The organism is Pseudomonas arcuscaelestis, from assembly GCF_016881005.1.
Lineage (GTDB): Bacteria > Pseudomonadota > Gammaproteobacteria > Pseudomonadales > Pseudomonadaceae > Aquipseudomonas > Aquipseudomonas arcuscaelestis.
The window spans coordinates 286,026-401,368 of the sequence record NZ_JACOPV010000003.1 but is presented as its reverse complement, the minus strand read 5'-3'; the positions used below and the strand labels follow the sequence as shown (position 1 = coordinate 401,368).

Sequence of the window (115,343 nt, the reverse complement as noted above, 5' to 3'; positions counted from 1 at the left end):
AATCATCAGGGACCTGCCTCTACAATCGGTCGTAGGAACTAGTTCCTGCGACCGTCCCGAGGCAGAGAAGCCGCGATCAGGGGTGATCGCGGCGCAAGGGTTCAGCGGATGCCGGCGTTACGCAGCGCGCCAGGAGTGAAGTCCGCCATCGTCGGTTTGGTGCCGTACTCGGTACCATGCGGTGCCTCGTTGGCCAAGGCCATCACCAGGTAGCGACCGGCGACCAGATCGTTGATCGCCATGGCCGCGTAGTTACCCAGCCCTTGCTCATAGTCATTCATGGCAAAGCCCTCGGAAACCCGCCACAGCTGACCACGACCATCGTAATGGTCGATCTCGACCAACTGCCAGGTGTCTTCATCGAAGTACATGTGGCGCTTGGCGTAGATGTTGCGCTCGCCAGGCTTGAGGGTGGCGACGACTTCCCATACGCGGTGCAGCTCGTAGCGGGTGTAGTCCGGATTCATGTGCCCGGCCTGGAGCATGTCCTTGTACTTGAGCTGCGGAGAGGCCATACGGTAGTTGTTGTAGGGAATGTACATCTCCTTCTTGCCCACCAGTTTCCAGTCGTAGCGGTCCGGCGCGCCGTTGAACATGTCGGCATTGTCGGCGGTACGCAGGCCGTCGGCTGCAGTCCCCGGGCCGTCATAGGCGACCTGCGGTGCGCGACGCACCCGACGCTGACCGGCGTTGTAGACCCAGGCCATGCGTGGTTCGGTCACCTGGTCGATGGTTTCGTGCACCAGTGTCACGCCACCGGCCAGGCGCGAAGGCGCAGTGACTTCCTGCTTGTAGTAGAACAGAACGTTCTCGGCCTTTTTCCCGTCGGCATCCTTCATGTACTGCGGGTAACCCACTTCATCGCTCAACTCGACGGCAGTGAAGGAGCCATTGGTTTGTGGGGCGGCCTGAGCGGTCAGGCGATGAAAGTTTTTACCGCGGTAGCGGCTGATGTGGTTCCACAGCACTTCTACCCCGGTTTTAGGCAGCGGAAAGGCGTAGAACCGCGAGCCTGTGAGGTTGCCGACGTAGTTGCCACCGGCCAGGGCTTCGGTATTCAAGGCGCTTTTCTTCGCCGCATCGTAGACTTCCTGCGGGTTGGAGGCGGTGCGGTGACTGGTGTACACCGGAACCCGATAGCTGTGCGGATAGCGCTTGAACATCGCCATCTGCCCGTCAGTCAGCTTGTCTTTGTACTGTTGTGCATTCTGCGCGTTGATCACGAACAGCGGCTTTTCATCCGCGAACGGATCGCCGAGAAAGCCTTTCTCCACCTTCGCCGCGCCGGGCTTGAGCCCGCCGGTCCAGGCCGGAATGCTGCCGTCGCTATTGCCTTCCTTCTGCGCGCCAAGGGGGGGCAGCGTGGTGCCGAGCTGGTCCGCTTCCTGTTGTGACACCGCCGCCATGACACCAGTGGCCAGCAAGGTTAGGGTCAGCGCTGCACCCTGAAAAAAAGTGATGGGTTTCATCTGCAGATCTCCACGGAATCAGGTTTAGAAGTTCACGCCGAAACTGAGTGACATAAAGTCACGGTCCACCAGCGTGTTGAAGTCGCCGCCAAAGTAGTTGGTGTAACTGAGGCTTGCGGTGTAGGTGTTCTCGTAGTCGGCATCGAGCCCCAGGCTGACCGCCTTGGCGCCTTCCTCAAAGCTGACACCGGTGCCATTGACGTCATGCGACCAGGCCACGCTCGGCGACAGGTTGATACCGGCAATCACGTTGGGATAATCGAGCTTGCCGCGCACCCGATAGCCCCAGGAATCGCTGGTGTAATAGCCCTTGTTGTTGCATTCCTGCTGCGGGTTGCTTGCCGTGGGTGTGCCGGCGGCGGTGCCTCGGCATACCGCGCCGTTGTCGACCAGTGCGCCTGCACCATAGGTTGGGCTGCGACCGAAACGCACGTCACCGGTATCGGTGCTCAAGCCCGAGACACGGTTGTAGCCCACCTCGCCCACCAGAGTGAGGCGGCTGGCGGCCAGTACCTGGTCGAAGAACTTGGTCGCCGTCACCTGCACCTGGGTCACTGGCATGCGCTTGTAGCCCGGAATTGCCGCGCCTGGGGCGTTGGTGGCAAAACCGTCGACAAACACAGGCGAGACTGCACCCGGTACGCCATTGATCAGGCCCAGCTGGTTGACTGCAGCCAGGTTGAGGTCAGCGGTGTTGATCTGCAGTGGCATGTTCGGACGGAAGCTCACCTCGCCGCCAAGCGCAACACCGGAAACGTTGGTCTGGAAACTCATGCCATACAGGCGGATGTCTTCCGGGTAGTCGACGAAGTAACTGGCGGTACGCACCCGGGCCGGAGTGTTAGCGGTATTCGGTGGAGCCGCCACGGTGGTGCGGGTAAAGCTCAGGTACGGATTGCGGCTGTGATAATTCATCGCGTAGGCCGCCAACTCGGTGTCATTCAACTCAGGCAGGAACCAGCGCAACGCCAGGCCAAACTGGCCACTGTCCCCAGGCTCGTGGTCTTTGGCCCGTGGGATGTAGGCGTTATCCAGACCCTGGGCAACTGCTTGAATGTTCAGGCTGTTGCTTGCCACACCGGGGGCAAAATCGGGACCGGCAATAACCAGACGGTCATTACAGCCCTTGGCCACCGGGTCGGCGCCAAAGAAGGTGCCGCAGTTATCGGTAACGGTCTTGTCCCACTCCAACTGGTAGAACATTTCCGCAGTCAGGTTCTCGGTCAGGCCCTGCGATAGGTAGAACATGTTGACCGGAATCAGCCCTTCCTTGACCTCGGCACCCGGACGGCGCAGTGCAGCGACGTCGATCGGGTTGATGGCGTTGATCGAGTTCTGAATGAACGTACTTTCACCCCAACTGACCACCTGTTTGCCCAGGCGCACGTTACCGGGCAGATCGCCGATCTGATAGTTGTGATAGACAAAGGCATCGAGAAACTCTGCGCCCGAGGCCTTGGCCGAACGGTCACGGCCATGGTCATCGATGTCGTAGAAGTGCTGCTCACCGTCCTTGAGCTCAAAGTCATACCAGTACTTGCCGCGCACAAACACGCCAGAGTCTTCGTACTTGAGCGACAGGTCGTGGATACCTTTGAAGATCTTCGAGAAGGTTTCATTCTTCTTGAAGTTCAAGCGTCCGTCGTCGGCGGTGCGAGATGCGGCATGGCCCTCCTCGCCCATCACGTTGAAGTTGGAGATGAAGTCCGAGTCGGGGTCTTGGGTCCCCCAACTTGCACCGATGGACAGTGACGAGTCGAAGGTGCCTTCGATTTCCCCGATGTTGAAACTCACGGCTTGCGCCTGAGGTCCCCACGCCAAGGCGATTGCGGTCGCCAACAGGGTGGGATGCAGGTTTGCGCGCTTTATTATTGTTTGCATGCGGCTTTCCAGGAGTTGGATCAGATGGAAAGCCCATGCTATGCAGGTAAGCCGGCAAGCAATATTGCCTGAAGGGGTAGTTTTGCGAACTACCCTTGCGGGTAGTAACGTGGCGAGGAAGGGACTATTGGCAACGACTCAACGGCCAGAGGTAGAGATCAATGAATAGCAGCACCGCCCAGGGCACCAACTGGTTCGACAAGGGTGCCGAGGCCTACGCACGCTTCAGGCCGCATTATCCGCAGTCACTTGCCGCCTACCTGGCTTCGTTGGCGCCGAACACGACATTGGCGCTAGACGTTGGCTGTGGCAACGGCCAGCTCACCCGCGACCTCGCCAAGCACTTCAGCGCAGTCACAGGCGTGGACCCCAGCGAAGACCAGATTGCCCACTGCACCGCGCAAGCCAACGTCCGTTATCAATGCGCCCCGGCCGAAGACCTGCCCCTGCCCTCGCACAGCGTCAGCCTGATTACTGCCGCGCAGGCGGCGCACTGGTTCGACTTGCCGCGCTTCTACGCTGAAGTTCGCCGTGTGGCGATACCCGGAGCCATCCTGGCACTGATCAGCTATGGCGTGCCGCTGCTCGAGCCCATACTGAACGACCGCTTCCAGCGCTTTTACTGGAACGAAATCGGACCCTACTGGCCGGCACAGCGCACGCTTGTCGATAGCGGCTACGCAACGCTGGACTTCCCCTTCGCGCACATCAAAGGCGATGCCATCAGCTTCTGCCTGGAATGGAACCTGGAGGAATTTCTTGGCTATATCTCCACCTGGTCTGCAGTGCTCCAGGCATCGCAGGCCGGCCAGGACGAAGTGCTCAAGCACTTTGCCGAAGAACTGGCCAGGCTATGGGGCGAGCCTACCACCAAGCGCCCAGTTTCCTGGCCGATCAACATGCGCATCGGTCGGGTGTAACCCGCAACAGGCGCAAGCCTGTGGCGGGTCAACACCCGCTGCTATCGACCGTTGCCTTCCAGAGTAATGGTCAACTCCTCGATACTGATCTCGCGCATTCTGAACTTCTGCACCTTACCGGTCACGGTCATCGGGAACTCGTCGACAAAGCGGAAATGGCGCGGCACCTTGAAGTGCGCGATCTGCGCCTTGGCCCAGCTGCGCAGCTCATCCTCAGCGACGCTGTGGCCGGGGTGAATCTTGATCCAGGCAACGATCTCTTCGCCATAACGGCTGCACGGTATGCCGATCACCTGCACGTCAGCAATGGCCGGATGGGTGAAGAAGAACTCTTCCAGTTCGCGCGGATAAATGTTCTCGCCGCCGCGAATGATCATGTCCTTGCTGCGCCCGACAATGCGCACATAGCCCTGCTCGTCCATGACCGCCAGGTCGCCGGTCTGCATCCAGCCCTCGGCGTCAATGCTCGCCGCGGTGGCAGCCGGGTTGTTCCAATAACCGAGCATGACGCTGTAGCCACGCGTGCACAACTCACCGATCTGGCCACGGGCCACGGTCGCGCCTTCGCTGTCGATGACCTTGTTCTCCAGGCGCGGCTGGGTGCGCCCCACCGAGGTCACGCGCAGTTCCAGTTCATCTTCGGCAGCGGTCTGTAGCGACACCGGGCTGGTTTCGGTCATGCCATAGGCAATCTGCACCTCGCCCATGTGCATCTCGTCGATTACCCGGCGCATCACCTCGATCGGACAAGTCGCCCCGGCCATGATCCCGGTGCGCAGGCTGGACAAGTCGAAGTCGGCGCGTTGCGGATGGTCGAGCATGGCAATGAACATGGTTGGCACACCGTACAGGGCAGTGGCCTTTTCTTCGGCAACCGTGCTCAGGGTCAGCAGCGGATCGAAGGCATCATTGGGGTAGATCATGGTGCTGCCATGGGTCATACAGCCCAGGTTGCCCATGACCATGCCGAAGCAGTGATACAACGGCACCGGGATCACCATGCGATCCTGCTCGCTCAGGCCCAGGCTCTCGCCCACCATGTAGCCGTTGTTGAGGATGTTGTGGTGGCTGAGCGTGGCGCCCTTGGGGAAACCTGTGGTGCCGGAGGTGTACTGGATGTTGATCGGGTCTTCAGGGCGCAGGCTGGCCTGGCGATTTGCCAAGGTTTCGCCGCTGACCTCGGCGGCCTTTTTCTGCAACTCGCCCCAGGCCAGGAACGCCTCGGGAGGGTTGCTGGCAAGGCTCACTACGCCACGCAAGGCAGGCAGCCGTTCGCAGTTGAGGGTACCGGGCTTGACCTCGGCCAGCTCAGGCACCAGGCCGAGAAACATGGCGTGGTAGTCAGAGGTTTTGAAGGCGTCTGCGCAGATCACCCAACTGCATGCGGACTGCTTCAGCGCGTATTCCAGTTCGCTGCTGCGATAGGCAGGGTTGATATTGACCAGAATGACGCCGATCTTGGCGCTGGCAAACTGGGTGATGCACCATTCAGCGCAATTGGGCGCCCAGATGCCCAGGCGGTCACCGCTGTTCAACCCCAGGGCCAGCAATGCCCGGGCGTGGCAGTCCACTGCATCGGCCAGGGCCTGCCAGCTGTAGCGCAGGCCCTGATGCCGGACAACCAACGCTTCGCGCGCTGCGAATTTGGCAACCGTGGTATCGAACGCTGCGCCGAGGGTCATGGCCAGCAGGTCTTTGTCCTGCCGCCCCTGGGAATAACTCAGGTGATTCATGTAGGCCCCTTTGTGATTGTTGTGGGCTGTAACGCGAACTCAGGCGCTGTGCTACCCGCCTTGGGCCGGCAGCACAGCGCGGGTCAACTGCAGCAATGCTAGACCACGCTCTGTGCTTGTAAGGCCAACGCTGTGCTCAGGTCAACGGGTAAACACCTGGGCGGTGCCCGTCACCATGTCGCCACCGGGCAGCTTGATGTTGTTGGTCAGCTCCAGCTTGTCGGGGTCATAGACAGCGATGTCACTGAAGGTCCCGGTCAAGTACAGCTTGCTGCCCGCCTTATTGAAGCTGATGCAGTAGTACGAATGCGCAAGCTTGGCTGCCTTGATCAGCTTCTGCTCCTTGATGTCGTACTTGGCCAGGCGGTTGAGCACGCTGAACATCTGGTTCGGGTCTTTGGGTGAGCGCATGCCGGTAAAGTACACCTCGGTCAACGGCGCGAAGTCCGTCGTCTCGGTCTTGCCGGTGGCAAGGTCGACACTGACGTAGCCATAGACATAGTCGGCGGTGGCCGGGTCTTGCGTGTCGTCCTTGAATTTCGCCGCGGTGTAGAGCAGCGAGAAATCGCGGCGCGGGCTCTGGTGCGACCAGATGTACAGCAGGTCCGGCGGGCTGTAATGCGGCCGCGTCCAGCTGCCGGTAGGCAAGGCCACGCTGTACTTGCCGGTGTTCACGTCGAGCTTGTAGATATCGCGACCGGCCATGTACAGGGTGCCGTCGTCACCCACCTGCATGATCGAGACCTGGCGCGGCACCGGGAAGGTGCGCACCGGCTTGGCGTCGAGGCCCGCGTCGGTGCTGTACACCTGCAGGCGTGGTTCCTGCACGGCATAGTGGTCGTTGAGTATCAGCGTGGGGTTGGCGACGGTGTAGACCTCCTTGCCGTCCGGGCTGACCGCCAGTGACAGCATGGCCCTGGCCTGCTCGCCCGGTTTATACGCCAGACGGGCGTGGAACACGGTCTTGCAGGTATCCATATCGATACCGTAGATATCGCCATAGTGGTTATTGAGCACATAGGCCGTCTTCTTGTCCGGCGCCACCTGGGCGGCACCCGGACCGAAAGCGTCGGGCATCTCGCAGGTCTTGTAGAGCTTGTCGGTGGCAACATCGATCAGGTGCAGGTTGTTGGGGTAGTTGGTCGCCAGCAGGTATTCCTGACCGGACTTGAGCGCCGGGCCGCTGTTGGCGGCACTGGCGCTCGGCACGCCCATGGCAAGGCCAACGGTGGCGGCGGTACAAACGGCAAACAAACCCATGCTCGTAGCAGCCAGGCGGCCGATGAACTGAAGCTTCATAGTGTTATCCCTTTTATTCTTGTCATCAGGTCATTTGTCGTTCGGGAACACAGTGCTGAGGTTGCGCCAACCTTCCTCGGAGCTCTGCCCATCCTTGTTCCAGTCCTGGTAGGTGCTCATCATGTCGGGCACCTGGGCGGGCCACCAGCACGGGTCGGAGCAGCCATAAAGGTCAGCTTCCATTGGCTGGCACAGCGACGCCACGCCACCGAACACATCGACTTCCCAGCCTGGGTCCGTGGTTGCAGTACAGCCGGCCACGCTGCTCATGGCCACAACTTCTTCGAGACGATCTTCGCCAGCAGCTTGTTCGAGGATCAGTGCTTTATTGTTGAGCGGCTTTAGATGTTTCATGTCAGTGGGCCTTGCGCGGAGTGATGTAGCTGCTGATGAACGCCGGGTTGCCGGCCATGATGCGGCTATAGACTTCAATGCCGAAGTCCACCCAGTCACGCATCAGCTCGCAGTAGTGGTAGGTCGGGTGTGTCGGGTCGCCGTAGCGGGCATAGCTCTCGTGGTAGCAGCCACCGGAACACAGGTTGCGGATGTGGCAGGTGTCGCAGCCGGTGTTGGTGCGGTCCAGGCGTTGCGACAGGAAGTCGGTCAACTCGGTCTGCTTCAATTCGCCATGCACGTTACCGAAGGTCGGCATGCTCGAACCGGTAAAGCGGTGGCAGAGGTTGAGCTCACCCTTGTGGTCCACAGCCAGCATTTTTAGCCCGGCGCCGCACGGCAAGGCCTTCTTGTGCCCTTCGTGAATGTCGGTGATCAGTTGATGCAGGTTGGAGAAGCCGATATTACGGTGCTCCAGCGCTGCTTCCAGGTAACGCCGACCAAGGGCCTTCATGTTGGCGAAGACCTCGACCAATTCCTCGCCGGTGAGGTTGAAGTTGGACATGTCGCCGGAGGTGACAGGGGCAAAACCGACTTCAGCGAAACCCAGCTCATTGAACAGGTGATTCCAGATGGTTTCGACATCGGTGATACCGCGGGTAAGGGTCACCCGCGCGCCAACCGGACGGCTGCGATAGCGTGACAGCAACAGGTCGACCTTGCGCCTGACCACATCGTAGGTGCCCTGCCCGCCGACGGTGATGCGGTTGCGGTCATGCACGGTCTTTGGCCCGTCGATACTGACCGAGAGGCCAAAGCGGTGGGCATTGAGGTAGTCGATGATCTCTGCGGTGAGCAGGGTGGCGTTGGTGGTCATGATGAACTCCACCTGCTTGCCCTGCTCGGCGAAGCGACGCTCGCAGTAGTCGACCATGTGTTCGATCAGCGGACGGTTGGACAGCGGTTCGCCGCCGAAGAACACCACGCTGTAGCGCTCCTCGTCGGGCGACTCGCGCAGGAGCATCTCGACCGAGGCTTCGGCGGTGTCGGCGCCCATCTTCTTGCCCGCCGAGGGCTTGTCCAGGTCTTCCTTGTAGCAGTAGGTGCAACTGAGGTTGCAGCCGGTATTGACGTTCAGCACCACAGTGTTGAGGGCGGTGCGTTCGACCCGGCTGATACCGATTTCAGGTGTCAGCGGCGAACCATTGCTGACCACTTCCAGCGCGATCAACTCGCGCAGGGTTTCGTCGACTTCCTGCCCGGCAAAGCGCCCGGCCAGGCGTTGGATCAGATCCTCAGAGCTGCAACCCTGCTGGCGCAGGGCGTCGATAATGCCACCGGTAACGTCATCGGTGGCAAACAGCGAACTGCTTGGTATATGGAACAGCATGCGGTCGTTATCCACCCGCACTTCGTGCAGGTTGCGTTCGACCAGATTCAAGATAGCGCCCATGGCGACCTCCCGGAAAAGTGCTCAATCGTCGTTGCCACATCGGGCGGGATCGACCCGCCCCAGCCACACACGGTTATGGCAACGGTGGATTGTTCCAACGCTGTACGGTGACGATCAGGTGGCCTTCGCCTTTCATGCCGCCCTCCTCCAGCTGCGCAATCACTTTCAGGTTGCCGGCGTTGTTGGTCATCATCTTGCGCTGCGGGTTCGGCCCGGCCAGCCCCGGTACGAACACACCATCGTCCTGCATGGTGCCGGCGAACTTGACGTCCTCATCTTCCCGGGCCTGCTCGTTGAACGGTTCGACCGTCCATTTCGCCGGCAGGTAGCCGATCCGATAGAGCTCGCCATCCGTGCCCTTGCCCCAGGCTTCCGCCTCGAAACGACCTTGCACCTTGGGGGTCGAACCGCCGTTTTCACCTACCCGGGCAATGGAGTACGCAGGCACTACCTTGACCTCGGCGATGTCCTTGTACACCGCCAACTCCACACCCTTGAGCGCGCCCACGGCGATGCTGCGTACACCCGGTGCCGCATCGGCAGCCGCCTTGACCTGCACGCGCAGTTTGCCCGGCGCAGTCTCGAGGACGTTAAGCACCTTGATGCCGGCGCCCAGATCCGGCGTGCCGGTCAGCCCGCTGCCCACCAGGGTCAGTTCAGCTTCGCTACCTGCCTTGATGAACGCCGGCTGCACCGCCAGCAGCTTGGCGCTGTCGCTCTTGGCTGCGCTGAAGTCCAGGCCGCGCTCATCATGCTCGGTCTCGAACATGCGCCCCTTCATCTCGCCGTTGAGTGCGGCGAAGACCTGACGCATGCGCACATCGCCGACCTGCAGGTTGCCGCGCCATTCGTAGCCGTTGTAGAGAATGGCCGAACCGCTGCCATTGAACGGGGTGCCGTCGGCGTATTGGCCCTTGACCTCGACCTTGAAGGTATCGACGGCGTCCGGGGTCACCGTCATCACGCCACGCACATCACCCTTGGCCAGCATATGACCACTGAAGCTCCATTGCCCCGGCAGCACGTCAGCCTTGGGCTTGTTCTTCTGCCAGTCGCTCCAGGCCTGGTTTTCCAATGGGTAGTGCTTGGCCAATAACGGTGCGACTTCCTTATGTGCCAAGCCGAACCAGTCGCGATCACGCGACAGCGACTGATACTCAAGCGACGGCCAACGGCCAAGGTGGAAGTCCACCAGGCGCTCCCATTCCTGCAGTGGACGGCGTTGCAAGGCGACCCGTGCGCCAGAGTGACAGCGCGCGCACATCTGGTTGAGCGGTTCGTCGAACTTTTCCACGGTGTTCAGGCGCCGCTCCATGGCGTAGCGCACGCCATCAGTCTCGCTGGGCGCCAGGCCTTGCTTGTCGGCGAGGAACTTGACCACCGTGCGGCGATCCTCGTCATCGATCTTCACGCCATACATGACCTGCATACGCGCAACACTCATCAACCAGCCTTCCGGTGTTTTGCGCTGGTGGCTGATGCGGGTCAGGGAATCGTCGCCTTCGGGGGTATGGCAGGCCATGCACTTGGCATTGAGAATGGCTTGGCCATCTTTTGCCAGAGCAGGCTGCATCACTGCGCAGGCCATCATGGCCAGGGTGCCGGCACCTAGATAATGTCGGAGTCGGGTCGTCTTCAAGGTCAGGCCTCCACGGTATTGTTGTTAAAATTTTCCGCACCCTTCGAGGGTTTTAGCACACAGCTACATCACACAAAGCATGTCGCATGCCAGAACGCATAAAGCCATGCAAAACAGCCAGTTACCTCCAACACAAGCGAACTGCAGGGGGAATCACTGCGTTACCGGTGTCTAATTTCGCGAACCCTGTCTAACTCTGAGACACGTGCGAGGTGTTGCGCCGGGAAGAATGGCCGTGGCCTGGCAGCGCCAGAACACCGAACACCATCGCCAGCAGGCCAATCCAGACCAACGAAACAAACGGATATCGACGCACCACCACTACCCCATAGCTGGCCTCTGTGTCACCTGAAGCGGTGCTCCCAGCCTGCATCAATCGGGGCGAAGCCGGCACCCAGACCTGCAGGTCTTCGACCCAGCCGCGCACGATGAACGGATGCAATACATAGCCGGGGTCACCGACGTGACGCGCATAACGGTAATCGAGGATCTCGCACAGTTGACGCACCGGCCCCTGATACGCGGGCGGCAGCTCGCGTCCGTCCTGGAACAAGGCGTGACCGGCAATAGTTTGGCCTTCGTTGCGCAGCTCGACCTGAGCCACCGCGCGGTAGCCTGAGAAATTCGACTCGCTGCTGATCGGCAGTACGCGTACCTGCATCTGCTCCGCGACCCGATGCCAGGCGTGCGCAGCGCTGGCAGGCGCGATATTGATCGGCATGTAAGTATTCAAGGCGGTAGCCAGCAGGCCGCCGACCAGCGCTATCACGGCGCCGCCGTGAATCAGTGCCAGCGGCCCGGTATGGCGCAGGGTACCGAGCCTGCGACTGCGCCACAGCACGACCGCGCCCCAGGTGATGCACGCCGCCAGCAGGAACAGTGCCGACAGCAAGGCAGCGTCGAGCCAGGGCAGTACATCGACGATGCTTTGCGATAACACGCCCTCGCCGCGATAGCGTGGCGTCAGCCAGCCGCCGCGCCAGGCTGTCAGCGCCACCCACAAAGCCATCGCCAGGGTGATAAGGGTTGCCCACTGCGCACGCAGGCAGCGGCGCAGAAAAACCCAGCCGCCGATCAAGCCCAACAGGGCGATCACCGGCGTCAGCCACTTGCCAAGCCCGTGACCATCCACATCCCAGTGATCGAATGCACGGCGCAAATCGGCCATTTCCGCGGCGCTGGCCCAGGTCATCAAGGTTTCGAAGAAAGGTTTCAACTCAGACGCTTTTTCCATCTGCAGCCACTGGCCGATATGCGCATTGAGCAGCGCAGCGGCTGCAATCAATGCTGCCCCGGCAAACAGCCAGATCGACAGGTCGAGCCCCCAGTCCGAGGCCGAACGGCGGACCTTCTTCAGGCCTTTGCTGGAACGCGCGAAGGCTTTCCAGGCATACACCAGCAACAGGCAAATCAGCACCGCAGCCAACGCCAGGTGGCTCAGCCATGACGTGGTGCCGATGTAGCGATGAGAGCTGGCCACCACTTCACTGCGTGTCACCGACAAAGCCATGCACGCCAGCGCGGCCGTCAGCACACTTAGCATCGGCAACAGGCGCTGGTTGTGGGCGGTCGGGCGCCAGCGTCTGGCGCCATGCAGCACCGCACCCAACATTGCCCAAACTATAAACGCGGACGTCTGCACCGGGTCCCAATGCCAGAGTTGGCCAAAGGTAAAGTCCTCTAGCGCCCAGACCATGCCCATGCCGATGCCGGCAGTCAGCACCAACCAGGAGCGCCTGCTGTAGCTCGAGGCCACTCGCCCATAGCTGTCACTGGCACCCTTCAAAGCGTCGAGTGCAACGCCGGCTGGGGCGATGGCCCAGGCGTAAGCCGCAAGAATCAACGGCGCGTGAAAGGCCATCCAAATGGTTTGTAGATGGGCGTTCATGCCCTGACTCTGCTGGGCCGCAAGCCAGTCGGGCGGAGTCGCCGTAAAGGGCCCGAGCCAAGCCGCGGCCAGGGTGTACCAGGCGGCGACCAGCGCGTTGCTACGTCCGCTCCAGCCGGGTAAAGCAGCATTGCGTATACCGATGGTCATGCACAAGGTCGCCAGCAACAGCACCGTGCCCTCATCGCCGCCCCAGAGGTTGGACATTTTCAAATAGGACGGTAACGCGGCGCTGCTGTAGAGCCAGATGTAGCGCAGGTGAAAATCATCGGCGAGCAGGTGCAGGACCAAGCTCAAGCAGGCGCCATACAAAGCCGCCAATGCAAACCGCCAGCAGCCAAGACGCAGGAAGGGTCGCAAAGCCCCCAGCACAATGAGACCGGCAATCATCACCAAGAGCAGGTTGCCGATCTGGGGCAGGAACCACAGCAGCGTGCTGCTCAGCGCCAAGCCGATTACCCATTGCACCCAGCCACTGCGTCGTAGATCACTCACGTAGGCCACTCCTTGTTATTGTCTGCTCGACTACACAAGTTACGTGCCAATCTGGTAAACCGTTGAACAACCAATTACTTAGCGAGCATCAACGACAGATGTGGGGGAACGGCGAACGTTACGTTCTGCGACACCCGTGCCAGCTTGCGACACTGTCTCATCCACCGCCTGATACATCTCAAACTGCTACAGGCATTAGCTCTCGAAAATCCCGCACTGTAAAAATTAGTATATATTTATCAAGAGCTTATAGCGCTATTGCGGCGTTGGCACGACGGTTGCGTTGGGCTTGGCAATACTCCCCAACGAGAGCCGACACATGTCTATCGAATTGCCTATCCTCGCGCAGACCCGCGCCTTCGCCAGCGGTCCGCTGAAAATGCTCATCGGTGAGCAATGGCGCGACGCGGCCAGCGGCAACACCATGAGCTTTCGTAACCCGGCAACAGGTGAAATTCTAGGTAATGTTCCCGCCGCCAGCAGCGAGGATGTCGATCTGGCCGTGCGCGCCGCGCGCCAGGCTTTCGACGATTCAGCCTGGAGCCGCATGCGTCCACGGGAACGCCAGAACCTGCTCTGGCGCCTGGCCGACCTGATGGAACGCGACGCGCAGGAACTGGCCGAGCTCGAGTGCCTGAACAACGGCAAAAGTGCTGCCGTGGCCCAGGTCATGGATGTACAACTGGCGGTCGATTTCCTGCGCTACATGGCCGGCTGGGCAACCAAGATTGAAGGCTCGACCGTCGAGGCTTCGTTGCCGTTGATGCCCAATGACCAGTTCCACGGTTTTATCCGCCGCGAAGCGGTCGGTGTGGTCGGGGCGATTGTTGCCTGGAACTTCCCGCTGCTGCTGGCCTGCTGGAAGCTCGGCCCGGCCTTGGCCACCGGCTGCACGGTGGTCCTCAAACCAGCTGACGAAACCCCGCTTACCGCCCTCAAGCTGGCGTCCCTGGTGCTGGAAGCCGGTTACCCGGCAGGCGTCTTCAACGTCATTACCGGCACCGGCCTGAACGCCGGCGTGGCCCTCACTCGTCACCCCGGCGTGGATAAACTCACCTTCACCGGTTCCACCGAAGTCGGCAAGCAGATCGGCAAAGCGGCGATGGATAACATGACCCGCGTTACCCTCGAGCTGGGCGGCAAGTCGCCGACCATCGTCATGGCCGATGCCAACCTGCAAGAAGCCGCCGCCGGTGCCGCCAGCGCGATCTTCTTCAACCAGGGCCAGGTGTGCTGCGCCGGCTCGCGCCTGTATGTGCATCGCAAGCACTTCGACAATGTGATCGCCGACATCGCTGGTATCGCCAATGGCATGAAGCTGGGCAACGGCCTGGACCCAAGCGTGCAGATGGGCCCGCTGGTTTCGGCCAAGCAACAGGAGCGCGTCAGTCGCTATATCGAACTGGGCCGCGAACTCGGTGCCACCATAGCCTGCGGCGGCGACAGCTTTGGCCCTGGCTACTTCGTCAAGCCGACGGTGATCGTCGATGTCGACCAGCAGCACCGCCTGGTGCAGGAAGAAATCTTCGGCCCAGTACTGGTGGCCATGCCTTTCGATGACCTCGATGAAGCGGTACGCCTGGCCAACGACAACCCGTACGGCCTGGGCGCGAGCATCTGGTCCAATGACCTGTCGGCGGTGCACCGGATGATCCCGCGCATCAAGTCCGGCTCGGTGTGGGTCAACTGTCACAGCGCGCTGGACCCGGCACTGCCGTTCGGCGGCTACAAACTCTCCGGCGTGGGCCGGGAGATGGGCGCCGCCGCCATCGAGCACTACACCGAGCTCAAATCGGTCCTTATCAAGCTCTGAAACGTTCGCCTGGCCCAGTAGCAGCGGCTGCCTTACGGCGGTGTCCTCGGCTGCTGTGCCAGGCAGCGGCCTGTCGTTTTGCGTTCCATCCCCAATAAGAACAACAAGGAGCACCCGATGATTCGCACCAACCGCACCCTTCTCGCCCTGGCCTTGCTGGCCGGAACCTCCCAGGCCCACGAGCTTTATAACAAGGATGGCAGCGTTCTGAATGCCGACCTTGAAGCGCTGTTTGGCGTGTTTCACAGCGACGAAAGCTATGCCATCGGCGGTAACCGCCAGCCCGGCAGCAGCGCCTGGCGCGAGGGTTACGCCAAGTATGGGCTGAGCGGTAGCCAGGCCTCTGCCGACATCGGCAGCCTCTACGGCGCATTCTCTTTGCTCAGCTCTGCCACCTGGGGCGATGGTGATGCCGCCGGCCTGACCCTGGGCAGCGAGCGCCGCACCGCAGTCGAGGACGCCTACCTGGGCTGGCGTTCCGACAACCTGTTCCCGGCGTTGGGGGAAAACGGCGTGGACATCTCTGGCGGCCGGCAAGTGGTGACCCTCGGTGAGGGCTTTCTCATCCAGGGCGATCCGGTCAACCTCGGCAAGGTTGACCTGGGCGCCAACTTCAACCGCGGCGGCGCCTATTACCTGGCCGCGCGCAAAGCTTTCGACCGCACCGCTGTGCTGCGCCTGGGCGGCAGCGACGGCCTGCGCGGCGACCTGATCTGGCTTAAATCCGATAACCACTATCAGGCCGATACTGAACTTGCCGTCGCCAACATCGAACATATCAGCGATGCCGGCACCCTCGGCCTGTCCTGGATTCACGGCATGGACGTCGACCAGCGCTACGCATCGATCCTCGGCCTTGAGGAACGCGACGGCATGGACACTGTCAGCCTGCGCGGGCGCAGCAGCCTGGGTATCAAGAACCTGGACGTGGCCGCCGAATACGTCACCCAAGACAAAGACAGCGGACGCGAAAACGCCTGGTATGTGGAAGCGGGATGGACCTTCTCCGATGTCGCCTGGACACCGGCGGCCAGCTATCGCTACAGCCGTTTTTCTGAATCATTCGACCCGCTGTTCTACGGCGCCAGCCGAGGCTATGGCACCTGGTTCCAGGGCGAAGTGGCGGCCAACTACGCCGGCCCCTTCAACACCAACTCCCAAGTCCATCACCTGGCCTTGAAGGCCAAGCCGCGCGAGAATTTAACGGTGGGCGCGCTGTATTACGACTTTGCCACACTGGACAAGGACCGTGGCAACCTCGGCGGCCGCGAACTGGACCTGTATCTGGAATGGATGGTCAATGACCATTGGCTGATCAGCCCGCTGGTGGGTCTCTATAAACCCGAGCGCAGTGCCGAAGACGGCGGCGTACAGTTGGGCAGCAGCGACACCAGCACCTACCTGCAGTTGTTGGTGGGCACCTTCTTCTGAGGTGTCAGCCCTGATAACCCTGCGCAGCCAGCCAGTTGCGCAGCATGGCCTGCTCGGCAGCAGACCTTGAGCCCAGCAACTGCTCGACCCCTTGCCCGCCTCGCAGGCCATTGACCACTGGTGCCAACGGCACACCCTGCAAGTGCCAAATGCCCAGGGGTTGGTCTGCACTGACCACCACCTCGGCCTCATCGATGAAACCATCGCTCACCACCGGCCGACGCTCGACCCGCAACTGGCGGTAGTCGGCAGCCAGATGAAGCGGCTGGGTATCCGGCCAGCTTTGGCGCTTGTCCCAAAATGCTTGGCCGACCTTGCCCAGCTCCTGGGCATAGAAGTCCCTGCCGATACGGGCGAAACGCAAGAACAGTTGCTCGATGCGCTCCTGATGAAAGCGCAGGGCCAACGCCTTGTGTCGAGGACGGCGCAGTAACGTGTTGATCACCGCAGGCGCCTGCAACGCCGACGACAACGACTGGAAAATGCCGTTGCCGGACAGCGGGTCCACGGCCATCGCCGCATCACCGACGCGCAGCCAATTGTCCGCGGCGCACTGGCCGGCAAGAATCGCCGTGCTGCTGCGCGCATAGACCTGCGCGGCCTGGGTGGCTGCGGCGCCAAACATTTCGGCGACCAACGCCGATTGGCGCCGACGCTGGGCACAATACTCGGCCAGTTGCGCCTTGGCCGGCAGTGCACCGGCGCTGCTGTCCAGGCTGATCTGCCAATAGCACCGGCCATCGGCCAGGCGCGCCATCCAGGCCCAACCGTCGGCGAGGCTTTCTACCGCCGATAGCGGCTCACCCGGTTGCTCACGCCAGAGATTGAGCAGGCTGACACTCTCGGGTCCGCGCAGGCGGCTGGCGGCCAACGGCGCTTGGCGCCCGCGTGCCTCAACCAGAAACCCGGCTGTCAGCAATCTGCCATCGTGCAGTTGCACCTGGTGGCCGTCGACGCTGCTACGCAGATCAGCTACGCGTGCTTCGATCACCTCGACACCCGCGTGACGCAAGTCTTCGCGCAGCGCTTGATCGAAGCGACTGCGATCAAGCAGGCATTCCTGATTGAGCCATTGGCGCTGGCCATTCCACTCCACCCTGCGCTTTGAAGGCATCGCAGCCTGCTCCAGTGCCTTGCCCAAGCCGGCATGGCGCAGCCCTTCCAGCACGCGCTGCGATACCCCTTCCACCGCGTCGAACCGACGCCAATCGGAGACGACCTGCACCCGGTAACCCAGTCGCTGTAAACCCATGGCAGTTGCCGCACCCGCAGGGCCGGCGCCGAGCACCACAATACGTGGCTCAGTCATGCTCGCTCCTCCGGCGCTCCGGGCCGACAAATGCCGCGTTATCGCGCAGATAGACTAGCACCTGCTCACGGCCGGCAGCCGGTTGCAGGCTCAAAAACCGGCGGACCTGGCCACACAAAGCGGCACTGGCCAAACTTGCGCCAGCCCGACCGGAGGACGGATCAACCTGTGCACCAAAGTCTGCCTGGGTCGTGTCCAGCCGCGACCATTGTCCAGGGCGGCAGCGCGCGTCGCCAGTCACGCGAATGACCCCCGGATAGCTGGCCGGATACACCGGCGCCCCGCGCGCCGGGCTCGAAGCACAGAGCAGCACGCCCGCCTCGACAGCCGCGGCACAGGCCGCGCGCAGCACGTGGCGATCCTGTTGCAGGCCGAGGCTCATGTTGATCAACATCGCGCCCTGCTCGACCAGCCAGAACAGGGCCGCACTGACCTGCAGGGCCGAGGTCAGCCACTGTTCAGTAAACACTTGCGCCACCAGCACTTCGCCACAGCCTCCCTGCCCCAGCAAACAGTCGAGTACTTGACTGCCATGGCCCAACGCATCGGCCTGCGTCTCCCCCTCGCAGAGCACACCCTGCTGTATCCAAAAGCGCCGGGCAGCGGTGATGTTTTCGGCCTGCCGAGGCGCAAAGCCGGTATCGATCACGCCAACGCGCACCTCAGTGTTCATGGCGCACCGGCTCGTTTTGAATAAGGCGCAAGCGGCCATCTTCCAGGTGCAGATGCACATCGGCATCAGCCAATGTCGACGGGCGATGGCTGATCAGAATGCGTGTACGTCCGGCAAACAGCTGGTCGATCGCCTTGATCACCTCACGTTCAGTGGCTTCATCGACGGCCGAGGTCGCCTCGTCGAGCACCAGTATCGACGGCTCCTGCAACAGCGCCCGGGCAATGGCTATACGCTGCTTCTGCCCTCCAGATAGTTGCTGGCCACGCTCGCCCAGTGCACCGTCCAGGCCCATGGGCAAGCTTTGCACCAGGCTGTCCAAGTGGGTCAACTGCACCACCCGCTCCAGATCGGCACGGCTGGCGTCCGGGCGGCTGTAACAGAGGTTCTGCGCCAGCGTGCCGCGAAACAGCACAATGTCCTGGCTGACCACGGCAATGCGCTCGCGCACCGCCAGCAGGTCGAGGTGACGCAGGTCTTCGCCATCGAGCAGAATCCGCCCCTGATCAGGGTCGTAGAAGCGTTGCAGCAGATCGATCAAGGTCGACTTGCCGACCCCCGAGGCGCCGCTGATAGCCACCTTCAAACCGGCAGTAATACAGATATGGGTGTCGGTCAGTATCGCTCCACGGCGTTGTTCATGGGCGAAATGCACACCCTCCAGGCGCAGCTCGCCGGGCCCCTTGGGCATCGGCACTGGCGATTCGGGCTGGCGTACGGTGACTGGCTCCTGCTGTAGTTCCATCACCCGCATCAGGCTGACCGCCATGCGTTGCACGGCGACATACAGCCCAAGCAGACTCTGCACCGGCCCCACCGCCATACCCAGGTAAGTAGAGAACGCGATCAGCGCACCCAATTGCCAGGTGCCCTGGATCACCCAAAATCCGCCCAGCAAAAACGCCGCGGCGCGGCATAGCGATGTCAGGGTGCCCGGCACCGCTTGAGTGAAAAACTCGGTGACCTGCACTTTGAGCAACTGGCCCATGTAACCCTGGCCCAAGTACCCGAGGCGCACAGCTTCTCGCTTTTGCTGACCGGCCGCCTGAATGAACTTCATGGCAGGCAGAGTCTCGACCAGAAACGAGGAGACATCTGCCGAACGCTCGCGCAGGCTGCGCACTTCGCGCTCGACCTTGCGGCGCATCCAGCGCAGCCACAGCACTTCGATGGGAATCAGCAGCGCCAGCAGCAACGATAACTGCCACGACAGCATCAGCATCAGACTCACCGCACCGATCAGGCCGATCAGGCTGGAGACTGCAGAGAACATCGAGTCCACGGCAAAACGCTGAATCTCGGCAACGTCTCCATCGAGCCGCGACAGAATGTCACCCAGGCGCTTGCGTCCATAGAAGCCCGGTGACAGTTGCTGCAGGTGACCATAAAGGTCGTCGCGCAGGGCGAACAGGATGCGCCCGGACAGGCGCGTGTGCAGGTAGCGATTGATCCCCGACAGCACGGTGCCAAGCAGACCGGCAGCGATCATGATCAGCGCGATGTGCCACAGGGTATCGAAGTTCTTCGCCAGCAGCCCGTCATCGATCAAGGTCTTGACCAGCCATGGCTGGGCCAGCACCAGCAGCGAAGCACTCAATGACAAGCCCAGCAGCACAGCGATCGCCCGCCACTGGGGACGCACAAAGCTGTACAGCCAGGCCAGGGCACGGCGCATGAGGTCGGGGTCGTTGGCGTCGACCAAACGCAGAAAAAGACCACGCATGACCGTCAACTGCGCAATTGCTTGAGTTTACGGTACAGGGTCGCGCGACTGATGCCCAAGGCATCGGCCGCCGCTGTCACATTACCCTGGTGCCGCTCCAGCGCGCCGCGAATCAGTTCCACTTCGTTCTCGCGAATGCTGCCCGGCTGCGGGCTGCTGCCGTTGAGTTCTTCAAGCAGGCAATCGGTCAAATGCTCAAGGCCCAGCACTTGCTCATCGGCCTCACGCATGGCCAGGGCCGAGCGCAGGACCATTTCCAATTGACGGATGTTGCCCGGCCAGTCGAAGTTCTCCAGTAGTTCGCTCAGGTCCTTGTCCAGGCGCACACTTTCAGCGCCGAATTTGCGCATCAGGCTGGCAATCACTGCCTTGAGGTCATCGCGGTCGCGCAGCGCTGGCAGTCGCAGGCTGACTCCGTTGACCCGGTAGTAGAGGTCTTCACGAAAATGCTTGTCGAGCACCAGGCGCTTGAGGTCGCGGTGGGTGGCGCAAATAATCGCCACATCGATGTCCTGCTCGTCGCCCGCACCGAGCGGCGCCACCCGGCGCTCCTGGAGTACCCGCAACAGGCGCGCCTGCAACGCCAGCGGCATGTCGCCAATCTCGTCAAGGAACAAAGTGCCGCCGTGGGCCTGCATCAAGCGCCCGACCATGCCGCCGCGCCGAGAGCCGGTAAAGGCCCCCTCGCGGTAACCGAACAATTCCGATTCGATCAGCCCTTCGGGAATGGCCGCGCAGTTTACCGCCACAAAGGCCTTGCCCGAGCGTGGACCAGCTTGATGCAAGGCCCGCGCAACCACTTCCTTGCCGGTGCCGGTCTCGCCCAGTAATAGCACCGGCAAGTCATTGCTCAAGCCTTGGCGGGCCATGCGCAAGGCGCGGGCGAAGCGCAGGTCGTTACCGGCCAGCGCTTCGAGTTCAGCGCCTTTCTGTGGGGTCGCAGGCTTGCTGGTGACGGGAACCGAATTCAGGCTGGAATGGCGCGGCAGGTGAACGGTGCGGAAGAAAAACTCGCCCTTGGCAGTCTGCACGCTGCTGATGCCGCCTTGCCACAAGCGCGCCATGAATGCCGCCGAACGTTCGCCCATCAGTTCACTGCAGCAGCGCCCGACCAACTCCTGGCGCGGCACCTGCAACAACGCACAGGCCTGGTCGTTGGCGGCCAGTACCTCGCCCGCCAGGCTCAGGGCCAGCAGGCCATGCCAGGCGCTGCCAAGGTATTGCGCACGGCTGTGGAAGGTCAGCACCAACTGCTCAGGGTAGCGTTGGCCGAACATACGGCTTTCGATATTGCCGGCCGCCAGCAGCAAGGTCGAAAGGTTGTCCTGGGGCTGGGCCATGACCCCTTCACGGGTCAGGTCGAGCACACCGATCACCTCACCCTGAGGGTCGCGTAGCGGTACCGAGGTACAGGAAAATGGACTGAGGCGGTCGAGGTAGTGTTCGCCACAGTTGATCAGCGTCGGGCGTCCTTCCACCACTGCGGTGCCGATGGCGTTGGTGCCACGCAGCGACTCGCTCCAGCAGGCACCTGGGTGCAGATCGCGCAGGCCGGATTGGCGCAGCACATCGGTGGGGCCATCGATTGCCAGGACGTTGGCCTGGGCATCGCCAAGAATAATGATGCCGCCTTTGCCCTGTCGGCCTACCAGGTATTCGAGTTCAGGGGTGGCAGCGTCGATCAGCAGACGGTTGCTTTCCAGCAACGCCTTAAGATCGGCAGCCTGGGACATCTCACGGTGTTCGCCTTCCAGACAGTTCAAGCCGTAGCCGAGGCTGCGCCGCCAGGACGCATCGATTTCCTCGCGCAGCATGCCCTGCGGCAGTTCACCGTCGTGAACCAGTTTAAGACGAGCCTGACGAGACTCGTGGAGCGGATCAGCAGCGTTTGTTATTGGTATATATCGCGCCATTTGAAACTCCGGGACTGCCAGATGTCATGGACTTCTGGCAGTTTGCTTGAGCTTTGTCCCGTCGTCACCTGCTTGTGCCGACAGCCTCGTCAGGCAGAGTGGCACAAGGTTCCGCTTACGTAAAGGTAACAAAGGGCAACGTATGCAGCTATTAGCGAGTACCCTCCTTAAGACCGAGCAATTGCCATTCCCAGCGCAGACCCTGGCCAAAGCCGCCACCCAGCTCAGCAAAGAGCTTGGCAACGTCGCCTGCAGTTTCTTCGCGCGACCAGTCCCGCTGCAATTCGCTCAGATAGACCGCGGCAGTGATGGGTTTAGCGCCTGACTGTACCATGTGCTGGACGCCACGCTCATGACCCTCCTCGCTCCCACCGCCGGAAGCATCGGTGACGATGTAAACGTCATATCCAGCAGCCAAGGTGCTCTGCACGGCGAGGTTCAAACAAACTTCGGTCCACAGCCCGGCAATTACCAGCTTGGTCTTGCCAGTCTTCTCGACCTAGTTGCGTACCCGCTCATCGTCCCAGGAGTTCAGGCCGGTACGGTCAATCGGCTGCTGCTCGGGGAACACCGCCTGTACTTCCTGGAAAAGCAGAAGCCGCTTTCAAACTGTCGATAGTGCGCTCAACGCCCCCTATTTCAGAACGATAGACATGCAGGACCTCAACGATCTCTATTTATTTGCTCAAGCTGTCGAGCACGGTGGTTTCACGCCAGCCGGCCGGGCACTCGATATACCAAAGTCAACACTCAGTCGACGAGTCGCGGGCTTGGAAAAGCGTCTGGGTGTACGCCTCATTCAGCGCTCGACACGTCATTTTTCGGTGACCGAAATCGGCCACGCGTACCGCTGATGACAACCGCCAGAACTTCAAGAAAGGCGAAACCTTCTCGAAGATCTTCAAAGGCGTGCACGATCTGGAACTCAAGTACGGTGACAGCGGCGTCTTTGTCCGCGGCAAATACTGGTACGACTTTGAATTGAAGGACGAACACCGCCTGTTCTACGACATTGACGACAGTGGTCGTGATGACCTGGCCAAGGCGTCGGGCGCGGAGTTCCTCGATGCGTTCCTCTACCACAACTACAACCTGGGTGAACTGCCGGGCAACGTGCGCCTGGGCAAGCAGGTAGTGAGCTGGGGCGAAAGCACCTTCATCGGCAATTCGATCAACAGCATCAACCCGATTGACGTTGCCGCCCTGCGCCGGCCGGGTGCCGAGGTCAAGGAAGGCCTGGTTCCAGTGAACATGTTCTACATCTCCCAGGGGCTGAGCGAAAACCTCAACGCCGAAGCGTTCTATCAACTGGAGTGGGACAACTCGGTAGTCGACAACTGCGGCACATTCTTCGGTTCCGACCCGCTGCCTCAGGGCTGCAACGATCGCCTGGTTTTTGCCGGCCCGGACCTGGCGCCCGGTGTTGCCAACAACACCGCCACCGCCGCGCAGATTCTCAGCGGGGCAGTGCTGGACGATGTGTACATGCCGCGCCTTGAGGACAACGATCCGCGCGACAGCGGCCAATACGGCGTGGCGTTGCGCTGGTTCGTGCCAGAGCTGAACGACACCGAGTTCGGCTTCTACGCCATGAACTACCACAGCCGTTCGCCTTTCTTGAGCTTCAAGCAGACCACCACGGCGCCGATCACTGCTGCGCAACTGGCTGCCCTGCCCGCCGCGGCGCGACGTATCGCTGCGGTGCAGAACCAGTTCGACAGGGTGCGTTCGGCGCGTTACCTGGTCGATTACCCAGAGGATATCCGCCTCTATGGCGTGAGCTTCCAAACCACCGTTGGCGCTACCTCTGTAGGCGGCGAACTGAGTTTCCGGCCGAACATGCCGCTGCAAATCAATACCGCCGACCTCAACCTGGCGGCACTGCAGTCCACCGATACCGACTTCAGCACCCAAACCTCGCCGATCTTCACCAGCGGTCAAACTGCCCAAGTACTGGGCGGCGACCTGCCTGGCTATAAACGCATGCCCGTGATGCAGGCCCAGGTAACTGCCACGCAGTTCGTCGACCAGATCTGGGGCGCCAGCCGCCTGACCCTGATTGGCGAGGTGGGCTACAACCGCATCAACGGCCTGGGCAAGGCTGACGGTACCGATGTGCGCTTCGGCCGCAGCCCGGTGTACGGCCCTGGGATGTTCCCCGGTAGCCAGAACGCCTCGGTCTGCGCCACAACTACCAACCCGCAGCAGGAGTGCAACAGCCACGGTTTCTACACCTCTGACTCGTGGGGCTACCGGATGCGCGCCAAGCTCGATTACCCCAACGTCATCGCCGGTATCAACCTGTCGCCAAACCTTGCCTGGTCCCATGACGTGGATGGCTGGGGCCCGAACTTTGAAGAAGGCGCCAAGGCCGTCAGTGTCGGTCTGGATGCCGACTACCTGAACAACTACACCGCAAGCCTGAGCTACACGGACTTCTTTGGCGGCCAATTCAACACTAACACTGACCGCGACTATGTCTCGCTCAGCTTCGGCGTCAACTTCTGAGTCGTAACCGACAGAGGCTATATCCATGAAAGCAAACATGATCAAAACCTTTGGCGCACTGGCGCTGTCGCTGCTGGCCAGCAGCGTCATGGCCGCCGTCAGCGAGCAGGAAGCAGCGCAGCTGGGCACCACCCTGACGCCCCTTGGTGCGCAGAAAGAAGGCAACGCCGATGGCAGCATTCCGGCCTGGAATGGCGGCCTCAAGGCCGGGGCGGCCGCCGTGGACAGCAAAGGCTTTCTCGCCGACCCGTTTGCCAACGAAAAGCCGCAATTCGTCATCACCGCTGCGAACGCCGAGCAATACAAGGACAAACTCAGCCCTGGTCAATTAGCGATGTTCAAGCGCTATCCAACCACCTACAAGATCCCGGTGTATGCAACCCACCGTACTGCCCAGGCCCCTGCGGCCATCTATGACGTAGCGAAAAAGAGCGCGTTGAATGTGCAACTGGTCAACGACGGCACCGGCCTTGCTAACTTTGCGGGCTCGCGCTACTACGCTTTTCCGATTCCCAAGACGGGTGTCGAGGTGTACTGGAACTACGTAACCCGCTACCGCGGCGAGAACATCGAGCGCTGGTCGGCGCAGGCCTCGCCACAGGTTGACGGCGCCTACACATTGGTCGAAACCCATGACCAGAACAGCTTCCCGCAGTACATGGACGGTGTAGACCCGCAGGTGGCGAAAAACATCCTCTATTACTACATCTTCGCGGTGAACGCACCGGTACGCCTTGCCGGTACCTTGTCGATGGCACATGAAACCATTGACCAGGTCACCGAACCGCGTAAAGCCTGGACCTACAACGCCGGCCAACGCCGTGTTCGTCGCGCGCCACAACTTGCCTATGACGCACCTGGGCTGGCATCCGATGGCCTGCGTACCTCCGACAACGCCGACATGATGAACGGTTCCCCGGACCGCTACGACTGGAAACTGGTGGGCAAGAAGGAGATGTACATCCCCTACAACAACTACAAACTGCAGTCACCCAGCGTGAAGTACGCCGACATCATCAAACCCGGGCACATCAACCAGGACCTGACCCGCTACGAGCTGCACCGGGTCTGGCATGTGCAAGCAACACTGAAAGCCGGCCAGCGGCACATCTACGCCAAGCGCGACATGTACTTTGACGAAGACACCTGGGTGCTGGCCGAGGTGGATCACTATGACGGGCGTGGGCAGCTTTGGCGCGTGGGTGAGAACTGCACCTACAACAACTACGAAAAAGGCCTGAATGCGCCTGCAGCGCAAGGCTTCTACGACCTACTTGCCGGACGCTATATCGTTGCCACCATGAGCAACGAGGCGAAGCTTGCGCCACAGTATGGAGTGCGCACCAAGCTCGCCGACTTCACCCCGGCTGCACTGCGTAACGCCGGCATTCGCTGATCCCCTCCTGCACCAAGCTGCCCCCACAAACGTCAGTGCAAACTGTCTTGTGGGGGCACGTCCACCCCACCCACTAGTGCTAAAGCATGCCCGCCGCTACCGGACAAGTGGAGCTGGGCAAGCGCCCATGCAAAAATGCAGACTGCGCCTGCAGTTTTGTCGATTGTAATGAGCAAATTTGCACTGATAGGATCCATCGATCCTCTAGCGCCTATCCAGCTCGTGAAAATTCACGTGGAAAATCAATAACAAAGCAGGGAAACAGCGATGACCGCGCACGCTCAAATGGCAACTGACGCCCCCATTCTGGCCGAAGTTCGCAACCACATCGGTCACTTGACCCTCAACCGCCCCGCTGGCCTCAACGCCATTACCCTGGAGATGGTACGCAGCCTCCAGCAACAGCTTGATGCCTGGGCCAATGACGCGCAGGTACACGCAGTCGTCCTGCGTGGCGAAGGCCCCAAGGGCTTTTGCGCCGGGGGTGACATCCGTTCGCTGTACGACAGCTACAAAAGCGGCGACAGCCTGCATCGGGATTTCTTCATCGAAGAATACGCCCTCGACCTGACCCTCCATCATTACCGCAAACCCGTCCTGGCCTTGATGGACGGCTTTACCCTGGGCGGCGGCATGGGCCTGGCACAGGGCGCTGACCTGCGCATCGTCACCGAGCGCAGCCGCCTAGCCATGCCGGAAGTTGCGATCGGCTATTTCCCCGATGTCGGCGGCAGTTATTTCCTCTCCCGCGTGCCCGGTGAACTGGGCACCTACCTGGGCGTCAGCGGTGTGCAGATCCAAGCCGCCGATGCGCTGTACTGTGGCCTGGCCGACTGGTATGTCGACAGCAGCAAGCTGGCCTTGCTTGATGAGCGACTGAACACCCTGACATTTAGCGAGCACCCGCTCAAGGACTTGCAAGGCGTACTGGCGAAACTTGGAACCCAGACCGTGGACGATGCACCACTGGCCAAACTGCGCCCGGCCATCGATCACTTCTTTGCCCTGCCGGACGTCAGCAGTATCGTGGAACAGCTACGCAGCGTAACCGTTGCCGATAGCCACGATTGGGCACTGAAAACCGCTGACCTGCTGGAAACCCGCTCGCCGCTGGGCATGGCGGTCACCCTGCAAATGCTGCGTCGTGGCCGTGAGCTGAGTCTTGAAGACTGCTTCAAGATGGAACTGCACCTGGACCAGCAATGGTTCGACCATGGTGACCTGATCGAAGGCGTTCGTGCACTGATTATCGACAAGGACAAGCAGCCGCGCTGGAACCCTCCGACCCTCGCAGGCTTGAGCCGTACGCGCGTGGATCAATTCTTCGAAGGCCTGTGATGCCTGGAGTATGCAGATGCAAGACCTGGAACTGACAGAAGAACAGATCATGATCCGCGACATGGCCCGCGACTTCGCCCGTGGCGAAATCGCGCCCCACGCTCAAGCCTGGGAAAAGGCAGGCTGGATCGACGACGAAGTGGTCAAGAAAATGGGCGAACTGGGCCTGCTCGGCATGGTGGTGCCCGATCAATGGGGTGGCAGCTATACCGATTACGTCGCCTACGCCTTGGCGGTGGAAGAAATCGCTGCCGGCGATGGCGCCACCGGCGCCTTGATGAGCATTCACAACTCGGTGGGTTGCGGCCCGCTGTTGGCCTACGGCAATGCTGAACAGCAACAAACCTGGCTGGAGCGCCTGGCGACCGGCGAGGTGATCGGCTGCTTCTGTTTGACCGAACCGCAGGCAGGCTCAGAAGCGCACAACTTGCGTACCCGTGCAGAACTGCAGGGTGATCACTGGGTGATCAATGGCGCTAAACAGTTTGTCAGCAACGCCCGCCGTGCCGGCTTGGCCATTGTCTTTGCCGTGACGGACCCGGACCTTGGCAAGAAAGGTATCTCCGCCTTCCTGGTGCCTACCGACAATGAAGGTTTTGTGGTTGACCGCAGCGAACACAAAATGGGCATCCGCGCCTCGGACACCTGCGCAGTCACCTTTAATAACTGCCGTATTCCTGCCGCCAACATGCTCGGTGAGCGTGGCAGGGGCCTGGCCATCGCCCTGTCCAACCTCGAAGGCGGTCGCATCGGCATTGCCGCCCAGGCACTGGGCATCGCGCGCGCTGCGTTCGAAGCGGCACTGACCTATTCACGTGATCGCATCCAGTTTGGCAAACCGATCAATGAACACCAAAGCATTGCCAACCTGCTGGCCGACATGCAGGTGCAGATAAACGCTGCACGCCTACTGATACTTCATGCCGCGCGCCTGCGCAGCGCCGGCAAACCCTGCCTGAGCGAAGCCTCGCAAGCCAAATTATTCGCCTCGGAAATGGCCGAGCGGGTGTGTTCCAAGGCCATCCAGGTGCATGGTGGCTATGGCTACCTTGAAGACTACCCGGTCGAGCGCTACTACCGCGACGCCCGGATCACCCAAATCTACGAAGGCTCCAGCGAAATCCAGCGCATGCTGATTGCCCGCGAACTCAAGCACTACACCCTGTAACCAACCCGCCCAAAGAAAACGGCAAGCTACACACAATCTGCTTTCGCTCTAGATCTTGATCTTGCTGTTGCTCTTGATCCACCTGCCCCGTTAACCAGAAGGGCCGAGTGAAGGTGTTGCGAAAGGGCTAGCGCGCAGCGCCTTCGGCTTGGCCGAAGTTGCGAATCGTAGTGTTGCTTGCAACGCGTAGATCGCAATGCCCTGTAGCGACACCGTAGCGAGGGGACCCGAAGCGCAGCGTAGGGCCCCTGGTGGGGCGAGCCCTTTGCTTACTTTGGGGCGACTGCCAAAGTAAGGCGCCGTAAGGGCGCAAAGGTGCCTAAGCGCCCCCCAAGCAAACGGATCAGCCCCAAATCGAAAAGCCCCATCGCAAGCCAAGCCAAGCCAAGCCAAGCCAAGCACCAACACCCATCCCCCCCCACAATAGTCACCCCAAATCAAACTAATGCAAATTAGCGATTGAAACCGTAGCAACGGCTGAAGTAAGCTCGGAACCATCACCTGGAGAGTCCCATGTCGCCAACCACCCTCAAACACACTCAACACGCAGGTCGCCCATCGCGTCCCGTGCTGACTGTGGCCGAGTGCGCGACTGCCGCTCCCGCTGCATTTTATTTTGGGTATTGGTTTAGCCACAGGCGCCGCTGATACCCACACCGGCGCCCACATTCAAGGGGCCGCCGAACACGAGAATACTCAACCCCCGGTCGGCTCCCCGACCGGGGGTTTTGTTTTTCAGGCCCCCGACAACCGAACAAATAACGAGGAATTACCCCATGACCTACACCACCTACCACCGTTACCCAAGCTTTGCATGGCGATTTAGCCAATCCCGCTCGGGCCAGCCTGCCGCCTCCGATCGGTCCTGCACAGGTGGCGCCACCACACCGAATGCCAATCCGGCTCTTTGTCGAACACCTCGATAGGGCCGACAGCGCGGGCTTGAACCCGCCGTCTGCCCAGGGAAAAAATCGCCATGCAATCGTCTTCGCTCGCTCTGCCCCTGACCCAGCCTCAAGCTGCCAACAGCGCTGTCAGCCAACGCCTGCCCAGCCCGCACTTGCTCAAGCAGCAAATGCCGCTCAACACTGCCCTCGCCCATCAGGTCGATCACCATCGACAGGCCGTACGCGCCATTCTTGAAGGCCATGACCCACGCCTGCTGGTCATTGTCGGTCCATGCTCTATCCATGACCCGCGCTCAGCCCTGGAATACGCCGACCGCCTCGCCGCCCTCAACGAAGAGGTGAGCGACCAACTGTTGCTGGTCATGCGCGCCTACGTTGAAAAGCCGCGCACCACTGTTGGCTGGAAAGGACTGACCTACGACCCGCACCTCGATGGCAGTGACGACATGCACGCTGGCCTCGCACTGTCGCGTGGGTTGATGCTGGGCATGCTCGAGCGCGGCCTGCCGATTGCCACTGAACTGCTGCAGCCGATGGCGGCCGGCTACTTCGATGACCTGCTGAGCTGGGCGGCCATCGGCGCGCGTACTACCGAGTCGCAGATTCACCGCGAGATGGTCAGTGGCCTGGCGCTTCCTGTGGGCTTCAAGAACGGCACCGACGGTGGCGTTGCCATCGCCAGTGATGCTATGCGCAGCGCGGCCCATCCACACCGCCATTTCGGCATGGACACCCAAGGCTACCCGGCGATTATCGAAACCCTGGGCAACCCGGACACCCACCTGGTACTTCGCGGTGGTCACCAAGGGCCGAACTACGACCGGGCCAGCGTGGCGGCGGCTCGCCAAGGGCTGATCAAGGCCGGGCTGGCACCCCGGATCATGGTCGATTGCAGCCATGCCAACAGCGCCAAGGACCCCTTGCGCCAACCAGCGGTGTTCGACGATGTGTTGCGTCAGCGCCTCGATGGCGATCGCTCGATCGTCGGCATGATGCTCGAGGGGCACTTGTTCGACGGTTGCCAGGCACTGGGCAAAGCGCCGCTTGAATACGGTGTATCTATCACCGATGGCTGCCTGGGATGGGACGCCACAGAAACCCTGTTGCGCCAGGGTGCAGCATCTTTACGCAACATTTCCCAGGAAAAACCGGCGCTAATCCGGTAGTCTCGGCACTTTCTTGAAAAGGAGTATGTCCCATGGCCAAAGCCACTGCCCGTCACATCCTGGTTGCCACTGAAGACAAGTGCAATGAACTGAAGGCTCAGATCGAAGCCGGTGCCGATTTCGCTGAAATCGCCAAAGCCAACTCCACCTGCCCATCCAGCCGTCAGGGCGGCGACCTGGGCTCCTTTGGCCCAGGCCAGATGGTCAAGGAGTTCGACACCGTAGTCTTCAGCGCTCCGGTCAACACTGTGCAAGGCCCGGTGAAAACCCAGTTCGGTTATCACCTGCTGGAAGTGACCAGCCGCCAGGACTGAGTCCGCCATTGAGCCGGCCCGCCAGGGCCGGTTCAAGCACTGCAGCCTGACCTGCTAAGCTTCAGCCACACTCGTGGGCACAGGTAGTCAGGCGCTTGCAAACTGGATCTTCCCTTCTTGCCGTAATGCTTGCTCTGGCCCTGGCCTGGAGCCAAGCTGTGTTGGCAGCCCCGGGGCATGCCTTGACTGTTTATGGCGAGTCGCCTCGCTATCCTGCCGCCTTCCAGCACTTCGCCTACGCCAATCCCAACGCCCCCAAAGGCGGCAGCCTGCGCCGCTCGGCCATCGAGATCGGCCAGTTCGACCATATCCTGCCTTATATCGACAAGGGCATCGGCATTGCCGAGGTCGATGGCTGGCTGTACGCCCCCCTCGCCGTGCGTTCCCAGGATGAGCCCTACACCGTGTATGGGCTGATTGCCCGCCAGCTTGAACGGGACCCCGATGGTCACTGGCTACGTTTTTATCTGGACCCGCGGGCACGTTTTGCCGATGGCCAAGCCATTCGCGCCGAGGACGTGCGCTACACATTTGAGTTGCTGATGCGTGAAGGTAATCTCAAATATCGCACACAGTTTGCTGATGTCGAACGGGTGGAGATCGAGGGCCCAGGGCAAATTCGCTTTCACTTCAAGCGCAATCAAAGCCGAACCCTGCCCTTGGATCTGGCTACCTTGCCGGTGCTGCCTGAACACTGGTGGAGAGACCGCGACTTCGCCAACGGCGGCGGCTTTGAAGCGCCACTGGGCAGCGGCCCGTACCGTATCGGGCGGATCGACAATGGCCGCAGCGTGACCTTCGAGCGCGAACCCAACTGGTGGGGACGCGATCTGCCGGTCAATCGTGGACGCTACAACTTCGACCACCTCACCATCGAGTACTTCGGCGATACCGAAGTCGCACGCCAGGTGCTGCGCGGCGGTGGCTTCGACTACAACCGCGAGTTCTCGGCGACAGGCTATTCGATCGGCTACAACAGCCCCGCGCTGAGTGACGGTCGCCTGCAGCGCGCCCATCTGGCCAAGGACGCACCACAGACCGCCCAGGGTTTTGTGTTCAACCTGCAGCGACCGGTGTTCAAGGACCGTCGCGTGCGCCAGGCGCTGGCCCTGCTGTGGGACTTCGAATGGAGTAACCGGCAGATGATGCGCAACATGTACATCCGCCAACAGAGCTTTTTTGCCAACAGCGCCCTGGCGGCTCGCGCCTTGCCGGATGCCGAGGAACTCAAGTTGCTTGAACCCTTGCGCGGGCAGGTCCCCGATGAAGTCTTCAACCAGGTATTCCAGGCACCCCGCACCGACGGCTCGGGGTTGATCCGCGACAAGCAATTGCAAGCCCTTGAACTGCTGAGCGCTGCAGGCTGGAAGCCGGAGGGCGATCAACTGGTCAACGCCGAGGGCGAGCCACTGGCATTCACCTTTCTCAACGGCCAGGCCGGCTTCGAGCGTCTGTTGCTGCCCTGGAAGCGCAATCTGGCGCAGATCGGCATCAGCATGGACATCCGTCGTATCGACGCCTCGCAGTACGTCAATCGACTCATGGCTCGCGACTACGACCTGATCGTTACCGGCTACCCGGTGTCGCCTTCTCCGGGCCTTGAACTGTACAACTTCTTTGGTTCGGCAGCGGCCAACGACCCTGGTTCGAACAACTACATGGCGCTCAAGGATCCGGCAGTGGACCAATTGCTCGACGGTTTGGTCAAGGCCGAAAGCAAAGCCGACATGCTCCGGCACGCCCACGCCCTGGACCGGGTGTTGAGCTGGAACTACTACTGGATTCCCAATTACTACCCGCCAGGTTCCTCGACTGTATGGTGGAATCGCTTTGGCCTGCCCAAGGTACAGCCGAGCAACGATGAAGGCCTGGACAGCTGGTGGGAAGTCAGCCCCACGGCGCTGACCAACGCGCAGATGGCCGAGCGTCTCAAGGAGCAGCCATGACCGCCTACATTCTGCGTCGACTGCTACTGATCATTCCCACTTTGCTGATCATCTTGCTGGTCAACTTCGTCATCGTCCAGTCCGCGCCCGGTGGTCCGGTGGAACAAGCCATCGCCCGCCTGCAAGGCATCGGCGGCGGCGCGCCGGGGGCAAATGTCGAAGCCCTGCACGCCAGCTCCCGCGCCAGCCGCGGCCTGGACCCGAAACTTATCGAAGACATAAAGCGCCAGTACGGTTTCGACAAATCCGCCCCTGAACGGCTGTGGCTGATGCTCAGCCAATACGCCCACCTGGATTTCGGCAACAGCTTCTTTCGCGGCGCCAAGGTAACCGACCTGATTCTGGAGAAAATGCCGGTAACCCTCTCCCTCGGCTTCTGGGCGACCCTTATCACCTATCTGGTTTCGATCCCGCTGGGCATTCGCAAGGCGATACGCCACGGCACCGCCTTCGACGCCTGGAGCAGCAGCCTGATCGTGATTGGCTACGCCCTGCCCTCATTCCTGTTTGCCTTGTTGCTGATCGTGCTGTTCGCTGGCGGCACCTCGCTCAATTGGTTCCCGGTTCGTGGGCTGGTCTCGGAGAACTTCGACCAGTTGAGCCTGCTGGGCAAACTGGCGGATTACTTCTGGCACCTGGTGCTGCCGGTAGGCGCCCTGGTGATTGGCGGCTTTGCCACCTTGACCTTGCTGACCAAGAACGCCTTTCTCAACGAGATCACCCGCCAGTACGTCATCACCGCCCGCGCCAAGGGCCTGAGCGAGCGTCGGGTGTTGTACGGCCATGTTTTTCGCAACGCCATCCTGCTGGTGGTCGCAGGCATTCCCCAGGCATTGATCAGTGTGTTCTTCGCCGGCTCCTTGCTGATCGAGGTGATTTTCTCCCTCGATGGACTTGGACGCATGAGCTACGAAGCCGCCGTCTCCCGGGACTACCCGGTAGTGTTCGGTTCGCTGTTCATCTTTACCTTGTTCGGGCTGCTGATCCGCCTGGTGGGGGACCTCTGCTACACCGTGGTCGACCCGCGTATCGACTTTGCCACGAGGGCGCACTGATGTTCAGTCTCTCGCCCATTTCACGCAGGCGCCTGCAGCGCTTTCGGCGCAATCGACGCGGCTGGTACTCGCTGTGGCTGTTCGCTGTATTGCTGGTGTTGAGCCTGGGTGCGGAACTGGTGGCCAATGACAAGCCGCTGGTGATGGGCTACCAGGGACACCTGTATTTCCCGGCGTTCAAGCGCTACACCGAGCAGACCTTCGGCGGTCAACTGCCTTTTCAACCGGATTACCGCAGTCAATATGTGCAAGGGCTGATCAGGGATCAGGGCGGGTGGATGCTGTTCGCCCCCGTGCCATTCAGTGCCGACACGCCCAATTACGACCTGCAGCAGCCCGCCCCAAGCCCGCCGTCGACGACCAACTGGCTAGGCACCGACGACCAGGCTCGCGATGTATTGGCACGGGTGCTCTACGGCACACGGGTATCGATCCTGTTTGCCCTGGCGCTGACCTTGATCAGCACGGTGATTGGTATTGCCGCTGGCGCCTTGCAGGGTTATCACGGCGGCTGGGTGGACCTGATCGGCCAACGCTTGCTGGAGGTCTGGTCTGGTCTGCCGGTGCTTTACCTGCTGATTATCCTCAGTGGCTTTGTCGAGCCGAACTTCTGGTGGCTGCTGGGGATCATGGCGCTGTTCTCCTGGCTGGCGCTGGTGGACGTGGTGCGCGCCGAATTTCTTCGCGGGCGCAACCTTGAGTACGTGCAGGCCGCACGCGCCTTGGGCCTGCAAGACAGCGGCGTGATCCTGCGGCATATCTTGCCCAATGCCATGAATGCCACCTTCACGTACTTGCCGTTCATTCTCACCGGCGCGATCACCACCCTTACTGCCCTGGACTTTCTTGGCTTTGGCATGCCCGCTGGAAGCGCATCGCTCGGCGAGTTGGTCAATCAGGGCAAGCAGAACCTGCAGGCACCGTGGCTGGGCTTTACTGCGTTCTTTGCCCTGGCCTTGATCCTGTCACTGTTGGTGTTCATTGGCGATGCCTTGCGCGAAGCCTTCGATCCACGGGCATAATCGCAGCTTTCAAGCTAAAGAGAATGGCCCATGCCTGCCAGTGACAGCCTCAAGGATTACCAACAGGTGCGCCAACTGGCGATTCGTTCGCTGTTCGAAATCATCGAGCAATTCAGCGAAGGCACGCTTATCGTCGACCGCGATGCGCGGATTGTGTGGATGAACGAACGCTACGCCCGCCGTTTTGGCCTCGAAGATGCGGCCAGCGTCATCGGCCAACCGTGCGAAAGTGTGATTCCCGGCAGCTTGATGCGCGAGGTGATCAGCAACGGTCGGCCAATTCTCCTGGACATGCTCGACACCCCCAAAGAGCCGCTGGTGGTGATGCGCCTGCCGGTCCACGATGCGCAAGGCGAGTTGATTGGCGCCATTGGCTTTGCCCTGTTCGATGAGCTGCGCAGCCTGTCGCCGCTGCTCAAGCGCTACGCCAGCATGCAGCAGGAGCTGGCCTCAACCCGTTCGCTGCTGCGTGCGCGCCAGGCCAAGTACAGCTTTGCCCAGTTCATCGGTACCAGCGCCGCCAGCCTTGAAGTCAAGCGCCGCGCCCGGCGTGGCGCCAGCAGCGACTCATCCATTTTGCTGCTGGGCGAAACGGGCACCGGCAAAGAGTTGCTAGCCCATGCCATTCACGCCGCGTCCCCAAGGGCACACAAGGCGTTTGTCAGCATCAACAGCGCTGCCATTCCAGAAACCCTGCTGGAAGCCGAATTCTTCGGCACTGCACCCGGCGCTTATACCGGTGCCGACCGCAAGGGCCGTGCGGGCAAGTTGCAACTGGCTGAGGGCGGCACCCTGTTTCTCGATGAAATCGGCGACATGCCACTGCCATTGCAGAGCAAGTTGCTGCGGGTACTGCAGGAAAAGGAATACGAGCCGGTAGGTTCCAATCAGATGATGCACAGCGATGTCAGGATCATTGCCGCGACCTCTACCGATCTTGGCGCGGCGATGGCGCGTGGCGAGTTTCGTGCCGACCTGTATTACAGGCTGAACGTCTTGCCGATCCAGGTACCGGCACTGCGCGAACGCCTGGAAGACCTGCCCGCCTTGAGTGAAGCGATTCTTGAAGAGCTGGGCAGCCAGCACGAACTGGACGTCGAGGCGCAGGCGCTGCTGGCCCGCCACAGCTGGCCGGGCAACATCCGCGAACTGCGCAACGTGCTGGAGCGCACCACGTTGCTGGCCGACCAGACGCGGTTGAGCGCTGGTGATCTGCAGGCAGCCATGGGCAACTTCGAGCCGCTTGAGCGAGAAACTGCGCCCGTGAGCTACAAACAGGCCTGTGCCGATTTTGAGCGACAGTTGCTCGGCACAACCCTTGCTCGCTGCGCTGGCAACGTGCCGCAGGCAGCAAAGGAGCTGGGGCTGGGCCGCTCGACCTTGTATAAAAAGTTGGTTGCGCTGGGGCTGTCGTCTCAATATTGAGATATTAGTTTCTGGTTAGAGATTGCTTCACTGAGCAAGCGTGCTCGCACCGATTGCAGCAATACCGGGCTTGCCTCGTGCGCTTTCATCTCCATTCAGAGACAGAAGATACAAACAATAAAAAAATATACTTAATAATCAGCAACTTAACGACTTGGCATGATTCCCGCTATCTCCAGCGATCTACAAAAACAAGATGCACCCAAGGAGACACTCGATGAGTGTAATCATCGCCCTGGCAGCCCTCGCGCTGCTGATGCTGGCTGCTTACCGTGGTTATAGCGTTATCCTCTTCGCCCCAATCGCCGCCCTCGGCGCGGTACTGCTCACCGACCCTTCGGCCGTGGCCCCCGCCTTCACCGGCGTGTTCATGGAAAAGATGGTCGGCTTCATCAAGCTGTACTTCCCGGTGTTCCTGCTCGGCGCGGTGTTCGGCAAGCTGATCGAGCTGTCCGGTTTCTCCCGCTCGATTGTCGCAGCAGCTATCCGCCTGCTCGGTACCCGCCAGGCCATGCTGGTAATCGTACTGGTCTGCGCGTTGCTGACCTACGGCGGGGTCTCGCTGTTTGTGGTGGTATTCGCGGTCTACCCATTCGCCGCCGAGATGTTCCGGCAGAGCAACATTCCCAAGCGCCTGATCCCGGCGACCATCGCCCTGGGGGCGTTTTCCTTCACCATGGACGCCCTGCCCGGCACCCCACAGATCCAGAACATCATTCCCAGCACGTTCTTCAACACTACGGCCTGGGCTGCGCCGTGGCTGGGTTTGATCGGCACCTTGTTCGTGTTCTGCACCGGCATGCTGTACTTGCAACGCCAGCGCAACAAGGCCCAACGTGCAGGCGAAGGCTATGGCACAGATCTGCGCAACGAGCCGGAAACTGCCGCCGATCTCAAGCTACCCAACCCACTGCTGGCACTGTCGCCGCTGTTGCTGGTCGGGGTGATGAACCTGCTGTTCACCCACTGGATTCCCGACTGGTACGGCAAGACCCACAGCCTCAGCCTGCCCGGCATGAGCGTCCCGGTGCAAACTGATATCGCCAAGCTCACGGCGATCTGGGCGGTGGAAGCGGCCCTGCTGCTGGGTATCTTGCTGGTACTGGTGGCAGGCTTCGGAGCCATCAAGAGTCGTTTGGCCGAGGGCAGCAAAGCCGCGGTCAGTGGCGCACTGCTGGCAGCGATGAATACCGCGTCCGAATACGGCTTTGGCGCGGTGATTGCCTCGCTGCCGGGGTTTCTGGTGCTGGCCGATGCCCTGCGCGCTATACCTAACCCATTGGTCAACGAAGCAATCACGGTAACCTTGCTGGCAGGCATTACCGGCTCCGCCTCCGGCGGCATGAGTATCGCCCTGGCGGCGATGTCGGACAGCTTCATCGCCGCGGCGAACGCAGCCAACATTCCCCTCGAAGTGCTGCACCGGGTTGCGGCCATGGCCAGTGGCGGCATGGACACCCTGCCGCACAATGGCGCGGTCATTACCCTGCTGGCCGTAACCGGACTGACACACCGCGAAGCCTACAAAGATATTTTTGGTATTACCCTGATCAAGACCCTGGCAGTGTTCGTGGTGATCGCCACCTTCTACGCGACCGGCATCGTTTAAGGAGCAATTGATGAATCTCACAGGCAAGACAGCAGTAGTGACCGGTTCCACCAGCGGCATCGGCCTGGGCATTGCGCACGTATTGGCGCGAGCCGGGGCCGACCTGATCCTCAACGGTTTCGGTGACGTCAACGCGGCCATCGCCGAAGTTGCCCGCCACGGTACGCGGATCGGCCATCACCCCGCCGACCTGGGCGATGTGGCGCAAATCGAAGACTTGTTCGCCTACGCCGAACGCGAGTTTGGTGGCGTCGATATTCTGGTCAACAACGCCGGCATCCAGCACGTTGCGGCGGTCGAGGAGTTTCCGGTAGAGCGCTGGGACGCGATTATGGCCATCAACCTCTCTGCGGTTTTCCACGGCACACGCCTGGTGCTGCCCGGCATGCGCGCGCGCAACTGGGGTCGCATCGTCAACATTGCCTCGGTGCACGGCCAGGTCGGCTCCACCGGCAAGGCAGCCTATGTCGCCGCCAAGCATGGCGTCGTCGGGCTCACCAAGGTGGTCGGGCTGGAAACCGCGACCAGCAACATCACCTGTAACGCCATTTGCCCAGGATGGGTGCTGACTCCGCTGGTGCAAAAACAGATCGATGATCGCGCCGCCAGCGGCATTGACCCGCAGCAGGCACAACACGACCTGTTGGCCGAAAAGCAGCCTTCCCTGGCCTTTGTCACTCCCGAACACCTGGGTGAGCTGGTATTGTTTCTGTGTAGCGAAGCTGGCAGCCAGGTTCGTGGCGCCGCCTGGAACATCGATGGTGGCTGGTTGGCCCAATGACGGGCGGCTCGGGAGCTGGTTGCGGCAGCGTCTTTTTTATCTGCAAGGAGGCCTTATGCGCCCAATCCCTTTCACTGCGTTACTCACCCTGACCCTGGCAGTCGGTACCTCGGTACAGGCCGCCAGCCTCAAGGACGTAGCGCCCTACCCCGAGGCCGAGAAAGGCTTTACCCGCCAGGTTATCCACGTACCGGAGCAAGCCGACGAGTCGGCGTTCAAGGTTGAAGTACTGGCGGGCAAGCAACTGCAGGTCGACTGCAATCGCCAGCACCTGGGCGGCACGCTGGAAGAAAAAACCCTGGAAGGCTGGGGCTACAGCTACTACCGCCTGGATAAAGTCATGGGCCCGGCATCTACGCTGATGGCGTGCCCGGACAACCGCAAGAAAGAGGCCTTCGTGCCAGTCGTCGGTGACGGCTTCCTGCTGCGCTACAACAGCAAGCTGCCGGTGGTGGTCTACGTGCCCGAAGGTGTCGAAGTGCGTTATCGTATCTGGTCGGCCTCTGACGAGGTGAAGAAGGCCAGCGTCGAGTAAGGCGATCAGGAGGCGCGTCGTCTCGCGCCTCCTTTGCACGACGAGATCGGGCATAATGCGCGCTTTTAGCGCGTTGCGAAGGTATCTCGACATGAAAGCACAGGCCCGGCATATTCTGGTCAAGACCGCCGAAGAAGCCGAACAGCTCAAACAACGCATCGCCAAGGGCGAAGCGTTCGATGTGCTGGCCAAGAAGTATTCGACCTGCCCCTCTGGCAAACGCGGCGGCGACTTGGGCGAAGTGCGTCCAGGGCAGATGGTCGGCGCGATCGACCAGGTCATTTTCAAAAAGCCGCTACGCGTCGTTCATGGCCCGATCAAGAGCAAGTTCGGCTATCACCTGGTGCAGGTGTTCTATCGCGACTAAAGGCTGTCGCGCCGACGCCCTGCGTACAGCTGGCGCTGGTCGTCGAGATCGTTGCGCAAGCCTGCGATCAGATTGGAAATCGCCCGGCTGCTGGTCAACTGCTCGGCACCGATACCAGTAACCAGCAGGTCGACCCGTTCGCAGGTTCGATCAAACACCTTGACCGTAAGGGATCGATCAGCGGCCAGTGTGCATTGGCAGCGTACGGGCAGAAAACTGCATTCAATAATGTTGCGCAACTCCAGGGTCGAGAGCATGGTGACGTCTCCTTGGCGAAGGTGGGCAGCGATCCGTGTGCCCGGTCCAGCCACAAGCCTAGGACATTTCCCGCAACGCTCTCAGACCCTTTGTCTATAAGTGCCTACAACCCCGTCTTGCGGTGGCTAAGCCCGGCGTGCCGCCAGCAAACCGATCCCGGCGCAGCCGAGCAGTGTGGCGCTGACACGATTGAACAAACGCCGCGGTCCAGGCTGATTGAACCAACGTTGCAGATAGGCCCCGAGCCAGGCGTAAATTGCAATGGCGGCCCATTCCAGCAGCAAGAACAAACCGCCCAGCCAGACAAATTGCTCAGAGACTGGCACTGGACTATTCATCTGGACAAACTGCGGCAAAAACGCGGTGAAAATCAGAATCGCCTTGGGGTTACCCGCGGCAACGAAAAACTCCTGGCGCCCCAGGCGCAGCACGCCGCCCTTGTACTCACCTGCCGGCCCGCTTTGACCAACAGGCGCCCGCCACAGCTGCCAGGCGATATAAAACAGGTAGATCGCACCCACCACCTTGATGGTGAGGAACAGGTACTCGCTGGTGTGCAACACCACCGCAAGCCCCATTGCTGCAAGCAAGATCATCCCCGCAAAGGCCAGCAGCCGACCAACCCCGGCGACGCAGGCAGTACGCAAACCGTAACGGCTGGCATTGTTGAGTGACAACAGATTGTTTGGCCCCGGCGCCATGTTCAAGGCGAAGCAGGCGGGAACGAACAGCGCGAGTAACGACAGGTCCATCAACAATCTCCAACGGCTCGAGTCGGCAGATTCCAGTCTGAGCGCCATCACGTCAAGGTACAGTTGGGCAGCAAAACTGTGCGTTTGACGGTGCAGCACCGAGGCGGGGCGATCATGCCCGTGCGCCAAAGGTTGGCGCCTGCCCGCTACGCGTTGGCCAAACTCAAGGTGTCCAATGCCAGCAAACTGAAGTGGCCACGGTTCCAGCCACCCGTATCGATATGCCAGATGTTGCCCAAAACCCGCACTTCGCTCAGCGGTGTATGGCCAACGATCAAAGCGCGCAATCCGGCAATCGGCCGCTCGTCATCGGTCTTCAGACGCCGACGCGACCATTGGCAGTATTCCTGCAACTCATGGGGCGCCTGGCGCTGCAGCTGGTCGCACATATCGGACCAGCTGACGCACGGGCAGTCGGCATGCAGCAAGCCGACCAGGCCAGCAGACGTCTGCACTTCCAGGGCCAAGGGCATGCGCGCAAACCGCTCGGCGAAACGCGCTTGCTCGCTGTCCGGCAGGTCGAGAAACCAGCCACCGCCAGCGGCGCGGTACTGATCATAATCCAGCCATCCGCCACCGACATGAGTCACCGCCAGCGCTTCGTGGTTACCTTGCACGGCGTGGAACCATGGCTGGTCGAGCCACTGCAGGACCTGGGGGCATTGCGGGCCACGATCGACCAGGTCCCCCACGCTGAACAATCGGTCCACTGCCGGATCGAAACCGATCGCTGACAGCTGTGCTTGCAGACGCTCGAAGTGACCGTGAATATCGCCCACGGCGTAATCCCTACCTTGCCGGTTAATGGCAAACTGCTCGATACGACTCACCCTGTTCTCCCCTAACCCACCATCCCTGGCAGGCGTACAATAAAAGCTGTGCACAGACTCGCACCTTGAGGTGAATCATGCGCCCGGTATTGATCTTTGTCGCCTTGAGCTTAGCCGCCACAAGCAGCCTGGCTCAAACACCTCCTGCCCCTTCGGTGGAGGTCATCTACGACAACCCCGAACACTTTCGCGATGCCAGCCTGGACAGCAATGGCTATGAGCGCGGCGCCGACCAGCAGGTGATGAAGGAGCTACGCAGTTACCTGCAGACACTGGGCAAGCGCTATTTGCCCCCAGGCCAAACCTTGCGTATCGATATCCGCGATATCGACTTGGCCGGTCGCTACGAGCCGTGGCACCCGCAGACCTACAGCATTCGCTTCATGCGTGATATCACGTGGCCAAGTATTGACCTGCACTACGTGCTCTCGCAACAAGGCCAGCCGTTAAGTCAGGCCGATGCGCGGGTCACCGACAAGTTCTACTTGCAACGCCCGGGGCGCAGTGCCAACAGCGATCGACTGTATGCCGAGAAGGCCATGCTCGAGGAGTGGTTTCGCAAGCAGTTCGGCGTTGAGCATCAGAGCTCGTCCTGAACCACATTCACGGTGGGTGGACGTCAAAATCCCAGAACCGCCGGCACCGGAGCCATAAGTACCGGGCCGGCTACTTCAACTCAGCGTGGCTCAGGGTGCTCGCTGGACACCGAGTTGTTGGCTTCTACATCGGCCAGTTCCTTGTCGACAGGCGCTTGATCATCGGCGGGCAACGGAATCTCGCCTTCTTTGTGCTTGGGATCATGACCGGTCTCGTTGTCCGCTTTGCCGCCTACACCCTGCTGGGATGTGTTGCCGGGTGCATTTTCATCAATATCCATGCTGTTTATCCTCTGCAGTCGCGCGGGAAGTCCGCACATACACATGAGAGAAAGCGCGACATATCAAGTGCCCGGAACTGGACGAGTGGTCGCGGGAGGAATATGGGTTTTTCTTCAAGGCATTCGCAGGTGATTCGATCAAGAAATATCCACCGGTACGCTGTTTTTTCTTGTGATGGTGTGCCTGTTCTGGAAGACCAAGCGATCTATTTGACCACCCATCAGCCAGACGCCGCGCCACAAGCAGATCACTAGACTTCATAGGGGGGACGAAATCAACGCACCTCAATGCAGGAGATCTGTGATGAACAGAATATCTTGGCTGGCGTTGGTAGCAGCAGGGGCAATTTCTGGTTGTGCAAGCAACGCCCGGATTGTCGATGTCCCTCTCACTGCTACTTCTCAAAACGCAGAGCACATCGCTCGAGCCACCCTTAGCCCTGTGGGCGATCAGACCAGCATCAAACTCACCGTCGGTGGTGTTCCTCAGGATATGGCCGTGCCGAGCCGCCTTGACCCGGTTATCTATGCAGGCTCATGCCAACACCTGGGCGCATCGCCTGCCTATAACAGTCACCAGGCCAATAGTGTCGATTATCCGTCGCTGACACCCCGAACCCAGCATTGGGCCCTGGCACCGGTCGCGCTGAGCGATCTGGCTAGAGGTGACTATGCCCTGCTCATTCGCAGCAGCCCGGCAGACGGCAGCCGTCCGTTGTTCTGTGGCGCCATTCGCACCGGCTAGGCAGTCGGCTGATAGCGGCGGATTTCTATCTGAATAGCCGTGGATGACAGCGTGCCAGGCAAATGCGTTCACGAACCTTTCACAAGCCTCGGTGCATAGTCTCCCCTACTCCTCTTGAAACTTTTTAGCCCGCCTTTTTTGTGCGGGCTTTTTGTTGCTTGGGCTTGAGCTTTTCGCGATCCCTGCGCTGAGACATTTCAGCCTGCTTTGAATGGAGCCTGTGTTGAACGCGTAGCGCGCCTCTGATGTGCATCAATAGCTCATCTGGGCATCACCGCTGATTACGATTGAGTACTCTTTGGTGATAGACATACCGGTCTTCACCCCGCGAGTTTCATGTGTTGCCCGCCGCCGTCAACGTCAGCCCCCCCCTGCAGGAGCACTGCTGGCTGATTGAAGCTGCTCGCCCGACGCAGGGCCCCGCAATCCTTGCATCGGTAAAGAACCCATTTGTCGGGCGAGCGCACAAACACTAACTGACGCCTCACTCAAGATCTTTAAGACAAATCTGAATTTCCAGCAGAGCACCTCATGGGTCAACCGCCAAAATTTTGTTGTGCCTTTGCTCCCTCTACAAGTCGCGTGCAACATTGAGTGCCGCGCAGCTCTGTGCCGTCGGCATCATCTCGATGGTGTTGATATTTAGATGCTCAGGTTGCTGAGCGATCCAAAGCACAGTGTTGGCTATATCCTCAGGGCGGATGGCTTGCACATCCTTGTACAGCGCATCGACCGCGTCCATGTTGCCAAGTAGTCGCACCACTGAAAATTCCGTTCCTGAACACAGACCAGGCTCGATATTGGTAACCCGTATTTGCGTTCCGGCCAAGTCGGCACGCAGATTCAAGCTGAACTGTTTGACGAAAGCCTTGCTGGCGCCATACACGTTACCGCCAGGATAAGGGTAGGTACCGGCGACCGATCCAATATTGATGATCAGTCCGCTGTTAGCAGCAACCATCCGTGGCAAGATGCGATGGGTAATCAAGGCAAGGCCGGTAATGTTGGTGGCGATCATTTGCTCCCAGTTCTGTACATTGCAATGTTGGGCACGCTCAACACCCAGCGCCAACCCTGCGTTGTTCACCAAAACATCAATGGACAACGAGGCCTCATGCATTTTCTCGAACATCTTATCGATTGATGCTAAGTCTGTAACATCCAACGCCAGCGGTATAAAATTCTCACCAAGTTCTTGTCTCAGGAGCAAGAGTTTGTCCATCCGGCGCGCGCCACCGACGACCCGCCTAGCCCTCGGCAATAAGTCGATGACAGATGGCTTTACCAAATCCGGCAGAAGCGCCGGTCACCAATGCGGTTCGCATGCTGTTATTCCCTTTATCAGAAAATCAGGCCAGGTATTTCACGCCAAGACTGGCGAATAAGCAGACCATCGAAAATACCAGTGCTTTGCGCACGACATCACTGCCTTTGCGAATTGCCAACGCACTACCCAGGTGATTGCCAAGAATGTTGCAAGCCACTAACGGCAGTGCCAGCAAATACATCACTTTCCCGGCCATAACAAATGCCACCAGTGCGCCGATATTCGAAGCGAAGTTGAAGGTCTTGGAGTTGGCTGAACTCGAGACCAGGTCCATTTTCAGTAAGTAGTGAAACGCAATAATGAACATACTTCCTGTGCCTGGCCCGAAGAAGCCATCATAGAAGCCAATGACCAAGCAGGTCAGTGGCACCACTGTAAACAGCATGCCATCCGTCAAGACATGCTCCTGTACCGGCCGGTCCTTGGGGGTAAGAAAAATTAGAATACCAAAGGGGATCAAGGCAAGAATGATCTTGCCAACAGTCTCCTGTGGAATCGACACAATCAAATGGGCCCCCAAATACGCGCCCAGTAGCGAAAACGGGACACCTATAAGCGCCACTTTCCATACCATCCGGCTATTGGCCAGAAAGTTCCTGATTGCCGCAAGCGTCCCCAAAGTACTGACCACCTTTTCCTGCCCTAAAGCAACTTGTGGTGGCAGACCAACCAGTAGAAAACCCGGCACCAAAAATAATCCACCACCGCCCGCGATGCTATCGACAAAACCGGCGACAAAGGCGATGGCGCCTAGCAACAAAATTGCAAAGACCCAATGTTCAGCCCAATAAGCTCCTAGCAGTTCCATAGCAGTGCTCTATTAATAAGTATTTAGTCAGGAAATAATTTCATACAGGTGATCTGCACGCGCCAAGCAGACTCGGCTCAGATCATTAACTGCGAACAAACGGAGCAGCCAACGATCTGCTCCGTCGTTCTGCGGTTCAAAACCATCCCGGGCGTGGAGCACCCGCTGATTTTTGAAGATCATGAAATCGCCAGGGAGCAACAGGTGCGGCTTATCGAACTTTCTGGTTTCTAGCAGTATTCGCAGAGCGTCAAGCGCACGCGCTGCGGAAGCGGTCATGCCGTATGTGTTTTCGCTGTCAAAACGACATAGCCACTCATTGGATAATCCTCGAACCAACACCGCTAAGTTTGGCGTCGAGCGGCGATTAGTGGCGAAAGAATCCGGACGCCGCACTTCAAAATTCGGGTAGGTAAGCTCATTTATAATCGAGGCCGGAAGACTACCGAGCACGTCGTCAAGGTTGACGAGTGTGGTGTTAATTCTCGGATCGCAACGCATGCCGAAAAATGACAAATACTCCGGACAACACGAAATGTTGTCGACAGCCTCAGATGACAACGGTAAATCAGGATTATCTACATGATAGGAGAAACGTAGACGTGAGCCATGAGAGCTTTTCTGGCTAGAAGATGTGCGTGACGGGATCACATGACGGAACAAGCGCCCATCATTTTCCCCCTCGTATACCACGGGGTGGATACCCAGCAGACTCTGCAACGAAAGGCTAACCAGGCAGGCGATAGGTGTGCTTTTCGGACTCAACACTCCAGAGTAAGGCGTCGGTGGAATGTCACGGTCTCGCGGGCAGTTCCTTATTACCATAGAGGTAATAGCTGGTTCTTCGATAAATGTACGGATCTGGCGAACCAACTGACCGCCAATTACGTCCTGTGCCTGCTCCTTGAGCTGAAAATAAATATCCTAGGTGGCCTCAAAATCTAACGGGGTTTGGCTTAACACCGCTTGCCATGCGCTGGAAATCACCCATGGCAGGCGGATCTCCAACGTTGTCACTACCTCTGTGGCCTGCTTGTGCTGTGCGCTTTCCATCTCAACTTAATATCCATAGTTTCGGTGCTCGTCGCGCTTGATTGGAGGACGGCACGTGTTGTTTTTATCTTCCAGTTCACATTCCACTCATGTGAAAACCCACAATACATCGATACTATTCGCATCTTGCATCGATTCAATTATTCTAATTACATCGATGCACTTAATTCAATTTATTTCTGTCGTCAACCCTTTATCATTAGAATACGACTCACTAAGCCTTTGTTTTTATACGTTTTTTATTTTTGACGCGGAATCACTAGAAATGACGTCATGCTAAATTCTGTGGCGCCGCTGCAAGAAAGTACGCTCAAAACGCCTCTAGCTCCTTGCGATTACGCCCTTCAATCCATTCATGCTACGATTGACATTCATATGGATCTAGGTGTTTTACCTATGTGGTTTCCTCAATACAGCGACCCTGTGCAACCGGTTTACTTAATGATTGCCGACGCTTTGGAACAGGACATCAATTCCGGGCGACTGAGAGCTAATGAGCGACTCCCCACACTCAAGGATCTTGCTGAAGTCATGAAGGTCACGCCCGGTACCATTGGCCGTGCCTATGACGAAGCGGCTAAACGTGGATTAGTGATTGGAGAGGTAGGTCGCGGGACTTTCGTTCGGCCTGCACAAGTCAAGGCAAGTCCGCCGGCGATAGACAAATGCGCTGCCGAAGAAAGCGCACCAATAGACTTGTCAATCATCAAGCCTAACGACGCTGGCATTGGGGAATGGTTGCGGGAGTCAATAATTGACCTTGCACAGTCAGACTTGAGCCGCGTACTGGACTACACAAGTGATGGCGGACACGCAGTGCATAAGCAGGCCGGGGCCCGCTGGGTGCAGCGCAGCCTGCCGAAGGCAAAGTGGCAGCAGATCGTGCTCACCTCCGGCGCGCAGCATGGTTTGCTGGTGGCGATTAGCAGCCTATCGAAAACGAACGACGTTATTCTCTGCGAAGAACATTGCTATCCAGGAATCATCTCCTTAGCTCACAGCCTTGATCGGCGCTTAATGGGCGTAAAGATAGATGAGTTCGGGCTACTCCCGGAGGCCTTCCGCGCGGCTTGCATTGAACACCGCCCGGCGTTACTGATCTGTGTAACCACCCACCAAAACCCCACCAACTCAGTCATGCCACCGCAGAGACGTGAGGCTATTGCACAGATTGCCCGCGAATATGATGTCTTCATCATTGATGATGACATTTATGGATTTCTGGAATCTCAACCAACTGACATGCCGATCTCGGCCTACGCACCTGAACGATCGATCTATCTGACGAGCCTGTCGAAGAGCATTCTGCCGGCACTACGTATCGGTTACCTGTATGCCCCGCCTGAAACGCTCTCGCGCTTGTCGTCCATGGTGCGTAGCAGCGTGTGGATGCCTTCGCCGATGATGGCGCAGCTTGCCAGCAACTTGATAAACAACGGCATGGGCGATCAATTAGTCAAATTGCAGCAACAGGAAGCCGCTGCGCGACAACAAATAGTCAAGGAGATTCTTGGCGGTTATCAGATTCGCACTCAGCCCAACAGTTTCCATATCTGGCTGGAGTTGCCAGCACCTTGGAGCTGCGATGAGTTCGCCAACCTAGCCCGCGCTCATGGTGTAATGGTGGTTAGCGGCAGCCAATTCCTCGCTCAGCGTACGACCGCCACTAGCGGGGTACGAATCGCGCTGATGTCACCGAGCCGCGTTGAACTGAAGTTTGCCCTCACCAAACTGGCCAGTTTGCTTGCTTCTCCCGAGCCGAGGCTATTCTATTGAATTCATTGGCGTAGGAATTATCCAAACCCCGGCGCCCCACCGCCCCCAAAAAACGCACACATTGTCAGGAAAAGAAGATCACCCCATATAAGGCGCACCGTCACGCAGGGTTAAGTGGTCGAGCGCACCCATACCGACAAAGGCCGGTTCGTGCTGCTCGACGCAGGGGGCTTACGTGCACTTGAATTCGCCTGGGACTAGCGACGGAGGAAAGGAAACGGACGGTTCACGGCGTCACCGTTCATTTTTCCGCCATCAAAGAATGCTGAGTTCGTCGAGCAGACCTCAGATCTCCTTCATGAAGGGCGTCCGCTACTGAAAGAACTGGGGATTCGTTAGCGCCCGCCATACAACTGTCGCCACACCTATGCGACAATACGCTCAATGTCTGGCCTCAACCCCGCATTTATCTCCCAACAGCTCGGCCACAGCGTGCAAATGCTGCTGTCGACGTATGCGCGTTGGATTAACTCAAGCTCCGACTGGAGCGAGCTGGAAAAGCTGCAAATTGGTATCAAATCGGTATCAGCCGCAATGCCAGCGACGTAAGCTATTGATAGGTAAGCCTTTTGATCTCCACCGCTAACATCACCATGCAGTTCGGCGCCAAGCCGTTGTTCGAGAACGTCTCGGTCAAATTCAACAATGGCAACCGCTACGGCCTGATCGGCGCCAACGGCTGCGGCAAGTCGACCTTCATGAAAATCCTCGGCGGCGACCTGGAGCCTTCCGGCGGCCAAGTAATGCTTGAGCCGAATGTGCGCTTGGGTAAGCTGCGTCAAGACCAGTTCGCCTACGAAGAATTTAACGTGATCGACACGGTGATCATGGGCCACGAGGAACTGTGGAAGGTAAAAGCCGAGCGCGATCGCATCTATTCGCTGCCGGAAATGACCGAAGCAGACGGCATGGCCGTTGCCGAGCTGGAAACCGAATTCGCCGAAATGGACGGTTACACCGCCGAGTCCCGCGCCGGTGAACTGTTGCTGGGCCTGGGTATTCCTCTGGAACAGCACTTCGGCCCGATGACTGAAGTCGCGCCAGGCTGGAAGCTGCGCGTATTGCTGGCTCAGGCGCTGTTCTCCGATCCAGAAGTGTTGCTGCTCGACGAACCGACCAACCACCTGGACATCAACACCATCCGCTGGCTGGAAACTATTCTCACGGCGCGTAACAGCACCATGATTATCATTTCCCACGACCGTCACTTCCTCAACAGCGTGTGCACGCACATGGCTGACCTGGACTACGGTGAGCTGCGCCTGTTCCCTGGCAACTACGACGAGTACATGACCGCTGCGACGCAATCGCGCGAGCAACTGTTGTCGGACAACGCCAAGAAGAAGGCCCAGATTGCCGAGCTGCAAACTTTCGTCAGCCGCTTCTCGGCCAACGCCTCGAAAGCCAAGCAGGCTACTTCCCGTGCCAAGCAGATCGACAAGATCCAACTGGCCGAGGTCAAGCCTTCGAGCCGTGTCAGCCCGTTCATCCGCTTCGAGCAAACCAAGAAGCTGCACCGTCAGGCAGTCACGATCGAGAAGCTGTCCAAGGGTTTCGAAGGTAAGACCCTGTTCCAGAACTTCAGCTTCACCGTTGAAGCCGGCGAGCGCGTTGCGATCATCGGGCCTAACGGTATCGGCAAGACCACCCTGCTGCGCACCCTGGTGGGTGAGCTGGGCCCGGATGCCGGCGCAATCAAGTGGACTGAAAGCGCGGAGCTGGGCTACTACGCTCAGGACCACGCCCACGACTTCGAAGATGACGTCAGCCTGTTCGACTGGATGGGTCAGTGGACTCAGGGCGAACAAGTGATCCGTGGCACCTTGGGCCGCATGCTGTTCTCCAACGACGAGATTCTGAAGTCGGTCAAGGTCATCTCCGGTGGTGAGCAGGGCCGCATGCTGTTCGGCAAGTTGATTCTGCAAAAGCCAAACGTGCTGCTGATGGACGAACCCACCAACCACCTGGACATGGAGTCGATCGAGGCGCTTAACCTGGCGCTGGAGAACTACCCGGGCACGCTGATTTTCGTCAGCCACGACCGTGAGTTCGTATCGTCCCTGGCCACCCGCATCATCGAGCTGAGCCCGAGCGGTGTCGTGGACTTCAGCGGCACCTACGATGACTACCTGCGTAGCCAGGGCGTAGTGGTTTAAGAAAGTCACAGCAAGGCAAGCCAAGTCAGTTGCAACAGCCCTTGCGGCGCAACTGACTTGAGCAAGTCTTGGCACCGCAAGCCCTGTCCTTTTTAAAATTAGTTAGCCTGCTTTCTTTTATCGTCGCTGCCAGCCATCATGGACCCTCTTCCTCCGCCCGCCAGCGAACGAGCACATGTCTGCGTCATCCTCCTCTCCAGCCAACACGTTCGCAGTTACGCTGCAGATCCTCACGATTGTTTTCTACACCTTCATAGCCTTCCTTTGCATCGGCCTGCCGATCGCCGTATTACCTGGCTACGTGCATGACCAACTGGGGTTCAGCGCGGTCATTGCCGGGCTGACGATCGGCTTGCAGTACTTGACCACGCTGCTTAGCCGCCCTCTTGCCGGACGCATCGCCGACAGCAAAGGCACCAAGCAGGCAATCATCTTCGGACTGATCGGCATTGCTGCCAGCGGCGTGCTGACTTTTGCCTCCGCCCTGACCGTAGACACACCAATAGCCAGCTTGTTGGCGCTGCTCGCTGGACGGGTGTTTCTGGGCCTGGCTCAAGGCTTGATTGGCGTCGCCACCTTGAGCTGGGGGATCGGCGCGGTCGGCACCGAGCATACCGCCCGGGTGATTTCCTGGAATGGCATTGCTTCCTACGGCGCAATCGCCATCGGGGCGCCGTTGGGCGTAATGCTCGCCGATGAGGTCAACTTTGCTTCCCTGGGACTGGTGTTGACGGTACTGGCCATGCTGGCGCTACTGGTGATCCGCAATAAAGCGCCGATCCCCGTGGTACGTGGCGAGCGCCTACCGTTTTGGGCCGCATTCGCCCGCGTTGCGCCCTGCGGGATGGGCCTGACCCTGGCCTCGATTGGCTACGGCACCTTGACCACCTTCGTTACCCTGTTCTACCTGGAACAGGGTTGGACCGGCGCGGCCTGGTGCCTCAGCGCCTTCGGCCTGTGCTTTATTCTCTCGCGCCTACTGTTCGTCAATGCCGTGAACCGTTTCGGCGGCTACCCGGTAGCAATCGTCTGCATGAGCACCGAAGCGCTGGGCCTGGCGCTGCTGTGGCTGGCCCCCAGCCCCGTGTTGGCACTGGTCGGCGCAGGTCTTACCGGTTTCGGGCTGTCATTGGTGTATCCGGCGCTGGGTGTTGAAGCAATCAAGCAAGTGCCAGTGTCCAGCCGTGGGGCCGGCCTGGGCGCCTATGCAGTGTTTTTCGATCTGGCGTTGGCTATCTCGGGGCCATTGATGGGCGCAGTGGCGCTGCACTTGGGCTATGCCTGGATCTTCTGCATTGCCGCCCTGTTGTCGCTGGCAGGCGTTGGCCTGACCCTGCTGTTGTCGCGCCGCACCCGCCGTCATTGATAACGGCATCCAGCCCTGAACGACCGCTGCGGCTTAATCTGCGGGTAAAAAAGTGCGCGGCTTCTTCCTGCAATAACAGGTGAATCGTCTCGCGATCGACACCCTCCGGGTCGTCACACAGCGCAGCACGGTCAGCGATGAGTCCATCTTTGGTTTTGCAGGCATCGGCGTCATGCGACCGCTCCAGGCAATAACGACGCAATGAGTCCAGGTCGGGCTGAGCGCGAGACAAAATCAAGGCAGTTTCACCGCCTGCCGAATAACCGATCATGCCCACCTGCTCACCACTGACAGAGGGCCCAAGCAGCGAGTAGGCAAGGTTAGCGGTAATGCGACGGATGAAAGCTCAATGAAAAAACCGACAGCAAGCGCAGCCTGCTGTCGGTTTCGGTCACGCGAGCCAAGCATCAGGCGGCAGCAAACAGCTCGGTGCTGATCTGCTTGCGTGCAGCATTCATGGCGTTGTCGCGGTGTTCCTCGCCATAGGCCAGGCCGTGGGCGCGAACGATCTCTACGTCGGTGATGCCAATGAAACCCAGAAACACCTTAAGAAAGTCTTCGTGGCCAACACCGGTAGGCTGACCAACGTGCAGGCCACCCGACGTGGAGACCAGGATGACTTTCTTGTTGCCACACAGACCTTCAGGGCCGGCTTCGGTGTAGCGGAAGGTTTGACCGGCAACGGCGACGCGGTCGATCCAGGCCTTGAGCTGGGTTGGAACGGTAAAGTTGTACATTGGCGCGGCAATAACCACCGCATCTGCTTGCAGAAACTCTTGCAGGGTTTCGCTGCTCAGTCTTGCCTCATGCTGTTGTGCGGCATCACGCATCGCTTCGGGCGTACCCGCGGCAACCAGGGTAGCGGCAGAGAAGTGGCTGATGGCATCGGCTGCCAGGTCACGGTAAACCACTTCCAGGGCAGGATCTGCGGCTTTCCAGGCATTGACTACTTCGCGGCTCAACTGGCGGGAGGCGGAATTGTCGCCCAGGATGCTCGAATCGATATGCAACAGTTTCATGGGACTCTCCTGATTGAAGACCGCACCTGGGCGATCACGATGGGAAGAATCCTACCTGAGTCGCGAATAGCTGATAAGTAGGCAAAAATGCGTTAGTTTGTCCTACTGACAGGACAATGGTGATCACCATGCAAGACCTCAACGACCTTTTCTACTTCGCGCGGGTGGTCGAAGCCGGTGGTTTTGCCGCTGCCGGGCGCCTGCTTGGCATCCCCAAGTCGCGCTTGTCACGCCGCATCGCCGAGCTTGAAGAACGCCTGGGCACGCGGTTGCTGCAGCGCACCACACGGCAACTGAAACTGACCGCGGTCGGAGAACGCTACCTGCGCCATTGCCAGGCGATGCTGCTGGAAGCTGAAATGGCTGACGAGGCCGTCGCCAGCATGACCAGCGAACCCCGTGGACGCCTTCGTGTTTCGTGCCCGGTGGGACTGGCCCATACCCTGCTGCCGCAAGTCATCAGCCGCTTTCTTGAGCAGTATCCGCTGGTTCAACTGGACATGATCCTGCTCAACCGCCGCGTCGACCTGATCACCGAAGGTGTTGACGTGGCCCTTCGCGTTCGGGATCTGGGTGATGAAGACCCGATGTTGGTAACCCGCCGTTTGCGCCAGGCCCAGATGTATCTGGTCGCCGCACCGGGCTTCGCCGCCGCCCACGCACCCGTCACCCCCGAAGACCTGCGCGGCCTGGCAGTCTTGGGGGCGGTAGAGGCCGACCGCCTGGTGCATCTGCAACTGCTCGACACCCGTGGCCACAAGCACGAACTGGCTCTGGAGGCGCGCCTGGCCATCGACGACTTTGTCGTACGCAAGGCAGCGGCGATTGCCGGGCTTGGGTTCACGGCCCTGCCAATCATGCATTGCGAACAAGAATTGGCCAGTGGCGAACTGGTTCGCTTACTGCCCGACTGGTCGTTACCGGGAGGCTATCTGCAAGCCGTCTATCCTCACCGGCGCGGCCTGTTACCGGCTGTGCGGGTGTGGATCGATCACTTGGTCGAGTCTTTTGCAGAGTGTGGGGAGCGTTATGTCTAAGGGAAAAATGAGCGAAGCGCAGGTAGCGGACTTTTGCCTGAGTCTGCCGGGGGCACGCGAAGACTACAAATGGGGCGGCATACGGGTGTTTTCGGTTGCCGCAAACAAGATGTTTGCAGTGCTGGACCTGGCTGGCGCCGGGCTGTCGTTCAAAGTCGACAGTGATTTGTTCCTCGGCTACGCCGACCGCCCCGGCGTGCGCCCGGCGCCGTATCTGGCGCGGGCTCACTGGATCAGCATGATGCCACCCTACCCCATGGGGCGCGAAGAGCTTTGCGACCTGCTGCAACGCTCCCACCAGTTGGTTGTCAGGCGCCTACCAAAGCGCCTGCAACCGGGTCTGCTTATCTGAGTAAAGGCGCTACCGCGCTACCCAACCAACGACCGTTAAGCAGCAGGTGGTCGATCCAGAACAGTTGGTGAATGGCGACAATGGCCCAAAAGCTCAACTGGAACGAGACTTTGCGCGTTTTATGCCGCAAAGCCTGCTGAGCCAACAGGGCCCCAGGCCAACCGCCCAGCAACTCGCTGGCATGCAGGACTTTCTCCGGGGTTCGCCAGCCTTGTGTGCGAGCCTGATGCTTGTCTCGCCAATACAGCGCAAAACTAACCAGGCTGACGAGTGGGTACGCCACGGCAGGCAACCAGGACTGACCGCTGAGCAGCATCTGCAACGCCCCCCACAGAGGTAGGAGGCACAGGCCAACAAACACTAGTAGCTTGCTGCGAGGATGCTGGACAGTCGCGTTGACACCGGCAACGTGGCGGCCGGAGGGCTGTGCTCGGCTCATCGATCAACCCTGAGCCGTGGCCCAGTCGACCCAACCGAACTGCCAGGTCGCCAGGATCATCAGGCCAAAAACAATGCGGTACCAGGCGAACATGGCATAGCTATGGTTGGCGATAAAGCGCAGCAATGCCCGCACGGCAATCATGGCGAAGATGAACGAGACGACAAAGCCGATGGCAAAAACCGGAAAATCACCGGGCTGGAACAGGTCGCGATACTTGTAGCCCGAATACACCGCGGCACCGACCATGGTCGGCATGGCCAGAAAGAACGAAAACTCGGTGGCTGCCTTGCGCGACATGCCAAACAGCAAACCGCCGATAATGGTCGAGCCGGAGCGTGAAGTACCCGGAATCATCGCCAGACACTGGGCAAAGCCGATTTTCAGGGCATCGGTCCAGCGCATGTCATCGACGCGCTCAACTTTAATGACATGCTCGCGGCGCTCGGCCCAGAGCATGATTACACCACCAATGACCAACGCGGCGGCGACCGTGATGGGGTTGAACAGGTAATGGTGGATCAGGTCGGCGAACAGCACGCCCAATACTACCGCTGGCATGAACGCAATCAGCAGATTGGCGGTAAACCGTTGCGCTTCACGCTCCTTGGGCAGCCCGACGACCACGTCGAAAATCTTGCGCCGAAATTCCCATACCACCGCCAGGATCGCACCCAGCTGAATGATGATGTTGAAAGCCATTGCCCGCTCACCACCAAAGTCGATCAAGTCCGCGACCACAATCTGGTGACCGGTACTGGAGATTGGCAAGAACTCGGTCAAGCCTTCGACAATACCCAAAATGACGGCCTGCAGGCCAGTCCAAAGATCCATTATTCCCCCACGAAGCGATGCCAGCGGCATGCCCCCATTGTAGTTTCCATAAGCCAAGGCTGTTACGAATTTTCGGTCGGTTTACCGCGACAGTTGGTCGCACAGTCGGCAAAAAAGTTCAGTCACCCTTCAGGTTTGCCGCGACCGGGCCGAAATCCTATCAGACCTCTCGAATAAACGCTGCTGGTCGCGACTACACACCTGGGTAGATCGGGCACTTAGCCCTTGGTCGAGTAGGTGGTTGGAAAAAACCATGCTGGGATGCGCAGGACAATAAAAAGAATCCGGGGTGACCGTTCTATGAAGACTCTGCGAAATATGTCGATTAGCCGCCGCTTGTGGCTGATTCTGGTAGTGGCGGTGGTGATGTTACTGACCCTGGGCTTGTTGATGCTCAGACAGATCCACGGCGACCTGTACCAGGCCAAGGCCCAGAAGACCCAACACGTGGTAGAGACCGCAGCCGGCATCCTCAGCTATTACCAGGGGCTGGAAGCCGCTGGCACGCTGAGCCGCGAGGCTGCCCAGCAGCAAGCACTCAATACCGTACGCGGCCTGCGCTACGACCAGAACGACTATTTCTGGATCAACGATCTCGGGCCGAAGATGATCATGCACCCGGCTAACCCTAAACTGGATGGACAGGACCTGTCCGGCATCCGCGACCCCGATGGTTTTGCTCTGTTCAACGAAATGGTCACACTGGCCAAGGCCCAGGGCGCGGGCATTATCGACTACCGCTGGCCGAAGCCTGGTGCCAGCGAACCGGTGGAAAAGACCTCCTACATCCAATTGTTCAAGCCCTGGGGCTGGGTTATCGGCTCGGGGGTTTATATCGATGACATGCAGAACGAGTTCATGCGTCAGCTGCGCGATGCCTCACTGCTGGGCTTGGGCATCGCCCTGATCATGACCCTGCTGGTGGCATTGATTGCCCGCAGTATCTCGCGGCCGCTGAAGGAGGCGGTTGACGCCATGTCCATGATTGCCAGCGGTGAAAGCGACCTGACCCGCCGCCTGGACACCCACGGCCGTGACGAGGTGACCCAGTTAGGCGAACATTTCAATCGCTTTACCGGCAAGTTGCAGGGTGTCATCGGCCAGTTGCAAGGTGCCGCCCATGCCTTGGGGCAATCGGCGGTCGATGTCGGCAGCAATGCCAACCAGGCCCAGCAACACAGCGAACAGCAATCGGCGCAGATGGAGCAAGTGGCTACCGCTATAAATGAAGTGACCTACGCCGTGCAGGATGTGGCCAGGAACGCCGAACAGGCTTCCAGCGAAATGCGTGATGCGCAACAGCGCGCTTCGCAGGGCCAGCAGAGTATCCACGGCAGCCTGCAGCAGATCGATCAGTTGTCGGGCACCATCGATGAAGCGGTTCAGGTGATCCAGACCCTGGCCAGCCAGAGCACCCGCATTGGCAGTGTTCTGGAAGTAATACGCTCGATTGCAGAGCAGACCAACCTGCTGGCACTGAACGCGGCCATCGAGGCGGCCCGAGCGGGCGAGCAAGGCCGCGGCTTTGCCGTGGTTGCCGATGAAGTTCGCCTGCTGGCCCAACGTACCCAGCAGTCGACGGCAGAAATACAGAGCATGATCGAACACCTGCAGGGCCAATCCGAAGCGGCAGTGAAGGCAATCGATGCCAGCAGCGCCGCTTCGCGGCAAACCGTCGAGCAAGCCAATGAAGCGGGTGTCAGCCTCGATGCTATCAGCCAAGCGTTGCACAACCTCACCGCCCTCAACGCCTCGATTGCCAGTGCCACGCTGCAGCAGTCGCATGTGGTCGAGGAGATCAACCGCAACGTGACTGAAACCGCAGACCTGTCACGCCAGACCGCCACGGCAGCACAGCAGTCGAGCAACGCAGGTGTGGCGTTGAACCAGCTGCGCGAACAGCTGGATCGGTTGCTGGGCCAGTTTCGGGTGTAAAGCGATAGCGGTTGGAGTGTGGCTTGCACGGCTACTCAAGGTACAATCGCCGCCCTCCTCCGAACCGCCAAGGAACGCCGATGTCCGGCCTCGAACTGTTCGCCGCCGTACTCGGCGTTATCGCCGTATGGCTCACGACCAAACAGAATCCGTGGTGCTGGCCAATCGGCCTGGTCATGGTGCTGCTCTACAGCTGGATCTTCTTCGAAGTGCGGTTGTACTCGGACATGCTTTTACAGCTGGTCTTCGCGGTGCTGCAGGTCTACGGTTGGTGGCAATGGACACGTCCGAATCGCCAACACGAAGCCCGCAAGGTTACCGAACTCGACACCCAGCCACTGCTATTCGGCCTCGGCTTGGGATTGTTGGGTAGCCTCGCTTTAGGCGCGGCGATGGCTACCTGGACCGATGCTGCACAACCTTGGCTAGACGCGGCGCTAACCGCATTCAGCTTGGTCGCGCAGCTATGGATGGCACAGAAACGCGTACAGTGCTGGCCATTGTGGGTAGTACTGGACGTGATTTTTGTCGGCCTTTTCCTTTATAAGGGGCTGTACCTGACCGCCGCGCTGTATGCCTTGTTCACCTTGATTGCAGTGCGTGGCTGGCGCGAGTGGCGTCGCGGTCTTTCGTTGGTCAGCGCATGAAGGTCCTGGTGCTGACCGGCCCCGAGTCCAGCGGCAAGAGCTGGTTGAGCGGCGAAATCCAGGCGCATTTCGGTGGCGAGTTGGTGGGTGAATATGTACGTCACTTCATCGATGAGCAAGGCCGCGACACCTGCTACGCCGACATTCCTGCAATTGCCCAGGGCCAATTGGCCTGGGAGGACGCCGCAAGGGCCCGCCAGCCAGAGCTCCTGATTCTTGACACCCACTTGTTGAGCAATCTGCTCTGGAGCCGGGTGCTGTTTAGTGATTGCCCGGCCTGGATCGAGCAGGCCCTGCTCGAACGCCGTTATGACCTGCATCTGTTGCTAGACCCCACAGGCGTAAGCTGGGTAGGCGATGGCCAACGCTGCCAACCCGACCTTGATCAGCGTCAGGCGTTTTTCGCCGACAGCCTCCACTGGCTGCAGCGCAACCAGCAACCCTTCAAGGTAATTGGCGGCGACTGGGCGCAGCGCAGCGCAGCGGTATTGAGCGCGGTACAGCAATTGCTTAGCGGCAAATCGCCAGCTTGCCCCACCGAGTGTTAATGCGTTGTAACACCTGAGTGGGCCATAGCCCCCGTTTTTGCGCACTGGTCCCCAATTCTGGGGGCCGTGTTAAGCCGACGATACAGTCGGTTAAAAAAGCCTTCGGACACCGCAGCCACCACTCCAAACGATAACGTCGCAAAAAAATGTCTCACGATTGATACAGCGAAATCCTTTCGTTTCTGCGACTACCCACCAAGCCTTTGTTTTTTAATCAAAAACAAAAAGCGGCACGGCTTCTGCTCTCCTCCTCACAACGCTGAAAAAGGCCAGCGCACTGAAGAAGGAATTGCCATCGTGGGAACCATAGATAAAGGCATTTATCGCCTCCTACTGGTCGGCTGCGTTTTAGGAACAAGCCTGAGCTTGCCTGTCCAGGCCGAAAACGGAGTCGTTGTCATCACTCGCGATGTGCAAGTGCGCAACGCCGTTCGCACCCCGCTCATACCCGACCCCAATCCGGTCACCGTCAATACCAATCCCTCCGCCCATATCCTCAGACAGACCAACGAACTGAGCGACGGTGATTTTGCCGGGGTCAGCAGCGGTGCAGGTATCTCTTCCCTGATCACCCAACAGACCAACAACCTGGGCGCCAATATCAACCATCAGAACCAACTGCCTAACCTTGCCGGTGGACGATCAGGCAACTCCGGCAACGGTATCTCCAACATGGTCAACTCCAACGTCCAGAAGGGTCTGGCGCCCCTGCAAATCCTGACTGGAGGCAAGTGAGATGAGGCACACGCTGCTGATTCTGGCCACGTTATGCAGTGCATCGGCCTTTGCCCAACCCCCGGTCATCAATAACGCCACCATCGACAATTCCGGCAAGCAGTATCAGGGCAATTTCGCTGTGAACCAGGCTGCCGGCGATCTCCTGCAACAAGCCAATGCCCGGGCGTTCGCCATCGGCCAAGGCGCCAGCGCAACCACCGACATTCGCCAACGCTCGCTCAGCATTGTCGACCCCTCGATCGCCGCCCAATCCAATATCCAGGGCGACTCTTTCAGTAATGGCACCGGCGCACTGGGGGTCAACCAGAGTGCAGGCGCCAGCAACCAGCAAGCCAACGCACTTCGTATCAGTATCAGTAATCAGCCGCAAAGCATCGATGACAGCGTCCTCATGCAACAGAACGTGGCGCTGGTCAACAACTCCGATCCAACTGGCTCTGCACCCGGCTATCGCCAGATCACTACCAGTGATCAGGCATTCACCGGTAGCCGTGGGGTGATTCAGTTGAATCAGAGCGCCGGGGTAGGAAATCGAACAGCAAATACCCTGAGCGTACGGGTCGCGGACTGACCCAAACAGGTAAGAACAACACTTAACCTAAAATAAAGTACGGAGAATCACCATGAAACCCTCGATGGCACTCAAGCCTCTGGTTTTCGCAATTGCTGCGGTCATGGCTGTTGCTGTACAAGCTGAACAGAACGATCGGCGTGGTAATGGCCACAATAATAACCACACCCCTCCTCAGAGAATGTTTGATATCGATGCAACGGCCAATGCACACGATAGACAAAACAGTACCAACAATAAAATCTGGAACGAAGGCGTTCAGAACGAAGCTGAAATGAGCAGCTCTGCAGAAGGCGCCAGCGGCAACGTCGGTGTCAACGTGGCTGCAGGCTCCGGTAACCAGCAGGACAACGCGGCGGCCATCGCCAACGCGGCCTCTGATTCCAGTGCCATCGACAACAGCTTCGTCTTCGGTACTGCCGAAGCCACTGCTCGCGTCGTACAAACCAGCAACAACAACAAGGTCTTCAACTTCGGCACCACCTCATCTGCTGTGATGAGCGGGTCAGCCAATGGTGCCGACGGCAACATGGGTGTCAACATTGCCGGTGGCGACCTTAACCAACAGAAAAACACCATGGCAATTGCCAACACCAACGCAGGACTTGGTAGTGCAACCGCCACCGCCTCCGCCGAACAAAGCGGCCCAGGCCTGGAAGTCACCAACAGGGCCGACCGGACCTATCGTGTGGATACGCTGACGGTTACCAAAACCTCCAGCGGCTCATCCTCTCGCGATGGCACATTCGAATCGACCGACAACAGAAGCTCCTCCTCGAGCCTGAACCTGAGCGGTTCCCACAACTCGTCGGCGAACGGTTCCAATAGCACTGCCTCCAGCGGCTCCAACAGCTGGAATGCAAGCGGTTCCAACTCGTCCAATGCCAGTGGCTCCAACAACTGGAATGTTGACGGTTCTGCCAATGCTAATGCCAGCGGTTCCAACAACAGCAGCTCGAGCTCCACCTCGGCTTCTTCGTTGAACGCTGCGCTGAACGTTGCGGCAACTGCTGCCGGGAACGTCACCTGGGATGACGGCCGTCGTGAGCGCAGCCGCAGTGTAGATGCCAGCGCATCGCTTGATGCAACGCTGGACGCCTCACTGAATACCTCGCAGCAAAACACCAACGAGTCGTCCTTCGATACCGCGTTTGATGCCTCGTTCTCCAAGTCGTTGAGTTCTTCGTACGACAGATCGCGTGACTCTTCATATGAAAAAGCGCACGACTCTTCATATGAAAAAGCCCACGAATCGTCGTATGAACAAGCGGCCGCTTCCTCGTTCGACAAGTCGTTCGAAAAATCGTCCGAGTCTGCCAACGATGTATCGAAAAGTTATAGCGAGGCCAACTCCTATGACTTGAGCAACACCATCTCGTACCAAGTGCTGACCCCAACCGGCTGGGCTAACCCTGTAACCAACACTGCAACCCTGAGTGGTTCGGTGAACGGCGGCAGCGGCAACCTCGGCGTCAACGTGGCATCGGGTGTAGGCAACCAGCAAAGCAACTCGCTGGCCATCTCCAACCAATCGTTCTGATTGTTGTGGCCTGGAGGCCCCCTTCGGGGGGCCTTTTTCCAACAGAACCAGAAGGCGCCCGACCATGCGCATCATCGCCTTGGCGTTTTTGCTTTGTGTGGCCAGTGTGAGCGAAGCGGCTCAAATGCCACTTTCCGTGTTACCCGGTGGTGCGGTGGTATTCAAGCCCATCCAAAGCGTACGCGAGCGCAAATTCGCCGACCTGGTCCAACAGAAAACCGACTTCAGCTGTGGCGCCGCAGCGCTGGCGACCATCCTGCGCCAAGCCTATTGGCTGGACGTGAACGAAGAGCAGATTATCGAAGGCATGCTCGCCCACGCCGACCAGGACCTGGTCCGTGTCCAGGGTTTCTCCATGCTCGACATGAAGCGCTATGTAGAAAGCCTGGGCATGCGCGCCCGTGGCTATCGGGTAGCACCCGAGACCTTGAACAATGTCCGCATTCCGGTCGTGGTACTGATGGACATCCGCGGCTACAAGCACTTTGTAGTGCTGCAAAAAGTCGACAAAGGCTGGGTGTATATCGGCGACCCGGTACTGGGCCACAAGCGCTACACCGTCGACGACTTTGTCAAAGGCTGGAACGGCATCATCTTTGCCGTCATCGGCCAGGGCTACGACAAGACCAACGCCTTGCTCGACCCGCCTCTGCCGCTTACCGCCAAAAGAAAAATAAACAACTTCACCCCGGTGCAAGACGCAGAGTTGATGGATTTCGGATTCATCCAAAGCGACTTCTTCTAATGACACGTGAGCACGACGCTCCTGGAGCATGTAATGAAGACTCCAATCTGGCTGACCCTTGCATGTTTGGCCGCCAGCCTGCCCATCCAGGCCCAGACATTTCAACCCATTGAACTCAAGGACCAGGAATTGGCGAACCTGCGCGGTCGCTACGTGATGCCGGGGCGCATCATCAGCTTCGGGGTGGTCATGACCAGCACATGGCAAAACGCCAAAGGCGATGTAATCGGTGCAACCTCCTCGATGCAAGTGCAGCAATCGACCATCAAGCCCCAGTTCTATGTGTCGATGATCAATGAAAAAGGCAATGGCACGGCGCATTCAGGGAATACCGGCAGCGGTACCGGCACCGTAAATGGCGGTGCCGGGCTGAACAGCACCGAAGGCGTAACGCAAATCGTGCGAGCCGCCGGCGACAACAACACGGCCTACAACGGCGTGGATATCAGGGTCACCAAGGCCAATCAGGCCCCCACCAGTCAACAACAAGGCAAGCCACTGGCCCCAGGCTCGACCCTTGTCGGCGCAAACGGCGCAGGTTCGCTGAGCGTTTCTTCCACAGGCTCGGGTGTGCAGATGAACATTGTTGCCAACAACAACCAGGGCAATACCGTTCAACGCCTGGCACAGGGTGGCCTGATGCAGAACACGACGTTGCTCGGTGGCGGCAACCAGGTCAGGAATCTCACCTCCCTTAACGTGGTGCTGCGTGAGAACGTGCCGACAGCCGGTTCGCTCAATGGCAACCTGGACCAACTCAAAGGCCTTCGTACTCTCGGATACTGATCTACGCTGAGTCTCATCGAATGTAGTCAGAAGGGACGGCTAACCCATGCACCGATCGTTAACGTTCAGAGCTGTCGTTTGTTTGAGTACCCTGGCACCGGCTACATTGCTATACGCAGCAACGGACCCCCAGGTCGAAGCACTAAAACAAGAACTCATGGAGCTGAAACAGCGTTACGAAGCACAACAGAACGCGCTGATGGTACTCGAGCAGCGTGTTCGCCAAGTCGAAGAAGCACCGGCTACACCTGCTCCCAGACGCCTGACCAAGTCCCCTGCCGAAACCACCAGGAGCGGCCAGACCGTGGCTGCGGGCGCGCCTGGCACCACCGGCAGTTCATACGGGCAGTCACTCAAAGATGACTCCGAACCGGCGCAGAGCGTTTCCAATTTGTATGACGAAGCCAGCGGCTTCTTCGGTGGCGGCAAGTTCAGCGTCGAAACCGGCCTGACCTACACCCATTACGACACCCGCGCACTGGTGCTCAACGGTTTCCTGGCGTTGGACTCGATTTTCCTTGGCAACATCAACCTTGACCGCATCAAGGCCGACAACTGGACCCTGGACCTGACAGCCCGCTACAACCTGGCGCAACGTTGGCAATTCGACATTAACGTTCCCGTGGTCTATCGCCAGTCGACCTATTCGTCGGGTGGCGCCGGCGGTGCCGGCCCGACTACTTCGGATGCAACCGTCGATCGCGACCCGACCATAGGCGACATCAACGTTGGCGTTGCATACAAATTCCTCGATGAATCCGAGAACCTGCCCGACGCGGTGTTCACCCTGCGCGTCAAAGCGCCGACCGGGGATGATCCCTATGGCATCAAGCTGGTCACCGACCCGACCAACGACAACCTGGCGGTACCTGAAAGCCTGCCCACCGGCAACGGCGTCTGGGCCATTACACCCGGTATCTCACTGGTCAAGACTTTCGACCCTGCGGTGCTGTTTGGTAGCCTGTCCTACACCTACAACATGGAGGACTCGTTCAGCGACATCAGCCCCGCGGTCAACTCCAAGGTCCCGGGTGACGTGAAACTCGGCGACTCCTGGCAAATCGGTGCCGGTATTGCCTTTGCCCTGAACGAAAAGATGAGCATGTCCTTTTCGTTCTCTGACCAATTTGCCAGCAAAAGCAAGATCAAGCCTGACGGCGGTGACTGGCAATCGATTTCCAGCAGCGACTACAACGCGGCGAACTTCAACATCGGCATGACACTGGCCGCAACCGACAACCTGACCATCGTCCCCAACCTGTCAATTGGCCTGACAGACGATTCGCCGGACTTCTCCTTCAGCCTGAAATTCCCGTACTACTTCTGATCGGAGCTGGGTGAAAGCAATGCGTGCATGACTGCGGATCGCTTGCTTTGGGTGGTGATCTGCAGTCAGCGAATCTGATGTTTGTGCAGCAGGCGGTAAAAGGTAGGCCGAGACACCCCGAGAACCTTGGCGGCGATGCTCAAGTTATCGCTGTGCCGATTGAGTACGTCGCACAGCGCCTGGCGCTCGGCACGGTGCTTGTAGTCTTCAAGGGTACCCATGCTCAACGTGAAAGCATGCTGACTAAGCAAACCCAGGTCCTGCGCCTCGATCTGCCGCCCTTCAGCCAGCACCAGGCCACGCCTGACCCGGTTGGCCAGTTCACGCACGTTACCCGGCCAATCATGCTTGCCCATGGCAGCCAATGCGTCTTCGCTGAACGAGCGCGGCCGGCGGCCTGTTTCCAGGCTGTAGAAGTGCGAAAAATGACTGGCCAGCATCGACAGATCGCCATGGCGATCACGCAGGGGCGCTGTCATCACCTGCAGAACGTTGAGGCGGTAGTACAAGTCCTCGCGGAATCGCCCGCTGCTGATGGCCTTTTCCAGGTCGACATGGGTAGCCGCCAGAACCCGCACATCGACCGCTATCGGCTGACTGCCGCCGACCCGTTCAATGTGTTTTTCCTGGAGAAATCGCAACAAGTTCGCTTGCAGCTCCAGCGGCAGGTCACCAATTTCATCCAGGAACAGCGTGCCGCCGTTGGCCGCTTCGATACGACCGATCTTGCGTTGATGGGCGCCAGTAAACGCGCCCTTCTCGTGGCCAAACAACTCGGACTGAATCAGGTTTTCAGGAATCGCCCCGCAATTGATCGGCACAAAGGGTTTGTCGCGGCGCTGAGACTGACGATGCAAGGTACGCGCGACCAGCTCTTTGCCGGTGCCGCTTTCGCCCCGAATCAACACCGGAGACTCCGTGGGCGCCAATTTGCTCAGCAGCTTGCGCAGCTCCCGAATTGGCCGGCTTTCACCCAGCAGCTCATGCTCTAGCTCATCGACATGCACGCTGCCCTTGCCACGCAGGCGTGCCATACCGAAAGCCCGACCAATGGTGACCTGAACCCGCGAAACATCAAACGGCAAGGTGTGAAAGTCGAAAAACCATTCGCAGACAAAGTCGCCAACATTCTGCATGCGCAGCTCGTCAGGGCTGAGTACTGCGATCCACTCGGTATTGCTGCGCGTGATAAGGTCCTTGACCGCATCCGGATGCTGCAGGTGTGAAGCCTGTAAACGCAGCAAGCCGACATCACAGGGCTGTTCCAGGGCCGAGGACAAGGTTGAGCTGAAAACATCCCAGCCGACATTGCGCAAGCCTGGCAACAAACGGTGGCAATCGTCGCACGGGTCAACGATCAGCAGGCGACGGTTGGGTACAGGTTCGAGCATGACCTTTCCTTGGCGCCAATTATGGAATTTTAAATAGAAACAGCACGTTGGCAGGCCCGTCTGTAACAGTAGCAACGTTGCGTCAATCGCCCACTACCGTTTGTCCATAAAGCGTGAAAACGGAGTTAAGTCCGCGTTGCTATTAAACTTCCTGTGTCGCCGGTGGCTGCGGATATGTATGTCTTGCGAAAATAGTTAACTAATTTTGCAGATTGTTGTGACTCGACCCACCCCTGCGCGCATCAGTACAAGTAACTCACCGCTAAGGCGGTTATTGATTATCTTGTTTGGGCCCACAGAGAGACCGAACCCATGAACGCCTCGCTCCGTGTCAACGAAGCACTGCTGATTGCCGACCACGCCTTCGAACCCTTCCAATGTGTTGCTTGGGATTCGCCTAACGGTACAGGTGAGCTGAGCTTGGCAGTGATCGACCGGACCAGCACCCGCATTGGCAGCAAGCAGGTGCCTAGCAGCACCTACTCCGACCCCAAGCAACTGGCAAATCTGATTGAACAGATGCGCGCCGAGTTGCAAGAACAAGGCTGCCACTTGCAACCTTGGTCGATGCCGAAGTAATTATCCGCTGCACCTGCTGAACATATAGCCGCACATCTTTTTGCTGTGCGGCTAGCAACTTTTTATTCAAAAAAGTTCAAACTGCGACAACGCGTCGCAGCCCGCCCCTCGTGCGGTTTCGTACACGCCTTATTTATTCCACAACGCTGAAACTTTCAATCGATCGGTAATCAGCCTGTATCTGCTGCGCCAATAAACGGGCACGCCCAAGGCGTACGGGCGAAGACTCGATATCGACCAACAGGCTCGGACACGGCAACGGTTGCAGGGGTTCCCAGGCTTTTAGTCGGCCGTCGGTCACGATCAGGCAGCGCTGCTGCTCATCGGGATGCTGGCGTTGACGCTGCTCAAGCCAATGCCGTGCCTGCGCCAAGGCGCCAAGCAGCGGCGTACCACCACCGGCACCGAGACTGTCGAGCCACGGCTGCAAAGCGGCCGAGGCTTTCAGACCATGACGCTGCCAGCGCGGCGCATTGCCACTGGCGGTAAGCAGGGTCAGGCGTACGCGCTGGCGATAGGCTTGGTCGAACAACGCCACCAGCAGCCCCTTGGCCTTGCTCAACGCCTGGTAGCGCCGGGTCGAGGCCGAGGCATCGACAATAACCAGCCACTGCTCATGGGCACTGGCAGTGCGTTGCTGCCAACACAGGTCCCGACGCTGAAGCGGACGGCCCTTGAGTAAGGTTGCCGGCCATGCGACCGAACCTTGCAAGGCCTCGCGAGCTCGCCCGCGCGGCCCTTGCTTGATCGGTCCCGAGCGGGGTTTGGCATCCGCCGCCTGGGACCGACGGATGCTCAGGGCTTTTTTGCCCAGTTCGGCACCTCGCGACGGGCACCGGTCGTTATCGCTTGTGGCGGCATCTCGCCCCAGGCCCCCTGCCCTTGTTCGGTGCTGGAGTCCTGGCCAGCCGGAGGCTGTGGCGCCGAGCCTTGTTCAGCCTGTGGCGGCATATCGCGGCGCCGATGACGCAGGGCAAACTCGGCCACTGCATCGATATCCTGGGCTTCAATCTGCTCAGCACCGCGCCAGGCCGCGTGCGCCCGAGCAGCGCGTAACCAGACCAGATCGGCGCGCAGGCCATCTACCCCGGCAGCAAAACAGCGCTCGGTGATCTCTGCCAGCGCCTGATCATCCAGGGCAATGCGCGCCAGGTGCTCGCGGGCCGTTTGGCAACGTTGGCGCAATTGCGCCTGCGCAGGCGCCCACTGCAGGCAAAATGCCTCTGGGTCGGCATCGAAATCCAGGCGCCGACGAATGATCTGGATACGCGCCTCGGGCGCAGGATGACCTTCGAGCACGACGTTGAGGCCGAAGCGATCGAGCAACTGCGGGCGCAGCTCACCTTCTTCCGGGTTCATTGTGCCGATCAGCACAAATCGCGCACTGTGACGATGAGAAATACCATCACGCTCGACCCGGTTGGTACCGCTGGCCGCGACATCCAGAAGCAGATCGACCAGGTGGTCGGCCAGCAGGTTGACCTCATCGACATACAGCACGCCGCCGTCGGCCTTGGCCAGCACTCCCGGGGAAAACTGCGCCTTACCCTGGCCCAGCGCGGCGTCCAGATCAAGCGTACCGACCAGGCGTTCTTCACTCGCGCCCAATGGCAAGGTTACGAACGGCCCCTCGCCAAGCAGGTCGGCAAGCCCGCGAGCCAGCGTGCTCTTGGCCATGCCGCGTGGACCTTCGATCAGCACACCGCCGATCTTTGGATCGATGGCGGTCAGGCACAACGCGAGCTTCAACTCATCGGCACCAACCACGGCAGACAGCGGAAAATGTGCGGGTTCAGTCATTTCAAGTCTCTTCTTCGCCGTCCAGCAGTTGCTCTTCGAGGGCTTCACGATAATTCCCCGGGGACTCCCACAAGCCACGCTGCTGAGCTTCCAGGAGGCGCTCGGTAATGTCGCGCAAGGCTTGCGGGTTGTGCTGGCGCATAAAGTCGCGGGTTGCAGCATCCAGCACGTAAGCCTCGGCCAGCGACTGATAGTGGTGATCGTCTATCAAATGGGTGGTGGCATCGAAAGCGAACAGGTTATCGACGGTCGCGGCCAGTTCAAAGGCACCTTTGTAGCCATGGCGCTTGACCCCGTCTATCCATTTGGGATTGAGCGCCCGCGCACGCACCACTCGATTGAGTTCCTCTTTCAGGGTGCGGATGCGCGGACGGTCTGGCTGACTGTGGTCGCCATGGTAGCTGGCTGCCTGCTTGCCCCCCAGGGTTTCAACTGCCGCCAGCATTGCACCTTGAAACTGGTAATAGTCGTTGGAGTCGAGCAGGTCATGCTCGTGATTGTCCTGATTCTGGATCACCGCCTGCACCTGACTCAGGCGCCGGGCGAAGTCGGCGCGTGCCGGGGTGCCGTCATCGGCTGCGCCGTAGGCATAGCCGCCATGATTAAGGTAAACCTCGGCAAGGTCCTTGCGCTCGTTCCATAGGTGCCCATCGACAGCATTCTGCACGCCTGCGCCATAGGCCCCAGGCTTGGCGCCGAATACACGCCAACCGGCCTGCCGTTTGGCCTGCTCGGTCGTCAAACCCTGGCGTTCGAGTTCACTGCGCTCTGCCCGCACCTTGGCCGCGAGCGGGTTCAAGTCGTCGGGCTCATCCAACGCCGCCACCGCCTGTACTGCAGCGTCAAACAGCTTGATGAGGTTGCCGAACGCATCGCGGAAGAACCCCGAGACGCGCAGCGTGACATCCACCCGCGGTCGGTCGAGCAGGCTCAAGGGGAGTATTTCGAAGTCATCGACGCGCTGGCTGCCACTCGCCCATACCGGGCGCACGCCCAGCAAGGCCATGGCCTGGGCAATATCATCGCCACCGGTGCGCATGGTCGCCGTCCCCCAAACCGACAGACCCAACTGACGCAAATGATCACCATGATCCTGCAGGTGACGTTCAAGAATCAGGTTTGCCGAAGCAAAGCCGATGCGCCATGCCGTGGTGGTCGGCAAATTGCGCACATCGACGGTAAAAAAGTTGCGTCCAGTCGGGAGCACGTCCAGGCGTCCGCGACTGGGGGCACCGCTGGGCCCGGCGGGGACAAAACGGCCTTGCAGGGCTGCCAGCAACCCGTGCATCTCTGCCGGCCCACACGCATCCAATTGCGGCGCAATGGTGTGCTGCAGGGCCAGCAACACCGCCCTTACGTCCGACCAGCCCGCCTCCTCCGGTAGTTCAACAGCGCCTGCCAGGGCTTGGGCAATGTAGGTGCCGGCGAGAATTTCCAGGCGTTCGCGGGTGTCCCCCAGCGTTCGCCATACGCCTTCATCCTGTGCCTGCAACAGCGCCGGACGCGGTCCCTGCCATGGCTGGCCAAGGTCGCAATCAAGGGGATCGAAGCCCAGCCCCATGGCCTTGGCCAATGCCCTGAGCAAACTGGCATTGGCGCCGCGGCCATCACCTCGTGCAACTCGCAGCAATGCCTGCAACGTATCGATACGCAGCCGCCCTGCGGGTGACTCGCCAAACACATGCAGACCGTCACGAATCTGCGATTCCTTGAGGTCGCACAAGTAGGTATCCAGACGCGGTAACCACACCGCAGCATCATCCAGTGCACCTTCTAGCTGCAACTCACGATCGATGTGGTTATCACGCACCAGTTCGAGAATATCGCGCTGCAACTCTCGGGCCCGGCGTGGATCGAGCAACTGCGCTTCGTAATACTCATCGGCCAGCGCTTCCAGATGTCGCAGCGGCCCGTAGGTTTCGGCACGGGTCAACGGCGGCATCAAGTGATCGATGATCACCGCCTGGGTGCGGCGCTTGGCCTGGGCGCCCTCACCCGGGTCATTGACGATAAACGGGTAGATGTTTGGCAGCGGCCCGATCAACGCATCCGGCCAGCAATTGGCGGACAAACCCACGCCCTTGCCCGGCAGCCACTCCAGGTTGCCGTGCTTGCCGACATGGATCAACGCATCGGCAGCAAAGCCATGGCGCAGCCAGAAGTAGAACGCCAGGTAGCCATGTGGCGGCACCAGGTCGGGATCGTGGTAAACCGCGCTTTGGTCCAGTTGGTAACCGCGTGCCGGCTGGATTCCGACGAAGGTCAGGCCAAACCGCAGGCCGGCAACCATCATCCGCCCGTTGCGGAACATCGGGTCGTGCTCCGCTTCGCCCCAACGTGCGCGCACTGCATCCTGGTTGGCCTGCGGCAATGCGGCAAAGGCGGCCTGATAGTCCTCCATGGCCATGCTCTGCAGGCACGGGCGCTGATCAAGGCTGTGCAGATCATTGCTGACCCCACCGAGCAGCGCCTGAATCAACGCCGTGCCGCTGCCTGGCAAGGTGCTGCTTAGCGGATAGCCCTGACGTTGCAGGGCACGCAGGATGTTCAGCGCCGCGGCCGGTGTATCCAGACCGACGCCATTGCCGATGCGGCCATCGCGTGTCGGGTAGTTGGCCAGAATCAAGGCCACGCGCTTGTCCTGATTGGGCAACTGCGCCAGTGCGCACCAACGTCGAGCCAGCTCGGCAACGAAGTCCATGCGCTCGGCATGCGGGCGATAGCAAACCACATCCGACTGGCTGCGTTCGCTACGCCAGGCCAGGTCCTTGAAGCTGATCGGGCGAGTGATGATGCGCCCGTCCAACTCCGGCAAGACGATGTGCATGGCCAGGTCGCGAGCCCCCAGGCCCTGCTCGCTGGCCTGCCAACCAGGTTGGTTGTCCTGGGCGCAAATTGCTTGCAGCACCGGAACGTCGCGGCGAAACGGACGCAGGTTCGGTTGTTCCGGGCTGGACTGGGCAAAGCCGGTGGTGTTGATGATCAGCGCAGCGTCGACCTGATCCAGCCAGTCTTCGACCTGACTCAAACAGCCGGCCTCCTTGAGACTGGCCACAGCGATAGGCAACGGGTTGAGCCCGGCGAGCTGCAAACGCTCGCAGAAGGTATCGATAAAAGCGGTGTTGGCAGCCTGCAGGTGCGAGCGGTAGAACAGTATCGGCACCACTGGCTGTTCGACCTGCCACTGGGCAAACCAGTCGTCGAGCACCGCCGTAGCTTTGCGCGGGTGATAAACCGCCGTACGTGGCAACTGCTGCGGTTCATCCCAGGGATAATCGCGCTGCAAAAGCTGATTGGCCAGGCAGTAGAACAGGTTCAGGGCATTGGCCTTGCCGCCTTGGCGCAAAAAATGCCAGAGCCGCTCGGCCTGTTGTGCGGGTACCGTACTGAGGCTGGTGAGCTCTGGGTCCGGGCGATCGTCACCCGGCACCAGAATCAACTGCACGCCACGGGCGGCAAGCTCCAGCAATTGCTCGACTCCGTAGCGCCAATAACCGACACCGCCGTGCAGCGATACCAGAATCACCTTGGCATGGCGCAGAACCTCATCGATATAGAGGTCGACCGAGGCATGATTCTGCACCTGCATCGGGTTGGCCAAGCGCAGGCTGGGGAAATCCTCGGGCAACTGCTGGGCGGTTTCGGCCAGCAGCGCCAGGTGCGAGTCACCGCTGCAGAGAATGACCAGCTCGGCTGGCGTCTGGCCGAGATCGGCAATACTGTCGTCCGGTACGAAGCCACCGGGCTGGGTCCGCAGCAGGTGCATGGATCAAGCGCTCAGCGCGGCCCGCAGGCTCGCTTCCAGTTGTAGCGCATCCAGTTCCTGGCCGATCAGTACCAGGCGCGTAGTGCGCGGCTCTTCACTGCGCCAGGCGCGGTCGAAATGCTTGTCGAAACGAGTACCGACACCCTGGATCAGCAAACGCATCGGTTTACCCGCAATTGCCGCAAAGCCCTTGACCCGCAGAATGCCGTGCTGCACGACCAATTGAGTCAAGGCATCCAGCAATTGGCTTTCGTGCACTTCGGGCAGCTCGATGGAAATCGAGTCGAAGGCGTCATGGTCATGATCATCGTGATCGTCATCATCGTGGTGCGAATCATGGTGGGTACGCCGGCCATCGATATGCGCTTCCGACTCGGCGCCCAGGCCCAGCAGCACTTCCAGAGGCAAACGGCCGCTGCTGGCTTCGATCACCTTGACCGCTGGCGGCAGCTCTTCCTGCACTTCGGCGCGGACCTTGGCCAGGTCTTGCGCAGCAATCAGGTCGGCCTTGTTCAGTACCACCAGGTCGGCGCTGGCCAGTTGGTCGGCGAACAGCTCGTGCAGCGGCGACTCATGGTCCAGGTTAGGGTCAAGTTTGCGCTGGGCATCGACCTGATCAGGGAACGCTGCGAAGGTACCGGCAGCCACTGCGGGGCTATCGACTACGGTAATGACCGCATCGACCGTGCAGGCATTGCGGATTTCCGGCCACTGGAACGCTTGGACTAGCGGCTTGGGCAGCGCCAGGCCGCTGGTTTCAATAAGAATGTGGTCAAGGTCGCCACGCCGGGCTACCAGTTCACGCATCACCGGGAAGAACTCTTCCTGCACCGTGCAGCACAGGCAACCGTTGGCCAGTTCATAGACACGACCGCTGGCCTCTTCTTCAGTGCAACCAATGCTGCACTGCTTGAGTATCTCGCCGTCGATGCCCAGCTCACCGAACTCGTTGACGATCACCGCGATGCGCCGCCCTTGGGCATTGTCGAGCATGTGCCGCAGCAGCGTCGTTTTGCCCGAGCCGAGAAAGCCGGTGACGATAGTGACGGGAAGTTTGGCCAGCGTTTTCATTGTCGATGCCCTTGGCAGGATGGCGGGCATGCGGGACGAGAACCACAGGTGCTACCACCTGGGCGCGTTCGCCACCGGATCACCCCGCCCGGTTTATGTCGGAAACTGTTCGAGGCAGGTCTCCTGGCTTGCATTGCACCGGCCGCGGGCCAGTCGAATGACGCCTTCCCGCAAAGCTGCAGTGGCTGTGTCAGACGCTTTCAATGCTTACAGTTGCGGGGGCAGCCGCGGCTTGAACCGCGTTCCCGTCTTAGCTTCGGCCGACGCCAAAGAACCTCGAAGCGGCTAGGCTACGCAGTGCCCGGTACGGGGTCAACTGCTGTCACGATTGACGCCTGACTTCGCCCATGATTTGCTAGTGCGATTCGTTTGGGTGCCCTTTACAGGGTGAAACTGGGAAACCGGTGCGTCATACACGGCTATCGAAGGGTGTACGACAAGTCCGGTGCTGCCCCCGCAACGGTAAGTGAGCAAAGCGTCAGTACCACTGTGACCGTCGTTTGGCATGGGAAGGTGACGCCCTTGGCTGAGCATACGTTTGCCAGCCCTCACCAGCCCGGAGACCGGCCCAACACTGATTTGACAAACCCGCGGTGGGCGGGCGCTGTTGCAACCCCTGGGCGACCTGCGTTCAGGGGTTTCCTGCGCTTGCCTGTTGCCGAACAACACCAAGAGGAAAGCGCCATGCGTACCAGTACCGCCAGTCACTCTACCGTTACCCCTACAAGCCTCAGCCAGCGCCTGCTGGTTGCCGTTGGTGCCTCGCTGCTGGGCCTGTGCCTGGTCTACTTCGCCGGATTTTCGCATATCGAAGCAGTGCACAACGCTGCCCACGATACGCGCCACAGCGCCGCTTTCCCTTGCCACTGAGTACTGTCCGATGATCAAGCGTATTGCAAGTACTGCAGGCTTCGCCGGACTGTTGGCTGCGCTGCTGCTGACCCTGCTGCAAAGCTTCTGGGTCGCGCCGCTGATTCTTCAGGCCGAAACCTATGAAAGCGCAGCACCGGCCGTGGAAGCACACGAGCACGCTCCCGGCGTGGCTGCCGATCACCACCACGACAGCGAAGCCTGGTCGCCCGAAGACGGTTGGCAACGCGTTGTCTCGACCACCGGCGGTAATCTGGTAGTTGCGGTCGGCTTTGCCCTGATCCTTGCCGCGCTTTACTCCCTGCGCGCCCCGAAGACCGTGATCACCGGGGCACTCTGGGGCCTGGGTGGCTTCGCCGTATTCTGCCTGGCACCAACCCTGGGCCTGCCACCGGAGCTGCCGGGTACCGCCGCTGCCGACCTGGCCCAGCGCCAGGCCTGGTGGGTGGGTACCGCTGCCGCAACCGCCGCAGGGCTTGGGTTGATCGTGTTTGCTCACAATTGGTTGTTCAAGGCCCTCGGCGTTGTGCTGCTGGTTGTGCCGCACGTTATCGGCGCCCCACAGCCTGAAGTGCATGCAATGCTTGCGCCGCAAGCACTGGAAGCCGAGTTCAAGGTCGCCTCACTGCTGACCAACGCGGCGTTCTGGCTGGCCTTGGGCCTGATCAGCGCCTGGCTGTTCCGTCGCCCAACCCAGGCTTGACTGCCATGCAGATATTCGTCGGCATCGGTTGCCGACGAGGTTGCCCGGCACAAACCCTGGGCAACCTGCTGGAACACACCCTCAAGGCCCACGACTTGCCGCTTGCGGCAGTCGCGGGTCTTGCCAGTATCGACCTCAAGGAACACGAACCCGGCCTGTATCAGTTGGCCCGGCGCCTCAATGTTCCCCTGCTGTTTTTCCCTGCTGCACAACTGGCAGCCTTCGAGACGCGCCTGAGCCATCGTTCAGCCGTCGCCTTTGAGCACAGTGGTTGCTATGGCGTTGCCGAAAGTGCAGCGCTGGCGCTGGCCGAGAAGATGGCAGGCTCGGCGCAACTGTACGTCAAGCGCACCCTGCTGAGTGACGCCAGCCTGGCATTGGCCACGGCCACAGGCTTTGGCGGATAATCAGCACTTTCTTTCCAAGGATTTCGCATGACCGTCTATTTCATCGGCGCCGGCCCCGGCGACCCCGAGCTGATCACGGTAAAAGGCCAGCGCCTGATCCATCGCTGCCCGGTGATCATCTATGCAGGCTCGCTGGTACCTGCCGCGGTGCTTGAAGGCCATCGCGCCGAGACAGTCATCAACAGCGCGCAGTTGCACCTGGCCCAGATCATCGAAGCCATTGCCCACGCCCACGCACGTGGCCAGGATGTGGCTCGCGTGCACAGTGGCGACCCCAGTCTCTATGGCGCCATCGGCGAGCAGATCCGCTGCCTGCGCGAACTGAATATTCCTTATGAAATCATTCCTGGGGTTACCGCCGTGGCTGCCAGCGCCGCCCTGCTCGGCTGCGAACTGACCTTACCGGATATTGCCCAGACCGTGATCCTCACCCGCTACGGTGACAAGTCGCCGATGCCCGCAGGCGAGCAATTGGCCGACCTTGCCCGGCATGGCAGCACCCTGGCGATACACCTTGGGGTCAAGCACCTGGAGAAGATTATCGAGGAGCTGCGCCCGCATTACGGCGGGGATTGTCCGATTGCAGTGGTGCATCGCGCCACCTGGCCGGATCAGGACTGGGTGCTCGGCAGCCTTGATGCTATTGTCCAACAGGTACAGGCCAAGGGCTTTCGCCGTACCGCGCTGATTCTGGTCGGGCGGGTGTTGGCCAGTGACAGCTTTTCCGAGTCCGCGCTGTACCGCGCCAGCCACGCTCATCTGTATCGCCCCGGCTAGAGGACTGCCCATGCTGGAACTACGACCCAATTGCGAATGCTGTGGCTGTGACCTGCCTGGCGATAGCCAGGATGCGTTGATTTGCTCGTTCGAGTGCACGTTTTGCAAAGCCTGCAATGCGCAGCACCTCAAGGGCAGATGCCCCAATTGTGCCGGCGAGCTGGTGAAGCGCCCTGCACGGGCTGCGGCGAAGCTGGTCAATAACCCTGCTTCGACCACGCGAATCGTCAAGGGCCAGGGCTGCCCAAGTCACTGACGTCAGGCCAGGCCAGGTCAGCTCAGTTCAGGCTGGGCGACCGTCGGAGGCGTTTTCAGGGTCACGCGGGCAATGACGATGGCAAGCGCCGCGAGGACGAATGTCAGCCATGACATCAAACCAATCCCGCCCTCGAATGCACGCCCGGCAATGGCCATCAACTCGCTTGCCTGATCAGTGCCCAAGGTTGCCGCCACTGTGTGAGCACCCGCCAGCGTTTCGCTGGCCAGGCGCTCTTGCAGCGAGGTAAGAAACGCCGGCAACTGTAACGCCCCCCGGTAGTAGGCCGTGACCACGCCGCCCAGCACGGTGGTCCCCAATACCACGCCCACTTCATACGCAGTTTCACTGATCGCCGAGGCGGCTCCGGCCTTGGTCGGTGGCGCGGCGGACAGAATGATGTCGTTGGACACCGTGGCGATTGCCCCGACACCGATGTTCAACAGGGCAAAGGCGACGACCAGCACGCTCAGGTTGATACCAAGGCCTGCAACCAGCAAAAATGCAGCCCCCGTGAACGCCAACAACGCCGGTATCAGTACCTGCGCTGAAACCCGCTGGGCAACGGGAACCACCAGCATCCCGACGACAATCGCCATGATTTGTCCCGGCACCAAGGCCAGGCTCGCCCGCAAGGCGGACATGTCCAGGACGATCTGCAAGAACTGGGTGGCGAAAAATACAAAGCCGACCAGGAACGCCAGGCTCATCAGGTTGATGGCAACCGAGCCGCTGAAGGTTTTGTTGCGAAACAGCGCCAGGTCCATCAAGGGCACCGGCAGCCGCAGTTGGCGCCGTACAAACAGCCAGCCACTTGCCGCACCGATGGCAAAAGCGGCTAGCGCCTGTGTGTCCAGGCCTGCACTGGCCAGATGCTTGATGCCATAGACCAGTGCGCCGAGGGCAACCATTGACTGCAGGATGCTCAAAGGATCGAGGGGCCCCGACGCATCCGCCTCGGATTCAGGCAATAGCCACGGCCCGAGGAGCAACAGGGGTATCAGTACAGGCACAGCCAGTAGAAAAATCGCCCCCCAGTCGAAAAACTCCAGCAGTATTCCGCCAACCAATGGCCCAAGTGCCGAACCTACTGTCAGAGAGGTGGCCCAGATGGCGACAGCAAGACGGCGTTCTTCGCGATCCTCGAACAGCGAGCGAATCAGCGCCAGTGTCGAGGGCATCAACATGGCGCCGAAAATTCCCATGCCGGCGCGACCGGCGATCAACTGCTCGGCACTTGCCGAGTACGCCGTCATCACTGATACGGTGGCGAAGCCCAACGACCCGATCAGCAACAATTTACGGTGACCTATCCGGTCACCCAGGCTGCCCATGGACACCAGCAACCCCGCCAATACCAGCGAGTAGGCATCGATCATCCACAGTTGCTGACTGGCCGTTGGTTGCAGCGCTTCGGCAATCTTTGGCAGGGCGAATCCCAGCACCGTGTTATCTACTGTCACCAGCAGTACCGGTAACATCAATACGGCCAATCCCCACCAGCGCTTAAGTCGAGGCTGTTGTTGGATCGCCCCTGTCGTCGATGACATGTACAAGCTCCATTATCAAGCGGGCTCTCACCCTGCATAGGTTTTCAGTTCAGCTGTGAAAAAATCCGTTGGCAGTCCAGGGCACCCCTGTCCACGCGTGAGCCCAAGGCAGTGGTGATGGTCTGCAGGTCATGCTTGAAACGTTGGTAATCCTCATCGCTGACTATTCTGATCAAACGCTCCATTCCCTGCACCAGCGCGTCACGCTGCTGACTCGCCTGATGGTTTTCCTGCTGTATGCCCCAATACACCTCGGCTGGATTGACCAACAGGCGAGACAGCAACGCCAGCATCGTGCGCATTGGCGGTGGCATGACCTCCTCGATCAGTGCCAGGTCCAGCGACGACTTCGCCAGCGCCATGCCAAAGCCAATGATGGCGGCATGAGGCAATGCCTGACAAAGCGCCATCAACTCATCATGACTGGCAGGCGTCATACGCCTGATATTCATACCGGCCGCGATCAACGCCGTTTCAATGAACGATAGAGTCGCCCCCTCGTCGTCCCGGCAGATCGCGACTGTACGCCCCTGGACCGAAAGCTTCGGAGAAAACATTGGATTGATGCCAATGAACGGCTGCTGCGCGGCCTGCGCTCTCAAGGCACTGTAGAAAGGCCCTTGAACCGAGCAGGTCGGGATGAATACAACGTCCACCGACACAACCTGCAGCACCCAGCCAATCGCATCGACGGCAACGCGTTCGGGTAACGCGAAGACCACAGCGATGGCATTGCTGAAGAGCTGTGCGCTATCGCTGGGTGGATTGTTCACGTCTACCTGGTGATGCTCATCCTCATGTTCGCCAGCGCGACAATCGAGCACCCTGGTGTGCAATCCTTGTTGTTTGAGAACACTGCAGATCAGCGTGCCGACCAGACCGCCGCCGCCCAACACGACAACCGTGTCATTGGTCATTGCCGGCACCCGGCGACAAAACTGTAATAAGGGACACTGGCCTTGACCAGGGTCTCTTCGAGTTCCTGCGCCGGGTCGGAATGGGCGACGATGGCGCCGCCGATACCGAACTCGGCCTGCTGGTTCTGCAGCACTGCGGTGCGAATAACGATACTCAGCTCTGCCCCGCCTCTGAATGATATCCAGCCTAACGCGCCGGAGTAGACACCACGCGCCGAGGACTCCAGGGCATCGATGATCTCCATGGTGCGTTTTTTCGGCGCGCCGGTCATCGAGCCGCCTGGGAAGCAGGCGCGGATAGCCTCTACGCTGGACATCCCCGGTGCCAGGTGCCCGCGAACGGTGGAAACCAGTTGATGCACCGAAGAGAAACTTTCCACCGCGAAAATTTCCGGTACATGCACACTGCCGGCCCGGCACACACCGTTCAAATCATGACGCACCAGATCGACAATCATCAGATTCTCGGCACGATCCTTGGTGGCGACGGCCAGGTCTTCGCGCAACTGCAGATCTTCGCTGGCGTCTGCGCTGCGCGGTCGTGTGCCCTTGATCGGCCGCGACTCGATGACACCGTTGGCGTCGATTCGCAGGAACGTTTCTGGAGAGGCGCTGAGCACCGAAAATCGCTCGAACTGCAAAAATGCGCCATAGGGTACCGGGCTCGCCGCACGCATCCGGCGATACGCATCGAGCGGCGTACCCTCGTAGGCAACCCTGGCACGGTTGGTCAGGCATATTTCATAAGACTCGCCATCGTTGATGTACTGCAGCGACTGCCTGATCTTGTCGATGTACTCCCGCGGGCTGTCGTCCAGGACCATATCGAGTCCATGCACGGCTCCCGGTACAAACTGCTGAGGTTCGTCGACGATTCGATTTGTAGCTAAATCACCCGGCGGCCAATCGGGCTGCTCGCCGGTTTTGCTCATCAAGCATTCGTAGAGTCTGTGCTGGTGGTGATCGAAGACGAAAAAATGCGGGGTAAAGATGAAACTGGCGTCGGGGTATTCGGAGCGATAGACCTTGTTCCCACCCACCAACGACTTCAACTCGTAGCCCAGGTACCCGACCAAACCACCACTGAATACGAAGGGCAGATTCTCCGGCAACGTCACCTGAACCGTTTCAATGATTTGGCCGATCAGCGTGAAGCAGTCGCCCTCGACTTGAAGGCGTCCGTTTGCCCCCTCCAGGGTCAGGCGCTCGTAATTGACGTTGTACTCAAGACGGACCGCCCCCGGCGTCTGGCCACTGCCCATGATCGAGTAGCGCGCGTTGGGCCTTTCTGATTTTTCACTGTCGAGCCAGAACGCATAGCGGTCAGTGCCATACCGCTGCGCAAACAATGCCAATGGCTCGACTTGCCCGTTATGCTCTCGGAAGCTCAAATGCATGTTCGACAGGCCGCCGGCGGCGATGAATAGGTCAGCCGCCGATTGACGCCCCAGGCTGCCCCCCGGTTGCGAGCGATGGATGCAATTGTGTTCCAGGGCCATGCGTACAAAATTGCTGAGTAGCGCATGTCCATATTCAGAATCGATCGATTCGGGATGAAACTGCACCCCCCAAAGCGGACGATGGCTGTGCTCTATCGCCATGACTACGCCGTCATCGGTCCAGGCAGTGCAATGCAGGTCATCCGGCAGGTGAGTACAGGTCAAGGAGTGATAGCGAACAACCTCGAACTGCTCCGGCAGATCGCGGAACAATCCTTTTCCGGTATGGGTAATACGGCTGCGGTAGCCATGTACCGGGCTGGGTGCATGGGCGACCGTCCCCCCCAGAAACTGTGCGATACCCTGATGACCCAGGCAGATGCCGAGCAAGGGCACCGTCGACTGCACAATCACCTCTGCACACACCCCAAAGTCTTCGTCTGATCCTGGGTGGCCAGGGCCAGGTGAGACAACAATGGCGTCGTAGTCTTCGATGTTCAGGTCGCTGTAGCCCACCGTATTGGGCAGCGTATCGGCCCATACTCCGGTTACCTCGTACAGGTACTGGGCAATGTTGTGGGTGAAGGAGTCGAAGTTATCGAGGAGCAGTATCTTCATGCCTGCCCTTCCTGGTGCAGTCGCTGATTGATCAACTGGTTCTCTTGCACACAGGTCTCTTCGATAATGAGCCTGAAGATCGACTCGACGTACCCGGCATTCAACCCCGACCGGACAGCTTTCGCCTTGATCGTGTCGAGTACCTGGGTAATACGCTGCGGCTGCATCATTGCGATACCATGCGCGGCCTTGAGTTCAGCGATTACCATGCAGACCTGCATACGTTGGCACAGCAACTCGACCAATTCGTTATTGATCACATCCAGTCGGTCCCGCTGGGGTTGCAAAATAGTCGCGGTAGCGGCGGGTAACGTTCCTTGTAGCGTCATCATCACATCTCCTCTTGTAAGGCCACTTGAAGCCGCTGGGCCTCAGCCTTGAGCGACCGACTTACCCGGCGATTTCCACAACTTCGCGTGCGCAATCTCGCTCAGCGCGACGCCTACCTGCCGTATGTCGTTTTCACTGTGAATCGCCGAGATCGCAAAGCGCAGCATCGCCTGCCCCTGGGCGATGATGGGATAGAACACCGGAAACAGCAGAACGCCGTAGGCGCGCAGGATTCTCGCGGCTTGCAGGCCAGCCTCTTCTGAGTCGAACAGCGCACCCCGGACCGGCGATTGAATACCGGCGTTGAGCATCTGCTTGCCGGTTACGGCGTCGAACAACGCCACGTTCTTCCATAGCCGCTGCTGCAACACACCCACTTCTTCACTGAGATGAATTTTTGCCGCAGCCACATTGGCCGCTTGCATCGGCAACATAATCGAATGGCCAAACACCATCGGGTTGGCGAGGGTCTGGATGGTTGCGATGTCGCCTGGGTCGGCCACCACGATGAAACCACCTGCGCCGCCGAACCCCTTGGACAGCGACCCCGCCAACAGCATGTTTACCGGCAAGACCTGGCCTACCGCATTGAAGGCATAGCCCGCGCCGTGCTGCCCGGTAATTGAAATGCCGTGAGCATCATCGACGTAGAGATAACCGCCCGCCCGCTGCAACTGTGCGCAGCGTTCTGCGATAGGTACCTGGCCACTCATCGAACCGATGCCGTCGATCAGCAAGACCGGCGTTTGCTGAGTGTGGCTACAGCGCTTGAGCGCCTCGTCCATCGATTCCGGGTCGGTCGATTCGACTCGCGACACTTCCCCAAACTGCTCAAGAATACCCCTGAGCACCTGCATGGAAGCATGCGCGGTCTTGTCCATCAGCCAATGCACGCGCCTGGGTACCGGATAGCCTTTGAGCGAGCCACTGCCCAGCAGGGGTAGCACGCCAAGGTGCACGCTGCTGGTCGAGGTAAACACCGTGACGCCGCAGCCTGGATATATTTCACCCAACAGGGTTTCAAGCTGCGGCAGATAGACCGGGCGCATGGCACTGCGCGACGAAGACAGGTGCAAGCCGCCAACCCTCATGGCTTGACGCGCCGCCTCCATCAGGGCTGGATGAGTTTCCAGGCCCAGATAGGAGCAGGACACAAACTCGGTGAACGTCTCACCGTCCTGCAGGGTGATGCGTTTGCCCACCCGGCGCGTAACAGTGAAGCCAGTCAGACCCTCTTTGAGCGCGGTTGCCAATGCGCTGCTGGTGTTGTCACGACGAGCCGTCATCCAATCCTGTTTGCTCTGTGTATTCATTGCACCAAGCTCCTTTTGTTCAGCAATCGTCACGCAGACGGCCAACCGTCATTACCGCAATGCCAGTGGTATCGGACGCAGCAGGGTCGATAATTACCTCGACTTGCGTGAAGCTGTGTTGTTGGAACAACTGACACACAGCGCTGGCCTGGTCCACGCCATGCTCAATGACCAACCATCCTCCAGGCACCAGCACAGCGACCGCCAGTTCGACAATGTGTCGAATCAGCTCCAGGCCATCAGCGCCCGAATACACCGATGCCTGCGGATGGTGACTGCTCCACTCGGGCAGTAATTCAAGACCGAGGGGAACGTAGGGAGGGTTGGCCACGATCAGCGCTACCTGACCGGTGAACGGGGCGAACACCGAGGTATCGCGAATGTCCGCCTGCAAGGCGTCGGCCCATATGCCTTTGCAGGCCATTCGAGCAATATTTCGCTTGAGGTAATGCGCGGCGACGTCATCGAATTCAACACACGTAACCGCAAGATCAGGCCTGCGCTGTGCGATCGCCAGGCCAATCGCACCACTGCCAGCGCAAAGGTCCAACACCCGACTGCCTTCGTCCAGTTGCTGTTTGTCCAGCCATGTATGAATGATGGTGCTGTGCTGCCGGGGAATAAATACGCCACTGCCGATCACCAGCGGCATCTGATCAAATTCGGCGGCGCCGACAATATGGCCCAGGGGGATTCGATTACAGCGCTCGCTGACCGCCAGCTTGAACTCATCGAGTGCGCGGGCCTTATTGCTGCGCTCAAGAAAGCGATCTACCAAGGCCTGCAAGTCACCGTCCACATCCCAAACGCTGGCGGCCTTCAACAAATGACGCGCGCGAGCAACTTCATGTTGTTCGCGTTCATCCAGGCTCATGACCAGGCCTTGTAATAGTTCGAAAGTTTCGTGCGCATTGACTCATAAAGATAAGAAAACGCAACCAACTCTGGCGGTGGGGTAAAGGTAGGATGCAGTGCATCAATGAGCTGCTGATAGTTACTCGACAAACCTCTATCGAGTAGCGGTAGCCAATAAGGTTTTACCTCCCAGCGGTATTCATAGCCGGTGGCGAACATCTGCTTGACGGTTTCCTCTACGGTAACTTCCCGCGCCAATCCAGTCAGCGGCGCGCGCACCGGTTTGAACACAGTGAGGTCCAGATCAGTCGTGTTCATCCCCGTCAGGCAATCGGCAATGTAAGCGGCCAGCAACGGCGACTGGTGCAATCCATCTCGATAGGTTCCGGTCGCCAACCACAACCCTTCGATACCGCATTCACCTATCAGCGGGAAGCCATCGGCTGGAATGGGACGGTTACCAACCTGGATAGAAATGATCTCGGCGTCATGCAGGTCGAGATTCAATTGATCGACAGCGCACCCCAGCAGGAATTGAACATCTGAAACCAGCGCCTGTTGCTTGGGCTCTTCACTGAGAATATTGGTGGCGCCCAGGTACAGCACCCCATCGCCACGCGGCACGCAATGCAGTCCGCAGGCAAAGGCGCGATTGGGCGTGCGTATGACCGAGGTGGGAAGCGCCATGTGACTGGGCAGTTTCACCAGGATAGAAACGCCATATCCACTGAATAATGGCGGTATCTTGCTCACAACCTGATCAAGTCCACTGAGCAGTTCCAGTGAGTGCGCGCCGGCGGCTACCACGACTTTTTTCGCAAACAGAACTTCGCCACTGTTGAGTTCGACGCCGGTGGCAACTCCACCTTCGGTCAGTACGCGCCTGGCATTCTCGGCCTTTATTGTGCCGTGCTCGGCCAGCAATGCCTGATCCAGCTTCTCCAGCAGCAGGTGGGAATCTACCGCGTGCTCGCCCGCAATGAACAAGCCACGTAATGGGCGTACCAGTTGATTGGGGTTGAGCCAGCCGAGCGATCTCGGGTCGATGCTTTCAAACGGCTCGCCATAGCGTTCAAGGGTGTGTTCGATGGCGTGGTAATTGACGGTATCGACTTCACCCATGCCGGCGCTGTTGAGCAAAACATAGGTACCTTGGGCGCTGAACAGATTGCAGTTGTTTACCGATGAGCGCGCAAGTCGGTCAGACCACGCCGGCCATAAGTCTTGTGCCTGGCGGTCCATGTGTAACTTGAGACGACCATAATCGCTGGCAAGCAGACCGCTGGTGACCTCGCCATAACAGCCATTCATTGCACCTGCGGCTTTGGACGCCGCATTGACCCGATCGGTTTCACCGACCCGGCAAACAGTTAAACCTCGCGAGCAAAGCTCATAGGCAATAGAACCGCCAATGGCGCCCGCGCCCACAACTATAACGTCACATACCATACTTGACCCACCTCTAAACTTGTCGCAACAAGCAACTATGCGATAACCACTAAACCGTTGAGTATTTTCAACATCGCAGTGCTTGCGACACACTTTAGGGTAGCCATTACACCCACGTTAGCAACAGACGAAATTTCCTTTAATTATGCAAGCAAGTTCCCACAAAACCATTCAACCCATAAACATTATGTGAACCTCAACAACACCAAAACGATTTAAACGTACTTATATCTTGAACAACTTACCGCCTTCGCCCGTAGAACAAAGCGCTGTTTATCAAGGCGCCTGATATTGGCTCAGGTATTTATCCAGGGTCGCCTGATCGCCACTTCCGCTGTCCGCCACTTGCCACAAACGCCGTTCGATACCCTGGGCCAACAGGTGGCCCACCGCGGCCTCAATGGCCGAGAGTACGCAGAGTTGCGCTGGCTCGTTGGTGGTGTAGCCTACCTCGGCTTCGAGCAGTTTCTTGAACTCGATGAATTTGAATACCCCGGCGCTGCGCCCTACCGAGTAGATGGTCTTGCTGGTCATGACGTTGGCCAGCACCTGACCGCTGCGCACATCGACGGCCCGCAGGTTGACCGAAACCTGGTCCACGCGATACTCACGGGAAATATCGATCCCCAGGTAGCGCGCCCCTTCCCCGCCACTGCGCACGTTGGTGTCATAGGCAATGATGCCGCCCTCGAGCATCAGGTTGGCCGCCTGCAGCGGCGGCAGCTCACCCTGGATGTTCACGGGGGTGTCTGGCTTTTTCTGCGAGGCGCGGATGATCTTGCGTTCGGTCAGCAGGTTCTGCAGCCCTTCGCGCTCCAGTACTACAAACCAGCCACTGGCCTGCAAGGCATCCATCAACATGCTGGCTGCGCCCTGGGTGACGCTGGTGGAAAACGAGCTGGCCGGTGTCGGTTTGTATTGCCCGGTCTGATCGCGAAAGCCATACACCACCGCCATCAACCGCCCCTTGGGGCGCGGCATGTTCAACAGGTCGTAGTAGGTCGAGGCCCGTGGTGTAAGCGTCGGGCTTTCGGTGTCGTCGGCAGGCATCGGGTCACGCAAGCTGCAGCCTTGCAAGGTGGCGAGGATCAGCAGTGTGGTCAGAATTCTTTTCATGGTTGTTTCTCCCCATTGCCCCGCCCTTCAAGGGTTCAGGCCGTTTACCAGAACTTCCGAAATTTCACCTGTTGCCCGGTCGGTGATCTGAATCGTCAAGGCCCCAGAATCATCGAGCACATTGATGATGAAAGCGTCCGTCTGCAGGCTGCCGGTGGTGCCGTTATTGATGTTGTTGAGCAACTGCGAAAGCAGGCGTGATTCAAGCTGGCTGGTGAAGCGCTCCAGGGCCGAGGTACCAGCCAATGCCGAGGCACGACTCTTGATGGCCGGGTCCTCGTGATCGTTCTGCGCTTGCGCGTTGTTGAGCAGCCAGGTGCCGTTGAGCGGGTTGCCGCCAAAAGCAGGGTTGACCGGGGTGTACACCAGTTCGGTGGCGCTGGCCTGGCTGCCCAGGGCTGCCAACAGGACCAGGGAGGCCAGGCGGCAGGTATTATTGTTGTTCATAGCTCGTCCCTCTCAAGATCAGTGGTGTCCTGCAGCAGCATCTGCAGCTTGCGCTGGATGATCTGCGCCTTGACCAGGTCAGCCGCCTCATACGCGGCGTCCTTCAGCTCGGTGGTGTTGGGTGGCAAGAAGCGCCGATAGATCACACGTTGCTCGTACTCGACCGTTACCAGGCTGCCCCAGCGTGCATCCGGCCGTTCCCGTACCACCAGGTTGAAATCCAGGCGGCTGGTGGCACGCAGCCGTTCGGCGAAGCTGTAATAGAAGTCATGGCCGATATGCGAGATGGTGTTGTCGACGATGAAACCCATCATCTCGTCCTCGGCACCGCCGCGCGCAGTGCCGCTCAGCAGCACCAGGGCCAGGGCGCAGGCGGCCAGTTGGCGGTTCATTCTCCTGCTCCCTGGCTCAGCCCTTTACGTGCGCCGGCGGCAGACTCGGAGAACGCCTTCTCGGCAACGAACTGCCAATCGGAGTAATGCTGCAGACCTTCGAAGTCCGACCATTGGGCGGCAAAGCCGGCCTGTTTCATGGGTGCCTGTTCGGAACGGCTGTACACGCCAGTGATACGTCCGTCGATAGAGCGCAGCAAGCCCCAGTCGTCGCTGCCGGTAATCGGATCTGGATACAGACGACGCAGGTGGCGCTTGAGGTTGGGGTAGCGTGGATCTTCCAGCAGTTCGTCCAAAGTCTGCGGGTACTGGGCAAGGCCCGGCGAGTCGCGGTAATAGCTGCGCAGCGCCTGGGCATACTGGCTGCCGACCCAGAGCAGATCACGCTCACGTTCACGCATGGACTGGGTTGACCACAGTGTCACCGTGGCGCTCAGGGCGATACTGGTCACCGCGATCAACAACAGCACACCCAGGTAGGTGAAACCCGCCTCGGCGGCGCTACCACTCGGCAAATAAGCTGCCATCACGCGCCCTCCCGGTTGCACCGCTCTTGATATCGGCCACGGCACCCGCCACACCTTCTGGAGGCGCAATCACCTGCCACAGGTCACGACGCTCAGTGATCGGGTCCAGCGGCGCATTGCGCAGGTAGCGTTGCTCGACCAGTTGCTCCAGCGATTCGGGGTAATGCCCGGTGTCGCCATAGTAGTGATCGAGGGCTTCGCGCATTACTGCCAGGCTCTGACGCAAGGTGGCTTCACGCGAGGTTTCCAGGCTCTGGAAATAGCGCGGCATGGCAATGGTCATCAGCGTGGCAATAATCGCCATCACCACCAGCAACTCGATCAGGGTAAAGCCTTGGTTGCGTCGCATGCTGATCACCACTGCCCGTAGGCGATGCCGTTAAGACCCTTGCCCGACGCCTTGGAGTAGACATCGAAGACATCCTCGCCCTCACGCGGGCTTTGCGCCGAACTGTCATAGGCGCGCAGCCCCCAACCGCCTTCATCATCGACCTTGCGGCTGCGCAGCGGATCGTGGGGAATACGCCGCAGGAAGTAGAACTTGGCGCCCTTGGCACTGCGTACATCGCGTACACCATCCACCAGCACCTGCAGGTTGGGCGGATAACCCGTGGCGTTGAGCGATTTCTCGATGTAGCCGGCGTCGAAGGCACGTTTGTAGGCATCGATGGCATCACGGATTTGATACAACGCAATTTTCAAGTCCTGTTCCTTGCCCCGGCGCACCAGGGTTTCAGTCAGCGGTGCAGCAATCGAGGCCAGCAACCCGAGCAGGGCCAGGGTCAGCATTACTTCGATCAAGCTGAAACCTGCCATCGAGCGTTTCATCGCTTACGGCCTCACTGCATTAGGAACGGCGGCTATCGGCTGCTCTTCGCTAAGCTCTTCGGCAGTGCGATTGAGGTTGCGAATATGCATGCTGGTTTCGGTGCCTGAAGGGAACTCCATGTCCGATGGGCTCTGATACGGCAGGTTGCGCACGATGCGCGGGGTGATCGACAACACCAGCTCGGACTGGCCCTTGTCGCTCCTGTTGCTGCCGAACAGACGACCCAGGCCGGGAATGTCACCCAGCCACGGGATCTTGTTGCCACTGGCGCCTTCGTCATTACGCACCAAGCCCGCCAGTACCTGGGTTTCGCCGTCATGCAGGCGCAGGCTGGTCTGGGCGTTGCGGGTGTCGACCTGGACTGGAATGGTGCCTTGACGAGTGGGTTCAAGAGGCTTGGCGTTGCTGACTTCCAGGGCCACCTTGATTGCCACTTCATTGTTCAGGTGCACCACCGGCGTGACTTCCAACTTCAGACCGACATCCAGGTAAGTCACGCTTTCAGTGATGACCGGCCCTTGTGTCGACGGCACCGATGTGGCGCTGATGATCGGCACCCGCTGACCGATGTGGATACGCGCTTGTTCGCGGTTGCTGACGCGAATGACCGGGCTGGCCAAGGTATTGATATCGTTATCCTGAGCGTTGATCTTAGCCTGTGGCGACGGCGAGATGGTGATCCGCGAGGAGTCGATGCCACGCAGATCGTCCAGGGTGCCCACTGGCTTGCCATCTTCATTGAGTACGCCGAAGGTGTTGGGCCACTGCAGGCCCAGTTCGAGAATGCGCGAGCGGGCAATCTCCATCACCTCAACCTCCAGGACCACCTCGGGATTGGACTGGTCCTGGGACTGCAGTAGCTTCTCGGCCATGCGCACGGCATCGGGAGTATCGCGCATGGTCAGGGTGTTGAGACGCTCATCGACAAACACATCACGGGTCTTGAGCATGGTCTTGACCAGGTTCAGCGCGGTGTTTGAATCAATGCTGGTCAGGTAGAACGTACGCATCACCAGCTCTTGATAGTCTTTGGTCTTTTGCGGCGAGTCCGGGTAGATCAGCAGGGTGTTTTCGTTGACGACTTTCTGGTGCAACTGGTTCTGTTCCAGCAGCAACGCCACTGCATCTTCAATGCGCACATCCTTCACGAAGATGGTCGCCTTCATGTCCGGACGCAGGTCCTTGTCAAAGATGAAGTTGAGCCCAGCCACCTGCGACAGCACCTCGAAAATGGTTTTCAGGTTGGCGTCGCGAAACTCCAGGGTTACCGGCCTTTCCATCTTGGTGCGCAACTGCGGGTTGGGCTGCGAAGTGCGACTCTGCACCAGTTCGATGTCCTTACGCAGGGCCAGGCCATCCTGATTCTGCGGGTCGAGCTGGAGCACTTCGCGCATGAAGCGTTCGGCACCGAACAGGTCACCTTGGCGCAGCGCCGCCTGACCCAAAGCCACGCGTTCGTTGATGTTGCCAATCTGCTCGATCTGGCGAACCGCCTCCTGCGCCCGACGGTTATTCGGTTCCAGGGTCAGGACCCGGCCATAGCCCAGGCGGGCATTGGCAAAGTCATGGCGAGTACGATCGCTGTCGGCCTGGCTGAGCAAGGACTCCACCGCTTGCCGACGCCCCTGGATCACGGCGATATTGAGTTCGGTATCGCGTGGGTTCTCCCTCAATGCTTCCTCGAGCATGGAAATACCGGCTTCGTATTGCCCTTCGGCAATCAGTGCCTGGCCGTCTTTGCGTACACCGCTGGTGCCGCACCCGGCCAGGGCAACACAAAGTGCGAGCATCAGGAATGGCGCCTTGTTGCAGTGCCTGGACGAAATCATGGTGCGCTCCCTACAGACAAAGTCTGGGACAGATGCAACGGCAGGTAGACCACGCTCAGCTCCGTGGCGGAGATGTGCTCGATCCGGTAAATGTCATCGATTACGTCGCCACGGCGTACGACGTAGAGCTTTTCGCCGCTTTGCAGGAACACTTGCTGATCGTCGCGATCGTCGAGGCGACCGACAAATTGAAACGGCAGCGCCGGTGCTGCAGGCGGCAAGGCCACTGGCGTCACGGCAACAGGCTGTTCGGTCACCGTGGCCAGTTGCACGGCCGGCTTCCAGTTCTTGCTGGGGAACAGATCGCGCAGTTTCAGCGCAGCTGGCTTGGCGCTCTGGGTTGCAGAATCGGCGGCTGCAAGCGAGCTTTTGTCGGCAACAACGACTGCCGCGTCGCTGCCGGCGGTTTCGCTGTCGAAGAAGTAACCCGGCGCCCAGCTCAGCACTGCAGCAGATCCGAGAAAGGCCAGCCAGGCCAGACGACGTTGAGTGTTCATCATGACCTCGACAGGTAAATGGTCATCCGCAGGCGACCGGTCAGTTCGCTGTCGCCGATTTTCTTGCGTTGCAGGTCGACGTCTTCGAGCACCAGCGCAGGTAACTGACCGAGCATGGCGTGGACGAAACGGCGGATCTGCGGGTAGCTGCCACGCACCGGCAGGAGAATCTGGTAGCGGGCCAACTGAGTCTTGGGATCGACACCCAAGGCGTACTCGCCACGCGCCAGGCTGATGCGTTCGGCCTTGGCCAGGCTGTAGATGCGATCGATAACCACCGTGGCCTGGGGCTGCGCGGGCAACTGCTTGTGAAAGTCTTCCAGTTCGCGCTGCGGCATTTGTGGCAGTTTCAGATCGCCCCGCTTGAATTGCTGCAGCTGCTCCTGGGCTTGCTCACTGTGCAGCTTTTGCTGCTGCAACTGTTGCCATTGCGGCAGCAGCACCGCCGCAACATAGAGCAGGGCCAGCAGTGCCAGGCCAGCACCTGCCAGGCCAACCACACCCAACTGGCGAGCACGTTCATGGACAATCAGGCTATGGATGCGCATTGCCGATCTCCCAAGTGGCCGAGAGGTTGAACTGCACGGGGTGCTCGGCCTGCTTGGCCATGATTTCGTGATTGAGTAGCGACACATCGCGCAACTCGCCACTGGCTTCCAGGCGCTTGTGAAAGGTCAACATGGCTTCCAGATCCCGCGCTTCTGCGCTGATGCGGACCTGGCCTTTACGTGCATCTGGCGTCAGGGTCAGCAGCGCGACGTCGTCCTGAGGCAGGGCCTCGAGCATGTCGAACAGGCGCTCCCAGGGCCGCTGCAGTTGTTGCGATACGCTGCGCATCTGTGCCAGTTTCTCGGTTTGCTCGCGGCTCTGTGCTGGCGTCAGCGAGGTGCTGTGTTCAGGGCGCTTACCCAATTGCCGCTCGAACGTTTCCAGTTGCTGGGCAAGATCCGCCTGCTGCTGCTCGATGGTGTGCGCAAGCACAATGGCCCCGGCCAGCAGCGCAGCGCAGACACCCAGCAGCACCCAGGCGCAAAGGGCTGTGCGCCGTGGCTGGAAGTCCAGCTCCAGGCGGCGCATTTCAGGCCACCGCCCGAGTCATGCGGCACAGCACATCTGCTGTTTCACCGCCCAGGTCACACAGTTGTACCCCCGCCAACGCCGGTGGCTGCTCCTGACGACCAGGTGCGTGGAGGAACACCGGCAGTTCGCGCTCAGAGGCACTGAGCTCACATTGGCGGGCAATCAACGCTTGCAGTGCGGCGTCGCTGTCTGCGCCGCCCTGGGCGCTGACCTGCCGCCACACACCGTTCTGCGCCAACAGGCAGACGGTACGTTGCGGCTCGGCGAGAACGAAGAGGAAGTCGTTGTGCCCCAGTTGCTCGGCAAAGCGGTTATAGGCGGCCATCAGGTAAGGACGCACCGAGCGCAGACGCAGGCCCAGGTCGCGGCAGTGCTCATGCAGACGCTGCAACAGCGCCTCGGGTACCGCCGTGGCGATGCGCGCCTGGCCCGCAGCTTCGGGGGAGACCACCAGGCGCCAGCCATCCAGGCTTTGTCCGTAGTGAGCCTCGAAGCAGGCCCGGGCATACTGCTGCAGCTCGTCAGGGCGGCTGATCGCCGCGCTCCAGGGCACCAGGCAGAAGCGGCAGTACTGCGCTGACAGCAGCAGTTGCAACTCGCCGCCCTTGCAGCGCTGTTCAGCCAGCAGGCTGTGCAGCGTATCGAGGGCCAGGTTGGCGGCCTGGCTGCGCTCGGCAATAAAGCCCAGGCTGCCCAGCCACTGTTGTTCTTGTCCCAGGCGTTGGCTAAGACCTACACCCTGGGCGCCGAGCACGGCGATAAAGCGATCAGGCGATAAATGTGACACGATTGATCTCCTCCAGGGTGGTCCGGCCATCGCGCACCAGTTCCAGTGCCGAGCTGCGCAACAGGCGCAGGCCGCGTTGACATGCCAAGGTCCTGATCTGTGCCAGGGGCCGGCGCTCTACAATCATTTGCCGCAGTTCGTCGTCCAGGTGCAGCAACTCGGCAATCGCCGTGCGCCCGCGATAACCGCTGCCCCGGCACTGGCCGCAACCGCTGCTGTGAACAAAGTGGTAATGCCCTACCTGCCCTGCTTCCAGGCCGGAAAGACTGAGTTCTTCGTCGCTTGGTTGATGAGGGCTGGCGCAATGCGGGCAGGCCAGGCGGATAAGACGCTGGGCGAGCACGGCATTGAGCGCGGAAACGAAGCTGTAGGGGTCGACCTGCATCTGGCTGAAGCGGCCGATCACATCGAAAACGTTGTTGGCGTGGATGGTGGTGAACACCAGGTGGCCGGTCAGGGCCGACTGCACGGCGATCTGCGCAGTGTCGGGATCGCGGATCTCACCGACCATGATCTTGTCCGGGTCGTGGCGCAGAATAGAACGCAGGCCGCGGGCAAAGGTCAGGCCTTTTTTCTCGTTGACCGGAATCTGCAACACCCCCGGTAGTTGATACTCGACCGGATCTTCGATGGTGATGATCTTGTCCACGCCGTGGTTGATCTCGCTGATCATGGCGTAGAGGGTGGTGGTTTTACCGCTGCCGGTAGGGCCGGTAACCAAGATCATCCCGTAGGGCTCATTGGCCAGCCGGCGCAGGCTGCGCAACGTCTGGTCTTCAAAACCCAGGGCCTGCAGTTGAACACCGCTGACGCGATCTGCCAGGTCCTGCTTGTCGAGCACCCGCAGTACCGCATCTTCCCCGAAGATGCTGGGCATGATCGACACCCGAAAGTCGATCTGCCGGGCGCTGATACCGATCTTGAAGCGGCCATCCTGAGGGACGCGTTTCTCGCCAATGTCCAGTTCGGCCATGACCTTGATCCGCGAAATGACCTGCTCGGCAAACTCGCTGCCGCTGACTTTGCTGATGCTGTTGAGCACACCGTCGATGCGGTATTTGATCACCAGACCGTTGCCGGTCACGCCCAGGTGAATGTCGCTGGCATGCATTTTCAACGCGTCATAGAGGGTCGAGTTGACCAGCTTGACGACCCGACTCTGGTCCTCGCTGATACTGGCCAACGACAGGCTCTGCACAGTATCGAGCTCGCTGACCGCTTCGCTGTCGTGGTCGAGCGAATCGACGGCATGGAAGCTTTCTTCGTGACGGGCGAGAAAACCGGCGAGATCTGCAGCCTCGACCAAATACAGCGGCGCGCCTTGCAGGCACTCGTCGATCCAGGCCAGGCGAGCGCTGTCGAACGGATCAGCGAACACGCCCAGCGCCTGGCCGTCATGTTCCAGAAAAAGAAACTCACGTTTCAGGCACTGAGCCAGGCTGACCCGATCGAACAGCGGCGTGGCGGCAAACAGCGTCTGGCCGTCGAGGACTGGGTAATGCAAGGTGGCGCCCAGACCAGCGACGAAATCGGCGGGATTCAGGCCGCTAAGGCGTTGAAGGGTGTCGAGCAGGCGTTCGGCATTTTGTTCAGCAGTGGCACGGGCCTGGGCGAGCAACTCACGACCGAGGGGTGCGGGAGCACCTTCCTGGGTAGCGACAACAGCGAGCGACACGGTGTCCATGACTTGCTCTCCAGCGCGGAGCGCGGCAAGCCATATTCAGGTCTGCTCGCGCGTTACTCCCCGGTGAGCAGTTGGTCGTCGTCCGGTTTCGGCTTTCGTTCGCCACGTCGGCGATCTGCCAGAACCCAACTACCGTCGAACAACTGCAGGGGGAAACTTTCACTCCTGCTCTGGCGTCGCTCAACGAACCCTGTGTCCGTGCTCCCCTCGCTCCCGGCTTCGCGCTTGATGCCCATCAGGTCGTTGACTGCACGGGCCAGTTCGGCCAGCGGAAAAGGCTTGAACAGGATGTGGCTGACTCCCAGCTGGCTGGCTCGCTCGCGAACCTCGACGGTCGGATGGCCAGTGATCAGCACGAAATGACAGTTCCTGCTCTTGCGCACAGTCTCCAGTACCTGAAACCCCTCCATATCGGGCAAGCGGAAATCGATCACTATCACGTCGGGTTGGGTGCGTTCGGCTTCGCCAATGGCACTGGCCCCGTCGTGGGCAACATGGACGTTCAGGCCTTGCGCATCCAGGTAAGCCTGGATATTGCCCGCAAGGGTCTGTTCGTCATCGACTACCAATACTGTGTTAACCAAGGTCGACTCCTTGAAACATCACAGGCCCGGTCAACCGGTCTGCCGAAGTGCGCCCTTGTATAGGCTTACGCATGCTTCGTGCCAGACCGCAGACAGCGCTTTCGAATGTGCTATGTCGTTGATTCTTTAAGAGTAGACGCAAACGGGCCATAGCCCCTCCCCCAATCCCGGGGACCAGCTGGCGTTTTGCCCCTACTGATATCCCCAACATTGGGGGTCAGATGAGTCGTCAGTCAAGTCGTTGCACCTGCCCGGCGTCACGTAGACGCTGTAGCAAGGCCTGGCGCGCCTGCGCCTGCTGCTGCTCGACAAGTAGACGTTTTGCCAAAACCAATCCCTGCTCTGGTACGACAGAGGGGTCGGCACTTTGGTTCTGCACTGGCGGCAAAGAACGTGCGTTGGCCAGGTAAAAGGCGCGAACTTGCGCTGCATCCGGCTCCGGAACCTGCGAAGCCTGCATGAAGACCTGCTGTGCAGCCAATTCGTGGCGGGTGTATGCGGCGAAACTTTCAGCATCGAAACCGGCGTCGGCCAGACGCTGATCAAAACGCTTGGCTGTTCCCAGGGCCAAGCGTAACTGGTCGATCTGTGCATTGACCTCAGTGTCGCTGACGCTGACGCCTTGGCGCTGCGCTTCCTGCCAAAGCAGCTCTTTGTCGATGAGGTCGGTCAGGGCCTGGTCACGCAAGCGTTTATAGACGCCCGGGTTGCGGATACTGGTTACTGCCCTGCCCTGGGCCTGCAGATAGTCGGCAAAATAGCGCTCCAACCGCATCTGGCTGATGATTACGCCATTGACCCTGGCTGCCGGTATCTCTTGCTGAGCCTGCAGCTGCGTAACCACCAGGCACAACAACAGCGCGAACAGTTTCATGGCGCAGTCTCCTCAACGACAGGACGGTAGGCCGCCACCGGATAGAACACCGGGCCGGGCATTTCCAGGGTCACGACATGGGCGCCCGCAAGGCCTTGCCGGCGCCCCGGACCGAAGCTCAGTGGCGGGGTAAGGCCGGTCTGTACATCGTGCAGGTCTTCCAGCGCCCGGATGAACTTCTCCCGGCTGACATCGCGCCCAGCGCGCTTGAGGGCGTCGCCAAGCAGTTGCACCGAACACCAGGTGCTGACCTGCAAAACGCCCTGATAGCCATTCAAGCCTTGGCGAGAGCGCATTTCACTCATTGCACGACGTCCGGTAGCCGTCCAGTCACCGGGCACGAAGGGATAGGCGAGAAACACCCGTCGCGACCAGACGTCAGGTACTAGCGGCAATTGGCTGGACACCTGACTGGAGCTGGCGAACAGATACGGCGTGCGCCCGACCTGCTGCAGTTGTGCGGTGAGGCGAGCGAAGTCCTCGGCCTTGCCGAGAAAGAAGATCGCCTGCCCTTCGGGGGCTTGTTCGCTCAGCGGCTGGGCCTCCACCTTGCTCCAGCCACGTTGCAGCAGCTGCTGTTCCAGGTGCTCGGCCAAGTTCGCCTGCTCGGCGTCGGCGTAGACAATCCCCGTACCGGCCTGTCGTAGCGCCAGATTGGCCTGGGCGTAGTCGGCCAGGCTCAATAGTTGGTCATCAAGCCCTGGCAAGGGATCGAACATCTGGGCGCTGGCACTCAGCGTTGGCGCGGCGCCAATCAAAGGTACGCGTGCCTGCTCCAGGCGCGCCGCCAATACAGGCTCCAGTGCAGGAGCCAGCGGCGCAATCAAGGCGAATACCTGCTCCTTCTCGAGCAATGTGCTCAGCGCCTGCTCGGCACTGGCCAGACTAGGCCCGGGGTCGACAGTGATCAGTTGCAACTGCCGACCATGAATGCCGCCTTGCAGGTTGAGTTGGGCAATACGGTCCTTGAGCACCGCCGCCACCACCCGCGCTGAGGCGGCGTTCGCGCCCTTGCCAGGCAACAATGTACCCAGGCGCAGCGTGCGCTCCTCCAAACCTGGGTCACGGTCATCGGCCAGACGTTTGAGGTAGGCATTCAAATTGCGCTGATCCGCCATGCTCAGGACAAAGCGCGGCATGGCCGGATCCAGGCGATTGCCAGCCGGGTCGCGTCCTTCTTGAATGGCCCGTGCCAGGCTGGCCTCGGTGTAGGCCGGATAGGCGCGGCCATTGATCGTGCGCAGGCCCTGGCCGATGGCCAAACGCTGCCAACTCAGCGCAGGCGGACGCACTCCGCCCTCCGCGCGCCCCAAGCCATCCGCGCCATGGCAACTGCCACACGGCACGACACTGGCGGGCACCAGCATATCGGCCGCCCCCACCCGCGCTGAAACCTGCGCGTCACTGCTCGACAGCCCTTCCCGGTACAAACGTTTGCCTGCCAGCTCCGCCGCGGTCAAGTCCAGGGCCTGAGCGGCGTGACTGACACCAAGGATCAGCACCAGGGTCAAGGTGCGCAGCACGCTGGTCATGATGCTCAACGCCCGGCCAGCGGTTGCGACAACAATTGCAGGCGCTGGGCAATAGCCATGGCCGGCGCATCGGGGCGAATTTTGCTCCAGCGCTTGTTGGCCACGTCACCTGCAATCAACTGGGTGGAATGCTGTTCCGGGCTGGGGATCAGGTGGCCGAGGCGCATCAGCACCAGGTCCATCTGCGCCTTGTCACCGGTGAGGAACAGCCAGTTGGGACCATCGACACCCTGCTTCTCGGCGAATGCCTTGAGCACCTGCGGGGTGTCGTTGGTGGGGTCGCTGCTCAAAGAGATGAACGTGACCTTACTGGCAGCGTCCTCGCCCATCGCCTCGCGCACCTCGCGCAATTTGCGGGTGATCAGCGGGCAGGCATCATTGCAATGGGTAAAGATGACATTGAGCAGCACCACCCGATCCTTCAGCACATCACTGTAGAAGCGCAGGCTGCGACCGTTCTGGTCCTGTACCAGGCTGTCGGTGAAATACGCCTGGGCATCGTGGGTGCCAGCCGTTGGCGTTACCGCGTTGGTGCTGGGGGTCGGCGTGGGCTCGGGGCTGGCTTGCGGCGCGTGCCCCTCGTGGGCAAAGGCCACCGAGCTCAAGATCCACAAGCACACCGCCAGGGCTACCCAATCGACCCCGCGCATGGTGGTTCTACCGGCGCTGGCAGTGCTCATGGTTGCACCTCCTGGGCGATAGCAGTGTGTTTGGCATGTATACGCCGAGCGCTGAGACGATCAACTTCGTTGACCAGCAGCGCAGGGTCGGTGAAGCCATAGAACCGAGTCCATTTGCCGGTGCGACCGTCACCGACCAAGATTAACGGCGGATGCTCGGCAAGGTTGGCACTGAAGCTGCCCAATCCCTTGAGCGTCTCGTTGACGGCATAGGGCGAGCCCGTCAGCCAGCTCCACCCTGGCCCAACCTGAAAGGTCTTGGCGTAGTCTTGCAAGCGTTTGGAGTCGTCGCGCTGGGGGTCGACACTGATCGACACCAACTGCACTTCTTCACCCACCCTGCCGCCCAATTGCTTTTGCACCTTGCCCATGATCGACGACACCACCGGGCACACCGTGGTGCAACTGGTGTAGATAAAGCCCATGACCACCAGGCGGTCGGCAACCAGGTCCTTCTCCAGACGCACCGGCATGCCGTTCTGGTCGAGCAACTGCACATCGGCAAAACGTACCGAGGTTTTTTCCTGGTGGGCCTCGGGTGCGGTATGGCCGCTGTGATCATTGGCACCGCCATGGTCGACGCCTCCATGAGCCTGGGCTAAACCACAACTGGCGGCCAACAGGCAGAGGCTGAACAGTCTGCAGCGATCAAGCATTTTCATCGCACACTCCTTGAATCCGAGTCGGACGCTTGTTGAGCCGCGGCGGGCAGCACCCGCAGGCTGGTGTAGTTTTTCTCGGCAAAGGCACTGCCCAGGGAGGGCGCCTGTACGTGCAAGTACCAGGCCCCGGCTTCGGCCAGCTCCAGAGGTGCCTCATAGACCCCATCGCCGACCTCATGCACGTGGCTGTCGCGGGCCATGGAAGAAGGCGCCAGGAAGTAGCGCACGCTCAGATCCTTGATGCCATTGCGCGGGGTGCCGTTGCCTTCGACGATACGAAAGCGCGCAGTGAACGGGCTGCCCTGCACCACCGCCACAGGGTCGAGCATGAACTCGATCTGCGGTGTCTGGCGGTGCGGCGCGGTGGATGAAGCCGCCACCTCGGTACTGAAGCAGTGGATGATCTGCGGCTGGTTGAGCAGGAACGCCACATCGAAGGTGCCGGAAGCAGGCAGCTTGACGGTGGAGCTGTACACCCCGGGGGCAACCTCACGCAGGCTGCGGTCGATTACCAGGGCTGCGCGGGCGTTATGACCGCGATTGGAGTAGCCGGACATCGGTGCGTTCATGCCTTCGGCGTAGAAGTAGGTGGTGTTGTCCACCGGGTTGACCACGAACACCGAGTTCTCGTCGCGCGCCGTGGTCAGGCCCTGGGCCAGCGGCAAGTCACCCGCCTGGCGCGGCGCAGCAGTACCAGCCTCGAAGCCCTGGATGATCGGCTGACGACCCTCACCAAGACTGCTCAGGTTGATCATGGTGACCTTTGCCGAGGCCAGGCCACGGATGTACGCATAGGCCTTGGTGAAGTTCAGTTGGTACGGTTCTGCCGATACCGGCAAGCGGTGAATCAGTTGGTCGGTACTGGCGTCGATCACCAGCGCCTCGCTCTCCAGTGTGTTAAGGACAATGCCGAAGCGCCCGTCACTGCTGAAGCGCATCGGGCCCAGGCCCTGCTTGCCCTCGATGCGGTGGCGCAATTGATGACTGCGGGCATCGATAACGCTGATACTGCCGTCGCGCCCATCAGCGACATAGACCGCCTGGGACAGCGCCGAATACGCCACCGACAGCGGGTGTGAGCCGACCTTGAGAGTTTTCACCAAGCGCATTTCGCTGGCATCGATCACGCTCAGGGTGCCGCTGTCGCGGTTGCTGACAAAGACGTAGCGTGAATCGGCGCTGAACGCGATTTCATGATGGCCGGCGCCAGTGGCGAAGAACTTCATGTTCTTGCGGCTCGGCACATCGATCACGGTGACACCGCTGTGCTGCGGGTCGCTGGCGTTGTTGCCGACCCAGAGCAGGCGCTGGTCCGGCTGCAGGGCAACCCGCAAGGGCTGCTTGCCTGCATCGATGTTAGCCACGCGCTTGAAGGTCTCGGTGTCGATCAACGCTATTTCGTCGCGCTCGGGGATAGACACGTACACCTGTTTGTCATTGCTGCTGGCTGCCCAGTCCATGGGGATACCAGGCAACTCGATACGGGCCAGTGTGCTGGTGACCCCGCCAACGGAAACCGAAGGGTCAATTACGGTCAGGCTTGCATCCTTGTTGAGCATCAGCAGGAAATAACTGTTGAGATCCAGCAAGGGTCGAGCGCCGATACTGCTTTTAAGAAACAGCGCCACCCGGGCCTTGCAGCTCTTGCTGCGGTCCTTGGCGGCATCGCCGGTCAGCGCCGGGTCGAGCCAGGCGCCGGGCGACACGCCCGACAGTGGCTGGCCGCTGTTCTGATCGGTGATTTTGAAGCGCACATTGGCAAAGCCGCCTTCGATGAGCTTCCCGCCCTTGTCCAATGGCCGTGCCTCGAACTCGACGGTGACACCGTCGCGACTCAGACGGTGCAGCGCCTGAGGATCCGGAACGTTCTCGGCCAACTCGCTACGCGGGTCGCACCACAGGCTTTCATAGCTGATCCCCAGGCCAATCAGGGTCAACCCTGCCATCAGCCCCAGGTACAACGGTCGATTTTTCTTGTTCATGACCTCTCCCCCTTCCCTTTACTGCGCTGGCGCTGTAGTCGGTGGCGCTTCTTCCGTTACCCGCAGAATCCCCCACAGCCCGGACGAGTTGCCATAGGCAGCGTAGTCACGGAACAGGTAGTCACCGGGCACCGCGTTGCTGCCCCCGGCGCTGGGCACCATGAAGCTGAAGTGCGCTGCTGGCAGCACGCTTTCCTGGGCACCGATGTACATGGCCTGCGGGTTGTATCCGAAGCGCACCGAGCCAATCCCCGGTAGGCTCAACGGATAGCCGCCGACATCGGATTTCTCCGCCTGGAAGTTATGCAGTGGCCACAGGTGCCCATCCAGCTGGAAGGTAGTGCCGCGGCTGCCGCCGGTCGGCATCAGTACATGGGTGCGCAGGGCCTGCCCAGGCTTGGCCCAGAGCACTGGGGTTTTAGGATCGCCGCCAACCAGGGCGTTGCTGTAGGCCATGTGTGCGTTAGGAACATCCGCCCAACCATTGCCATCGGCATGCCCGAACGGCGCATTCGGGGCCAGGCCGAAGCGGTACCACAACGGCTCGGTCTTGTAGTTGATGGCCATGTTCGAGTTGTCCTGCGGATCGGTTGGCACACCGTTGCCTTCTGCCGCGATGCCTTCCACCGGCCGCCCGCTGGCCCAGCGGGTATTCAAGGCTTTCTGGAACACCAGAGTGAAGTCGCGATAGGGGTTCAGGCCCGGCACCTGGACGGTGGCCGAGGCGCGGCTGGCAGCATCCTCTGTCCAGGTCGCTGTCTGTGGCAGGATACTCATCGCCCCGACCAGACCTTTCTGCGGCTGCTTGATCACATCCGCAGGAGTCAGGTTCAAGCCACCGAACTCGATTGCAGTGGTGTTGATGTTGTCGACCGAACGCCCGGTTTGCGATACCGGCTTGCCTTCACGCTCCAGGTGCCCGGCGTAGTACTGATAGACCTTGCTCGGATAGGCACCACTGCTGCCAGTGCGCGGCGGCACGGTCTGCACCGGATTGAGACCGACGTTGACACCATCGGACTTGGTGATGTCGTAGGCCAGCAGTTGCGCATGCAGCCCAACATGGCTGGATGGACGCATCAGGTTGTTGTTGAAGGTGGTGGAGCCCTCACTGTCATTGCGGTTGCGTTTGACCATGCCGTGCATCACAGCGGTATTGGCCAGGTCCGGCATGACCATTGGCAGGCGGTTCTCCAGCGTCACGTTGAGGCAATCACCAGCGGCGGCGCGCAGTACCAGCGGTTCGATCGGCACACCGGGCTTGAGCTTGCCGGTGATCGGGTCGAGGTCGCTTTTGCGTACATAGAGCACGGCAGTCGGGTCGTGCAGCGGACCGCTCTGACCGCCAATGGTGAAGGTCTCGCCATCTTCAGGGTCGGTCACTGTCACTTGCGCAATACTGACCGGCCGCGAGTTGTACACCAGCGTGCCGCCGTTGGCCTTGAGCGGCCCGCCGACATGTTGGCCGACGCCAGCAGGATCGGTGATGCTCAGGTTCAGCGGATTGCCAAGTATGTCGTTGGCCAGCGCCGCGACAATCTCGTAGTTGCGCTTGACGGTTGACCGGGTGCCAATGCCATTGGGGTTGGCGGTGAAGCGTGGGCAGATGCCGTCGAATGCCACGGTATTGCGCGCCGCCATTGGTTGCGGGTTGTTGGGCAGGGCAAACAGATCGCTGCGGCTGTTGGTGTAGTTACGCATGACGCCCCACAAGCCATTCCAGTAGCCTTCCAGCGAGGCGTCCAGGGAATACAGGTAGTCACCGTTGGGTGCCGAGGAACTGGAGATCATCGACACAGGCGCCATGAACCCCAACTGTTCGGAGATACCAACCATCTGCGAGGCCTTCCACCCCGAATTGGAGCTGTTACCGAACCCCGAGCCGTTCTGCAGCCATTTGACGCCATGCAGGGTTACGTTGTGTTCCTCTTCGTGGCCACCGGCGTGCATGCGCAGGCGCACATTGTCGCCGGAGTAGGTACGCAGCATGGGCGTGAACGGATCGCCCGGTTCGCTGCCGCCCTTGTTGACATGCGGTGGGAACAGTGTAGTACCGCCGGTTGGGCCCACGGCATAGGTGACCGCCGAGGGTGCCAGGTTGAGTGCCGGAATCACCCGGTCAGTGCGGCTTTGCATGGCATACGCCAGGTCGCCCGCCAAGCCGTCGGCCTGCATCCCGCGCTTGCCGTCCGGTGCCACTTTGTAGGGGTCGAACACCCGCAGTGCCAATGGCTCGTTACGGTAGTTGACGACGAACATGCCCGGGTCATCGACCGAAATTGCTTGCGGGCATGGACGGCTTGGGCAGTTCGGCATCAAGCCGCCCCGGGCTTCGGTGACCGCTTCAAGCAGACCTTCGGCCTCCTTGCGCACCGGTGGGTTGATGGCGTAGCGGAAACTGTCGGACGTGGCCGGGAATGCCTGGGCATTTGGCACCCCGTCTGGTCCGGCACCTACATATACACCCGCCTCGTAGGCATGCTGGAAGTCACTGTACTCAAGGAAGAACTCGCGGTAGCTGTCGTTGCGACCATCACCGTCCAGGTCACCGGTCTTGACTACAGCCTGCCATGAGGTCGGCCCGCCATCTTCGCGCAGAGCAGGGTTGTACAACAGCTCGCCTGTCTCGGCGTGGTACCAGGTGGAGCCGGCAGGTTCTGCCAGTACGGTGGCGTACAGGCCCAGTTGCTGGTGAGTCGATGGGCCAAGGTGGTCGTGAGTGAAGATGGTGCCCAGGCCACGGTCGACGTTATGAACGTTGACGACCGGGTCGATGAACCAGCGCTGCATGGCGGTGCGGGCGCCCATCCAGTCGGCCCGCCCGTAGCGTCCAAAGTAAGGATGCGCCTTGGCCACCGGGCACTCGGCACTGCCCTCGCGCGGATCGCCGCTGGTGCATTTGTTGTACTCACGAATGGCTTTAATACGCTCGACCACGGTGCCGGGCGAGAGAATGCCGTCTTCGTAGTTCCAGCCGTTGGCCGAGCCATCGGCGGCAGTCAGGTCCCATTTTGGCAGGTGGATATGCTGGCCGATCACGTCGGTCGGGGTGCGCACCTGATAGTCGTCCATCTCGTAGTAGGAAGGAATCAGGTTGGTGTGCTGGTACATCACGCAGTCGAAGGTATTCATGCGCATGACCAGCGGTTCAGGTGGGCGTTGCTTGTTGATCACCGCCCAGGCGTCTTCCCAGAGGCTGATGATGCGCGCCTGCGGGAAGTGGTAGCCGACTTTGTTGTACACCGCGTCGAACTGGATATTGGCGCCTTTGTAGATACGCGGGCGATCGGCGGTGAAGGTCGAGGAGCCGGTGAAGGTCATGCTGTCTAGGCGCTCACCACTGTTGAACTCGCCATTGCCAGCGGCCAGAGTGAGACGCTTGGCGCGGTCATCCATGCATGGTTCGTAGTAAGGAGCGCCCGCGGTGGGGGCAGCGCCATTGGTGCGGAAATTGCGCGCAACCAGCTGATTGCTTGGCAATACCGCAAAGCTTGGGTGCTCCAGTTTTGAATGAAAGCTCATCGCGGCTTGTTCGACGTCTGTGCCCTCTTCGGGCAGGAACACCGCCTTGGCCTTGGTAATCTGCTTGGAGAAATCCAATGCCGTGGTGGTGACCTCTGCCTCACCGCCAGCGGCCATGCCGTCAAGCGCATGGCGCGGCAGCCCGCCATCCCAGCCGCCGACCTGGGCCGGATCAAGGTTGGCCCACAGCGCGTTGCCGGTACTTTTCAGCGCCTGCGCCATGGCCGGATCAAGCATGTCCAGCGGCGGGGTGGGTGGACGCTGGCCCACGGTGCTTTCGATACCGCCAATCCAGAAGGGGTAGCCAGGGTTCTTCAGGCTGCCATCGGCGTTGCGGTTCTCGAAGCCACGATCCACCAGGGCGACCGAGCCGATAGCCCGTGGGGCGCTGGAATGCTGTGAGGCGTCGTCATCGCCCTCTTCTTCTTCGTCGTCGTCATCATGCTCGGCGACCAGGGTTTCGGCGAGTTTCGGAATAACTGCCACCTTACCCGGCATCGGTGCCATGGCTTTACCTGGCAGCGGCACAACAGCAGGGATCGGCGTGCCGGCGATGATTTCGCCGTCTGGCAAGGCGCGTGCCCCAACGGCCGGTTTGCCGCTGCGCAAGGCATAGGGCTCGCTGTGATAGCCGGTTTCGCTTTGTGCGGAAACCTCCAGGCGAGTGCCTTCTTCAAACACATCATGTACCCGCCACATGGTCCACATGCCTTGGGCAAAGTGCGGGTAGAAGTGGCAATGGTAGATCGCATCGCCGGCCACGCGGTTGCGGTTACCGGAGCCGCCGTTGGCAATTTCATAGGTATAGCCGGCACCGGGGCCGATACCCTGGGCATCGACATAATCGGAATTGTCGTCGTTGGGATTGAACAGCCACTGATGCCCGTGCAGGTGGAAAATGTGCTGCTCGTGGCCGTTGTGCGTGTTGCGGAATTTGACGAAGTCGCCGATGTAGCTGTGGTTGACGTTGGAAGGCTCGGCCGGGTACAGCGCCATGGTGGCCTTGACCCCAACCTGTTCGACACCAGGTTTTTCCCCTGGACGTATGTTTTCCAGGCCAACGTTGGCCGGAACGTCCACCAGCATCGCCACATCGCCCACGGTGTGCGAACTGAGGAAAAACTCTTCATAAGCACAGGACAGGCAGTCATGCATCGGTCCCACGCCCAGGCGGTTGGCGATGACCTCTGCGCCCATGCCGCCGGACCCGTAGTTGATCATGAACGAGTCGCGGGTAGGTTCGAGCACATGCCCCATTACCGGGTCAGCCCAGTAACCAGGAAACGCCTGGGTCACTGCAACTTCATCGGTGAACTGCGAGGCAAAGTCACGGAAAGGCTCCAGACGGTTGGGCAACGCCGGATTGCGCTTGCCGATGCTCTCCAGTGGGTAGGTGGATGGCGGGAAGCTGCCGTCGTCATTGGGGCCCATGACGATCGCGTCAGAGTCGCTGGAAATAATCTCGTTGCCGTCGACCATGGCGATGATCGGCGAGCCGGCCTTGCCTTCACGGATCCAGGGCTCGGCCTGAGGGTAACGGGCCTTGTAATCGACAATCGGCTGGCCGGTCGGCGCCCGGCCAACCGTGCTCAGGCGCATTTCTTCCTCTGTCAATGTATTACGGTAGGTGCGCCCATTTTTGGGGACTACGATCACCTGGCCGAACAAGCCGTTGGCAACGTTGCCTGCGGCACCCTCCCCACCAAACGGGGCACCACGGCTGGAGGCGGCAAATACGCCTTCGCGTTCGGCGTACAAGGTGTAGCTGCGGCTGCTGCCCGGCGCCACCAGAAAGTTGCCGTTGCGCCCGGTGTTGGAGGCGATGTCGCCAATACTGTTGACTGCTTGCAGGCCGTTGACCTGAAAACCGACATGGCGGTCGGTGACCTGATCATCGACCACTTCGTTTTCAGCACCTTCAGGCGCTTCAGCGCCTTCGTCTTCCTCGCCCTCCTCGCCCCCGACTTCGTTCTCTTCTTCGTGATCGATGCCGTGCTTGTTGGGGTTGGCTTGATAAGCCAGCAGGTTCTGCAGATTGACGGTCAGGCAATCACCGGCCGCCACCCGCAGCACAATCGGCCGTGGACGCTTGTCCGGGCGCAACGTGACCTTGCCCGGCACTGCTGCGCCACCCTGGTCGAGGGTGACTTGGTTTTCATCAATCACATCGCGGCGCAACGCGAAGATCATGCCGTTGGCATTCTGGGCACCGAGGCGGTTGAACATCAGTGGCTGGTCGAGCGCCACTACGTTGGCCACCAGATTGCGCTCGCAGCGCACGGCAGCTTCGCTGACTGTCTGCCAACCCAAGGTGGCGGCAGTGATCAGCAGTGAAGTCAGGACTGAGCCTTTGATCGGAGTCATCATGGCGTGCCTCTGGTGGTGCAAGTGGACTCTGAAAAGGCTTGAGCAAACCTCATGCCAGAGTTTTTTATTGTTTTATTTCAACCACCTACGCTATTGAATGAATCTCAATTGGGGGGTATTCCCCGTTATTCCCCATTTCGGGGGAGCGCGCCTACAGCGGCGCATCCACAGCCAGCCCCTGCAGCCGACGGTACTGGCGCAGCACTTTTGGCACGTAGCTCTGGGTCTCGGCATAGGGCGGCACTACCCGGCCCCGTCGTAGCACCGCATCCGGGCCAGCGTTATAGGCGGCCACTGCCAGGGTGATGTCGTTGTCGAACAGGGTCAGCATGCGTTTGAGGTAGCGTGCCCCGCCCTGCAGATTCGAGGCGGGGTCCAACGAATTGGTAACCCCCAGTTCCCGGGCGGTATCGGGCATCAACTGCATCAGGCCGACCGCACCGCTGGCTGAACGGGCGTTAGGGTTGTAGCGAGACTCGGCCTGGATCACCGCATGCAGTAGCGCCGCCGGCACATCGTTGGCTTCAGCCGCCGCCGCGACCAGCTCGGCATAGGGCATACCGGTGATCATCTGCGCCTGGTCGCTGCTGGCCAGGCTAGTTGCCGATTCACTGATGACCCGTTGATAGGTGCGGCCAGGGCGGTGAACGTTGGACAGCACATAGCTGCCGTCAGCCTTGATAGAGATGTACATATCGGCTTGTACCGGGAGCACCCAGGTCAGCCAGACAAAGATTCCTGCAGATAACCAGTACATGGTCCCGCCCTCCCCGTTGCGGCCCCGAAAAGTGGGGCATATGCCCCGATTGCCGAGGCGCAAGGCTACTGACGCAAGCACTGTGCCGCCTTGCCGGCCGCGCAGCGCAAAGGCTTGCAGCAGACGCGCACGGCAATTGCATGAGGCCTTGCAGGCGCACGATGGAGGGCCTTGTCATGAACAAAAAAAAGTACTCGCAACAGGGATTCACCCTGCTCGAACTGCTGGTGGTATTGGTGGTACTGGGGCTGCTCGCGGGCATAGTTGCACCCAAGTACTTCAGTCAATTGGGGCGTTCTGAGGCCAAGGTGGCACGGGCGCAGATCGAAGGCCTGAGCAAAGCGCTGGATCTCTATCGACTGGAAGTGGGGCATTACCCCAATTCCGAGCAAGGCCTGCAGGCGCTGGTCGCTGCCCCCAGCGACGAGACACGCTGGTCAGGCCCCTACCTGCAGAAAAAAGTCCCCCAGGACCCGTGGGGCCGCAACTACATCTATCGCCAACCCGGTGAGAACGGTGAGTACGACCTGCTCTCCATGGGCAAAGACGGACAGCCCGGCGGCGAGGGTGAAAACGCCGAAGTCACCAGCTGGCAGTAAGCGGAGGAGCGACACATGCGCTACGAGCTCAAGGCATTGGGAAAGTCCGGGGTGGTCCTGCTTACGCTCGATGCCCAGGACGCTGGACAAGCCCGTTTGCAGGCTGAGCAACAAGGCCTGCGGGTGGTCAGCGTGCGCAACTGTGAGCGCTTTGGCAAAATGCGCTGGCGTCGCAAGGAAACCTTCGACCTGGTGTTGTTCAGCCAGGAGCTGACCACCCTGCTCAACGCTGGCCTGCCGTTGATTGATGCCCTGGAAAGCCTGGCCGAAAAAGAATCGCCACCCCAGGCGCGCAAGACGCTCGGGGAATTGGTACGCCTGCTGTATGAAGGCAAATCCTTTTCCCAGGCGTTGGGGCAGTTGCCCAGTGTGTTTCCCCCGCTGTATATCGCCCTGGTGCAATCAAGCGAGAAAACCGGGGCCCTTGGTGATGCCCTGGGGCGCTACGTTGCCTACCGCCAGCGCATGGACGAGGTGCGGCAGAAAATCGTCAGCGCCTCGATCTACCCCTTGTTGCTGTTGATCGTCGGCGGTGGCGTGGTGCTGTTTCTGATGGGCTATGTGGTGCCGCGTTTCAGTCTGGTGTTCGAGGGCCTGGGCACTGAACTGCCCTGGCTATCACGGTGGCTGATGCAGGCCGGAATGTTCCTGCATGCCCACCAGGCGCCTTTGGGTCTGGGTGTTGTGGGTGTGATCGCCAGCCTGCTGATGCTGCGTCGGGATCCACGGGTACGAAGTTGGCTCAATCGCCAGCTCGAACGCCTGCCGGCCCTGCACCGACGCCTGGTGATGTACGAGCTGGCGCGTTTCTACCGTTCCCTGGGAATCCTCTTGCAAGGCGGCATCCCCATACTCACCGCCATGGAAATGGCCCGCGGCCTGCTTGGCCTTGCCGCCAAACAGCGGCTGGAACTTGCATGTGAAAGGGTACGTGAAGGCCTGTCGTTGTCAGCTGCGCTCGAAGCCGGGCAACTGGTCACGCCGGTATCCCTGCGCTTGCTCAGAGCCGGCGAACAATCAGGCAACCTAGGGCAGATGATGGAACGCAGCGCCGATTTCTACGATGAAGAAATCAGCCGTTGGGTCGAATGGTTCGTGCGTCTGTTCGAGCCCTTGCTGATGACCTTCATCGGCTTGTTGATCGGCCTGATCGTTATTCTGATGTACATGCCGATCTTCGAATTGGCCTCCAGCATTCATTAGTGGCAAACGTGACAATCCTGCCTGCTTGCTGTATAGATTCGGCCACCAAGGGGAGCCTGGCAACAGGCTGAGAAACCGCTGACACCTGCAGCGCGGTGACCCTTCGAACCTGATCCGGATAATGCCGGCGAAGGGATGGGGATTGCCAACCTGCCTTTCTGCCGGTCTCACTGTTGTCATCTTTGAGGCCAGTACCATGACCGAACGCTTCACCGACACCCTTCGCCGCCAGAGCGAGCCGAGCTGGACGCAATCTGTCGAGCACCGCTTCGTCAACGAACTGCTCGATGGCACCCTCGACGATGCAGTGCTGATCAACTACCTGATCCAGGATCACCGCTTCATCGATGCTTTCCTGACCTTGCTCGGCGCCGCGATTGCCAGTGCCGATACCTTCGAGGCGCGCATTCGCCTGGGGCGTTTCACCGGGGTTATTTGCGGCGAAGAGAACACCTACTTCCTGCGCGCGTTCGAGGCCCTCGGTGTGACACAAGCGCAGCGCCAGCAAGCACCCGACGCCGTGCCCACCGCAGGTTTCAAAGCGATCATGCGCGAAGCGGCGGCGACCCGCTCCTATGCCGCCGCCCTGGCTGTGCTCAACGTTGCTGAAGGCCTGTACCTGGACTGGGCGTTGCGCGCGCCGAAGCAACTGCCGCCGCGCTTCGAACATGCCGAATGGATAACCCTGCATAACAACCCGGACTTCCAGAGCTTCGTCGCCTTCCTACGTGCCGAACTGGACCGTGTCGGACCGGCACAAGCGCCGATCAGCACAGACTTCTTCCTTCGCGCCGTTGCCTTGGAGCACGCATTCTTCGACGCCGCCTACGACCTAAAGGGATAAACCATGGATATCTTCGACCGCCTGAAACAGGCAGCCGCGGCTGACTGGAACAGCTATGTAGACCACGACTTCGTTCGCCAGATGGGTGCTGGCACCCTGGCGCAGCCGGCGTTTCGCAAATACCTGGTCCAGGACTATCTGTTCCTGATCCAGTTTGCCCGCTCGTGGGCGCTCGCGGCCTACAAAAGCCGCACCCTGGCCGACATCCGCGCGGCGCAGGCGGGCCTGGCAGCGATCCTTGATGAAACCGAACTGCATGTACGCTTATGCGAGCGTTGGGGGCTCTCCCCCGAAGACCTGGCGGCTACCCCCGAGCATCAAGCGACCGTCGCCTACACCCGCTTCGTGCTGGACTGTGGAGCCGCCGGAGACCTGCTTGACCTACATGTGGCGTTGGCACCGTGCGTCATCGGCTATGCCGAAATAGGCCGCAACCTGACACCCGAGGGTATCGAAGCCCTGACCGATCACCCTTACCGGGACTGGATTGGCGAATATGCTGGCGCGGGATACCAGCATGTCGCCAGCGCAGCGCGCGCCCACCTGGACGACCTTGCCTCAAGAACAATGACAGAACGACGCTTCGAGGACCTGGTCAAAGTATTCGCCCAAGCCTCGCGCCTGGAAGCAGACTTCTGGCAGATGGGCCTAAATGCTGAATAATCCTGTAGATCGAGATCTTGATCTTGATCTTGCTCCACCCCCGCCCCGTTAACCAGAAGGGCCGAGTGAAGGTGTTGCGAAAGGGCTAGCGCGCAGCGCCTTCGGCTTGGCCGAAGTTGCGAATCGTAGTGTTGCTTGCAACGCGTAGATCGCAATGCCCTGTAGCGACACCGTAGCGAGGGGACCCGAAGCGCAGCGTAGGGCCCCTGGTGGGGCAGCAAGCCCTTTGCTTACTTTGGGTCGACTGCCAAAGTAAGGCGCCGTAAGGGCGCAAAGGTGACTCAACGCCACCATCGCCATTGGATATGGCAAAATCGGGTGGCCCCATACACCCTCACCACTGCCGCTTGTCCGGCCGGCTCAGGCCAAGCTTCTCGATACGGTAGCGCAACATATCGCGACTCAGCCCCAAAAGCCGAGCCGACTTCGTCACGTTCCAATCGGTGCGGTCGAGCATCTTACGCACCATTTCCCGCTCTACCTCCGGCAAACTGGTAGAAATCGCAGACTCACCATTGCCATGACTTTCATGAAAAGCCGGTGCCGGCATTTCAAAAGGCTCATCAACCAAACTCATGCACACATTAAGCTGGTGCGGAGCAATCTCTTCGACAGGCGCAAGCAACACCGTCTGCTCAAGCATATTACGCAACTCCCGCACGTTGCCCGGCCAGCTGTAGTTGAGCAGCAACTCTTCAGCCTCAGGACTGAAATGAAGGTGGGTCTTGCCATAGCGTTTACCATGCAAACTTAGGAAATGCCGGGCCAGCAACAAGATATCTTCACCCCGGGCATACAGCCTGGGCACCTTGATCGAAATAATGCGCAGGCGAAAAAACAGGTCACGGCGAAACTTGCCCTGTTGCACCATCTGCTCCAGGTTGCAGTTGGTGGCACTGATGATCCGCAGATCGACCTTGCGCTCCTTCACCGCACCGATACGGCGAATGGTGCGGTCCTCGAGCAGTTTCAACAGTTTGGCCTGCAGCAGCAGGTCCATTTCACCGATTTCATCAAGAAACAGCGTGCCGCCATCGGCCGCCTCCACCAAGCCGACCCTGCGATCCTTGGCATCAGTGAACGCACCCTTTTCGTGCCCAAAGAGCTCTGCCTCCAGCAGGTTGGCTGGAATCGAGGCACAGTTGAACTCGATAAACGGCCCTTTGCTTCGCGCGCCATCATAATGCAGGGCCCGAGCCACCAGCTCCTTACCCGTGCCGGTTTCCCCCTCGACCAACACCGGCGGCAAGTCCCCGCTGGCCATGCGCCGCTCGGCATCGAGCAATTGCGTCAGGGTATGCTTGAGGCTCAGCATGGCCGGCGACTCACCAATCAGTGACTGTCCTCCGGACTTGTGCGCCTCGCGCTCCTGGTAGAACGACAGCGTGCGTTCCATGCGCTCGGCCGCTAGCGCCTTGTCGAGCATCAGCTTGAGCTCGGCCAGTACCACCGGCTTGGTCAGGTAGTGAAACGCGCCCTCTTTCATTGCCAGTACGGCATCTTCGACATTGCCGTAGCCGGTCATCATGATCACTTTGAGCTCCGGCGCACGCACGGCCAAGGCCTTGATCAGCTCATGGCCACTCATGCCCGGCAGCGAGTTGTCGGTCAACACTGCGTCGGGCTGGCACTGAGCCAACTGCTCCAGCGCCTGCTCGGCACTATGGCAAACGGTGACCTCAAACCCTTTTCGCTCTAGATAGGTCTGGATATTTTCTGCGAGGATTTCATCATCCTCCACCACCAGGATGCTGTGCTCCATGATCCCCTCCCGCTGCAACATTGAAAGTCAGGCTTACGCGGGTTCCTTCCTCTTCGCGGCTGGTCAGACTGACCGCGCCGCCGAAACGCTCCATTATTCGTTTGACCAACACCAGCCCTACGCCAAGGCCGCCTTGCTTGGTGGTGAAAAAAGGCTTGAACACCATCCGTTCCTGCTGCTGGCTCATGCCCTTGCCGGTATCGCTCAAGACTAGCTGGATCTTGCCCTCATCAGTCAGCTCACGCACGTGCAAGGTAAGCCGGCCACCACCGGGCATCGCCTCCAAGGCGTTGGAGAAAAGACTGTTGAGAATCTGCGTAAGCAACACCGGCTGGCTAATCACCAGGGCCGATGCCGGTGTATCCACCTGAAGCTGCACCTTGTTGCGCTCGGTCTGAGAGGCAAAAGTGCTGCAGGTGTCTTCAACTGCCGCGACCAGGTCGACGGCTTCGGCATCGTCCTTCAACGGCTGCAATGACACCAGCAACTCGCGCACCCAACGCGACATACGGTCGACCTGGCTAATGATGTCGCCGATATTCTTTTGCGAATGTTGGCTGGCCACTTCCTGCGCCAACTCGGCGCTGGAGCGGATAGTTGCCAGCGGGTTACGCAAGCTGTGCGCCACCGCCGAAGACATTTCGCCGAGGGCGCCGAAGGTTTCACTGGCCACCAGTTTGCTCTGCTGGGCGCGCAGGAGGCTGGCAGCGCGGCGAACGATCCAGAACAGGCCAAAGTAGATCAACGCGCCGCCCAGCAGCGTCGACGTCCAGATCAATACATAGCCGCGCTGGATACGCCGAACCAAATCCTGCGGCTCCTTGTAAACCTCGACCATCGACAGCACCTGCGTACCGCTTTCGTCGAACATTGGAATGTAGTTTTCAATGAACAGGTACTGCGGCTCGCGCAGGAATTTCTGTTCATCGCGGTCTTCGTTGGCCTTGTGGTAGCTGGCCGAGACGGGCACTTGCGAATTGAATGATTCATCGAGGTCATCATCGCCTTCGATCTTGCGTCCAACCAGCTGCGCATTGGTGGACCAGACAATCGTGCGATCAAGGGCATAGACGTTGGTCAGCAAGGTATCGGGCAGATGCTCGACGTGGTCGAGAAATTCGATACGGGTGGAGGCCACCAGGTCAGGACTGATTCCCGGATGCTGGTTGTCCAGGCGCGGATCCAACAACTGCGCCATGGTTGTGCCCGGCGGAATACGCGAATGGCGCACTTCTGCCTTGGCCATGGCCTGGATGAACTGGGCGGTGAGCATGGCATCCCGCTCAACGCTGTCATTGACCACAAAGCGCGTCGAGACATAGCCCAGGCCAACCGCCACGGCAGTGATAATCAATAGGCTGACCACGGAAAACCAGCGCAACAAATTGAAGTCGCGCAAGCTCCGATCAGGTGACGCATGGAACTGCTGGCCCTCATCGGCCTGTTTCTTATTCAGCACCTGCATTGATATTTCCTGGCGGGCTGTTTTTTTTTAAATGTATAGCCCAGTCAGGCTCTGGTGTTTCAAATCAATTCTAATGATCCGCTGCTCACTGATAGTATTTTGCCTCTATTGGGCGATAGCCGCCTCGTCGTCTAGCGCTTGGGCTTGTTCAAACACGCCCTGGCGCCGAGCTTCCTGCTCGAGAAACTCCAGAACACTGTCAGTGTTGTCCGAGGACAGGCGCAAGTTCGGCATGGCCACCCGATTGAACTGTTCGAACAGGGTCAGCGCCAGGGCATCACGCTCTGCCAGCATGCGATCTGGTTCGCGTATCCAGCGACTGAGCCAGGCGCGATCACGTCGCTGGGTTACGCCCAGAAGATCCGGACCAACATTGCGCATACCAACGCCCTGCCCATCTTCAGGGCCAACACTGTGGCAAGCGGCGCAACGGGTCCGGAACAACTCTTCGCCGCTGCTGGGCGGGCGTATGTCCGGTGCCTGGACGTAACTCTGCTCGCTACTGGGCGCCTTCCAGTTCTGCAGGCTGTTGGCCAACTGGTCGGCAAGAATCCAGGGGTTTTCGAATGGCGAGGCCTTCATCCAGCGACCGGTGGCCTGGTTGCCAACAATCAGACTCAGGTTGTGGTCGCGACTGCGGCCGTTGTCCACCCCTTCGATAAACAACCCCAGACGCCGGCGCAAAGCATCGATCTGCTCCTTGTCACCGGTCAGAAAGCGCCACCCGCGGCCGACTTTGAATCGCTCTGCGTAAGCCTTGAGCACCTGCGGGGTGTCACTGAGCGGATCGATACTGATGGAGTAGAAAAACACATCGCTACCCACGCGTTCGCCCAGCAGTTGCTGAACCTGGCGCAAGCGCGCAGTTTCCAATGGGCACGAGTCGCCACAACCGGTGAAGATGAAGTTGACCACCACCACCTTGCCCTTGATCAAATCATCGAAAAAGCGCACCTGCCGACCATCCTGGTCGGTCAGGAGCGTGTTGGGAAAGTAATCCGCCCCCCAAGGGGTGGCATCCTCAGCCAGCCCCTGGAGGGCGCAGCACAGCAGTGCTGCGCCGAACCAGATTGAAAGTCGCCGCATGATTCACACCTCGTTCGCCATTGGCCAAGGGCTACTTGTTGATCTTCACCTGCGGCCCCTTGCCATCCCCGCTGCGCCAGGTGGGCAGCGCGGCAGAGTTGATGTACTGCACGCCGTCCCAACTGGGCAATGGCGTTGGCATCAACTGCAGTTGGCCTGGGTGATCAATGTCCCAACGCAGCAACATCGAGTTGTCCTCATGTTGGGTGTTGTGACAGTGCTCCATGTAGGTACCGGCGAACTCGCGAAAGTTGATCGCCATCTCGACGTTATCCAGGCCGTCACTCTCGTTGCCGATGCGGTAGACGTCCTTGCGCGCCCATTTTTCCCATTCCGGTGGCGCTTTGCCGCCGCGACTGAGGATGATGCCTTCCTCGAAGTGCACATGCACCGGATGGCTCCAACCATTGCCACCGTTCTGGATCTTCCACACTTCCAGGGTTCCTGCGCCGCTGAATCCCGCATCGGTGGGGCCGGTTGCCAATTGTGGCGAGGCATTGAGCCGACGCGGGTCCATGTTGTAGCCCAGGCCGCCGTCCGTCTTGATGGTCCACGGCACCTGGTCGGTCCCATCGGATCGACCGAAAATGAATGTCCGGTGGCGAGCCTGGGCCAGGCGCGCCTGATCGGCGGGGTTGTCACGGTGCAGCTTGAGCGCAATCATCACCTTGCCTTCGGCCTTGCCCGGTTTGGCTGGTTCATAGTCTGCCGGGTCCATGGCCAGGTCCTGGCCGCTGTAGGCCTTGACGTTAAATTGCAGGACTTTGCCCACCGCCGGGTCACCCTTGTCCCATTGCGGGCCTTTGCTGGTCTGCTTGATGACTGCCAGGTACTTCTGCGAAAGCACATCGGCAAGATCGATATCTTCCTTGGGCCCTTTGCCGGTGTCGTGGGCCTTGAGGTTGATCAGGTACAACTTGTCACCCGGTTTGATACCGTTCCTGGCAAAGTTGACGATAATGTCGAAACGCTCGGCAATGCCCTGGGTGGGCAAAATCGCGTTGTGATTGTTGCGGTTACCGTCACCGTCCAGGTCCATGCTGCCGTCGAAGGGCACCGAGTGCTCCATGATGTTGCCGTCGTTGGCAATCATGTGGAACGGCACCCGCGCATAAGACAGACCCGAGCCTTTGGGGCCGGCAAACTCGCCGCCGCTGCCCTTGATTTCGCGCACCATTGCCAGTTTGAAGTAGCGCGAAACCGAACCATTGAGGATGCGCAGGCGATAGCTGCGAGCACGCACATCGAGGAAGGGTTTGTACTGCCAGTTGACCAGCACCTGGTCGCCCAGGAAGCCATCGGTGTTGAACGGGTTGAACCACAATTGGCCATCCTGGCCCCAGGCCTTGTCGGCGATCAGCAGGTTGACGTCATAGTCGCGATTGCCCCAGGACAACGCCGAACCACTGGGCAGACGCAAGTTCACACCGTCAGCAAAGGCTTCATTGCCACGATCCAGTGCGCTGTAGTAGTTCATCATCGCCGCGTTGCCCTTGTAGACATTCT

Annotated in this window: 99 protein-coding genes, 7 pseudogenes and 3 riboswitches (1 of these 109 only partly in view); of the genes and pseudogenes, 46 read left to right on the top strand and 60 right to left on the bottom strand. The window is 59.9% G+C overall.

The genetic code is table 11. From position 1 onward, the window contains the following. Nucleotides 1-101 precede the first annotated feature (101 nt). Nucleotides 102-1,469, bottom strand: a complete 1,368-nt coding sequence (locus tag H8F21_RS06205; protein WP_203480781.1) for a DUF1329 domain-containing protein — start codon at nucleotides 1,467-1,469, stop codon at nucleotides 102-104. 24 nt (nucleotides 1,470-1,493) lie between these two features. Continuing rightward, on the bottom strand, nucleotides 1,494-3,350 hold the full coding sequence (locus H8F21_RS06200) for a DUF1302 domain-containing protein (protein ID WP_203480783.1): 1,857 nt from the start codon (nucleotides 3,348-3,350) through the stop codon (nucleotides 1,494-1,496). 161 nt (nucleotides 3,351-3,511) lie between these two features. Here H8F21_RS06200 and H8F21_RS06195 point away from each other — a divergent pair, with 161 nt between their 5' ends. Then, entirely contained in the window at nucleotides 3,512-4,270 is a 759-nt protein-coding gene (locus tag H8F21_RS06195) for a class I SAM-dependent methyltransferase (protein WP_203480785.1), read from the top strand. 41 nt (nucleotides 4,271-4,311) lie between these two features. On the opposite strand, the gene H8F21_RS06190 is transcribed toward H8F21_RS06195, so the two are convergent. The 6 genes from H8F21_RS06190 to ccsA form a co-directional block, all read right to left on the bottom strand. Continuing rightward, the gene (locus H8F21_RS06190; protein WP_203480787.1) at nucleotides 4,312-6,003 is read right to left on the bottom strand and encodes an AMP-binding protein; all 1,692 of its coding nucleotides are present in this window, start codon (nucleotides 6,001-6,003) and stop codon (nucleotides 4,312-4,314) included. Nucleotides 6,004-6,144: 141 nt separating this feature from the next. Next, nucleotides 6,145-7,302 carry a quinohemoprotein amine dehydrogenase subunit beta gene (gene peaD, locus H8F21_RS06185; protein ID WP_408004411.1) on the bottom strand — a complete coding sequence of 386 codons (1,158 nt, stop codon included), beginning with the start codon at nucleotides 7,300-7,302 and terminating at the stop codon, nucleotides 6,145-6,147. A 30-nt stretch (nucleotides 7,303-7,332) separates the two neighbouring features. Then, nucleotides 7,333-7,656, bottom strand: coding sequence for a quinohemoprotein amine dehydrogenase subunit gamma (gene qhpC / locus H8F21_RS06180; RefSeq protein WP_203480789.1), 324 nt, complete (start codon nucleotides 7,654-7,656; stop codon nucleotides 7,333-7,335). 1 nt (nucleotide 7,657) lies between these two features. Beyond that, nucleotides 7,658-9,088 (bottom strand): quinohemoprotein amine dehydrogenase maturation protein, encoded by a 1,431-nt coding sequence (peaB, locus tag H8F21_RS06175; protein WP_203480790.1) that lies wholly within the window; start codon nucleotides 9,086-9,088, stop codon nucleotides 7,658-7,660. A 73-nt stretch (nucleotides 9,089-9,161) separates the two neighbouring features. Next, a complete protein-coding gene (gene peaA, locus H8F21_RS06170) occupies nucleotides 9,162-10,727 on the bottom strand; it encodes a quinohemoprotein amine dehydrogenase subunit alpha (protein WP_203480791.1) in 1,566 nt (521 codons plus the stop codon). Nucleotides 10,728-10,917: 190 nt separating this feature from the next. Then, a complete protein-coding gene (ccsA, locus tag H8F21_RS06165; RefSeq protein WP_328824435.1) occupies nucleotides 10,918-13,110 on the bottom strand; it encodes a cytochrome c biogenesis protein CcsA in 2,193 nt (730 codons plus the stop codon). Between the two features lie 319 nt (nucleotides 13,111-13,429). Between ccsA and H8F21_RS06160 the strand changes: the two genes are divergently transcribed. Further along, the gene (locus H8F21_RS06160) at nucleotides 13,430-14,923 is read left to right on the top strand and encodes an aldehyde dehydrogenase family protein (protein WP_203480793.1); all 1,494 of its coding nucleotides are present in this window, start codon (nucleotides 13,430-13,432) and stop codon (nucleotides 14,921-14,923) included. Nucleotides 14,924-15,040: 117 nt separating this feature from the next. Further along, nucleotides 15,041-16,354, top strand: a complete 1,314-nt coding sequence (locus H8F21_RS06155; protein WP_203480795.1) for an alginate export family protein — start codon at nucleotides 15,041-15,043, stop codon at nucleotides 16,352-16,354. Nucleotides 16,355-16,358: 4 nt separating this feature from the next. On the opposite strand, the gene qhpG is transcribed toward H8F21_RS06155, so the two are convergent. The 5 genes and pseudogenes from qhpG to H8F21_RS06130 all read right to left on the bottom strand — a co-directional run. Further along, a complete protein-coding gene (qhpG, locus tag H8F21_RS06150) occupies nucleotides 16,359-17,663 on the bottom strand; it encodes a flavin-dependent monooxygenase QhpG (RefSeq protein ID WP_203480797.1) in 1,305 nt (434 codons plus the stop codon). Further along, nucleotides 17,656-18,336: a subtilisin-like serine protease QhpE gene (gene qhpE, locus H8F21_RS06145; RefSeq protein ID WP_203480799.1), complete on the bottom strand. Its 681-nt coding sequence runs from the start codon at nucleotides 18,334-18,336 to the stop codon at nucleotides 17,656-17,658. The genes qhpG and qhpE overlap by 8 nt, the downstream gene beginning before the upstream one ends. After that, the gene (locus H8F21_RS06140) at nucleotides 18,326-20,059 is read right to left on the bottom strand and encodes an ABC transporter ATP-binding protein (RefSeq protein ID WP_203480801.1); all 1,734 of its coding nucleotides are present in this window, start codon (nucleotides 20,057-20,059) and stop codon (nucleotides 18,326-18,328) included. Before H8F21_RS06140 ends, qhpE begins: the two co-directional genes overlap by 11 nt. Nucleotides 20,060-20,064: 5 nt before the next feature. Next, nucleotides 20,065-21,972 carry a sigma-54-dependent Fis family transcriptional regulator gene (locus H8F21_RS06135; RefSeq protein ID WP_203480803.1) on the bottom strand — a complete coding sequence of 636 codons (1,908 nt, stop codon included), beginning with the start codon at nucleotides 21,970-21,972 and terminating at the stop codon, nucleotides 20,065-20,067. A gap of 151 nt (nucleotides 21,973-22,123) precedes the next feature. Further along, nucleotides 22,124-22,456, bottom strand: a pseudogene (locus H8F21_RS06130) (isochorismatase family protein); the annotation flags it as partial. A gap of 169 nt (nucleotides 22,457-22,625) precedes the next feature. On the opposite strand from H8F21_RS06130, the pseudogene H8F21_RS06125 reads away from it, so the two are divergent. The 15 genes and pseudogenes from H8F21_RS06125 to H8F21_RS06055 all read left to right on the top strand — a co-directional run. After that, nucleotides 22,626-22,820 (top strand): annotated as a pseudogene (locus H8F21_RS06125) (LysR family transcriptional regulator); the annotation flags it as partial. Next, nucleotides 22,804-24,480 (top strand): annotated as a pseudogene (locus H8F21_RS06120) (DUF1302 domain-containing protein); the annotation flags it as partial. The pseudogenes H8F21_RS06125 and H8F21_RS06120, both read left to right, overlap by 17 nt. Nucleotides 24,481-24,505: 25 nt before the next feature. Beyond that, nucleotides 24,506-25,876 carry a DUF1329 domain-containing protein gene (locus tag H8F21_RS06115; protein ID WP_203480805.1) on the top strand — a complete coding sequence of 457 codons (1,371 nt, stop codon included), beginning with the start codon at nucleotides 24,506-24,508 and terminating at the stop codon, nucleotides 25,874-25,876. Between the two features lie 267 nt (nucleotides 25,877-26,143). Further along, complete coding sequence (locus tag H8F21_RS06110; RefSeq protein WP_203480807.1) at nucleotides 26,144-27,214, top strand: enoyl-CoA hydratase/isomerase family protein; 1,071 nt, start codon at nucleotides 26,144-26,146, stop codon at nucleotides 27,212-27,214. A gap of 16 nt (nucleotides 27,215-27,230) precedes the next feature. After that, the gene (locus tag H8F21_RS06105) at nucleotides 27,231-28,382 is read left to right on the top strand and encodes an acyl-CoA dehydrogenase family protein (protein ID WP_203480809.1); all 1,152 of its coding nucleotides are present in this window, start codon (nucleotides 27,231-27,233) and stop codon (nucleotides 28,380-28,382) included. 976 nt (nucleotides 28,383-29,358) lie between these two features. Beyond that, nucleotides 29,359-30,456 carry a 3-deoxy-7-phosphoheptulonate synthase gene (locus H8F21_RS06100; RefSeq protein WP_203480811.1) on the top strand — a complete coding sequence of 366 codons (1,098 nt, stop codon included), beginning with the start codon at nucleotides 29,359-29,361 and terminating at the stop codon, nucleotides 30,454-30,456. A gap of 32 nt (nucleotides 30,457-30,488) precedes the next feature. Beyond that, on the top strand, nucleotides 30,489-30,770 hold the full coding sequence (locus tag H8F21_RS06095) for a peptidylprolyl isomerase (protein WP_010226518.1): 282 nt from the start codon (nucleotides 30,489-30,491) through the stop codon (nucleotides 30,768-30,770). 125 nt (nucleotides 30,771-30,895) lie between these two features. Further along, complete coding sequence (locus tag H8F21_RS06090; RefSeq protein ID WP_203480913.1) at nucleotides 30,896-32,716, top strand: extracellular solute-binding protein; 1,821 nt, start codon at nucleotides 30,896-30,898, stop codon at nucleotides 32,714-32,716. Next, complete coding sequence (locus H8F21_RS06085) at nucleotides 32,713-33,771, top strand: microcin C ABC transporter permease YejB (RefSeq protein ID WP_203480813.1); 1,059 nt, start codon at nucleotides 32,713-32,715, stop codon at nucleotides 33,769-33,771. Before H8F21_RS06090 ends, H8F21_RS06085 begins: the two co-directional genes overlap by 4 nt. Continuing rightward, complete coding sequence (locus tag H8F21_RS06080) at nucleotides 33,771-34,793, top strand: ABC transporter permease (RefSeq protein WP_203480815.1); 1,023 nt, start codon at nucleotides 33,771-33,773, stop codon at nucleotides 34,791-34,793. Before H8F21_RS06085 ends, H8F21_RS06080 begins: the two co-directional genes overlap by 1 nt. 30 nt (nucleotides 34,794-34,823) lie before the next feature. Continuing rightward, on the top strand, nucleotides 34,824-36,218 hold the full coding sequence (locus H8F21_RS06075) for a sigma-54 interaction domain-containing protein (protein ID WP_203480817.1): 1,395 nt from the start codon (nucleotides 34,824-34,826) through the stop codon (nucleotides 36,216-36,218). Nucleotides 36,219-36,435: 217 nt separating this feature from the next. Then, on the top strand, nucleotides 36,436-37,827 hold the full coding sequence (locus H8F21_RS06070; protein ID WP_203480819.1) for a GntP family permease: 1,392 nt from the start codon (nucleotides 36,436-36,438) through the stop codon (nucleotides 37,825-37,827). 10 nt (nucleotides 37,828-37,837) lie between these two features. Then, nucleotides 37,838-38,608, top strand: a complete 771-nt coding sequence (gene hbdH / locus H8F21_RS06065; protein WP_203480821.1) for a 3-hydroxybutyrate dehydrogenase — start codon at nucleotides 37,838-37,840, stop codon at nucleotides 38,606-38,608. Between the two features lie 55 nt (nucleotides 38,609-38,663). Next, on the top strand, nucleotides 38,664-39,143 hold the full coding sequence (eco, locus tag H8F21_RS06060) for a serine protease inhibitor ecotin (protein ID WP_203480831.1): 480 nt from the start codon (nucleotides 38,664-38,666) through the stop codon (nucleotides 39,141-39,143). Between the two features lie 91 nt (nucleotides 39,144-39,234). Beyond that, complete coding sequence (locus tag H8F21_RS06055; RefSeq protein WP_038611202.1) at nucleotides 39,235-39,510, top strand: peptidylprolyl isomerase; 276 nt, start codon at nucleotides 39,235-39,237, stop codon at nucleotides 39,508-39,510. Here the strand turns inward: H8F21_RS06055 and H8F21_RS06050 are convergent. From H8F21_RS06050 to H8F21_RS06040, 3 genes are all read right to left on the bottom strand, one after another. Beyond that, nucleotides 39,507-39,767, bottom strand: coding sequence for a DUF1652 domain-containing protein (locus tag H8F21_RS06050; RefSeq protein ID WP_203480833.1), 261 nt, complete (start codon nucleotides 39,765-39,767; stop codon nucleotides 39,507-39,509). The two genes, H8F21_RS06055 and H8F21_RS06050, sit on opposite strands and share 4 nt — an antisense overlap. Nucleotides 39,768-39,893: 126 nt before the next feature. Further along, nucleotides 39,894-40,520, bottom strand: a complete 627-nt coding sequence (locus H8F21_RS06045; RefSeq protein WP_203480835.1) for a LysE family translocator — start codon at nucleotides 40,518-40,520, stop codon at nucleotides 39,894-39,896. A 146-nt stretch (nucleotides 40,521-40,666) separates the two neighbouring features. Continuing rightward, nucleotides 40,667-41,350, bottom strand: coding sequence for a metallophosphoesterase (locus tag H8F21_RS06040; RefSeq protein ID WP_203480836.1), 684 nt, complete (start codon nucleotides 41,348-41,350; stop codon nucleotides 40,667-40,669). A 77-nt stretch (nucleotides 41,351-41,427) separates the two neighbouring features. Here H8F21_RS06040 and H8F21_RS06035 point away from each other — a divergent pair, with 77 nt between their 5' ends. Further along, a complete protein-coding gene (locus H8F21_RS06035; RefSeq protein ID WP_203584144.1) occupies nucleotides 41,428-41,946 on the top strand; it encodes a DUF3016 domain-containing protein in 519 nt (172 codons plus the stop codon). Between the two features lie 80 nt (nucleotides 41,947-42,026). Here the strand turns inward: H8F21_RS06035 and H8F21_RS06030 are convergent, their stop codons facing one another. After that, nucleotides 42,027-42,227, bottom strand: a complete 201-nt coding sequence (locus H8F21_RS06030) for a hypothetical protein (protein WP_203480838.1) — start codon at nucleotides 42,225-42,227, stop codon at nucleotides 42,027-42,029. Between the two features lie 304 nt (nucleotides 42,228-42,531). On the opposite strand from H8F21_RS06030, the gene H8F21_RS06025 reads away from it, so the two are divergent. Continuing rightward, complete coding sequence (locus H8F21_RS06025) at nucleotides 42,532-42,972, top strand: hypothetical protein (RefSeq protein ID WP_203480839.1); 441 nt, start codon at nucleotides 42,532-42,534, stop codon at nucleotides 42,970-42,972. A gap of 571 nt (nucleotides 42,973-43,543) precedes the next feature. On the opposite strand, the pseudogene H8F21_RS06020 reads toward H8F21_RS06025, so the two are convergent. The 3 genes and pseudogenes from H8F21_RS06020 to H8F21_RS29510 form a co-directional block, all read right to left on the bottom strand. Then, a pseudogene (locus H8F21_RS06020) lies at nucleotides 43,544-44,297 on the bottom strand (SDR family NAD(P)-dependent oxidoreductase). A gap of 24 nt (nucleotides 44,298-44,321) precedes the next feature. Then, the gene (locus H8F21_RS06015; RefSeq protein WP_203480840.1) at nucleotides 44,322-45,107 is read right to left on the bottom strand and encodes a sulfite exporter TauE/SafE family protein; all 786 of its coding nucleotides are present in this window, start codon (nucleotides 45,105-45,107) and stop codon (nucleotides 44,322-44,324) included. A 27-nt stretch (nucleotides 45,108-45,134) separates the two neighbouring features. After that, nucleotides 45,135-45,770: a TauD/TfdA family dioxygenase gene (locus tag H8F21_RS29510; RefSeq protein ID WP_236042911.1), complete on the bottom strand. Its 636-nt coding sequence runs from the start codon at nucleotides 45,768-45,770 to the stop codon at nucleotides 45,135-45,137. 786 nt (nucleotides 45,771-46,556) lie between these two features. Between H8F21_RS29510 and H8F21_RS06005 the strand changes: the two genes are divergently transcribed. The 4 genes and pseudogenes from H8F21_RS06005 to H8F21_RS05995 all read left to right on the top strand — a co-directional run bounded on the left by H8F21_RS06005 (nucleotide 46,557) and on the right by H8F21_RS05995 (nucleotide 51,458). Next, nucleotides 46,557-47,936 (top strand): aminotransferase-like domain-containing protein, encoded by a 1,380-nt coding sequence (locus H8F21_RS06005; RefSeq protein WP_203480915.1) that lies wholly within the window; start codon nucleotides 46,557-46,559, stop codon nucleotides 47,934-47,936. Nucleotides 47,937-48,005: 69 nt separating this feature from the next. Next, nucleotides 48,006-48,485: pseudogene (locus tag H8F21_RS29505) on the top strand (site-specific integrase); the annotation flags it as partial. A 20-nt stretch (nucleotides 48,486-48,505) separates the two neighbouring features. After that, the gene (locus tag H8F21_RS06000) at nucleotides 48,506-50,092 is read left to right on the top strand and encodes an ABC-F family ATPase (RefSeq protein ID WP_203480841.1); all 1,587 of its coding nucleotides are present in this window, start codon (nucleotides 48,506-48,508) and stop codon (nucleotides 50,090-50,092) included. A gap of 175 nt (nucleotides 50,093-50,267) precedes the next feature. Then, nucleotides 50,268-51,458 carry an MFS transporter gene (locus H8F21_RS05995; protein WP_203480844.1) on the top strand — a complete coding sequence of 397 codons (1,191 nt, stop codon included), beginning with the start codon at nucleotides 50,268-50,270 and terminating at the stop codon, nucleotides 51,456-51,458. Between the two features lie 70 nt (nucleotides 51,459-51,528). Here H8F21_RS05995 and H8F21_RS29500 read toward each other — a convergent pair. Together H8F21_RS29500 and H8F21_RS05990 are read right to left on the bottom strand one after the other, a co-directional pair. Next, nucleotides 51,529-51,789: pseudogene (locus tag H8F21_RS29500) on the bottom strand (dienelactone hydrolase); the annotation flags it as partial. 76 nt (nucleotides 51,790-51,865) lie between these two features. Continuing rightward, nucleotides 51,866-52,477 carry an FMN-dependent NADH-azoreductase gene (locus H8F21_RS05990; RefSeq protein WP_203480846.1) on the bottom strand — a complete coding sequence of 204 codons (612 nt, stop codon included), beginning with the start codon at nucleotides 52,475-52,477 and terminating at the stop codon, nucleotides 51,866-51,868. 128 nt (nucleotides 52,478-52,605) lie between these two features. Between H8F21_RS05990 and H8F21_RS05985 the strand changes: the two genes are divergently transcribed. Together H8F21_RS05985 and H8F21_RS05980 are read left to right on the top strand one after the other, a co-directional pair. Continuing rightward, a complete protein-coding gene (locus H8F21_RS05985) occupies nucleotides 52,606-53,514 on the top strand; it encodes a LysR substrate-binding domain-containing protein (RefSeq protein ID WP_203480848.1) in 909 nt (302 codons plus the stop codon). Next, entirely contained in the window at nucleotides 53,507-53,866 is a 360-nt protein-coding gene (locus tag H8F21_RS05980; RefSeq protein ID WP_203480850.1) for an MmcQ/YjbR family DNA-binding protein, read from the top strand. Before H8F21_RS05985 ends, H8F21_RS05980 begins: the two co-directional genes overlap by 8 nt. Here the strand turns inward: H8F21_RS05980 and H8F21_RS05975 are convergent. After that, nucleotides 53,859-54,305, bottom strand: a complete 447-nt coding sequence (locus H8F21_RS05975; protein ID WP_203480852.1) for a DUF1294 domain-containing protein — start codon at nucleotides 54,303-54,305, stop codon at nucleotides 53,859-53,861. The two genes, H8F21_RS05980 and H8F21_RS05975, sit on opposite strands and share 8 nt — an antisense overlap. 3 nt (nucleotides 54,306-54,308) lie before the next feature. Then, nucleotides 54,309-55,139: an undecaprenyl-diphosphate phosphatase gene (locus tag H8F21_RS05970; protein ID WP_203480854.1), complete on the bottom strand. Its 831-nt coding sequence runs from the start codon at nucleotides 55,137-55,139 to the stop codon at nucleotides 54,309-54,311. A gap of 261 nt (nucleotides 55,140-55,400) precedes the next feature. Here H8F21_RS05970 and H8F21_RS29945 point away from each other — a divergent pair. The 10 genes and pseudogenes from H8F21_RS29945 to H8F21_RS05925 form a co-directional block, all read left to right on the top strand. Continuing rightward, nucleotides 55,401-56,216: pseudogene (locus tag H8F21_RS29945) on the top strand (cache domain-containing protein); the annotation flags it as partial. Between the two features lie 123 nt (nucleotides 56,217-56,339). After that, nucleotides 56,340-57,074 carry a methyl-accepting chemotaxis protein gene (locus H8F21_RS29940; RefSeq protein WP_413243001.1) on the top strand — a complete coding sequence of 245 codons (735 nt, stop codon included), beginning with the start codon at nucleotides 56,340-56,342 and terminating at the stop codon, nucleotides 57,072-57,074. An 80-nt stretch (nucleotides 57,075-57,154) separates the two neighbouring features. Next, nucleotides 57,155-57,721 carry a nicotinamide riboside transporter PnuC gene (pnuC, locus tag H8F21_RS05960; protein WP_203480856.1) on the top strand — a complete coding sequence of 189 codons (567 nt, stop codon included), beginning with the start codon at nucleotides 57,155-57,157 and terminating at the stop codon, nucleotides 57,719-57,721. Beyond that, nucleotides 57,718-58,269 (top strand): AAA family ATPase, encoded by a 552-nt coding sequence (locus tag H8F21_RS05955; protein WP_203480857.1) that lies wholly within the window; start codon nucleotides 57,718-57,720, stop codon nucleotides 58,267-58,269. The genes pnuC and H8F21_RS05955 overlap by 4 nt, the downstream gene beginning before the upstream one ends. 297 nt (nucleotides 58,270-58,566) lie before the next feature. Beyond that, a complete protein-coding gene (locus H8F21_RS05950) occupies nucleotides 58,567-59,004 on the top strand; it encodes a hypothetical protein (RefSeq protein WP_203480858.1) in 438 nt (145 codons plus the stop codon). 1 nt (nucleotide 59,005) lies between these two features. Next, nucleotides 59,006-59,578 (top strand): adhesin, encoded by a 573-nt coding sequence (locus tag H8F21_RS05945; protein ID WP_203480859.1) that lies wholly within the window; start codon nucleotides 59,006-59,008, stop codon nucleotides 59,576-59,578. 52 nt (nucleotides 59,579-59,630) lie between these two features. Next, the gene (locus H8F21_RS05940) at nucleotides 59,631-61,118 is read left to right on the top strand and encodes a heme utilization protein (protein WP_203480860.1); all 1,488 of its coding nucleotides are present in this window, start codon (nucleotides 59,631-59,633) and stop codon (nucleotides 61,116-61,118) included. A gap of 64 nt (nucleotides 61,119-61,182) precedes the next feature. Then, nucleotides 61,183-61,863, top strand: coding sequence for a C39 family peptidase (locus H8F21_RS05935; RefSeq protein WP_203480862.1), 681 nt, complete (start codon nucleotides 61,183-61,185; stop codon nucleotides 61,861-61,863). A gap of 33 nt (nucleotides 61,864-61,896) precedes the next feature. Next, entirely contained in the window at nucleotides 61,897-62,649 is a 753-nt protein-coding gene (locus tag H8F21_RS05930) for a hypothetical protein (RefSeq protein WP_203480864.1), read from the top strand. A 46-nt stretch (nucleotides 62,650-62,695) separates the two neighbouring features. After that, nucleotides 62,696-63,976, top strand: coding sequence for a transporter (locus tag H8F21_RS05925; protein WP_203480876.1), 1,281 nt, complete (start codon nucleotides 62,696-62,698; stop codon nucleotides 63,974-63,976). Nucleotides 63,977-64,041: 65 nt separating this feature from the next. On the opposite strand, the gene H8F21_RS05920 is transcribed toward H8F21_RS05925, so the two are convergent. Next, nucleotides 64,042-65,367, bottom strand: coding sequence for a sigma-54 dependent transcriptional regulator (locus H8F21_RS05920; RefSeq protein ID WP_203480878.1), 1,326 nt, complete (start codon nucleotides 65,365-65,367; stop codon nucleotides 64,042-64,044). Nucleotides 65,368-65,679: 312 nt separating this feature from the next. Here H8F21_RS05920 and H8F21_RS05915 point away from each other — a divergent pair, with 312 nt between their 5' ends. Then, complete coding sequence (locus H8F21_RS05915) at nucleotides 65,680-65,946, top strand: hypothetical protein (RefSeq protein ID WP_136476478.1); 267 nt, start codon at nucleotides 65,680-65,682, stop codon at nucleotides 65,944-65,946. Between the two features lie 133 nt (nucleotides 65,947-66,079). On the opposite strand, the gene H8F21_RS05910 is transcribed toward H8F21_RS05915, so the two are convergent. From H8F21_RS05910 to cobW, 4 genes are all read right to left on the bottom strand, one after another. Next, nucleotides 66,080-66,658: a vWA domain-containing protein gene (locus tag H8F21_RS05910; RefSeq protein ID WP_236042910.1), complete on the bottom strand. Its 579-nt coding sequence runs from the start codon at nucleotides 66,656-66,658 to the stop codon at nucleotides 66,080-66,082. An 83-nt stretch (nucleotides 66,659-66,741) separates the two neighbouring features. Next, nucleotides 66,742-67,746, bottom strand: coding sequence for an ATP-binding protein (locus H8F21_RS05905; RefSeq protein ID WP_203480880.1), 1,005 nt, complete (start codon nucleotides 67,744-67,746; stop codon nucleotides 66,742-66,744). 1 nt (nucleotide 67,747) lies between these two features. Continuing rightward, entirely contained in the window at nucleotides 67,748-71,512 is a 3,765-nt protein-coding gene (gene cobN, locus H8F21_RS05900) for a cobaltochelatase subunit CobN (protein ID WP_203584143.1), read from the bottom strand. Between the two features lie 3 nt (nucleotides 71,513-71,515). After that, the gene (gene cobW / locus H8F21_RS05895; RefSeq protein WP_203480883.1) at nucleotides 71,516-72,583 is read right to left on the bottom strand and encodes a cobalamin biosynthesis protein CobW; all 1,068 of its coding nucleotides are present in this window, start codon (nucleotides 72,581-72,583) and stop codon (nucleotides 71,516-71,518) included. A gap of 96 nt (nucleotides 72,584-72,679) precedes the next feature. Further along, nucleotides 72,680-72,877: riboswitch (cobalamin riboswitch) on the bottom strand. A gap of 60 nt (nucleotides 72,878-72,937) precedes the next feature. After that, nucleotides 72,938-73,169, top strand: a riboswitch (cobalamin riboswitch). A 98-nt stretch (nucleotides 73,170-73,267) separates the two neighbouring features. Between cobW and H8F21_RS05890 the strand changes: the two genes are divergently transcribed. Genes H8F21_RS05890 through H8F21_RS05870 form a run of 5 tightly spaced genes read left to right on the top strand, consistent with a single transcriptional unit; the run spans nucleotide 73,268 to nucleotide 75,596 of the window. Next, nucleotides 73,268-73,453 (top strand): CbtB domain-containing protein, encoded by a 186-nt coding sequence (locus tag H8F21_RS05890; RefSeq protein WP_203480885.1) that lies wholly within the window; start codon nucleotides 73,268-73,270, stop codon nucleotides 73,451-73,453. Between the two features lie 10 nt (nucleotides 73,454-73,463). After that, on the top strand, nucleotides 73,464-74,156 hold the full coding sequence (locus tag H8F21_RS05885; RefSeq protein WP_203480887.1) for a CbtA family protein: 693 nt from the start codon (nucleotides 73,464-73,466) through the stop codon (nucleotides 74,154-74,156). Between the two features lie 5 nt (nucleotides 74,157-74,161). Continuing rightward, the gene (locus H8F21_RS05880) at nucleotides 74,162-74,563 is read left to right on the top strand and encodes a cobalamin biosynthesis protein (protein WP_203480889.1); all 402 of its coding nucleotides are present in this window, start codon (nucleotides 74,162-74,164) and stop codon (nucleotides 74,561-74,563) included. 27 nt (nucleotides 74,564-74,590) lie between these two features. Beyond that, nucleotides 74,591-75,340 carry a precorrin-4 C(11)-methyltransferase gene (gene cobM / locus H8F21_RS05875; RefSeq protein WP_203480891.1) on the top strand — a complete coding sequence of 250 codons (750 nt, stop codon included), beginning with the start codon at nucleotides 74,591-74,593 and terminating at the stop codon, nucleotides 75,338-75,340. Nucleotides 75,341-75,350: 10 nt separating this feature from the next. Further along, nucleotides 75,351-75,596: a DUF1272 domain-containing protein gene (locus H8F21_RS05870; protein WP_203480893.1), complete on the top strand. Its 246-nt coding sequence runs from the start codon at nucleotides 75,351-75,353 to the stop codon at nucleotides 75,594-75,596. Nucleotides 75,597-75,613: 17 nt separating this feature from the next. On the opposite strand, the gene H8F21_RS05865 is transcribed toward H8F21_RS05870, so the two are convergent. From H8F21_RS05865 to H8F21_RS05735, 27 genes are all read right to left on the bottom strand, one after another. After that, nucleotides 75,614-77,146: an MFS transporter gene (locus H8F21_RS05865; RefSeq protein WP_236042909.1), complete on the bottom strand. Its 1,533-nt coding sequence runs from the start codon at nucleotides 77,144-77,146 to the stop codon at nucleotides 75,614-75,616. Between the two features lie 44 nt (nucleotides 77,147-77,190). After that, nucleotides 77,191-78,063, bottom strand: coding sequence for a prephenate dehydrogenase dimerization domain-containing protein (locus tag H8F21_RS05860; RefSeq protein WP_203480895.1), 873 nt, complete (start codon nucleotides 78,061-78,063; stop codon nucleotides 77,191-77,193). Next, entirely contained in the window at nucleotides 78,060-80,120 is a 2,061-nt protein-coding gene (gene pabB / locus H8F21_RS05855; protein WP_203584142.1) for an aminodeoxychorismate synthase component I, read from the bottom strand. The genes H8F21_RS05860 and pabB overlap by 4 nt, the downstream gene beginning before the upstream one ends. Further along, nucleotides 80,117-80,452 carry a chorismate mutase gene (locus H8F21_RS05850; protein WP_203480899.1) on the bottom strand — a complete coding sequence of 112 codons (336 nt, stop codon included), beginning with the start codon at nucleotides 80,450-80,452 and terminating at the stop codon, nucleotides 80,117-80,119. Before H8F21_RS05850 ends, pabB begins: the two co-directional genes overlap by 4 nt. Nucleotides 80,453-80,491: 39 nt before the next feature. Beyond that, a complete protein-coding gene (locus H8F21_RS05845) occupies nucleotides 80,492-81,763 on the bottom strand; it encodes an aminotransferase class I/II-fold pyridoxal phosphate-dependent enzyme (RefSeq protein ID WP_203480901.1) in 1,272 nt (423 codons plus the stop codon). A gap of 19 nt (nucleotides 81,764-81,782) precedes the next feature. After that, nucleotides 81,783-82,637: a HemK/PrmC family methyltransferase gene (locus H8F21_RS05840; RefSeq protein WP_203480903.1), complete on the bottom strand. Its 855-nt coding sequence runs from the start codon at nucleotides 82,635-82,637 to the stop codon at nucleotides 81,783-81,785. Continuing rightward, nucleotides 82,634-84,067 carry an NAD(P)/FAD-dependent oxidoreductase gene (locus tag H8F21_RS05835; RefSeq protein ID WP_203480905.1) on the bottom strand — a complete coding sequence of 478 codons (1,434 nt, stop codon included), beginning with the start codon at nucleotides 84,065-84,067 and terminating at the stop codon, nucleotides 82,634-82,636. The genes H8F21_RS05840 and H8F21_RS05835 overlap by 4 nt, the downstream gene beginning before the upstream one ends. Before the next feature lie 276 nt (nucleotides 84,068-84,343). Further along, nucleotides 84,344-85,183 (bottom strand): CsgG/HfaB family protein, encoded by an 840-nt coding sequence (locus H8F21_RS05830; RefSeq protein WP_203482437.1) that lies wholly within the window; start codon nucleotides 85,181-85,183, stop codon nucleotides 84,344-84,346. Between the two features lie 27 nt (nucleotides 85,184-85,210). After that, the gene (locus tag H8F21_RS05825) at nucleotides 85,211-85,630 is read right to left on the bottom strand and encodes a curli assembly protein CsgF (RefSeq protein ID WP_203482438.1); all 420 of its coding nucleotides are present in this window, start codon (nucleotides 85,628-85,630) and stop codon (nucleotides 85,211-85,213) included. Continuing rightward, nucleotides 85,627-86,022 (bottom strand): curli production assembly/transport protein CsgE, encoded by a 396-nt coding sequence (gene csgE, locus H8F21_RS05820; RefSeq protein WP_136476512.1) that lies wholly within the window; start codon nucleotides 86,020-86,022, stop codon nucleotides 85,627-85,629. The genes H8F21_RS05825 and csgE overlap by 4 nt, the downstream gene beginning before the upstream one ends. Further along, nucleotides 86,019-86,549, bottom strand: coding sequence for a type II secretion system protein (locus tag H8F21_RS05815; RefSeq protein ID WP_203482439.1), 531 nt, complete (start codon nucleotides 86,547-86,549; stop codon nucleotides 86,019-86,021). Before H8F21_RS05815 ends, csgE begins: the two co-directional genes overlap by 4 nt. Beyond that, nucleotides 86,524-86,898 carry a type II secretion system protein gene (locus H8F21_RS05810; RefSeq protein ID WP_136476516.1) on the bottom strand — a complete coding sequence of 125 codons (375 nt, stop codon included), beginning with the start codon at nucleotides 86,896-86,898 and terminating at the stop codon, nucleotides 86,524-86,526. The genes H8F21_RS05815 and H8F21_RS05810 overlap by 26 nt, the downstream gene beginning before the upstream one ends. A 5-nt stretch (nucleotides 86,899-86,903) precedes the next feature. Continuing rightward, a complete protein-coding gene (locus tag H8F21_RS05805) occupies nucleotides 86,904-87,377 on the bottom strand; it encodes a prepilin-type N-terminal cleavage/methylation domain-containing protein (RefSeq protein ID WP_203482440.1) in 474 nt (157 codons plus the stop codon). A 3-nt stretch (nucleotides 87,378-87,380) separates the two neighbouring features. Further along, nucleotides 87,381-89,207, bottom strand: coding sequence for a secretin N-terminal domain-containing protein (locus H8F21_RS05800; RefSeq protein ID WP_203482442.1), 1,827 nt, complete (start codon nucleotides 89,205-89,207; stop codon nucleotides 87,381-87,383). Beyond that, on the bottom strand, nucleotides 89,204-89,704 hold the full coding sequence (locus tag H8F21_RS05795; RefSeq protein ID WP_203482444.1) for a hypothetical protein: 501 nt from the start codon (nucleotides 89,702-89,704) through the stop codon (nucleotides 89,204-89,206). Before H8F21_RS05795 ends, H8F21_RS05800 begins: the two co-directional genes overlap by 4 nt. Then, on the bottom strand, nucleotides 89,704-90,252 hold the full coding sequence (gene pilO, locus H8F21_RS05790; RefSeq protein WP_203482446.1) for a type 4a pilus biogenesis protein PilO: 549 nt from the start codon (nucleotides 90,250-90,252) through the stop codon (nucleotides 89,704-89,706). The genes H8F21_RS05795 and pilO overlap by 1 nt, the downstream gene beginning before the upstream one ends. Next, a complete protein-coding gene (locus tag H8F21_RS05785) occupies nucleotides 90,239-90,781 on the bottom strand; it encodes a PilN domain-containing protein (RefSeq protein ID WP_203482448.1) in 543 nt (180 codons plus the stop codon). Before H8F21_RS05785 ends, pilO begins: the two co-directional genes overlap by 14 nt. A 1-nt stretch (nucleotide 90,782) precedes the next feature. Further along, nucleotides 90,783-91,571 (bottom strand): hypothetical protein, encoded by a 789-nt coding sequence (locus H8F21_RS05780; protein WP_203482450.1) that lies wholly within the window; start codon nucleotides 91,569-91,571, stop codon nucleotides 90,783-90,785. Continuing rightward, nucleotides 91,552-93,255, bottom strand: a complete 1,704-nt coding sequence (locus H8F21_RS05775) for a GspE/PulE family protein (protein ID WP_203584141.1) — start codon at nucleotides 93,253-93,255, stop codon at nucleotides 91,552-91,554. Before H8F21_RS05775 ends, H8F21_RS05780 begins: the two co-directional genes overlap by 20 nt. 53 nt (nucleotides 93,256-93,308) lie before the next feature. After that, nucleotides 93,309-93,839 (bottom strand): response regulator, encoded by a 531-nt coding sequence (locus H8F21_RS05770; protein WP_203482454.1) that lies wholly within the window; start codon nucleotides 93,837-93,839, stop codon nucleotides 93,309-93,311. 229 nt (nucleotides 93,840-94,068) lie between these two features. Next, nucleotides 94,069-94,713, bottom strand: coding sequence for a SurA N-terminal domain-containing protein (locus H8F21_RS05765; RefSeq protein WP_203482456.1), 645 nt, complete (start codon nucleotides 94,711-94,713; stop codon nucleotides 94,069-94,071). After that, nucleotides 94,710-96,245 (bottom strand): cytochrome c/ABC transporter substrate-binding protein, encoded by a 1,536-nt coding sequence (locus tag H8F21_RS05760; protein ID WP_203482458.1) that lies wholly within the window; start codon nucleotides 96,243-96,245, stop codon nucleotides 94,710-94,712. Before H8F21_RS05760 ends, H8F21_RS05765 begins: the two co-directional genes overlap by 4 nt. A gap of 5 nt (nucleotides 96,246-96,250) precedes the next feature. After that, nucleotides 96,251-96,925 (bottom strand): SCO family protein, encoded by a 675-nt coding sequence (locus tag H8F21_RS05755; RefSeq protein WP_203482460.1) that lies wholly within the window; start codon nucleotides 96,923-96,925, stop codon nucleotides 96,251-96,253. Beyond that, nucleotides 96,922-97,587 (bottom strand): SCO family protein, encoded by a 666-nt coding sequence (locus H8F21_RS05750; RefSeq protein WP_203482462.1) that lies wholly within the window; start codon nucleotides 97,585-97,587, stop codon nucleotides 96,922-96,924. Before H8F21_RS05750 ends, H8F21_RS05755 begins: the two co-directional genes overlap by 4 nt. Then, entirely contained in the window at nucleotides 97,584-99,569 is a 1,986-nt protein-coding gene (locus tag H8F21_RS05745) for a cytochrome D1 domain-containing protein (RefSeq protein WP_203482464.1), read from the bottom strand. Before H8F21_RS05745 ends, H8F21_RS05750 begins: the two co-directional genes overlap by 4 nt. Nucleotides 99,570-99,587: 18 nt before the next feature. Beyond that, complete coding sequence (gene mnxG / locus H8F21_RS05740; protein ID WP_203482466.1) at nucleotides 99,588-105,458, bottom strand: manganese-oxidizing multicopper oxidase MnxG; 5,871 nt, start codon at nucleotides 105,456-105,458, stop codon at nucleotides 99,588-99,590. 151 nt (nucleotides 105,459-105,609) lie between these two features. Next, complete coding sequence (locus tag H8F21_RS05735; RefSeq protein WP_136476548.1) at nucleotides 105,610-106,215, bottom strand: lytic transglycosylase domain-containing protein; 606 nt, start codon at nucleotides 106,213-106,215, stop codon at nucleotides 105,610-105,612. 176 nt (nucleotides 106,216-106,391) lie between these two features. Between H8F21_RS05735 and gspG the strand changes: the two genes are divergently transcribed. The 4 genes from gspG (at nucleotide 106,392) to H8F21_RS05715 (ending at nucleotide 109,524) form a co-directional block, all read left to right on the top strand. After that, the gene (gspG, locus tag H8F21_RS05730) at nucleotides 106,392-106,814 is read left to right on the top strand and encodes a type II secretion system major pseudopilin GspG (RefSeq protein ID WP_136476550.1); all 423 of its coding nucleotides are present in this window, start codon (nucleotides 106,392-106,394) and stop codon (nucleotides 106,812-106,814) included. A gap of 15 nt (nucleotides 106,815-106,829) precedes the next feature. After that, complete coding sequence (locus H8F21_RS05725; protein ID WP_203584140.1) at nucleotides 106,830-108,017, top strand: type II secretion system F family protein; 1,188 nt, start codon at nucleotides 106,830-106,832, stop codon at nucleotides 108,015-108,017. 38 nt (nucleotides 108,018-108,055) lie between these two features. After that, a riboswitch (TPP riboswitch) is annotated at nucleotides 108,056-108,170 on the top strand. Between the two features lie 43 nt (nucleotides 108,171-108,213). Next, nucleotides 108,214-108,861: a TenA family protein gene (locus H8F21_RS05720; protein ID WP_203482470.1), complete on the top strand. Its 648-nt coding sequence runs from the start codon at nucleotides 108,214-108,216 to the stop codon at nucleotides 108,859-108,861. Nucleotides 108,862-108,864: 3 nt separating this feature from the next. Beyond that, nucleotides 108,865-109,524, top strand: a complete 660-nt coding sequence (locus tag H8F21_RS05715; protein WP_203482472.1) for a TenA family protein — start codon at nucleotides 108,865-108,867, stop codon at nucleotides 109,522-109,524. Nucleotides 109,525-109,858: 334 nt separating this feature from the next. Here H8F21_RS05715 and H8F21_RS05710 read toward each other — a convergent pair whose 3' ends face one another. The 4 genes from H8F21_RS05710 to H8F21_RS05695 form a co-directional block, all read right to left on the bottom strand. Next, nucleotides 109,859-111,286 (bottom strand): sigma-54-dependent transcriptional regulator, encoded by a 1,428-nt coding sequence (locus tag H8F21_RS05710; RefSeq protein WP_203482474.1) that lies wholly within the window; start codon nucleotides 111,284-111,286, stop codon nucleotides 109,859-109,861. Then, complete coding sequence (locus H8F21_RS05705; RefSeq protein ID WP_203482477.1) at nucleotides 111,255-112,751, bottom strand: sensor histidine kinase; 1,497 nt, start codon at nucleotides 112,749-112,751, stop codon at nucleotides 111,255-111,257. Before H8F21_RS05705 ends, H8F21_RS05710 begins: the two co-directional genes overlap by 32 nt. Nucleotides 112,752-112,856: 105 nt before the next feature. Beyond that, nucleotides 112,857-113,837, bottom strand: coding sequence for an SCO family protein (locus H8F21_RS05700; protein ID WP_203584139.1), 981 nt, complete (start codon nucleotides 113,835-113,837; stop codon nucleotides 112,857-112,859). 31 nt (nucleotides 113,838-113,868) lie between these two features. Further along, nucleotides 113,869-115,343: the 3' portion of a multicopper oxidase domain-containing protein gene (locus H8F21_RS05695; protein WP_136476565.1), read on the bottom strand. Its footprint extends 1,309 nt past the window's final position; only the last 1,475 of its 2,784 coding nucleotides appear in the window; the start codon falls outside the window, past its right edge — the gene reads right to left on this strand; the stop codon is at nucleotides 113,869-113,871.

Coding starts and splice junctions, on each gene's coding strand:
- H8F21_RS06205 (WP_203480781.1), bottom strand. CDS start 1,469: ATGAAACCCATCACTTTTTTTCAGGGTGCAGCGCTGACCCTAACCTTG.
- H8F21_RS06200 (WP_203480783.1), bottom strand. CDS start 3,350: ATGCAAACAATAATAAAGCGCGCAAACCTGCATCCCACCCTGTTGGCG.
- H8F21_RS06195 (WP_203480785.1), top strand. CDS start 3,512: ATGAATAGCAGCACCGCCCAGGGCACCAACTGGTTCGACAAGGGTGCC.
- H8F21_RS06190 (WP_203480787.1), bottom strand. CDS start 6,003: ATGAATCACCTGAGTTATTCCCAGGGGCGGCAGGACAAAGACCTGCTG.
- peaD (WP_408004411.1), bottom strand. CDS start 7,302: ATGAAGCTTCAGTTCATCGGCCGCCTGGCTGCTACGAGCATGGGTTTG.
- qhpC (WP_203480789.1), bottom strand. CDS start 7,656: ATGAAACATCTAAAGCCGCTCAACAATAAAGCACTGATCCTCGAACAA.
- peaB (WP_203480790.1), bottom strand. CDS start 9,088: ATGGGCGCTATCTTGAATCTGGTCGAACGCAACCTGCACGAAGTGCGG.
- H8F21_RS06160 (WP_203480793.1), top strand. CDS start 13,430: ATGTCTATCGAATTGCCTATCCTCGCGCAGACCCGCGCCTTCGCCAGC.
- H8F21_RS06155 (WP_203480795.1), top strand. CDS start 15,041: ATGATTCGCACCAACCGCACCCTTCTCGCCCTGGCCTTGCTGGCCGGA.
- qhpG (WP_203480797.1), bottom strand. CDS start 17,663: ATGACTGAGCCACGTATTGTGGTGCTCGGCGCCGGCCCTGCGGGTGCG.
- qhpE (WP_203480799.1), bottom strand. CDS start 18,336: ATGAACACTGAGGTGCGCGTTGGCGTGATCGATACCGGCTTTGCGCCT.
- H8F21_RS06140 (WP_203480801.1), bottom strand. CDS start 20,059: ATGCGTGGTCTTTTTCTGCGTTTGGTCGACGCCAACGACCCCGACCTC.
- H8F21_RS06135 (WP_203480803.1), bottom strand. CDS start 21,972: ATGGCGCGATATATACCAATAACAAACGCTGCTGATCCGCTCCACGAG.
- H8F21_RS06115 (WP_203480805.1), top strand. CDS start 24,506: ATGAAAGCAAACATGATCAAAACCTTTGGCGCACTGGCGCTGTCGCTG.
- H8F21_RS06110 (WP_203480807.1), top strand. CDS start 26,144: ATGACCGCGCACGCTCAAATGGCAACTGACGCCCCCATTCTGGCCGAA.
- H8F21_RS06105 (WP_203480809.1), top strand. CDS start 27,231: ATGCAAGACCTGGAACTGACAGAAGAACAGATCATGATCCGCGACATG.
- H8F21_RS06100 (WP_203480811.1), top strand. CDS start 29,359: ATGCAATCGTCTTCGCTCGCTCTGCCCCTGACCCAGCCTCAAGCTGCC.
- H8F21_RS06095 (WP_010226518.1), top strand. CDS start 30,489: ATGGCCAAAGCCACTGCCCGTCACATCCTGGTTGCCACTGAAGACAAG.
- H8F21_RS06090 (WP_203480913.1), top strand. CDS start 30,896: ATGCTTGCTCTGGCCCTGGCCTGGAGCCAAGCTGTGTTGGCAGCCCCG.
- H8F21_RS06085 (WP_203480813.1), top strand. CDS start 32,713: ATGACCGCCTACATTCTGCGTCGACTGCTACTGATCATTCCCACTTTG.
- H8F21_RS06080 (WP_203480815.1), top strand. CDS start 33,771: ATGTTCAGTCTCTCGCCCATTTCACGCAGGCGCCTGCAGCGCTTTCGG.
- H8F21_RS06075 (WP_203480817.1), top strand. CDS start 34,824: ATGCCTGCCAGTGACAGCCTCAAGGATTACCAACAGGTGCGCCAACTG.
- H8F21_RS06070 (WP_203480819.1), top strand. CDS start 36,436: ATGAGTGTAATCATCGCCCTGGCAGCCCTCGCGCTGCTGATGCTGGCT.
- hbdH (WP_203480821.1), top strand. CDS start 37,838: ATGAATCTCACAGGCAAGACAGCAGTAGTGACCGGTTCCACCAGCGGC.
- eco (WP_203480831.1), top strand. CDS start 38,664: ATGCGCCCAATCCCTTTCACTGCGTTACTCACCCTGACCCTGGCAGTC.
- H8F21_RS06055 (WP_038611202.1), top strand. CDS start 39,235: ATGAAAGCACAGGCCCGGCATATTCTGGTCAAGACCGCCGAAGAAGCC.
- H8F21_RS06050 (WP_203480833.1), bottom strand. CDS start 39,767: ATGCTCTCGACCCTGGAGTTGCGCAACATTATTGAATGCAGTTTTCTG.
- H8F21_RS06045 (WP_203480835.1), bottom strand. CDS start 40,520: ATGGACCTGTCGTTACTCGCGCTGTTCGTTCCCGCCTGCTTCGCCTTG.
- H8F21_RS06035 (WP_203584144.1), top strand. CDS start 41,428: ATGCGCCCGGTATTGATCTTTGTCGCCTTGAGCTTAGCCGCCACAAGC.
- H8F21_RS06030 (WP_203480838.1), bottom strand. CDS start 42,227: ATGGATATTGATGAAAATGCACCCGGCAACACATCCCAGCAGGGTGTA.
- H8F21_RS06025 (WP_203480839.1), top strand. CDS start 42,532: ATGAACAGAATATCTTGGCTGGCGTTGGTAGCAGCAGGGGCAATTTCT.
- H8F21_RS06015 (WP_203480840.1), bottom strand. CDS start 45,107: ATGGAACTGCTAGGAGCTTATTGGGCTGAACATTGGGTCTTTGCAATT.
- H8F21_RS06005 (WP_203480915.1), top strand. CDS start 46,557: ATGTGGTTTCCTCAATACAGCGACCCTGTGCAACCGGTTTACTTAATG.
- H8F21_RS05995 (WP_203480844.1), top strand. CDS start 50,268: ATGTCTGCGTCATCCTCCTCTCCAGCCAACACGTTCGCAGTTACGCTG.
- H8F21_RS05990 (WP_203480846.1), bottom strand. CDS start 52,477: ATGAAACTGTTGCATATCGATTCGAGCATCCTGGGCGACAATTCCGCC.
- H8F21_RS05985 (WP_203480848.1), top strand. CDS start 52,606: ATGCAAGACCTCAACGACCTTTTCTACTTCGCGCGGGTGGTCGAAGCC.
- H8F21_RS05980 (WP_203480850.1), top strand. CDS start 53,507: ATGTCTAAGGGAAAAATGAGCGAAGCGCAGGTAGCGGACTTTTGCCTG.
- H8F21_RS05975 (WP_203480852.1), bottom strand. CDS start 54,305: ATGAGCCGAGCACAGCCCTCCGGCCGCCACGTTGCCGGTGTCAACGCG.
- H8F21_RS05970 (WP_203480854.1), bottom strand. CDS start 55,139: ATGGATCTTTGGACTGGCCTGCAGGCCGTCATTTTGGGTATTGTCGAA.
- H8F21_RS29940 (WP_413243001.1), top strand. CDS start 56,340: ATGGAGCAAGTGGCTACCGCTATAAATGAAGTGACCTACGCCGTGCAG.
- pnuC (WP_203480856.1), top strand. CDS start 57,155: ATGTCCGGCCTCGAACTGTTCGCCGCCGTACTCGGCGTTATCGCCGTA.
- H8F21_RS05955 (WP_203480857.1), top strand. CDS start 57,718: ATGAAGGTCCTGGTGCTGACCGGCCCCGAGTCCAGCGGCAAGAGCTGG.
- H8F21_RS05945 (WP_203480859.1), top strand. CDS start 59,006: ATGAGGCACACGCTGCTGATTCTGGCCACGTTATGCAGTGCATCGGCC.
- H8F21_RS05940 (WP_203480860.1), top strand. CDS start 59,631: ATGAAACCCTCGATGGCACTCAAGCCTCTGGTTTTCGCAATTGCTGCG.
- H8F21_RS05935 (WP_203480862.1), top strand. CDS start 61,183: ATGCGCATCATCGCCTTGGCGTTTTTGCTTTGTGTGGCCAGTGTGAGC.
- H8F21_RS05930 (WP_203480864.1), top strand. CDS start 61,897: ATGAAGACTCCAATCTGGCTGACCCTTGCATGTTTGGCCGCCAGCCTG.
- H8F21_RS05925 (WP_203480876.1), top strand. CDS start 62,696: ATGCACCGATCGTTAACGTTCAGAGCTGTCGTTTGTTTGAGTACCCTG.
- H8F21_RS05920 (WP_203480878.1), bottom strand. CDS start 65,367: ATGCTCGAACCTGTACCCAACCGTCGCCTGCTGATCGTTGACCCGTGC.
- H8F21_RS05915 (WP_136476478.1), top strand. CDS start 65,680: ATGAACGCCTCGCTCCGTGTCAACGAAGCACTGCTGATTGCCGACCAC.
- H8F21_RS05905 (WP_203480880.1), bottom strand. CDS start 67,746: ATGACTGAACCCGCACATTTTCCGCTGTCTGCCGTGGTTGGTGCCGAT.
- cobN (WP_203584143.1), bottom strand. CDS start 71,512: ATGCACCTGCTGCGGACCCAGCCCGGTGGCTTCGTACCGGACGACAGT.
- cobW (WP_203480883.1), bottom strand. CDS start 72,583: ATGAAAACGCTGGCCAAACTTCCCGTCACTATCGTCACCGGCTTTCTC.
- H8F21_RS05890 (WP_203480885.1), top strand. CDS start 73,268: ATGCGTACCAGTACCGCCAGTCACTCTACCGTTACCCCTACAAGCCTC.
- H8F21_RS05885 (WP_203480887.1), top strand. CDS start 73,464: ATGATCAAGCGTATTGCAAGTACTGCAGGCTTCGCCGGACTGTTGGCT.
- H8F21_RS05880 (WP_203480889.1), top strand. CDS start 74,162: ATGCAGATATTCGTCGGCATCGGTTGCCGACGAGGTTGCCCGGCACAA.
- cobM (WP_203480891.1), top strand. CDS start 74,591: ATGACCGTCTATTTCATCGGCGCCGGCCCCGGCGACCCCGAGCTGATC.
- H8F21_RS05870 (WP_203480893.1), top strand. CDS start 75,351: ATGCTGGAACTACGACCCAATTGCGAATGCTGTGGCTGTGACCTGCCT.
- H8F21_RS05865 (WP_236042909.1), bottom strand. CDS start 77,146: ATGTCATCGACGACAGGGGCGATCCAACAACAGCCTCGACTTAAGCGC.
- H8F21_RS05860 (WP_203480895.1), bottom strand. CDS start 78,063: ATGACCAATGACACGGTTGTCGTGTTGGGCGGCGGCGGTCTGGTCGGC.
- pabB (WP_203584142.1), bottom strand. CDS start 80,120: ATGAAGATACTGCTCCTCGATAACTTCGACTCCTTCACCCACAACATT.
- H8F21_RS05850 (WP_203480899.1), bottom strand. CDS start 80,452: ATGATGACGCTACAAGGAACGTTACCCGCCGCTACCGCGACTATTTTG.
- H8F21_RS05845 (WP_203480901.1), bottom strand. CDS start 81,763: ATGAATACACAGAGCAAACAGGATTGGATGACGGCTCGTCGTGACAAC.
- H8F21_RS05840 (WP_203480903.1), bottom strand. CDS start 82,637: ATGAGCCTGGATGAACGCGAACAACATGAAGTTGCTCGCGCGCGTCAT.
- H8F21_RS05835 (WP_203480905.1), bottom strand. CDS start 84,067: ATGGTATGTGACGTTATAGTTGTGGGCGCGGGCGCCATTGGCGGTTCT.
- H8F21_RS05830 (WP_203482437.1), bottom strand. CDS start 85,183: ATGAAAAGAATTCTGACCACACTGCTGATCCTCGCCACCTTGCAAGGC.
- H8F21_RS05825 (WP_203482438.1), bottom strand. CDS start 85,630: ATGAACAACAATAATACCTGCCGCCTGGCCTCCCTGGTCCTGTTGGCA.
- csgE (WP_136476512.1), bottom strand. CDS start 86,022: ATGAACCGCCAACTGGCCGCCTGCGCCCTGGCCCTGGTGCTGCTGAGC.
- H8F21_RS05815 (WP_203482439.1), bottom strand. CDS start 86,549: ATGGCAGCTTATTTGCCGAGTGGTAGCGCCGCCGAGGCGGGTTTCACC.
- H8F21_RS05810 (WP_136476516.1), bottom strand. CDS start 86,898: ATGCGACGCAACCAAGGCTTTACCCTGATCGAGTTGCTGGTGGTGATG.
- H8F21_RS05805 (WP_203482440.1), bottom strand. CDS start 87,377: ATGAAACGCTCGATGGCAGGTTTCAGCTTGATCGAAGTAATGCTGACC.
- H8F21_RS05800 (WP_203482442.1), bottom strand. CDS start 89,207: ATGATTTCGTCCAGGCACTGCAACAAGGCGCCATTCCTGATGCTCGCA.
- H8F21_RS05795 (WP_203482444.1), bottom strand. CDS start 89,704: ATGAACACTCAACGTCGTCTGGCCTGGCTGGCCTTTCTCGGATCTGCT.
- pilO (WP_203482446.1), bottom strand. CDS start 90,252: ATGCGCATCCATAGCCTGATTGTCCATGAACGTGCTCGCCAGTTGGGT.
- H8F21_RS05785 (WP_203482448.1), bottom strand. CDS start 90,781: ATGCGCCGCCTGGAGCTGGACTTCCAGCCACGGCGCACAGCCCTTTGC.
- H8F21_RS05775 (WP_203584141.1), bottom strand. CDS start 93,255: ATGGACACCGTGTCGCTCGCTGTTGTCGCTACCCAGGAAGGTGCTCCC.
- H8F21_RS05765 (WP_203482456.1), bottom strand. CDS start 94,713: ATGAAACTGTTCGCGCTGTTGTTGTGCCTGGTGGTTACGCAGCTGCAG.
- H8F21_RS05760 (WP_203482458.1), bottom strand. CDS start 96,245: ATGACCAGCGTGCTGCGCACCTTGACCCTGGTGCTGATCCTTGGTGTC.
- H8F21_RS05755 (WP_203482460.1), bottom strand. CDS start 96,925: ATGAGCACTGCCAGCGCCGGTAGAACCACCATGCGCGGGGTCGATTGG.
- H8F21_RS05750 (WP_203482462.1), bottom strand. CDS start 97,587: ATGAAAATGCTTGATCGCTGCAGACTGTTCAGCCTCTGCCTGTTGGCC.
- H8F21_RS05745 (WP_203482464.1), bottom strand. CDS start 99,569: ATGAACAAGAAAAATCGACCGTTGTACCTGGGGCTGATGGCAGGGTTG.
- mnxG (WP_203482466.1), bottom strand. CDS start 105,458: ATGATGACTCCGATCAAAGGCTCAGTCCTGACTTCACTGCTGATCACT.
- H8F21_RS05735 (WP_136476548.1), bottom strand. CDS start 106,215: ATGTACTGGTTATCTGCAGGAATCTTTGTCTGGCTGACCTGGGTGCTC.
- gspG (WP_136476550.1), top strand. CDS start 106,392: ATGAACAAAAAAAAGTACTCGCAACAGGGATTCACCCTGCTCGAACTG.
- H8F21_RS05725 (WP_203584140.1), top strand. CDS start 106,830: ATGCGCTACGAGCTCAAGGCATTGGGAAAGTCCGGGGTGGTCCTGCTT.
- H8F21_RS05720 (WP_203482470.1), top strand. CDS start 108,214: ATGACCGAACGCTTCACCGACACCCTTCGCCGCCAGAGCGAGCCGAGC.
- H8F21_RS05715 (WP_203482472.1), top strand. CDS start 108,865: ATGGATATCTTCGACCGCCTGAAACAGGCAGCCGCGGCTGACTGGAAC.
- H8F21_RS05710 (WP_203482474.1), bottom strand. CDS start 111,286: ATGGAGCACAGCATCCTGGTGGTGGAGGATGATGAAATCCTCGCAGAA.
- H8F21_RS05705 (WP_203482477.1), bottom strand. CDS start 112,751: ATGCAGGTGCTGAATAAGAAACAGGCCGATGAGGGCCAGCAGTTCCAT.
- H8F21_RS05700 (WP_203584139.1), bottom strand. CDS start 113,837: ATGCGGCGACTTTCAATCTGGTTCGGCGCAGCACTGCTGTGCTGCGCC.